At 60.7% G+C, this 115,343-nt stretch carries 92 protein-coding genes (2 of these 92 cut by a window edge); 45 read left to right on the forward strand and 47 right to left on the reverse strand.

The annotated features are described in order from the left end of the window. The 4 genes in view from HZ994_17020 to hisH are tightly spaced (at most 20 nt apart) and all read left to right on the forward strand, a layout consistent with a single transcriptional unit that may run on beyond the window. Nucleotides 1-1,375, forward strand: the 3' portion of a protein-coding gene (locus tag HZ994_17020) for a DUF255 domain-containing protein (GenBank protein QTN33944.1). 827 nt of this gene lie to the left of the window's left edge; 1,375 of the gene's 2,202 nt are visible here — the last part of the coding sequence; its start codon lies off the left edge, out of view; the stop codon is at nucleotides 1,373-1,375. A gap of 13 nt (nucleotides 1,376-1,388) precedes the next feature. Next, complete coding sequence (locus HZ994_17025) at nucleotides 1,389-2,453, forward strand: hypothetical protein (GenBank protein ID QTN33945.1); 1,065 nt, start codon at nucleotides 1,389-1,391, stop codon at nucleotides 2,451-2,453. Between the two features lie 20 nt (nucleotides 2,454-2,473). After that, nucleotides 2,474-3,064 carry an imidazoleglycerol-phosphate dehydratase HisB gene (gene hisB, locus HZ994_17030; GenBank protein QTN33946.1) on the forward strand — a complete coding sequence of 197 codons (591 nt, stop codon included), beginning with the start codon at nucleotides 2,474-2,476 and terminating at the stop codon, nucleotides 3,062-3,064. Continuing rightward, nucleotides 3,061-3,678, forward strand: a complete 618-nt coding sequence (gene hisH, locus HZ994_17035; protein QTN33947.1) for an imidazole glycerol phosphate synthase subunit HisH — start codon at nucleotides 3,061-3,063, stop codon at nucleotides 3,676-3,678. Before hisB ends, hisH begins: the two co-directional genes overlap by 4 nt. 8 nt (nucleotides 3,679-3,686) lie before the next feature. Here hisH and HZ994_17040 read toward each other — a convergent pair whose 3' ends face one another. Next, complete coding sequence (locus HZ994_17040) at nucleotides 3,687-4,421, reverse strand: hypothetical protein (protein ID QTN33948.1); 735 nt, start codon at nucleotides 4,419-4,421, stop codon at nucleotides 3,687-3,689. A gap of 225 nt (nucleotides 4,422-4,646) precedes the next feature. Here HZ994_17040 and nusA point away from each other — a divergent pair, with 225 nt between their 5' ends. The 3 genes from nusA (at nucleotide 4,647) to rbfA (ending at nucleotide 8,632) form a co-directional block, all read left to right on the forward strand. Further along, entirely contained in the window at nucleotides 4,647-5,990 is a 1,344-nt protein-coding gene (nusA, locus tag HZ994_17045; protein ID QTN33949.1) for a transcription termination/antitermination protein NusA, read from the forward strand. A gap of 59 nt (nucleotides 5,991-6,049) precedes the next feature. Then, on the forward strand, nucleotides 6,050-8,176 hold the full coding sequence (gene infB / locus HZ994_17050; GenBank protein QTN33950.1) for a translation initiation factor IF-2: 2,127 nt from the start codon (nucleotides 6,050-6,052) through the stop codon (nucleotides 8,174-8,176). A gap of 93 nt (nucleotides 8,177-8,269) precedes the next feature. Further along, complete coding sequence (gene rbfA, locus HZ994_17055; GenBank protein QTN33951.1) at nucleotides 8,270-8,632, forward strand: 30S ribosome-binding factor RbfA; 363 nt, start codon at nucleotides 8,270-8,272, stop codon at nucleotides 8,630-8,632. Nucleotides 8,633-8,784: 152 nt separating this feature from the next. Here rbfA and HZ994_17060 read toward each other — a convergent pair whose 3' ends face one another. The 3 genes from HZ994_17060 to HZ994_17070 form a co-directional block, all read right to left on the reverse strand. Next, on the reverse strand, nucleotides 8,785-9,516 hold the full coding sequence (locus HZ994_17060; protein QTN33952.1) for a type II secretion system protein: 732 nt from the start codon (nucleotides 9,514-9,516) through the stop codon (nucleotides 8,785-8,787). 369 nt (nucleotides 9,517-9,885) lie between these two features. Further along, complete coding sequence (locus HZ994_17065) at nucleotides 9,886-13,020, reverse strand: HEAT repeat domain-containing protein (GenBank protein QTN33953.1); 3,135 nt, start codon at nucleotides 13,018-13,020, stop codon at nucleotides 9,886-9,888. Between the two features lie 360 nt (nucleotides 13,021-13,380). Further along, a complete protein-coding gene (locus HZ994_17070; GenBank protein ID QTN33954.1) occupies nucleotides 13,381-16,320 on the reverse strand; it encodes a DEAD/DEAH box helicase family protein in 2,940 nt (979 codons plus the stop codon). A 192-nt stretch (nucleotides 16,321-16,512) separates the two neighbouring features. On the opposite strand from HZ994_17070, the gene HZ994_17075 reads away from it, so the two are divergent. Further along, nucleotides 16,513-17,304: a hypothetical protein gene (locus HZ994_17075; protein ID QTN33955.1), complete on the forward strand. Its 792-nt coding sequence runs from the start codon at nucleotides 16,513-16,515 to the stop codon at nucleotides 17,302-17,304. Between the two features lie 10 nt (nucleotides 17,305-17,314). On the opposite strand, the gene HZ994_17080 is transcribed toward HZ994_17075, so the two are convergent. The 17 genes from HZ994_17080 to HZ994_17160 all read right to left on the reverse strand — a co-directional run bounded on the left by HZ994_17080 (nucleotide 17,315) and on the right by HZ994_17160 (nucleotide 36,781). Continuing rightward, nucleotides 17,315-18,211 carry a serine protease gene (locus HZ994_17080; GenBank protein ID QTN33956.1) on the reverse strand — a complete coding sequence of 299 codons (897 nt, stop codon included), beginning with the start codon at nucleotides 18,209-18,211 and terminating at the stop codon, nucleotides 17,315-17,317. Nucleotides 18,212-18,229: 18 nt separating this feature from the next. After that, nucleotides 18,230-18,616 (reverse strand): hypothetical protein, encoded by a 387-nt coding sequence (locus HZ994_17085; GenBank protein QTN33957.1) that lies wholly within the window; start codon nucleotides 18,614-18,616, stop codon nucleotides 18,230-18,232. A gap of 53 nt (nucleotides 18,617-18,669) precedes the next feature. Continuing rightward, nucleotides 18,670-19,269, reverse strand: a complete 600-nt coding sequence (locus HZ994_17090; GenBank protein ID QTN33958.1) for a sigma-70 family RNA polymerase sigma factor — start codon at nucleotides 19,267-19,269, stop codon at nucleotides 18,670-18,672. 509 nt (nucleotides 19,270-19,778) lie between these two features. After that, nucleotides 19,779-22,145 carry a phenylalanine--tRNA ligase subunit beta gene (locus HZ994_17095; GenBank protein QTN33959.1) on the reverse strand — a complete coding sequence of 789 codons (2,367 nt, stop codon included), beginning with the start codon at nucleotides 22,143-22,145 and terminating at the stop codon, nucleotides 19,779-19,781. A 63-nt stretch (nucleotides 22,146-22,208) separates the two neighbouring features. Next, nucleotides 22,209-22,598 carry a GxxExxY protein gene (locus HZ994_17100; protein ID QTN33960.1) on the reverse strand — a complete coding sequence of 130 codons (390 nt, stop codon included), beginning with the start codon at nucleotides 22,596-22,598 and terminating at the stop codon, nucleotides 22,209-22,211. Between the two features lie 47 nt (nucleotides 22,599-22,645). Further along, on the reverse strand, nucleotides 22,646-23,662 hold the full coding sequence (pheS, locus tag HZ994_17105) for a phenylalanine--tRNA ligase subunit alpha (GenBank protein ID QTN33961.1): 1,017 nt from the start codon (nucleotides 23,660-23,662) through the stop codon (nucleotides 22,646-22,648). A gap of 149 nt (nucleotides 23,663-23,811) precedes the next feature. After that, a complete protein-coding gene (locus HZ994_17110) occupies nucleotides 23,812-26,202 on the reverse strand; it encodes a HEAT repeat domain-containing protein (GenBank protein ID QTN33962.1) in 2,391 nt (796 codons plus the stop codon). A 23-nt stretch (nucleotides 26,203-26,225) separates the two neighbouring features. Further along, a complete protein-coding gene (locus HZ994_17115) occupies nucleotides 26,226-28,628 on the reverse strand; it encodes a HEAT repeat domain-containing protein (protein ID QTN33963.1) in 2,403 nt (800 codons plus the stop codon). 48 nt (nucleotides 28,629-28,676) lie between these two features. After that, complete coding sequence (locus HZ994_17120; GenBank protein QTN33964.1) at nucleotides 28,677-30,164, reverse strand: hypothetical protein; 1,488 nt, start codon at nucleotides 30,162-30,164, stop codon at nucleotides 28,677-28,679. Then, on the reverse strand, nucleotides 30,148-32,502 hold the full coding sequence (locus tag HZ994_17125; protein ID QTN33965.1) for a c-type cytochrome: 2,355 nt from the start codon (nucleotides 32,500-32,502) through the stop codon (nucleotides 30,148-30,150). The genes HZ994_17120 and HZ994_17125 overlap by 17 nt, the downstream gene beginning before the upstream one ends. 151 nt (nucleotides 32,503-32,653) lie before the next feature. Further along, nucleotides 32,654-33,166: a hypothetical protein gene (locus HZ994_17130; GenBank protein ID QTN33966.1), complete on the reverse strand. Its 513-nt coding sequence runs from the start codon at nucleotides 33,164-33,166 to the stop codon at nucleotides 32,654-32,656. A gap of 25 nt (nucleotides 33,167-33,191) precedes the next feature. Beyond that, a complete protein-coding gene (locus tag HZ994_17135; protein ID QTN33967.1) occupies nucleotides 33,192-34,007 on the reverse strand; it encodes a hypothetical protein in 816 nt (271 codons plus the stop codon). Nucleotides 34,008-34,542: 535 nt separating this feature from the next. After that, nucleotides 34,543-34,782, reverse strand: coding sequence for a hypothetical protein (locus tag HZ994_17140; protein QTN33968.1), 240 nt, complete (start codon nucleotides 34,780-34,782; stop codon nucleotides 34,543-34,545). A 206-nt stretch (nucleotides 34,783-34,988) separates the two neighbouring features. After that, nucleotides 34,989-35,219, reverse strand: a complete 231-nt coding sequence (locus HZ994_17145; protein ID QTN33969.1) for a CopG family transcriptional regulator — start codon at nucleotides 35,217-35,219, stop codon at nucleotides 34,989-34,991. Nucleotides 35,220-35,287: 68 nt separating this feature from the next. Next, nucleotides 35,288-35,467 (reverse strand): hypothetical protein, encoded by a 180-nt coding sequence (locus tag HZ994_17150; GenBank protein QTN33970.1) that lies wholly within the window; start codon nucleotides 35,465-35,467, stop codon nucleotides 35,288-35,290. A gap of 104 nt (nucleotides 35,468-35,571) precedes the next feature. Beyond that, nucleotides 35,572-36,177 carry a PEP-CTERM sorting domain-containing protein gene (locus HZ994_17155; GenBank protein ID QTN33971.1) on the reverse strand — a complete coding sequence of 202 codons (606 nt, stop codon included), beginning with the start codon at nucleotides 36,175-36,177 and terminating at the stop codon, nucleotides 35,572-35,574. 424 nt (nucleotides 36,178-36,601) lie between these two features. Further along, nucleotides 36,602-36,781: a hypothetical protein gene (locus HZ994_17160; protein ID QTN33972.1), complete on the reverse strand. Its 180-nt coding sequence runs from the start codon at nucleotides 36,779-36,781 to the stop codon at nucleotides 36,602-36,604. A gap of 93 nt (nucleotides 36,782-36,874) precedes the next feature. Here HZ994_17160 and HZ994_17165 point away from each other — a divergent pair, with 93 nt between their 5' ends. Continuing rightward, a complete protein-coding gene (locus tag HZ994_17165) occupies nucleotides 36,875-37,108 on the forward strand; it encodes a hypothetical protein (protein ID QTN33973.1) in 234 nt (77 codons plus the stop codon). Further along, a complete protein-coding gene (locus tag HZ994_17170) occupies nucleotides 37,105-37,563 on the forward strand; it encodes a type II toxin-antitoxin system VapC family toxin (protein QTN33974.1) in 459 nt (152 codons plus the stop codon). Before HZ994_17165 ends, HZ994_17170 begins: the two co-directional genes overlap by 4 nt. On the opposite strand, the gene HZ994_17175 is transcribed toward HZ994_17170, so the two are convergent. The 7 genes from HZ994_17175 to trpE all read right to left on the reverse strand — a co-directional run bounded on the left by HZ994_17175 (nucleotide 37,502) and on the right by trpE (nucleotide 45,408). After that, the gene (locus HZ994_17175; GenBank protein ID QTN33975.1) at nucleotides 37,502-38,788 is read right to left on the reverse strand and encodes a dihydroorotase; all 1,287 of its coding nucleotides are present in this window, start codon (nucleotides 38,786-38,788) and stop codon (nucleotides 37,502-37,504) included. The genes HZ994_17170 and HZ994_17175 overlap by 62 nt on opposite strands. A 317-nt stretch (nucleotides 38,789-39,105) precedes the next feature. Continuing rightward, nucleotides 39,106-39,861, reverse strand: a complete 756-nt coding sequence (locus HZ994_17180; protein ID QTN33976.1) for a PEP-CTERM sorting domain-containing protein — start codon at nucleotides 39,859-39,861, stop codon at nucleotides 39,106-39,108. A gap of 84 nt (nucleotides 39,862-39,945) precedes the next feature. Further along, nucleotides 39,946-40,320, reverse strand: a complete 375-nt coding sequence (locus HZ994_17185) for an aspartate 1-decarboxylase (GenBank protein QTN33977.1) — start codon at nucleotides 40,318-40,320, stop codon at nucleotides 39,946-39,948. 42 nt (nucleotides 40,321-40,362) lie between these two features. Then, nucleotides 40,363-41,076 (reverse strand): 16S rRNA (uracil(1498)-N(3))-methyltransferase, encoded by a 714-nt coding sequence (locus HZ994_17190; GenBank protein QTN33978.1) that lies wholly within the window; start codon nucleotides 41,074-41,076, stop codon nucleotides 40,363-40,365. 63 nt (nucleotides 41,077-41,139) lie between these two features. Then, entirely contained in the window at nucleotides 41,140-41,703 is a 564-nt protein-coding gene (locus HZ994_17195) for an aminodeoxychorismate/anthranilate synthase component II (GenBank protein ID QTN33979.1), read from the reverse strand. 72 nt (nucleotides 41,704-41,775) lie between these two features. Then, nucleotides 41,776-43,704, reverse strand: coding sequence for a tetratricopeptide repeat protein (locus HZ994_17200; protein ID QTN33980.1), 1,929 nt, complete (start codon nucleotides 43,702-43,704; stop codon nucleotides 41,776-41,778). Nucleotides 43,705-43,908: 204 nt separating this feature from the next. Beyond that, nucleotides 43,909-45,408, reverse strand: coding sequence for an anthranilate synthase component I (trpE, locus tag HZ994_17205; GenBank protein ID QTN33981.1), 1,500 nt, complete (start codon nucleotides 45,406-45,408; stop codon nucleotides 43,909-43,911). Nucleotides 45,409-45,552: 144 nt separating this feature from the next. On the opposite strand from trpE, the gene HZ994_17210 reads away from it, so the two are divergent. Then, nucleotides 45,553-46,830, forward strand: coding sequence for a hypothetical protein (locus tag HZ994_17210; protein QTN34432.1), 1,278 nt, complete (start codon nucleotides 45,553-45,555; stop codon nucleotides 46,828-46,830). Between the two features lie 151 nt (nucleotides 46,831-46,981). Here the strand turns inward: HZ994_17210 and HZ994_17215 are convergent, their stop codons facing one another. The 4 genes from HZ994_17215 to HZ994_17230 form a co-directional block, all read right to left on the reverse strand. After that, a complete protein-coding gene (locus HZ994_17215) occupies nucleotides 46,982-47,515 on the reverse strand; it encodes a DUF1003 domain-containing protein (GenBank protein QTN33982.1) in 534 nt (177 codons plus the stop codon). Nucleotides 47,516-47,619: 104 nt separating this feature from the next. Continuing rightward, entirely contained in the window at nucleotides 47,620-49,302 is a 1,683-nt protein-coding gene (locus HZ994_17220) for a putative manganese-dependent inorganic diphosphatase (protein QTN33983.1), read from the reverse strand. 57 nt (nucleotides 49,303-49,359) lie between these two features. Beyond that, complete coding sequence (gene argS / locus HZ994_17225) at nucleotides 49,360-51,105, reverse strand: arginine--tRNA ligase (GenBank protein ID QTN33984.1); 1,746 nt, start codon at nucleotides 51,103-51,105, stop codon at nucleotides 49,360-49,362. 58 nt (nucleotides 51,106-51,163) lie between these two features. Next, entirely contained in the window at nucleotides 51,164-51,643 is a 480-nt protein-coding gene (locus HZ994_17230; GenBank protein ID QTN33985.1) for a PTS sugar transporter subunit IIA, read from the reverse strand. 198 nt (nucleotides 51,644-51,841) lie between these two features. Between HZ994_17230 and hemC the strand changes: the two genes are divergently transcribed. Together hemC and cobA are read left to right on the forward strand one after the other, a co-directional pair. After that, nucleotides 51,842-52,786 carry a hydroxymethylbilane synthase gene (hemC, locus tag HZ994_17235; protein ID QTN33986.1) on the forward strand — a complete coding sequence of 315 codons (945 nt, stop codon included), beginning with the start codon at nucleotides 51,842-51,844 and terminating at the stop codon, nucleotides 52,784-52,786. Beyond that, entirely contained in the window at nucleotides 52,783-54,291 is a 1,509-nt protein-coding gene (gene cobA / locus HZ994_17240; protein ID QTN33987.1) for a uroporphyrinogen-III C-methyltransferase, read from the forward strand. The genes hemC and cobA overlap by 4 nt, the downstream gene beginning before the upstream one ends. Before the next feature lie 18 nt (nucleotides 54,292-54,309). On the opposite strand, the gene HZ994_17245 is transcribed toward cobA, so the two are convergent. From HZ994_17245 to HZ994_17260, 4 genes are read right to left on the reverse strand one after another with little or no spacing between them, the layout of a single operon-like run. Beyond that, nucleotides 54,310-57,267: a type I restriction endonuclease subunit R gene (locus tag HZ994_17245; protein ID QTN33988.1), complete on the reverse strand. Its 2,958-nt coding sequence runs from the start codon at nucleotides 57,265-57,267 to the stop codon at nucleotides 54,310-54,312. 14 nt (nucleotides 57,268-57,281) lie between these two features. After that, a complete protein-coding gene (locus HZ994_17250; protein ID QTN33989.1) occupies nucleotides 57,282-59,255 on the reverse strand; it encodes a putative DNA binding domain-containing protein in 1,974 nt (657 codons plus the stop codon). A 23-nt stretch (nucleotides 59,256-59,278) separates the two neighbouring features. Continuing rightward, complete coding sequence (locus HZ994_17255; GenBank protein ID QTN33990.1) at nucleotides 59,279-60,571, reverse strand: restriction endonuclease subunit S; 1,293 nt, start codon at nucleotides 60,569-60,571, stop codon at nucleotides 59,279-59,281. Nucleotides 60,572-60,574: 3 nt separating this feature from the next. Further along, the gene (locus HZ994_17260; protein ID QTN33991.1) at nucleotides 60,575-62,143 is read right to left on the reverse strand and encodes a type I restriction-modification system subunit M; all 1,569 of its coding nucleotides are present in this window, start codon (nucleotides 62,141-62,143) and stop codon (nucleotides 60,575-60,577) included. A 125-nt stretch (nucleotides 62,144-62,268) separates the two neighbouring features. Here HZ994_17260 and HZ994_17265 point away from each other — a divergent pair, with 125 nt between their 5' ends. From HZ994_17265 to HZ994_17290, 6 genes are all read left to right on the forward strand, one after another. Continuing rightward, nucleotides 62,269-63,024, forward strand: a complete 756-nt coding sequence (locus HZ994_17265; protein QTN33992.1) for a DUF1080 domain-containing protein — start codon at nucleotides 62,269-62,271, stop codon at nucleotides 63,022-63,024. 288 nt (nucleotides 63,025-63,312) lie between these two features. Next, nucleotides 63,313-63,570, forward strand: coding sequence for a hypothetical protein (locus tag HZ994_17270; GenBank protein ID QTN33993.1), 258 nt, complete (start codon nucleotides 63,313-63,315; stop codon nucleotides 63,568-63,570). Between the two features lie 2 nt (nucleotides 63,571-63,572). Further along, nucleotides 63,573-64,331, forward strand: a complete 759-nt coding sequence (locus tag HZ994_17275; protein ID QTN33994.1) for an ABC transporter ATP-binding protein — start codon at nucleotides 63,573-63,575, stop codon at nucleotides 64,329-64,331. A 7-nt stretch (nucleotides 64,332-64,338) separates the two neighbouring features. Further along, complete coding sequence (locus tag HZ994_17280) at nucleotides 64,339-65,193, forward strand: metal ABC transporter permease (GenBank protein QTN33995.1); 855 nt, start codon at nucleotides 64,339-64,341, stop codon at nucleotides 65,191-65,193. Further along, nucleotides 65,190-67,115: a phospho-sugar mutase gene (locus HZ994_17285; protein ID QTN33996.1), complete on the forward strand. Its 1,926-nt coding sequence runs from the start codon at nucleotides 65,190-65,192 to the stop codon at nucleotides 67,113-67,115. The genes HZ994_17280 and HZ994_17285 overlap by 4 nt, the downstream gene beginning before the upstream one ends. Before the next feature lie 78 nt (nucleotides 67,116-67,193). Next, nucleotides 67,194-68,549, forward strand: a complete 1,356-nt coding sequence (locus HZ994_17290; protein QTN33997.1) for a sulfatase — start codon at nucleotides 67,194-67,196, stop codon at nucleotides 68,547-68,549. 399 nt (nucleotides 68,550-68,948) lie between these two features. Here HZ994_17290 and HZ994_17295 read toward each other — a convergent pair whose 3' ends face one another. Then, nucleotides 68,949-70,565: a CTP synthase gene (locus HZ994_17295; GenBank protein ID QTN33998.1), complete on the reverse strand. Its 1,617-nt coding sequence runs from the start codon at nucleotides 70,563-70,565 to the stop codon at nucleotides 68,949-68,951. A gap of 21 nt (nucleotides 70,566-70,586) precedes the next feature. Beyond that, nucleotides 70,587-71,426: a 3-deoxy-manno-octulosonate cytidylyltransferase gene (gene kdsB, locus HZ994_17300; protein ID QTN33999.1), complete on the reverse strand. Its 840-nt coding sequence runs from the start codon at nucleotides 71,424-71,426 to the stop codon at nucleotides 70,587-70,589. 79 nt (nucleotides 71,427-71,505) lie between these two features. Between kdsB and HZ994_17305 the strand changes: the two genes are divergently transcribed. The 8 genes from HZ994_17305 (at nucleotide 71,506) to HZ994_17340 (ending at nucleotide 82,393) form a co-directional block, all read left to right on the forward strand. Further along, complete coding sequence (locus HZ994_17305) at nucleotides 71,506-72,495, forward strand: hypothetical protein (protein ID QTN34000.1); 990 nt, start codon at nucleotides 71,506-71,508, stop codon at nucleotides 72,493-72,495. A gap of 126 nt (nucleotides 72,496-72,621) precedes the next feature. Next, nucleotides 72,622-75,246, forward strand: coding sequence for a hypothetical protein (locus HZ994_17310; protein ID QTN34001.1), 2,625 nt, complete (start codon nucleotides 72,622-72,624; stop codon nucleotides 75,244-75,246). An 11-nt stretch (nucleotides 75,247-75,257) separates the two neighbouring features. Beyond that, on the forward strand, nucleotides 75,258-75,887 hold the full coding sequence (locus tag HZ994_17315; protein QTN34002.1) for a hypothetical protein: 630 nt from the start codon (nucleotides 75,258-75,260) through the stop codon (nucleotides 75,885-75,887). After that, nucleotides 75,884-76,876: a terpene cyclase/mutase family protein gene (locus HZ994_17320; GenBank protein QTN34003.1), complete on the forward strand. Its 993-nt coding sequence runs from the start codon at nucleotides 75,884-75,886 to the stop codon at nucleotides 76,874-76,876. The genes HZ994_17315 and HZ994_17320 overlap by 4 nt, the downstream gene beginning before the upstream one ends. Continuing rightward, on the forward strand, nucleotides 76,873-78,375 hold the full coding sequence (locus HZ994_17325) for a hypothetical protein (GenBank protein ID QTN34004.1): 1,503 nt from the start codon (nucleotides 76,873-76,875) through the stop codon (nucleotides 78,373-78,375). Before HZ994_17320 ends, HZ994_17325 begins: the two co-directional genes overlap by 4 nt. Continuing rightward, nucleotides 78,365-79,705, forward strand: coding sequence for a hypothetical protein (locus tag HZ994_17330; protein QTN34005.1), 1,341 nt, complete (start codon nucleotides 78,365-78,367; stop codon nucleotides 79,703-79,705). Before HZ994_17325 ends, HZ994_17330 begins: the two co-directional genes overlap by 11 nt. Continuing rightward, nucleotides 79,702-81,117, forward strand: a complete 1,416-nt coding sequence (locus tag HZ994_17335) for a hypothetical protein (protein ID QTN34006.1) — start codon at nucleotides 79,702-79,704, stop codon at nucleotides 81,115-81,117. The genes HZ994_17330 and HZ994_17335 overlap by 4 nt, the downstream gene beginning before the upstream one ends. A gap of 70 nt (nucleotides 81,118-81,187) precedes the next feature. After that, complete coding sequence (locus HZ994_17340; protein ID QTN34007.1) at nucleotides 81,188-82,393, forward strand: nucleoside monophosphate kinase; 1,206 nt, start codon at nucleotides 81,188-81,190, stop codon at nucleotides 82,391-82,393. Nucleotides 82,394-82,400: 7 nt separating this feature from the next. Here HZ994_17340 and HZ994_17345 read toward each other — a convergent pair whose 3' ends face one another. Then, nucleotides 82,401-84,239 (reverse strand): phosphoenolpyruvate carboxykinase (GTP), encoded by a 1,839-nt coding sequence (locus HZ994_17345; protein QTN34008.1) that lies wholly within the window; start codon nucleotides 84,237-84,239, stop codon nucleotides 82,401-82,403. Between the two features lie 155 nt (nucleotides 84,240-84,394). Here HZ994_17345 and HZ994_17350 point away from each other — a divergent pair, with 155 nt between their 5' ends. Continuing rightward, nucleotides 84,395-86,362 carry a DNA gyrase/topoisomerase IV subunit A gene (locus HZ994_17350; GenBank protein QTN34009.1) on the forward strand — a complete coding sequence of 656 codons (1,968 nt, stop codon included), beginning with the start codon at nucleotides 84,395-84,397 and terminating at the stop codon, nucleotides 86,360-86,362. 130 nt (nucleotides 86,363-86,492) lie between these two features. After that, complete coding sequence (locus tag HZ994_17355; GenBank protein QTN34010.1) at nucleotides 86,493-87,323, forward strand: GntR family transcriptional regulator; 831 nt, start codon at nucleotides 86,493-86,495, stop codon at nucleotides 87,321-87,323. A 47-nt stretch (nucleotides 87,324-87,370) separates the two neighbouring features. On the opposite strand, the gene HZ994_17360 is transcribed toward HZ994_17355, so the two are convergent. Together HZ994_17360 and HZ994_17365 are read right to left on the reverse strand one after the other, a co-directional pair. Continuing rightward, the gene (locus tag HZ994_17360; GenBank protein QTN34011.1) at nucleotides 87,371-89,944 is read right to left on the reverse strand and encodes a c-type cytochrome; all 2,574 of its coding nucleotides are present in this window, start codon (nucleotides 89,942-89,944) and stop codon (nucleotides 87,371-87,373) included. A gap of 3 nt (nucleotides 89,945-89,947) precedes the next feature. Beyond that, nucleotides 89,948-90,829: a sialate O-acetylesterase gene (locus HZ994_17365; GenBank protein QTN34433.1), complete on the reverse strand. Its 882-nt coding sequence runs from the start codon at nucleotides 90,827-90,829 to the stop codon at nucleotides 89,948-89,950. Nucleotides 90,830-91,396: 567 nt separating this feature from the next. On the opposite strand from HZ994_17365, the gene HZ994_17370 reads away from it, so the two are divergent. Beyond that, nucleotides 91,397-91,627, forward strand: coding sequence for a hypothetical protein (locus HZ994_17370; GenBank protein ID QTN34012.1), 231 nt, complete (start codon nucleotides 91,397-91,399; stop codon nucleotides 91,625-91,627). A gap of 28 nt (nucleotides 91,628-91,655) precedes the next feature. Here the strand turns inward: HZ994_17370 and dnaE are convergent, their stop codons facing one another. Next, on the reverse strand, nucleotides 91,656-95,120 hold the full coding sequence (gene dnaE, locus HZ994_17375; protein ID QTN34013.1) for a DNA polymerase III subunit alpha: 3,465 nt from the start codon (nucleotides 95,118-95,120) through the stop codon (nucleotides 91,656-91,658). A gap of 126 nt (nucleotides 95,121-95,246) precedes the next feature. Between dnaE and HZ994_17380 the strand changes: the two genes are divergently transcribed. The 9 genes from HZ994_17380 to HZ994_17420 all read left to right on the forward strand — a co-directional run bounded on the left by HZ994_17380 (nucleotide 95,247) and on the right by HZ994_17420 (nucleotide 102,284). Continuing rightward, on the forward strand, nucleotides 95,247-96,062 hold the full coding sequence (locus tag HZ994_17380) for a tetratricopeptide repeat protein (GenBank protein ID QTN34014.1): 816 nt from the start codon (nucleotides 95,247-95,249) through the stop codon (nucleotides 96,060-96,062). 237 nt (nucleotides 96,063-96,299) lie between these two features. Beyond that, nucleotides 96,300-96,668, forward strand: a complete 369-nt coding sequence (locus tag HZ994_17385) for a polymer-forming cytoskeletal protein (GenBank protein ID QTN34434.1) — start codon at nucleotides 96,300-96,302, stop codon at nucleotides 96,666-96,668. A gap of 58 nt (nucleotides 96,669-96,726) precedes the next feature. Then, a complete protein-coding gene (locus tag HZ994_17390) occupies nucleotides 96,727-97,536 on the forward strand; it encodes a polymer-forming cytoskeletal protein (GenBank protein QTN34015.1) in 810 nt (269 codons plus the stop codon). 48 nt (nucleotides 97,537-97,584) lie between these two features. After that, nucleotides 97,585-98,520 (forward strand): quinolinate synthase NadA, encoded by a 936-nt coding sequence (gene nadA / locus HZ994_17395; GenBank protein QTN34016.1) that lies wholly within the window; start codon nucleotides 97,585-97,587, stop codon nucleotides 98,518-98,520. A gap of 120 nt (nucleotides 98,521-98,640) precedes the next feature. Beyond that, a complete protein-coding gene (locus tag HZ994_17400) occupies nucleotides 98,641-99,225 on the forward strand; it encodes a prepilin-type N-terminal cleavage/methylation domain-containing protein (GenBank protein ID QTN34017.1) in 585 nt (194 codons plus the stop codon). A gap of 66 nt (nucleotides 99,226-99,291) precedes the next feature. Further along, entirely contained in the window at nucleotides 99,292-99,456 is a 165-nt protein-coding gene (locus HZ994_17405; protein QTN34018.1) for a hypothetical protein, read from the forward strand. Nucleotides 99,457-99,460: 4 nt separating this feature from the next. After that, nucleotides 99,461-100,636, forward strand: coding sequence for an outer membrane protein transport protein (locus tag HZ994_17410; GenBank protein QTN34019.1), 1,176 nt, complete (start codon nucleotides 99,461-99,463; stop codon nucleotides 100,634-100,636). Then, nucleotides 100,618-101,442: an SDR family NAD(P)-dependent oxidoreductase gene (locus tag HZ994_17415; GenBank protein ID QTN34020.1), complete on the forward strand. Its 825-nt coding sequence runs from the start codon at nucleotides 100,618-100,620 to the stop codon at nucleotides 101,440-101,442. The genes HZ994_17410 and HZ994_17415 overlap by 19 nt, the downstream gene beginning before the upstream one ends. Beyond that, nucleotides 101,439-102,284, forward strand: coding sequence for an SDR family NAD(P)-dependent oxidoreductase (locus HZ994_17420; protein QTN34021.1), 846 nt, complete (start codon nucleotides 101,439-101,441; stop codon nucleotides 102,282-102,284). The genes HZ994_17415 and HZ994_17420 overlap by 4 nt, the downstream gene beginning before the upstream one ends. Before the next feature lie 30 nt (nucleotides 102,285-102,314). On the opposite strand, the gene HZ994_17425 is transcribed toward HZ994_17420, so the two are convergent. The 4 genes from HZ994_17425 to HZ994_17440 all read right to left on the reverse strand — a co-directional run bounded on the left by HZ994_17425 (nucleotide 102,315) and on the right by HZ994_17440 (nucleotide 108,048). Continuing rightward, entirely contained in the window at nucleotides 102,315-102,719 is a 405-nt protein-coding gene (locus tag HZ994_17425; GenBank protein QTN34022.1) for a helix-turn-helix transcriptional regulator, read from the reverse strand. Nucleotides 102,720-102,824: 105 nt separating this feature from the next. Next, the gene (locus HZ994_17430; GenBank protein ID QTN34023.1) at nucleotides 102,825-103,877 is read right to left on the reverse strand and encodes a response regulator; all 1,053 of its coding nucleotides are present in this window, start codon (nucleotides 103,875-103,877) and stop codon (nucleotides 102,825-102,827) included. Between the two features lie 3 nt (nucleotides 103,878-103,880). Then, nucleotides 103,881-106,622: a response regulator gene (locus tag HZ994_17435; protein QTN34024.1), complete on the reverse strand. Its 2,742-nt coding sequence runs from the start codon at nucleotides 106,620-106,622 to the stop codon at nucleotides 103,881-103,883. Then, complete coding sequence (locus HZ994_17440; GenBank protein ID QTN34025.1) at nucleotides 106,609-108,048, reverse strand: class I SAM-dependent methyltransferase; 1,440 nt, start codon at nucleotides 108,046-108,048, stop codon at nucleotides 106,609-106,611. The genes HZ994_17435 and HZ994_17440 overlap by 14 nt, the downstream gene beginning before the upstream one ends. 420 nt (nucleotides 108,049-108,468) lie before the next feature. On the opposite strand from HZ994_17440, the gene HZ994_17445 reads away from it, so the two are divergent. The 6 genes from HZ994_17445 to HZ994_17470 all read left to right on the forward strand — a co-directional run bounded on the left by HZ994_17445 (nucleotide 108,469) and on the right by HZ994_17470 (nucleotide 112,536). Further along, a complete protein-coding gene (locus HZ994_17445) occupies nucleotides 108,469-109,074 on the forward strand; it encodes a peptidylprolyl isomerase (protein QTN34026.1) in 606 nt (201 codons plus the stop codon). A gap of 21 nt (nucleotides 109,075-109,095) precedes the next feature. Further along, nucleotides 109,096-109,821, forward strand: a complete 726-nt coding sequence (gene plsY / locus HZ994_17450) for a glycerol-3-phosphate 1-O-acyltransferase PlsY (protein ID QTN34027.1) — start codon at nucleotides 109,096-109,098, stop codon at nucleotides 109,819-109,821. Next, complete coding sequence (locus HZ994_17455; GenBank protein ID QTN34028.1) at nucleotides 109,818-110,819, forward strand: NAD(P)-dependent glycerol-3-phosphate dehydrogenase; 1,002 nt, start codon at nucleotides 109,818-109,820, stop codon at nucleotides 110,817-110,819. Before plsY ends, HZ994_17455 begins: the two co-directional genes overlap by 4 nt. Before the next feature lie 10 nt (nucleotides 110,820-110,829). Beyond that, the gene (locus HZ994_17460; protein ID QTN34029.1) at nucleotides 110,830-111,447 is read left to right on the forward strand and encodes a DedA family protein; all 618 of its coding nucleotides are present in this window, start codon (nucleotides 110,830-110,832) and stop codon (nucleotides 111,445-111,447) included. A gap of 117 nt (nucleotides 111,448-111,564) precedes the next feature. Continuing rightward, nucleotides 111,565-111,771 (forward strand): hypothetical protein, encoded by a 207-nt coding sequence (locus tag HZ994_17465; GenBank protein QTN34030.1) that lies wholly within the window; start codon nucleotides 111,565-111,567, stop codon nucleotides 111,769-111,771. 75 nt (nucleotides 111,772-111,846) lie between these two features. After that, on the forward strand, nucleotides 111,847-112,536 hold the full coding sequence (locus HZ994_17470; protein ID QTN34031.1) for a spermine synthase: 690 nt from the start codon (nucleotides 111,847-111,849) through the stop codon (nucleotides 112,534-112,536). Between the two features lie 30 nt (nucleotides 112,537-112,566). Here HZ994_17470 and HZ994_17475 read toward each other — a convergent pair whose 3' ends face one another. After that, nucleotides 112,567-115,343 carry the 3' portion of a hypothetical protein gene (locus tag HZ994_17475; GenBank protein QTN34032.1) on the reverse strand. Its footprint extends 1,120 nt past the window's final position, so only the last 2,777 of its 3,897 coding nucleotides appear in the window; its start codon lies beyond the right edge, outside the window; it ends in the stop codon at nucleotides 112,567-112,569.

Raw genomic sequence — 115,343 nt, forward strand, 5'->3', positions numbered from 1 at the left:
CTTGCGGGAAAAAAGCAGGATGACGCTGTCTTGCCTCCTCGATGACCTGCTCTCCAGCGCGATGTTCGACCCTCTCGACGGCGGCGTTTTCAACGCCCGGCGCGGATCCACATGGTCGTTGCCCGGTTTCCACAGGGATTGCACAGCCCAGGCACGGGTCGTCATTTCTCTCCTCGACGGCTATGAGGTGACGGGCAATGATCTGGCGCTGGAACGTGCCCTTGGATGCCTCGCATTCATGGAAAAAACCTACCGCACGCGGGAGGGGCTTTTCCGCATCGGCGGGGGGGAAATAGGTGCGGCCGAGAATTGGCTCTGGCGCCTTGAGGATGTACAGGGCGCGCTCAGCGAATCGGAGCTTGCCGCTTGGATCATTGCCTCCGGCATGGAAGCGCCCGGGAACCTGCCCTCGGAGGTGGATCCCCTCAGGCAGTTTTTCAGGGCAAACAGCATTTCCGCCGCGAAAACAGATGCCGAGGTCGCGGCGGAACTCGGCGCCGATCCCGCAGCCACGCGCGAAGCTCTCGCCCGTGCCCGTGAAAAGCTCCTCAAGGTTCGCAACAGCCGCCTGAGCCCATCCCCGGATAGCCAGGGGGCCAGCGCGTCGGCAAGCTTCCGCGCCGTCAGCGCATACGCCTCGGCATATCGCATCACCGGCAAGGTGGAGTTCCGTGATCTCGCCGTATCCACCCTTGCGAAGTCCAGGGTGGCCTTCGCGGACGGCCCGCGCCTGAAGTCCTACGAGAGCGATGCGCCGGAGAGCATCGTGGCCGCCCGCGCCTTCATCTATGGTCTTGCCATCCAGGCAGCTCTCGATGTTGCCGCCGTCTCCTTGGATGAGTCATGGAACATCTGGGCGGGCGATCTTTCCAGCACGGCTTCCGAGCTTTTCATGAAGGATGGCGCACCGGTCGAATGCCCTGCCTATGCGGATCTCTCGCGCCTGCCCATCGCGGATCTCGCCATGCTCTTCGACGAATCCAGCATCGGCCTTTTCGCGATGGCGGAAAGCCGCCTGGAAGCTCTCGGCATCCCTTTCGTACCAGCCTTCGCGGAGCTTGTCGCAGGCCTCCCCATGGACTCGCTCGACAGCCCCATCCTGCATACGGATCTCATCCAGGCGGCCATCATGAAGCATCATGGCATCACCTGCATCCATTCAGCGGGCGCAACGGAGGAAATGAGGATTGCCATCGCAAGAAGCCCCCTCAAGGGCATGAACCGCCGCTCATCCGCCCGCGAAGGCGAGGTTCCGGATCCCAAGGGTGCTCTCATCCTCGGGCCGGGAAAGGAAGTCCGCCAAGCGGCCAACGCCGCCGATATCCGTGCGATCTTTGCCATAAGCCCCAATGTATCCGTATCTAACAACAAGTAAACAGACCCTTGCCATGAACACCCGCAAACCCATGCTGGCAGCAGCCGCCTGCCTCTTCCTTTCCACCCAGCCATCCCCGGCGGACACCATCATCCTCAAAAACGGGGAGAGCGTCCGGGGAAATGTGATCCGCGAGGATGCCGAGAGCTACACCGTGGAGATCAAGGTGGGCACGATCCGCGATGAAAAGGTTTTCCCCAAGGCCGATGTCAGCCGCATCGAGAAGGAGAAGGCCGACGACAAGGCTTTCCGGGAAATCGAGGGACTGTCACCAGCCCCGGAGCTTCTCGGCAAGGAGGGATACGAGGCTCGGATGAAAAAAATCGAGGGATTCATAAAGGATTACCCGGATAGCGCGAAGGCCGCGGCCGCAGCGGAAATGCTCGAAGCCCTGGCCGCCGAGTACGCCATTGTCGCCGCAGGTGGCATCAAGTTCGGGGAGGAAATGGTGACCGTGGAAGCTTACGAGGCGAACGCATACGAATACGACGTGAAAATCGCGGAGAGACGGATCAAGGATGATGTCGCGCGCCGCGACCTGCTCGGAGCGCTGCGCAAGTTCACCGAATTTGGCGAGAGATACGGGGAGCCGCCAAGCTACCAGGGCATAGCCACACTCATGCTCCAGGTTCTCCAGGCCTATCGCAACAGCCTGCAGGAAAACCTTGCGTCCCTGGAATCGCGCACCGAGAAGCGGCAGGCCGGCCTGGCCGTGATGGCCAACGAAGACCGTGCCAAGACAGAACGCGCACTCAAGGAGCAGATGGAGAAAGTACAGGCGAATTACCAGGAGGAGAAGTCTTCCGGTCAGAAATGGGTCACCCCCGATTCCTTCCACAAGGAATCCATGGACGAGGCCCTGCGCCAGGTGGTTGCCGAGACGGCGAGGCTGGAAGGCCGGCCAGCAGCCGTGGCTCTGGAGATGCCGCACGCCCTGGCATACCGCACCGCATGGGCGGCGCTTGCCGATGCCTCGGATGAGGAGAAGAAAAAGATCCTAGACGATGCCAAGCAGAACCGCCTCTCGGAATACTACCTCGAAAAGCTCCGGGTCCGCGCGGATCTCCCGCAAAACTGATCCCAAGAACCGACAGCGATATGGAACCAAGGAATGCGAAGCGCAGCCGCCGGACGGCGGAGACGGATATAGAGCTTGAGATCCGCCTCGACGGCAGCGGCGTCTCGGAAGTCGATACGGGCATCCCGTTCTTCGACCACATGCTCACGCTATTCTCGAAGCACGGCCTCTTCGATCTAACGGCGCGCGTCCAGGGCGATATCGAGGTGGACCACCACCACACCATCGAGGACACCGGCATCGTCATCGGCGAGGCCATGCGCGAGGCGCTCGGCACCAAAGAGGGGATACGCCGCTACGGCTCCGCCTATCTGCCCATGGACGAAACCCTTGTCCGCGTCGTCGTTGATCTCAGCAACCGCCCCCACCTCGAGTTCCGGGCTCCGGCCGGCACGCCCTCCGCGCCGAACATGCCCTTCACGCTCGTCGAGGAATTCTGCCGCGCCCTTGCCTGCAACCTCCGAGCCAACATCCACGTGGAACTGCTGTACGGGCGCGACGGCCACCACATCGCCGAGGCCGTCTTCAAGGGCTTGGCGCGGGCGCTCCGCGAGGCCTGCGAGAAGGATGCGCGAGTCAAAGGGATCCCTAGCACCAAGGAAGCGCTGTGAGGATAGGCCTGCTAGATTACGGCGGGGGGAATCTCCGCAGCGTCCACAACGCCATCCTCGCGCTGGGTCACCAACCCGCCGTCCTCTCCTCCCCGGAGGGCCTGGATCGCATCACGCACCTCATACTCCCCGGCCAGGGCGAGTTTGGCGATGTGATGGCGCAGCTCGGCAGGCGCGACCTGATCTCACCCCTGCGGGAATGGATTTCCGCAGGCAAGCCCTACTTCGGCATCTGTGTCGGCTACCAGATCCTCTTCGAGGGCAGCGACGAGGCGCCAGGAATCGACGGCTTGGGTATCGTCAAGGGCCGCTGCATCCGCTTTTCAGATGCCCCCGGAAAAAAAATCCCGCAGATGGGCTGGAACTCCGCCATCCCGCAGGCAGGAGCCTCCCGATTCTGGAAAGGCCTTGGCGGCGAGCCCTATTTTTACTTCGTCCACTCCTACTTCCCGGTGCCGGAAGATTCTTCGTGGTCGCCCTCCGTCTGCGATTACGCCGGGGAAAGATTTGCCGCCAGCGTGGAAAAGGGGGATGTCCTTGCCTGCCAGTTCCACCCGGAGAAAAGCCAGGATGCCGGCCTTGCCCTTATCCGGAATTTCCTAACCGCAGGATAGCGCAAGCCTCAGCTGGGTTTCGCCTCGTAGAGATCCGCGTGACCGGTGATCGCTTCCGGGGAGATATCGAACCAGTTGCTCCGCTCGATGCGCTCCTTGTCGTAGGGCGGGGTGAAGATATCCACGAGCTGGGTGACCTTCCGCGCTTGCAGGGTGTGGATGTTGCGGGCTTTGGCGGTGAGCGTGGAAATATCATTCTTGCGCAGGACTCCCTGACCGACACGTCTCAGGAGCTGGTGACCTTCGGAAATCTCAATGCCCCCCGGCTCGGCGGGATCATAGTTCGTGGTCTCGATCTCGCCGGCCGCGCACAGGATCATGCCTGTCATCCCGGGATGATCGTGGGGACGAATGATTTCCCCCTCGTCGAACTGAACGAGACAGAGCGAGAAATCAACCCGCTCCTCCAGGTATTTGAAATCCACTTTGCCGTGCTTCAGCCGCAGCGAGATCTGTTCCATCGCCATGGTGAGCGCCGGATCTTCCAAATGCAGCCGAGAGGCTAGGCTGGCGATGGATTTCACATAGCCGTCCTGATCCCATGAATCGAGGTGCTGCTTGTCGGCCTCCTTGCTGACAGCCTCCAGAAATGCCTCCCAATGCATCGCCCCATCCTCCGGCAAGCGCCCCCCGGCGGCATTCGCTCGGGTGGCGAGGGCGCACAGCGAGGGCAGGGCGGTGAGCACACCGAGGAAGCCTGGCAAGCTGAGGCTGAGGAACTCACGGCGGTCATATTCATCCATGGCGCAGCGACCTTGGCATATCTGCGGAGGCTCATCCAGTCCGGACTTTCGGCTTGCAAGGACATTTTTTCCGGGGTATCACCGCCCCAACGAACATACTCTATCAAACGGAGAGTGGGTCACAACCCACTCTTTTGCGTCTCAAGAACACTCATCCATCCGGAAAAACCCGCGAAACCGGTCAGAACCACCGCCAGCCCATTCCCGGAACACAGCCCGCCAACCATGACCAACGACATCGTCGCACTCATCGAATACTACGAGAAAGAAAAAGGCATTGATCGCGATAAGATCATTGCCGCGCTCGAATTTTCCTTCGTTTCCGCCTATCGGAAAATGGTTCCCGGCGCCGATGCGATCGAGACCCTGCGTGCGGATGTGGATACCAAGAAAGGCACCACCAAGATCTTCGCATCGCTCACGGTGGTGGCGGATGACGACCACCAGGACAAGTTTAACGAGGTGCCCGTGAGCCTCGCACAGAAAAAGGATCCGGCGGCGGAAATCGGCGGCACGCTTGAGTTCAACGTGACCCCGAAGGACTTCGGGCGCATCGCCGTGCAGACCGCGAAGCAGACGATGATGCAGCGCCTCCGCCAGGCGGAGAAAGAAATGATCTATGAGGAGTTCAAGGACAGGGCGGGGGATGTGGTCTCCGGCACCGTCCGCCGCTTCGAGCGCAACGATGTGATGATCGACCTCGGGAAATTCGAGGGCATCATGCCCAACAAGGAGCGCGTCCAGGGCGAGGACTACAACATCGGCGACCGCATCCGCTGCTACGTGCTGGCCGTGGAGAACGAGGGTCGTGGCCCGGAAATCATCCTTTCGCGCAGCCACCCGAACTTCGTCCGCCGCCTCTTCGAGGCGGAGGTGAACGAGATTTCGGACCACACCGTCGATATCCGCGCCATCGCCCGCGAGGCCGGCTTCCGCACCAAGGTCGCCGTCTGGAGCAACGATCCGAAGGTCGATCCCGTCGGAGCCTGCGTCGGCATGCGCGGCGCACGGGTCAAAAACATCGTCCGCGAGCTCAACAACGAGAAAGTCGATATCATCCGCTGGAGCGAGGATCCGGCCGAACTGGTGCGCGAGGCGCTCAAGCCCGCCGAGCTCATCACCATCACGGTCAACAAGGAAGAGAAGGTCGTACTCGTCACCGTCAGCGAGGATGACCTTTCCAAGGCCATCGGACGCAAGGGGCAGAACGCCCGCCTTTCCTCACGCCTCATGGGCTGGGATGTGCAGGTCCGCCGCGATGAGACCAAGGAGGAGCAGTTCCGCGACAAGATCGGCGGCGTCGCCCACTCCCTCGGCGAGCAGCTCGGCATCAGCGACGAGCTTGCGGAAAAACTCACCCTCATCGGCGGCGTCAGCGCCGAGATGATCGTCGATATGCCTGCGGAATTCCTGACCGATGCACTTGAGATCGACGAGGCCCAGGCCGAGTCCATCCTCAGCTGCGCCCGCGCCATCGCCGGCGGCGAAACGGAAGCAACGGCAAGCGCCGAGCCCGGGGAAACCGCCGGAGAAGAGGCGACCCAGGAAGCCGCCGCAACACAGGACTGAAGACCAACACCAACGATTGACACCCCAGATTGACTTTTACAAACACCTCACCTAGCCGGATGCCCAAGAAAAACGAAACATCATCGCAAGAACCTGAAGAGGTTCTCGATCTGCTTGATAAGAAGAAGCCGTCCCGGAGGCAGCGCCAGAAAATCGAGGCGGAGGCCGCAGCCGCACCCAGCAAACTGGAGAAGGCGAAGGCGAACGCGCTCGACCTCTTCGCGGAGGATGAGAAGCCGAAGGTTAGGAAAAAGGCTCCGGCGGGGAAAAATGTCATCGGCAGCATTTCCAAGGTGCTTGATAAGGAGAACATCGATCCGAACCTCGTTGTGGCAAAGGAAGTGGCTGCGGCACCAGCGGCGCCGGCAGCCAGTGAGGATACCGCTGCGGAGCAATCCGAAGATCCCAAGCTCATCATCATCAAGCCGCCCATCCTGGTGCCGGACCTCGCCGCACGCCTCGGGCTGAAGCCCTTCAACGTGATGGCTGACCTGATCAAGCTCGGGGTTTTCCCCGCGCCGAACCAACCGCTTGAGCCGGAGATCGCAGCGCAGGTCTGCGAAATCCACGGATTCACCTTCGAGCGCGAGAAGCGCGACAAGGACAAGGGATTCCACAAGGAGGAGGTGGTCATCACCGAGCCGGAGGCTCCGGAAGAGGAGCCGGAAGACCAGCTCAAGCCCCGCCCGCCCATCGTCACAATCATGGGCCACGTCGATCACGGCAAGACCTCCATCCTCGATTTCTACCGCAAGAGCAAGGTCGTCACCGGAGAGGCCGGTGGCATCACCCAGCACATCGGCGCCTATCAGGTGAACCACAACGGCACCGAGATCACCTTCCTGGACACCCCGGGTCACGCGATTTTCTCCGACATGCGGCAGCGCGGCGCGGCCATCACCGACATCGCCATCATCGTTGTCGCCGCAAACGACGGCATCATGCCGCAGACCCTTGAAGCCATCAAGCACGCCCAAAAAGCCGGCAAAACGATCATCGTCGCCATCAACAAGTGCGATCTTCAGGCGGCCAACGTGGAGCGGGTGAAAACCCAGCTTGCAGAAAACGGTCTCCAGACAACGGACTACGGCGGCGACACGGAATTCGCCTGCATCTCCGCCCTCAAGGGCCAGGGCATGGATGATCTCCTGGAACTCATCGTCCTCCAGGCCGAGGTTCTGGAACTCAAGGCCAACCCCAAGGCCACCACCCGTGCCGGTGTCATCGAGGCTCGCGTCGTCCCCGGTCGTGGCACCACCGCCACGGTGATCGTGGAATCCGGCACGCTCAAGGTCGGCACGCCCTTCATCTGCGGCCCGTTTTCGGGGAAAGTCCGCTCGCTCATCAACGACCTCGGCGAGAGCGTGAAATTCGCTCTCCCCGGGATGCCAGTGGAGGTCATCGGCTTCGAGGAGCTGCCCAACGTCGGCGACCACCTCACCGAGATGAAGACCGAGCGCGAGGCGAAGTCCCTGGCCAACGAGCGCCAGGAAGAACTCCGCCTCAAGCGCCTCGCCCCGCAGCACCGCTCCCGCATGGAAGACCTTTTCACGATGGTCAACGAAGGCGGCGGCAAGACCCAGCTCAAGATCATACTCAAGTGCGATGTGCAGGGCTCCGTCGAGGCCATCAGGAAAGCGATCCTCGCGATTGAGTCCGAGAAGGTCGATTGCCAGTTCATCACGGCAGCCGCAGGGCCGATCACCGAATCGGACATCGCCTTTGCAGGCTCCTCGGAGGCCATCATCATGGGCTTCAATGTCAAGGTGGAGGCGAAGGCTGTGAAAGCCGCCAAGGCGGCCGGGGTCGAGATCAAGCTCTACTCCATTGTCTATGAGCTCATCGACCAGGTGCGCGAGGCGATGCTCGGGCTGCTTGAGCCGCTCACCCGCGAGACGGTTATCGGCCATGCCGAATGCCGCCAGGTTTTCAAGGTCAACAAGGGCAAGGCAGCTGGATCTTTTGTCACCGATGGCAAGGTTCACCGCAAGGCCCACGCCCGCGTCATCCGCGGCGGCATCCCTGTTTTCGACGGCAAGATGTCCACGCTCCGCCGTTTCCATGAGGAGGTCGAGGAAGTCCGCACCAACTTCGAGTGCGGCATCCGCCTCGGCGATTTCAACGAATACCAGGAAGGCGACATCATCGAGTGCTACAAGCTCGAAAAAGTCGCGCAGGAACTCTAGGGGGGAAAGCTGAAATTCTGAAACGCTGGAAAGCGGAAATCAGAACACCCCTTACAGTTTCCGGATTATTGTTTTTCAGCAAATACCAAAAAAGTGAACCGACGTATCGACAGGGTCAACGAACTGCTCCGCCGGGAGATCTCCACGGTCATCCAGCATGATTACGAATGGCATGGGAAAATGGTCACCGTGAGCGCCGTGGAGGTGACGCAGGATCTCAAGGAGGGCAGGGTATGGGTCGGTGTGATCGGCGGATCGGCCGAACCGGTCATCGAAAAGCTCAACAAGGCCCACGGTGCGATCCAGAAGGCGGTGATGAAGCGGGTGGTGCTGAAATCGACACCGGTGCTGCGTTTCAAACTCGATGATTCCGCCGTGCGCGGCGTCGAGATCGTGAACCTGCTCGAGGAGGTGGACAAGCTGCCCAAGGCTCCGGAGCTTGTGGATGAGGAGTGATTCTCGCGTGAAGGGGCAAACGCAAGCCTGCCTTGAGGGGTGTTAGCGGAGGCCGGAAGGACGGATTTCGGAGAAGATTTCCGTCAGGCAATCCTCAGCCCTGCGGTCGGTATGGGGCAGGCCTGCGGTCGGCCATCGTGTGATCGTTCCCTTTATTGATCGCCCCTCCAGAAGGGATGCTTGTCCCCGCCGTTCTTATCAATGAGATCCATGTCCTGTTTGGAAATTGCCTCGACATGCCCGTCGTAGAACGCGACCAGTGCCTTGCCATCGTGGCGGTAGGCGATCTTGCCCTGCCCGTTGCTCGTTTCGGCGCCGGTGTAATTTTTCCGTCCACCGTATTTGACGCGCCAATCGAGGGCGGTGGCAAATGAGGCCGTCCTTCCGGGGTTCGTTAGCTGAGCCAGGCTGAATGATGATTCCCATGCGACATTGCTTCCCCAGGTTGAGTTGGAGGGGTCTTTTTCAAAGGCCCCGAAATTCCCTTGGATTTTATCCCAATTCACCGAGCGGAGCCTTTTTGCCCTCCGATCCAGCCTATCCTTGGGGAAACTGTCAGCTGCGACACTCTGATCGCTGGAATTGATATCGCCGGTGAGGTTGTCCAGGAAGTCTCGGTTGCGGTGCCATTGCTGGGTCAGCTTGCCTCCCTCGTCCTTTCCGGATGCGGCGACGAATTTCCCGTTGTGATCCGCCGCATAGCTAGCGCTCGCGAGCTGCAGCTGGTGTAAAGTCCCCATGGTGACTGCTTTGTCCGCAGCCGACTGGGCTTTCTTGTAGCCTATGAGCGCGAAGGCGCAGAGAACCGCGACGATGCTTATGACGATCAGAAGCTCGACAAGGGTGAAGCCTGCGTTTCTTGTTTTAGTTTTTTTGGGTTTCATATCAATATGCCAGGCGTCTTTTTCGCCATCTATTTGTATGCAAACCTTTGAATGATCGAGTCCGCTCAGTCAAGAGCATTTTCGGGGGAAATGATTTCCCATGGATGGAACCAGGCTTTTCCGGCGTGATTCCTGATGTTAGGCGTTTGCCAAGAGTCCTTGCCGGGACGGGTGGGGTTTGGGCTTGGGATTCTTACCGCTGTGCGGGAAGGCGACCGGCGGTTCCTGCCCGTGAAGGCCAATCCCTGCCCGTCCAGCCCCTTTCCGCTGCGGCCTGGGGCTCTTCGGTTACGGATAATAGGCGCTCCCCACGAACGGAGTGCACGGTCTGAGCGGCTTGCCTTCCTTTTTTGGATTGTGCATGCCCGCTCACTTCTCCAGCGGATGCTCCTTGAGAAGCTCTTCCATCTGGTAGAAACCCGTGACTCCCTTCGATGACTCGCGCACCTTGGCGACCTGTTCCGGCGTGATCGCGGAGGCCTTGTTGCCGAAGTGGTTGCGCGTGAATGTCAGGACATCGGCGATCTCCTTGTCGTTGAGCATTCCCCCGAAAGGTGTCATCGGCACCAGGCCGTCGTATTTCTTCCCGTTCAGCTCGAAGGGACCCATCACGCCATGAAGGGTGATCTTGATGAGTCGCTCCGGATCGCCGTGGACGAAAATGCTCTCGTGGAGTGGCGGGAAAGCGGGGTCGAGGCCTTTGCCGTCCTTCTGGTGGCAGGTGGCGCAGTGCGCATCGCGAAAATAGATTTCGTGGCCGGCGGCGAAGCTTTTCTTCTCGGCATCCGCAAGGTGGGCAGGGATGGGCGGCAAGGGGTTTTCCTCCACTTCCACCTCGGCCTTGCCTTTGAGCCTGGTGGCAGCGGCCTCGAGGGCAGACTTGGTCCAGCTGTCCGTGCCCTTCGCGGTGGCGGTTTCCACAACCTCCAGGGCTTCCGGTTTGTCATACCATGTGGCGGCTATGGCGGCCTCCAGCCTTACGCGGCCGTGCTCGTCTGCGGCGGCCTGCTTGAGCAGATCGAGCGCATCGGGGAAGCGGTCGAAATTATAGCGCAAGGTGCGAACGGCGGCGGAGCGGACACGGTGGTCGGGGGATTTCATGAGCTCCCTTGCCAGATCCGTATCAAGCGCGTTCATGCCCCATGTGACCCAGAGCGCTTCGAGGGTTTGGTGGACGGAGCGCGGGTCGGATTTTTCCAAGCCCGCCACCCATGCCTTGACCGCAGGGATCACCTCGGCCACGGGGTGCTCGCGCAGCTCGCGGCGGCTCCTGTAGCGGCTGCGGTATTCCGGAAGCTTGAGGTTTTCCAAAAGGGTGGCGATGGGTGCGCCATCCACTTCCGCAGGTTTCACGAGATCCCGCGAGGGATAGGTGATGCGGTAGATGCGGCCGTGCACGTGGTCGCGGAGGGGATCGCGGGCGTTGTGCTGCATGTGGCCGATGAGGACGTTGTGCCAATCGATGACATAAAGCGAGCCATCCGGAGCGAACTCGAAATCGCAGGGGCGGAAATTTCCGTCGGAGGATTGCAGCAGATCGTGGCGGAAGCCCGTCTTGTAGCCGGTGCCGTCGTCCGCGATGGAATGTTGCTTGATGCCGAGGAAACCGATGCAGTTCCCGATGAGTGCATCGCCCTGCACCTCATCGGGGAAATGGCGGGAAGAGACGAATTCAAGCCCGGAGGTCGGGCGGACTGCCTGGCCTTGCGGGACGAGGTTTGCGGTGCCGGGCGCTTTGGCTCCGTACGGAGGCTTTAGCGAAACCGGAAGCGCCCAGTTCCACGGCGGGCCGGAGGTGTGGATGAGGAAATCCTGTCCCCATTCGTCGAAGGCGAAGCCCCATGGGTTGGGGATGCTCATCTGGATGGTGCGCTCCAGCTTGGTTTTCTGCGGGCAGAAGCGGTAAAATCCTCCGTCCACCCCGCGCACCGGGCCGTAGGGGGTCTCGACGTTCGAGTGCAGGAAAACGCCCTCGCACATCATGAACGCGCCGGAGGGATCCGCCGCGTAGGCACCGATGGCATGGTGCGTGTCATGCGAATCGAAGCCGGTGAGGACGACCTCGCGGGAGTCCGCCTTGTCATCGCCGTCCGCATCCGCGAGGAAAACGAGGTGGGGCTCCTCGGAGACATAGACGCCGCCCGGTGCGAACTCGAAGCCGATGGGCAGGTGCAGGCCGTCGGCGAAAACGGTTTCCTTGTCGGCCTTGCCGTCGCCGTCGGTGTCCTCGTAGATGAGGAGCTTGTCGTTTGGCTTGGGATCGCCGGGGCGGTAGTGCGGGTAGGTCGGCATCACGGCAGCCCAGAGCCGCCCCTTGTTGTCGAAGGAGATCTGCATCGGGTTGGCGAGGTTGGGGAATTCCTTTTCTGAGGCGAAAAGCTCGACCTTGTAGCCCTCGGGGGTGGTCAGCGCTTTCTCCGCCTCGGCACCGTACTTGTATTCCGTGGTGCCGTTCTTGTTGCTTGGCTTGTAGTTCGTCTCCACCGGCGGCAGCTGATGGGTATTGGCATCGGCGGCGGCCACGTCGAGCTTGCCGCCGTTCACGACCGCCCAGATGTTCTGGTCCCGGATGACGGTCATCTGGCGGATTTTCTTGATCTCATCCGGGTAGTTGGCGGGGCCGAAGGGATTGTAGCGGCGGCCATCGACATGGACGCCGTTGAGCATGCGGTAGTCGTTGAACCAATACCAGTTCTTGTCTGCGATCGCCGCCATCACCTCGGCGGCGGCCGACTTGGATTTTGCGGGGGATGTTCCGAAAATCGAATCCACGAGCATGCCCGAGAGGATCTTGTAGCCTTCGTCGGTAGGTAGGAACCCGTTTCGCGTGAAAGGTTTTTCCGAGCTCGGGTAGAGGTCGTGGGTGGGCTTGTATACATCGACGAACTCCGTGCCTGTTGAGGCAGCCACTTCCGCCATCGCCTGGGTGTAGAGCGCGAGGTTTGCGTTTTCGGCTCGGCCGTCGGGGAGATCGCGCTTCGCGGAAAGGTTTTCGTAGGAGATGGGCGAGACGAGCACGAGGCGCGGAGCAGCCTTGCCATTGTATTTCTGAGCCGCCGTGTGCTTGATGAAGGCCTCCAGCTCTCCTTTGAAATTGGCTATTCCCGAGGGGCCGTCGAAGGACTCGTTGTATCCGAAGAAAGCGATGAGCGTGTCCGCCTTGAGCTCGGTGAGCCATTCGTCGGGGGTCGGGTGATGGCCCTGCCCTGCATGGATCTGGTGCTGGGGGTGGAACTTTTCCGCGCCGGGGAAGGCCCATTGGGATTTGCGCGAGGGGTGGGGGCGGAAGCCCGGGGTGTCGCCGGGGCGGCAGATGTTCCTGATGGTGAGGTTTTCCGCGGGATAAGCCATCTGGAGCCGCGCTTCAAGATAGGGGTGATCGACCATCCGCTCCCCGAGGCCATTGCCGAGAAGAACGATCGTTTCGCCCTTTGCCGGGGCTTTCGGTGCCGCCGATGCGGCGGAGAGGGTGAGCAGGGCGCAAAGGGGAAGTAGTCGTTTCATAAGTGATATTGCGGGAATCTAGATGGGGTTTCGGATGTGCATATCGGTTACGCATCCAGTCTGCTGCGTCGATCATAAAATCATGGCAAGCATTCCGAGGCCGGGGTGGCTGCAAGCCTGAAAATGGGGCAGTCGTCCTTCGCTGTCATCGTGGTATGGCGTCCTTTCTCTCGCCGCGCATCGCTTTCGGATCCGCCGCCTGGGTGACCGCTTTTTACAGGGCTGCGCAAGTCCATGCCACCGGATCCATGCTTCATGCCGAGGAATCGGGCGGCTGAGGGAAGAGGGGCTACCGTATTCCTGGCGGAAATCTTCAGAGAACGCGGCAAGCACTCCCGAAAATTCAAGCCCCTGGCGTATTCAATCCATGAGCAGGCGCTCCAGTTCTGCGGCAGACCATGCGGGGGCATCGCCAGCGGTGGTTCCTGATTCGTCGAGAGAATCGGCGAGGGCTTTCTTGGTGGATTGGAGTTGGATGACCTTTTCCTCCACTGTTCCGCGGGTGAGGAGCCGGAAAACCGTGACCGGCTTGGTCTGGCCGATGCGGTGGGCGCGGTCTGTGGCCTGCGCCTCGGCGGCGGGGTTCCACCACGGGTCGAAGTGGATGACGACATCGGCGGCGGTAAGGTTCAACCCGTAGCCGCCCGCCTTCAGGGAGATCAGGAAAACCGGCGGTCCTGAATCTGACTGGAAGCGATCGACGAGTTCCTGACGGCTGCGGGTTTTCCCATCGAGGCGCAGGGAGGTGATGCCGGTTGTGGTGAGGGCGGATTCGATTTCCAGGAGCTGTTTCTGGAATTGGGAGAAAACGAGGAGCTTGCTGCCGGATGCGATGGATTGCTCCGCGATTTCCAACAGCCGTTCCAATTTCGCGGAGCGGCGGGGGATGGGGAGCAAGCGTAGTTTTTCAGGGTCGAGCAGGGCGAGATCGCAGCAGGTCTGGCGGAGGCGCAGCAGGGTGGTGAGAGTCTGCATTCGGGCGGCTCCTTCCTGGCCGGAATCGCGGATTTCCTCGATGCGCTTGCGGCCTGCTGCGAGGAGATCCCGGTAGGTGGCGGTCTGATCCTTGGAAAGTGTGCAGAATTCGTCGATGGCGATCTTGGAAGGAAGCTCCGGGGCAACCTCGGACTTCGTCCGGCGTAGGACGAAGGGCGAGGTTTTCAGCCGCAGCAGGGCGGCGGCGCGCGGGGCGGTCTCCGGTGTGGTGAGCGGTGACTCGTAGCGCTCCTTGAAATGGCTGCGGGTGCCGAGCCAGCCCGGCTGGATGAAGCGGAAGATGGCCCAAAGGTCGCGTGCGGTGTTCTCGACCGGGGTGCCGGTGAGGGCGATGCGGCGGGTGGCGTTCAGTTTGGCGACGGCCTTGGAGTGGTCGGTATCCGGGTTGCGGATCAGGGAGGCCTCGTCGATGACCGCGACGGAATACTCCTGTTTCAGGTGCCAGGCGAGATCGCGGGCGAGGGTGCCGTAGGTGGTGAGGATGACATCGTCCGGGCGGATTTTTTCACGCAGTCTGTCGCGGCCTGTTCCGTGGAGTGTGACCACATTCCGGGCGGGTGCGAAGCGACGGAACTCCGCCTGCCAGTTCCCGAGCAAGGATGTTGTTACGACGACGAGGGCGGGTGAGGGCTGTGAACAAGCTGTGAACAAGTGCTCGATGCAGGCAATGGTTTGAAGCGTTTTCCCGAGGCCCATGTCATCCGCGAGCAAGGCTCCATGATAACGGTTCAAACGGTCGATCAACCAACTGAATCCATCCGCTTGGTAAGGGCGGAGGGCGGCGGTAATTGCCTTCGGGATCTGAGCATGTTGATAAGCTCCTAAGCTACTAGGAATAATATCTTTCTGCAAATTATTACGGATATTCCGTATGATTTCGGCTGAGGCGTTTCTGGCTATGTAGCGGGCGTTTTCCTGGTGGATCTCGAGGTCTTCGAAGATCGGGTCGATGAGATTTTCGATATCATCGGAAAGAATGACTTGCCTGGCTGAGGAGGTTCCCTTGGAGCGCAGCAGGCGACGGATTTCGGCTGCCGGGATAACTTTCCCATCATTCGTTTCATACGAAAGATTAAAATCCAGCCAATCGTCGCCGGACGAGATGATGACGATTTTCGGGGAGACGAAGAGATAGGATGACGCGAGGTTCCGGATGTTGGGAGCGAGTTCGGTTTTCCAGGATAGGGGGAAGTTCCTGAGGCTTGCGGTTAGGAAATCGCGGATGGAATCGGGGTCTGAGGCATCGAATATGCCGTCGGCGAGTGGGGGTGTGGATTTTGCGGATGCCTCCGCCTTTGGGTTGCGGGTGATGACGGTGTTGCCTTCGAGGCGCGGCAGTGGGGCGCTGCCGTAGGAGAAGGTGAGTGCGGCGGTGATCTTGGAGGAAGAGCCGGTGACGGTGAGTAGGAAGTCCGGGATTGCAGGGATGAAAAGGAGTGATTCGAACCAGCTGGATGCGGTGAAGTCGATGTGGGATTGGAGAACTGGTAGATCTCCGAGGAACCGGTCCAGTGGGATCTCGGCGGGTGTCCCTTCGGCGAGGGAGGCCAGCAGCGGATGGGGCTGGGGGCAATTGATTCTTGAAACGCCTGTTGGGGAGATCTTCCAGAGGGATTTCCCGATACGGACAATCTCCTGGATGGCGGGTGTGAGGCTTACGGTTTCGCCTTCCAGCGCGCAGTCATGCAGGATTATCTGCGCACCTGATTCGATGGAGATTTCGCCGGAATCGGCGCTTGCGGCAGGGTGATCCTCGATGCAGTCCAGGAAACCGGGCAGGGTTGCGGCTGAAAGGGCAAGCTGGATGGGGGGACGTGATACCACCTTTTGGGTTAGCAGCCAGGCGGTAAGACGGTCATCGGCCTCTGTCGGCGGGTTGTCCGAATGGGATAGCGATGCGGAAAGCCTGCCAGCCCGGACATGCTCCCGCCACGGCCCGTTAAGGCGGATCCGCCATGAGATGGCGGGCATAGGGTTTGCTGCGGTGGTTTTTTCCTGTTTTGGAGGGGGGCTGGCCTGCTGTGCGGGAGCATTGAGCAGGTGCAGGCCTGCGGCGATGGCATGAGGGCAGAATTTTCCCTCGCGCTGGCTTGCAGGGCAGGGGCATTTTGCATCGAGCCAGGTGGGGGTGCGGGCGGCGACGCTTGTGCGGTAGATCCGGGCGCCGACCTTGACCTCGCCGCGCCAGCCATCCCCGGTTTTCTCAGAGGAGACAACGGCACCGGCGCTGAGCAGCGATTGGGCCTCCTTGAAATCCTGCCACGCTGCGGCTTTGCGGAGAGAGGCTTCGTCGAAGGATGGCATGGGCGGAGAATGGGCGAGACCTGTGATTTTTCAATCGAAACGGCAGGAAGGGGAAACCGCATCCTCTCGAGTTTTTTCAGGATGCGGCGAAGCTGTCGTTAGTCGTTGCTTGCGTTTCGTGCTGCATGCGGGAAGGATTTGCCTGTGGAAAGGGAAAAAAAGCCGTGGTGGCTGTATCTGAATTTGCTGGGCATGGACGCACCGCTCATCGCGGTCATGTGGCTGTTCCTTTTCGCCCGGACGTGGCGGGTGAATTACCATCCATGGGAGGCGTATGTTGCGCTTGGGCTGGTGGTGTGGACGATCAGGATCGCAGCGAAACTCCTCTCTGCGGCGATGCAATCGGAAGCATCCTCTTTTTCCATGATGCACCGCGTCCCGCTGCGGAGGATGGCCGTATTGGCCGGTGTCTGTGCCCTGGTGCTGACGGTCATGAATTTCCCATTGTCCGTCTACAACTACCTGTTGGTCGGTGCGGTCTTCGTCTTGGGATACTTCGCCGTCTCTTTCTTTTCCTCCCGGGATGAAAATGAGATCTCGTATGCGCGCCATGCCCTGGGCGGGGTGGCCTTTGCCTATGGCACGGCGCTTGCGGCGCACGCCTACCTCCCCGGGCTGGGCATCCGGGAGCTGCTCTTTTCCCGCGAGTTCATCTGCTTTTCCGTGCTATGCCTGCTTGCCTCTTCGGCGATGGAGCTGTGGGAACGCTCCGCCAGGACAGGTGATGCTGAGCCGAACTCTGCGGACGAGCTGGCGCTCACCTTGCCGCTGACCTTGCTGGGTGCCGCAGCCCTTGTGTTCGCGGTGCAGGATGATTCGATGATGGCGCGTCCGTTTTTCTACGGGATACTCACCGGTGCGGCCCTGCTCCAGGTGCTCAACAGGACAAGGTCGCGCTTCGGGCGGGTTGAGCTCAAGGTGATGGCCGCGCTTTGCCTGCTTGCACCCGGAATGATTTTCCAAACCTACCCGGTGGCGAGATGAGTGTCCGGAATCAGTTCCCGGGCTTCTGGACGGTGGGTGTGAGAGTGGAGGTCAGGCGTTTTTCGCCGCGCATGACCTCTATGACGGTGGCCTCTCCGGGGACTGCGTAGAACAGGGCGTTCACCGCATCCGGGTATCGCTCCGTCGGGTAGGAGCCGGCCCTGACAAGGATGTCGTTTTCGCGGAGATTCGCCTTGGCGGCGGGGGAGTCCGGCCAGATGCGGGTGATGCGTGGGATGGCGGAACCGGTGCTAAGGGAAATCCCCATCCAGCCGCGCACGAGTTTCCGGTGTTTCACGATATCGTGCTGCACGCGGTGTACGGCTTGTGCGGGGATGGCGTAGGCTGAGCGCCCGGACGAGGGTTGAAGGATCAGGCCGATGATCTCACCCTTGCCATCCACAAGCGGCGTCCCGGAGGGCGGCATACTGCCTTGGAATGAGATATCCAGCAGACCCAGGGGGAGCACCTTGTCTCCCACCTGTGTGACCCATTTCTCAAAACGGCAGTCCAACGCACCCGAGGGAGTGATGGCACGCAGCGCTTCTGAGCCGCCTTTCCCGTAGGACTTGGCCCAGGTGTCCGCCTTGCCGGCAACGGGATTGGCAAAGAAGCAGAGCCGTGTGACCCTGTCCTGCCCGGCAATCCCTGCGGTGCCGGACTGGCCTCCCGATTTCCACTCGGCTGCTGAGATTTCACCCGTCCCGGTATGGACGGATACGATGAGGCGGCCTCCGGGAGCGGCGACTGCGATGCCCTCCAAGGCGGAGGGTAGGAATTTCATGCGGTAGCAATGAGGCTCAGCAGCGCTTTCCGAGATGCCAGATAGGAAAACCAGGGATGCGAGCCCGAGCAAGGGCAACGAGCGAGAGGTGACCGGCCGGGAGGGGCGGTTGTGGGGGGGCATGATGGGATCCGGAGAGGATTAGAACACCTGTTCGCCGGCATTTCCCGCAGAAGTGGGGCCGAAATCCAACTGTTCCAACTGCTCCAGCGAGGGAGCGGGGACAATCTGGTGTTTCACCGGAGCGCTTGGCACCGTGTTCATCTCGGCACCACGTGGGACGAGGAAGAATGCGATGGCAGCCGTGGCGTAGGCGAGGCCTGCACCGTAAGCCCATCTTGAGGGGCTTACCTCGGAGAACCATGAGCGGACGCGCTCCACAAATGCGGAAGGGGCGGACATCGCCGCTGCTTCCATGCGCTGGTTATGGTGGAATTCCCTGAGGAAATCCTGCCAGTAACCTTCCTCAGGACGCAGATCGCTGCGCTGCGAGAGGAGATTGCTGATTTGTTCGACCGAAGGCTTCATGGCGGTTGATGGTTAAGATTTACAAAATATCAGCGCCGCTTGCAAGGACTTTTTTAAAATCTTTCCTCCCAGGTTTCCTGGAGGGCGGATTGAAGTTGCAGGTGCGCATAGTGGAGTCTGGAGCGAATAGTCCCTTCCGAAGTGTCCAACACCGCAGCGATTTCCTTGTGGGACATGCCTTGGATGTCGAACAGCGTCACGACCATTCTGTGGGATTCAGACAGCGTCATCATCGCTTCGTTCAATTTTTTCTGGAGTTCGTTGATGCTGGACTGCCGCTCGGGATTGGCATCGTTGGTGGAATCTATCAGCGCGGGATCTTGGTGGATGGCGGATTCCATCTCGTTGATGCTGCTGGTGGCGCGGTTCTTGCGCTTCTTGAGGAAGTTCAGTGTGCGGTTCGTGGCGATCTGATAGATCCAGGTGTAGAAGGTGGAGTTGCCCTTGAACTTGGGGAGTGACTGGTAGGCCTTCGCGAAAATTTCCTGGAGGAGATCGTGGGTGTCTTCCTTGTGGGAAGTCATGGAATAGACCAAGCCGAACAGCTTGTCGCCATACTTTAGGATCAAGGCATCGAAAGCCCGCGTATCGCCATCCTTGGCACGGGAAACGAGGTCTTGGTCAGGGTCGGGGGGACGGGACTGACGGAACATGTGGGGTGATGCGGGTGAGCAGTTGAGCCAGTTTGCACAATGAAAGGGATGTGGAAACCCTAATATCCGCAGGTATCGCGGAAATTCCAGGAGGTGAGATGCCGATGGCGGGATATTCAGCGGAGGCCGATGCGCACTGGGTTTCCCAAAGAGTCCAGCACTTGCGAGGAAAGGCGACAGGTCGCTGTTTCCGCAGGCCCAGCAGGGCTGGTGAAGCGCACGCTGGCGGTGACGTTCAGAGTGTCCCGCGTGGTGCCCGGGCTGATGCTGTTCGGATCTGAATCAATCAGGTAATGCGGTGTGGATGCCGTGCCGGACGGTGCGCTGGTAAAGGAATCAATGGTCGCCGTGATCTGCGCGGATGTTGTTAGCGCGATGCATAAGCATATGATCAAACATCTCACCACGGGGTTGTGTGTATGGCATGATGCTGATTTTCCACAAATCAAGTTCAACATATCCCAAGCTAGAAAGCCGTGGAAATGGGTGTCAATCCGGATTTTCTTTCGCTATCGGAACTTCAATCCTTCCAGTTTTCCAATGGCATCCAGGATGGTCTTGTGTGCGGCATCGATTTCCGGGGTCTTCAGTGTGCGCTCAGGGGCACGGTAGTGGAAACGATAGGCGATGGATTTGCGGTCGGCGGCGATTTTTTCACCGGAGGGATCCGTGAAAATGGTGACGCATTCGTAGGAGGCCAGGAGGGGTTCTGCGGTTTTTTCCAAGATGGACTCGATGGATGCATTGGGGGTGGCGATGGGGAGTTCCAGGGCTGCATCGCGGGAGGAGCCGGGGAATTGCGGTAGATCGGAGACTTGGAAGCTGCGTGAGACGAGCTTGCGGAGCTTTCCGAGATCCAGCTCTGCGACGAAGACCGGGTGATCGAGGTCCAGCTCACGTTCGCGTGAGGGTAGGAGGCGGGCGAACACGCCGATGGTCTGGTCACCGGCCTTGATCTCCGCGGCGAGTGCGAAGTTTTCACGATCCTTGGGTTTGAGGGAAATGGGGTGGCCGGGAAGGAGGGCTGAGAGGATGGCCTTGGCATCGTAGGAATCCGCCGCTTGTTCTTTTTTTGCCCACGAGGGCGGAGTGGTGGGGCCGGAAATGAGGATGGCGAGCGTGTCGCTTTCCTGATCTTTGGCCTTGCCGCCGCCTGCGTTCCGGAATGCGCGGCCCATCTCGAAGAGGCGGAGGGACTTGGCCTGCTGGCGGGCGTTGCGGGCGGCAGATGCGACCAAACCGGGTACGAGGCTGGGGCGCATGATCGCGTGATCCTCGCTGAGGGGAGATTTCACGCGGATGAGATCGCCGTCCTGGAGGGGGCGGAGGGGGAGGATGTCGGTGAGCTGGTTTTCGGAAATGAGCTTGATGGTCTGGCACTCGTAGAGGCCGAGCGCGGCCATGCGGCGGCGCAGTATCATGTCTGCATCGTAGGCGGCATCCGTCTCGCTGATCGGCACGAAGGTTCCGAGGAGGCGGGAGGGAACGTTTGCGAGGCCGTGAACCCGGGTGATTTCCTCCGCGAGATCGATGTGGCGGGAGAGATCCTGGCGGAAGGATGGGATGGCCCATTTTCCTTCGGGGAGTTTTGTTAGGCCTAGGCGGGTTAGGATTTCCTCGGCGGCTTCGGTGGTGGTGGAGTTGCCGAGGAGGTGATGGAGGCGGGGAAGATCGAGAGAGACGGGAGAGGGGAGAGGGGGGAGATTTCCTGCGGTTTGGATTTCGGCTGCGTTCGCGGCGATGAGTTTGATCGCGAAAGCCGCTGCGGGCAACACGCCTGCCGGATCGATTCCGCGCTCGTAGCGGTAGGATGAGTCGGAGGAAAGGGCGGTGCGGCGTGAGGTGCGGCGTATGCCGGATGGAGTGAAGTACGCCGACTCTAGTAGGATAGTGGTTGTGCTTTCCGTGACTCCGCTGTCGAGGCCGCCCATGACGCCGGCGAGGGCGAGGGCTGCGCCTGATTGGTCGGAGATGAGAAGATCTTCCGGTGTGAGGGTGTGTACGGATTCATCGAGGGCGGTGAATTGCTCGCCATCGTTAGCCTGACGGATGACGAGTGGGAGGCAGACCTTTGCGGCATCGAAGGCGTGGAGCGGTTGGCCGGTCTCGTGGAGGATGAAGTTGGTGATATCGACGATGTTGTTGATGGGGCGCAGGCCGATGGAGGTGAGGCGTTCCTTGAGCCAGGCGGGGGATTCTCCGACGCTTATCCCATCGATGCGGGTGGCGGTGTAGAACGGGCAGGAATCCGGGGCTTCGAGTTTTATGAAATCTTCCTTCGCCGGGGCGCTGTTTGCCTCTGCTGATTTTGCTGAGATAAGAGGTGTTTTGAGGAGTGTTGCCAACTCGCGAGCCATGCCTGCATGGGAGAGCAGGTCTGGGCGGTTCGGGGTGACCTCGAGTTCTAACAGGACGTCGGAATCGAAGAGGGTTTTCACCGGGACACCGATGGGGGAGTCATCGGGGAGGATGAGGAGGCCGTCCTCGCCTTTGGGGAGGCCGATTTCCTCCGCTGCGGCGAGCATACCTTTGGACTCGACGCCGCGCATCTTGGTTTCGCCGATGACAAAACCGCCGAGGTCGGCTCCGGGGAGGCAGCAGGGAACCTTGTCGCCGACCTTGTAGTTTTTCGCGCCGCAGACGATCTGGCGGAGTTGGCCTTCGCCGGCATCGACCTGGGTGACCTTGAGTTTATCTGCATCCGGGTGCTGGACGGCCTCCATGATCTGGGCTACGACAATTTTCTCCGAGGATATGCCCTTGGTGACGATGCCCTCCACCTCGACGCCGGCGAAGGTGAAGAGGTCGGAGATTTCGGCGATGGATTTGCCGGAAAGGTCGAGGTGGGTGGAGAGCCAGTTTAGGGAGATATTCATGGTGATGGAGAGATTTGAACCGCCAAGACGCCAAGTGCGCCAAGGAAGAAAAGGGTTTTGCAACTAGGATTCCTTGAAGTTGTTGGCGATGCGCTTGATGCCGTTTTTGATTAGGACGGTGTTGAAGTTGATGAGAAAACCGAGGGTTTTTTCTGATAGCCTCAGGTAGGTCATCAGTTGGGCGTGGTGGATGGGTAGAATCTGCTCCACTGCTTTAAGTTCGATAATGATGGAGTCATTTACGAGGAGATCGAGGCGGTATCCTATGTCGATGAAAGTGTCGTCGTAGTGAACGGGTTGAGGAATCTGGCGATCCACTTTGAGTCCGCGTTTTTTCAGCTCATGAGCTAGGCAAGCTTCATAGGCACTCTCAAGTAATCCGGGTCCTAGTTTGGTGTGAACCTTGAAAGCACAGTCAACGATCACGGATGCAATCTCATCAATCGTATTCATAGGATTAGAAACTTGGCGAACTTGGCGTCTTGGCGGTTCGAAATTCTTCAGGCGAACTGCGAGAGGAAGCGGATGTCGTTTTCTATCAGGAGGCGGATGTCCTTGATGCCCCAGCGGATCATGGCGAGGCGGTCCAGACCCATGCCGAAGGCGTAGCCGGTTAGGGTTGCGGGGTTGAGGGCTTTGTCCTTGCGGGTGGCGTTGATGGCTTCGAAGACGGCGGGATCGACCATGCCGCAGCCGGCGACCTCGATCCAGCGGGCGGGCTGGCCTTTGACCTGGAGTTTCACGTCGATCTCGAAGGACGGCTCGGTGAAGGGGAAGAAGTGGGGGCGGAAGCGGACTTCGGTGGTGGTGCCGAACATTTCCCGGAAGAAATATTCGAGGGTGCCTTTGAGGTCGGGGAGAGTGACATCGGTATCGACGTAGAGGCCTTCGAGCTGGTTGAAAACGGAGAGGTGTGTCGCATCGATTTCATCGCGGCGGTAGGCGGAGCCGGGGGCGATGATGCGGATGGGCGGGGTGGCGGTCTCCATGGTGCGCACCTGGACGCTGGAGGTGTGGGTGCGGAGTAGTTTTCCGGAATCGAAATAGAAGGTGTCCTTTTCGTTGCGAGCCGGGTGGTCGGCGGGGGTGTTGAGCGCGTCGAAGCAATGGAACTCGTCCTCGATCTCCGGGCCATCGGCGAGGGCGAAGCCCATGCGCCGGAGGATCTGGATCGCCTCGTCGCGGATCTGTGTGAGGGGATGGAGGGCACCGGTGGGGAGGGCGCGGGCGGGGAGGGTGATGTCGGTGCCGGACAGGGCGGCGCTGTCTGCGATGGACTGCAGGACGGATTGCTTGTCGTCGAGGGCGGTGGTGATGGCGGTGCGCGCGGCGTTGAGGGACTGGCCGAAGGCGGCTTTTTCCTCGTTGGGGATGTCCTTGATGAGGGTGCCGGCCAGGGAGAGTGAGCCTTTTTTTCCGAGGACGGCAACGCGGGCGTCCTCAAGGCTGCGCGGATCGCTTGCGGCGGCGATGAGTTCTAGGGCTTGTGTCTGGATGGAGGCGATCTGCTCGTTCATGGGAGGCGCACTGGATAGCGGAGCAGGCGGCGCGGGGCAAGGGTTTGATTCGGGCTGGGGGATGTGGCCGTTCCATCGGTTCCCTGGCAGCGCATTTCGCTGAGGCGGGTTCTTGTGGGGAGAACCGCGCCGTGCTGGAAACGATAGTATCAATCCTTGATGCTGCGCATTTCCACAGTGGCAGTTTCCTTTTCGAGCTTGGCGATGATTTTACCGATCCGGTCGATATGGGCTTGCATGCCTTTGGCCTCGCCGTGCGAAGCGAGATCTTTCTCGAGTTGTTTCAGGCGCGGGATGAGCGGTTTTGCGGCGGCACCGTAGGCTTCGATGCTGTTCAGGCAGCCCTTGATCCTGTCCTGCTTGCCCCAGTTTTGGATATCCATGACGTCGATGCAGAGCGGGAGCCCCTCCCGGATGCGGTGCTTGGCGAGGATGGCGACGCCTGCGAGGCGGACTTGACCGGCGAACATGATGCCGCTTGGTGCGGGCTTGACGATGGCTTCATAAATGGCGGGGAGGAGGGGTTTGATTTCCTCGTAGCTGAGTTTTCCGTAGATGCCAGAAACGGTGCCACGGGCGCGACCGTCCTCGTTGCGGAGGCCTGCGGCGACGGCCTGACGGAGGAGATCCTTGTCCACGGATGCGATGTCTGCGCGCCTGAGCATTTCCCCGAAGACGGTGAAGCTGAGGTAGCGCTGTTCCATGGCGCGCGGATCTTCCTTGGTGGGACCCTTGGCGATCATGGTGAGCAGTTCCGGGAGGGCGACCATGGCTGGCTCGCCGATCTTGGCCAGCGCTTCCGCCGCCTTGATGCGTAACCATAGGTCTTCGTCCTTAAGGCACTCGCGCAGCGCGGGGACGGCGGGTGCTGATGCGCCGCCGAGCTTGGCAAGCGCATCGCAGGCGCCGTAGCGGGTTTCGGTTTGCTTGGCATTGAGCATTTTCACGAGGGCATCGACGGGCGGCGGGTTGCCCTTGCGGCGGGCGAGCGCCATGGCGGCGCGGTCGCGGACTACGGGAGACCAGCTGGAGAGGCTTTCGAAAAGCTGGTCGCCGCTGAGGGAGTCGTAGGCTTCGTTGCGGTTTTTGTTAGACCAGCCGCGTCCGTCCAGGACGATGGCCTGTGCCTCTGCGGCATTGAGCTGTGGGGCTACGCCGGTTTTTTTCCCGGTGAGCATGATTTTCTTGAGAGGCATGGCGTAGGCGAGCAGGTAGGAACCGGTGGCGTCCCAGTTCCGGGTGCTGTCTGGTTTCATCTGCGGCGGGCCCTGGTGGGTGAAGGTGCCGTCCCAGCGGCGGGCGAAATCGAAAGACCATGCGCCGAACTCCTTCATCCATGCGCCGGTGGCGTGGGGGCCGGACTGGACGACGCCGGGGACGGCCCAGGTCATGTTCCAGAAATTTCCGGTGTGGCCGGTGTCGCGCTCGTTGCCGTGGGTGGCGAGGGACATGCGGGAGAAATACTCCGCACCTTCCTTGTCGCCGAGGAGGTTGAAAAGGACGGCGGCCATGCCGTTCTTGCCGTTGTCATCGTGAGTCTGGATCCATGGGGAGTGGTCGCCGTAGGGGATGGATCCCTTGCCTATGTAGAAATGTAGCAGCCTGATGCTGCGCTCGATGGCCATCGAGATCTCCGGGTCTTTTACTCCGGCCTCGCGGGAGAGGACAAGCGATGTGGTGAGCGGGACGCCAGGTGCGTTCATCATGCCGTAACCGACGAGGCGACCGTCATCGCCTGCGAATTTGTGGCCCCATGAGCCGACGATGCTTTGGCCGTTTGCGGCGGAAAGTGCGAGCCTGCGGAGGCCGGGCATGACGGAATCGTCACCGGTGGCCATGTGGTATTCCGCGAGGAGTGCGATGACGTATCCGTAATACCATGTGGCCATGCTATCGGCGGAGTAGCCGGAAGCCCACTGTGCTTCCCTTTTCACGAGGGGGAGATATGCGGGATCGCCGCTGGCGAGGAGGGCGAGGGCGTTAAGTGAGCGGGTGATGGGGCTTTGCTTTTCGTATCCGGGTTGTGCGGCGCGCTTCGCGAGTGCGGCACAGCCTTGTTTCAGGATGAGGGCGGATTTCGGGCAATCGAAGGGTGCGGTGGCGGAGTATGCGCCGAGGACGGGGAGCTTGAGGGAGATGTTTTGCTCCTTGCCCGCCTTCCAGATGATGAGGGACAGCTCTCCGGTTTTTTCCTCGGCGGCGGTGAGTGCCTTTCCGAACTCTGTGCGTGGATCGTAGGAAAACTTTTTCCCGGCAACCCCGAGGATGACATCGCCGACGGCGAGGACGCCGTCCGCCGGGGAGCCCTTGTCCACCGTGGTGATGTAGATTTGGCGGGCATCGGAGGTTTCGAGTTTGTCGCTGTAGATCCAGCCGCGCATGCCGGTGGCTCCAAGGGTCCAGTCGTGGTTGGCTCCCTCTGGGATGGGGTCGCCCTTGGTGAAGTCCGGTTTTGACATCGTGCCCTTGGGCGCTGCGTGGCAGGGCAGGACGGACGCTAGGCTGAGTATGGCGATCGGTATCCGGAAAATGTGTTTCATGGGTTCTGGGAAAATGGTGTGGGTCAATTTGTGGCCTGGATACGTGTGAGTTTCGGGAGGTCGGTGGATGCGTTGATGGTCTTGATTGCATCACGGAGGTTCTCCGCTTTCTGCAAGCTGAGGTGTTTTGGGAAACCCCTTTCGCCCGCTGCGAATGTGGCGGCGGTCTTTTCAAGATCGGGAACCACCTTTTTCGCATGCGCCCCGTAGCTGAGGAGAATTTTCAGGATTTCCGGGGTGCGCTTTTCGCTGGCCCAAGGGTTCTGGAGGCTGATGTAATCGGCGCAGGCCCGGATGCCTTCCTCGGCGCGGTGGGCGCTGAGGATCTGGAGTCCTTCCATGCGGATCTGGTCTGCGAACATGATCCCGCTGGGGGCGGGGTGGACGACGGCATTGAGGACGGCGGGGAGCAGGGGTTCGATTTCCGAATGGCTGAGTTTCCTGTACACCGAGCCGATGCTGCCGCGCGCGCGTCCATCCTCGTTTTTCAATCCTGCGGTGACCGCCCGGAAGAGGAGATCCTTGTCGACCCCCTCGAGCGAAGCCTGCCGGAGCATTGTCCCGAAAACGGCGAAGCTGAGGTAGCGCTGCTCCATGCCGCGCGGATCCTCCTTGGTGGGGCCAACGGCGAGCATGGTGAGGAGATCCGGCAGGGTTGCCATGGCCGGTTGGCCGATGGCCGCCAAGGCTTCCGCGGCCTCGACGCGCAGCCACATGTCCTTTTCCTTGAGGAGGTTGCGCAGTGCGGGAAGGGCGGGAGCGGCATCGCCGCCAAGTTTGGTGAGAGCCTCGCAGGCACCGTAGCGTGTTTCCAGCGAGGTGGAGCCGAGCAATGCGATGAGTGCGGGGACCGTGGCTTTCCTGTCCTTGCGGCGGGCGATGGCCATGGCGGCGCGGTTGCGGACGACGGGAGACCAGCTGCCGAGGCACTCGAGGAGTTCATCGCCCGCGAGTGCATCGTAAGCAGCGAAGCGGTTCTTGTTGGACCAGCCCTTGCCATCGTTGATGATGGAGGCGGCTTCCTTGGGATCGAGCTGGGGCACTATGGACGGGCGTTTTCCGGTCAGGACGGTTTTTTTCAGGGGCATGGCGTAGGCCAGGAGGTAGGCACCGGTGGCATCCCAGCCGCGGGTGCTATCGCCGTCCTTTTCCGGCGGACCCTGGTGAGGGAATGCTCCATCCCAGCGGCGTGCGAGATCGAAGGACCAGGCGCCGAATTCCTTCATCCATGCGCCGGTGGCGTGTGGGCCGGACTGGACGATGCCGGGGACGGCCCAGGTCATGTTCCAGAAGTTCCCGGTGTGGCCGGTATCGCGCTCGTTGCCATGGCAGGCGAGGGACATCCTGGAGAAATACTCGGCTCCGGCGGTTTCATCGAGGATGTTGAAAAGGACGGCGGCCATGCCGTTCTTGCCGTTGTCATCGTGGTTTTCCATCCATGGGGCGTGGTCGCCGTAGGGGATGGAGCCCTTGCCGACGTAGAAGCGCAGGAGTTTCATGCTGCGCTCGATGGCCATGGAGATTTCCGGGTCATTTACTCCGGCCTTGCGGGCGAGGACAAGGGAGGTGGTGAGGGGGACGCCGGGTGCGTTCATCATTCCGTAGCCGACGAGGCGGCCGTCCCCACCGGCGAACTTGTGGCCCCATGAGCCGACGATGCTCTGGCCGGTTGCGGCCTCCATGGCGAGGCGGCGGAGGCCGGGTTTTACGGAATCGTCTCCGGTGGCCATGTGGTATTCCGCGAGGAGGGTTATGACATACCCGTAGTACCAGGTGGCCATGCCTTCATCGGAAAACCCGGCGGCCCATTCCGCTTCCCTTTTTACGAGGGGGAGGTGCTGCGGGTTTCCGCCGGCGAGGAGTGCGAGGGCGTTGAGGGAGCGGGTGATGGGGCTTTGGCGCTCGTAGCCCGGCTCACCCATGCGTTCTGCGAGCGCGGTGCAGCCTTGTTTCAGGATGAGGGCGGACTTGGGGCAATCGAAAGGCGCGGTGGCGGAGTATGCGCCGAGGACGGGGAGCTTGAGGCTGACGGTTTGCTCCTTGCCCGCCTTCCAGGCGATGAGGGAGAGCTCACCGCTTTTCTCCTCGGCTGCGGTGAGCGCCTTGCCGAACTCCGTGCGCGGATCGTAGGAAAACTTTTTCCCGGCGACACCGAGGATCACATCGCCGACTGCGAGGATGCCGTCCGCCGGGGAGCCCTTGTCCACGATGGTGATGGAGATTTGGCGCGCGTCCGAGGTTTCGAGTTTATCGCTGAACATCCAGCCGCGCATGCCGGTGGCGCCGAGCGTCCAATCATGGCGCGCGCCTTCCGGGATGGGATCGCCTTTCGTGAAATCCGGGTTCGGCATTGCGCCCCTTGGGCCTGCCGCGTGGCAGGGGATGATGAGGAGGGCGGAGAGAAAGGCGGGCAGAATGCGGATCATGTCGGTAACTGTTCGTGGAATTTCATGGGTATCTTACAAACTGCGAGATCACTGCGGTATTTCGTTCACCGTGTAGAATGCGAAGTTGTGGAGGAGAGGCTCGCCGTCGAGATCGCGGAGGGGATCGAGGTGGAACTCGTGGACGTGGCCTTTTGTGACGCCATCGACGCGGAGGGTGGCGCTGAGACCGTCTTCCGAGAGTTCGACCGCAGTGACCTCGGGAACGGTCTGCTCGATCTCCGGGCCGCCGTATCCGGCATGGTAGCGGTGGGTGAAGGTGGCCATGCGATATGACTGATGAAGGGAGCCTGTCTTCGGGTCGACGGGCTTGGTGAAGTTCAGGCAAAAGCCATCCGGGGTGATCTTGATTTCCTTGATCTCGAAGGGCATTTTACCGGTCCATTCGAGGCGTTCCAGGGCGTAGGGCTTGAGGCCGCGCACCGGCCAGCCGCGGTTCGTGCCGCCGCAGACGAGGTTTCCCTCCGGGGTGAAATGGACGTTGAGCAGGCCGGTGGAAAGCTCTTCGCGGAAAGGGTAGCAGGCACCCTGCCAGACGCCGTTGACCTGCTCCGTGGTGGCCCGCATGACGAGGGAGAGGGTGTAGTCACCGAGGAAAATCTGATCCTCGAACGGGCCGAATTTTCCCTTCGTCCGGTTGATCTCAAAGCCGCTGATCGAGCGGCCCATGCGGATGTAGGGGAAGATCACGGCATAGGGGACGAGTTCCTTGACCCGCTCCTTTTCAGTGACGATGCGGGAGCCGGATTCCGGCTGGACGGGGGCGGGCCCCATGTTGGGGGCGAAGTCGTACCAGTTGAAGCTGATGGGATGGCCCATGAAGCCGCCTTGCTTGAGGAACTTGAGGCTGCATGCGCTGTTCCACGGCCCCTGGCTCTCGATGTAGAAGAGCGCGCCGTGCTCGTTGAAACCGATCCCGCCCGGGCTGCGCAGGCCGCTGGCGATGGGTGTGGTCTTTCCATCGGGGGAAATTTTCAGCGCCCATCCCCGGAAAAGTTCCTGGGAGTGGTAGGAGCTGGAGAGTCCGAGGGCGACGTAGAGGTTCCCGGCGGGATCGAACTTGGAGCCGAAGGCGTATTCGTGGTAGGTGCCGTAGCCCCATGCGTCGGAGACGGTGTCGTAGCGGTCCGCCTTGCCATCGCCGTCGGTGTCGGTGACTTTCGTCAGCTCGGCGCTGTGGGTGACGAAAAGCGAGCCGTCCTTCCAGGCGAGGCCGAAGATTTCATCGAGGCCGGTGGCGAAGAGCATGTATTCGGGGCGGGGGTTGGGCGCGTCGATGCCGGAGACGAAGAACACATCGCCATGGCGGGTGCCGATGGCGGTGCGGCCATCCGGGAGGGCGGCGAATGCTCCGGCCTCGATGACGAGATTTTCCGGGATGGGGAGATTGGTAAGGCGGTAGTATTCCCGCTCGCGCTCGGCGGTGCCCCAGCGCTCGCCGACTTCCTCGGCGATTGAGAGGCATGGGAGCAGGCAAATGGCGGCGGCGAGTGCAGAGCGTTTAGCGGAGAGGTGCATAATCAAGGGTGAGTTTGGAAGTCCCGGCGGGGAGGGCGATGGTCACGATAGCTTCGCCAGCTGATGATTTGCTTTCAGCGATCGACGCACCTTCCTTGCTTTGTAAGAAAGTCAGGGAGATGTCCTCGTTTTTGAAGATGTTGCCGGCTCTCGTCTCAATGTTTCCTGTCAGGGCTCGGAAATGGATCGAAGTGGCCTTCTTTGTTGTGAATGTCAGGTTCCGGCGAAGGACGGTTTTTGAGTCAATGCTGAGCGTGTGGGAGGCATCCTCGATGGATACTTCCCCGGATTTGTAGCGGAAAGTCGGGATGCCGTTCTCGCCGATCGAATAGCCCTTGAAAGCGTAGCCGTGCTGGCGTGGGTAGAGCGGATCCGGGTTGACGGGATTTTCCTTGGATCTGATCGGGGCGAGCGGCCAGGGATCCTTCGGCTCGGTGAGGAACGCGACATCCTGCGGGAGCTGGATCGCCTTTTCCAGGGGTGTGAAATTTCCGGAACCCTGGCCGTTCCAGCCGACCCTGACAAATTTCCCCGTCCAGATTGCGGAGAGTGCGCCGGTCTGGGCGTTGAAGGCGTAGTTCAGTCCGCCGGGAAAGCCCACGGCGATGCCGCGGTATCCGGCGACCTGGCTTCGTCCGCGGTAGGTTACCGCCGTGTCGCCGACGGTGATTTCAGGCTCCTCGACGCGCAGCCCGGAGGGGTCGCGGGCGGAGCGGCCGAGCGAGAAATTGTGCCACAGTGCGGCGATCTGGGCCTCGGTGTCACCGCCGAGAATGTCCGCGCGCAGCGCTTTCCCGTCCGGCCAGAAGGAGGGCATGATGATGCCGGGGCGAAACTTCGCGGGGTTGAGCATGAACTCGTTGTACCAACCCGGCTGGAGGCGCTGGTAGGAGGTCATGATATCAAGCCCCTTCATGCCGGGGGATTCCTTGCCGTTGTAGTTGTGGCAGGCGATGCAGTTGAGCCCCTTGTCTCCTAGCAGTTCCGTGGCGGCGTCGCGAACGTTCCTGTCCTCGGCCTGCGGGATGGGAGGGAAATCGAACGGCTCCCGTTGGTCAACATCGTGGAGTTGGCCGGGCAGGCCATCGAGCGCCTCGGTGCCGTACTGGGGCATCCTTGTTTTCATGTAGGGGCGCACGCGCTCGGCCTCGTAGAGCACCTTGTTCATCCAATCCGGGCGCAGTTTCCAACCGACATCGGTGAGGGTGGGGGGGATGCGGGATTCGTTGCCGAGCGCTTCCTCGGTGGAGTGGAAATAGGAATCGAGATCCGGCGAGACCCCGCCGTAATCGTCGCGCTGGTGGCAGGAAATGCAGTTGAGCGCGGTCAGCCGCATTTTGACCGCATCGGCGGTTTTCGGGGCGCTGGGTTTTGTGGCGAGGGCTTTGCGGATGGCAGTGCGCTGTATGGCGCTGAGCTGGTAATCGGGGGCGCTGCCGGGCTTTTCCGAAAGGCATCCGGCATTCAGATCCATGGCGGCAAACGGCTTGGATGAGGCGAGGGCTGGCTTGTTGCCCTCCACCGCATGGCAGGAATCGCAGCGCAGTTCGGTGAAGGCCTTCTTACCTGCGGCGATGCGATCCTCCCCGCCTTCCGGGGCGGCGGGTTTTTGAGCTTCGTTCCCGATGAGGAACGCGGCGAGAAGCTCCGCCTCCTGGCGGCTGAGCTTCATGTCCGGCATCCGCCCGTCCGGCCTGACCTTGAGCGGATCCTGAAGGAAATCGGCCAAGCCGCCGGGACGGTATTTCGCGCCGACGTGGCCGAGTCCAACCGCGCCCTTGAGTGGCTCCGCGCCAGCCTTTTCGAGCGGGGAATGGCAGGCGACGCAGCCAGCCTCATGATAAAGCTCCGAGCCGCTGCCATCCTGCGGCGCAGGCCCGGGATCGGGGGTGGGTTCGGATTTCCCGAGTGAAAGCAGGTAGGCGGTGACCGATGCGGCGATTTCCTTCCGCTCCGGTTCCGGAAGGCCGCCGAGAAGATCCGGCATGGCCGTTGCGGGATCGTTTGAATGGGGGTTCTCGATGAATTTCCTGATGAAATCCGGGTTCAGGCGCGAGCCGACCTCGGAGAGATCCGGAGCGGAAAGGGGAGCGGACGGTGAGCTGCCCTCGTGGCAGGCGGCGCAGCGCAGTTCCGTGATGAGGACGGCTCCTTGTTGTGCCTCATCGAGAGGATGCTTCGCATGGAAGCCGGGGATGACGGGGGAGGCGCCAAGAGCCGTGATTCCCGCATACAGGGCAAGCACAATGGGATAGGTTTGCCTGAATGGACTGGGAGGGAAAAGGTCGGTCACAGGCAGGACATTATGCATTTTCCGTGTCGTTTCCAGAACGAACATGAATGACAGGAGAAACCGGGAGTCATGGGTGGCTGGCTGCAGAGCGTGGGGGGAGGGCGCGCGCCATGGCTGCCGAACGGGCGGTAACAGGGGTTGGTTCCGATGAGTGTGCCGGAATCCAAGCACTGAGGAGGATGTTGCCCCGTGATGCTCAGCGGCTTATCCGGAGGTGGGAGGCGCTGGCTTCCTCGCCGATGAGATTGTTGCCCTGATAGACCCGGACGGCCCAGCCGGAGTATTTTTCGCCGGAGGCGGGGATGGTCTTGTAGCGGACGGGAGGCCTTTTCTTGGTGCCCGGCTTTTTCTTGGTCTCGATCCTGACCTCGTATTCGCGGGTGTGGGTGAATTTCTCGGTGGCAGATGCAAGGGATGCCGTGTGGTTGGGGCCGATGGTGACGGTGCGTGTGGAATTGCGTTCGATGGTATCGTTTCCGGGGAGTTTTTTCGCGAAAAACACGGTTACGACCTTTAGTTCGCCTACGACCGATGTTGCGGCGCGGAGGTCGATGGCGAGCTTGTAGCCGACCGTCTCGGTGCGCTCGCGTTTCGCGTCGTTGCGGATTGTCTCAAGCGTGGGGCTGACGGAAACCAGGCGTGCATTGCTTTCCGCAGAAAGCGCGGGCCATGCGGGAAGAAGGAGCAGGGCGGCGAGTAGGATTTTCATTCGAAGAGGGGTGCAGGCCACTGATCTATTTGTATTCGATGGTGAATTTCTCGGCGGCGGGGTCTGCGCCCTCGTTGACAGACCAGGAGATGGAAAAGCCGTTCCAGACCGGACGATCGCCTTTGTCCTCGAAGTGGAGCTTCGACTTGGGGGAGGCGGTGAGGTTCCAGCGCAGTCCGCCGTATCCCTCGGTGCGGATCTCGGCGGAGACGAAGCCGTCCTTGGTCTTTTCGTGGAGGTTCATGGTGTCGAGGAAATCGAATTTGAGCTTTTCGCGGTTGGCGAGTTCGATGCGGATCTCGTCGCGCTTGGCTTTTTTCTCGAATGATTTCTGCTGCGAATCCTTGTCCCCTTGGTTGCTGTATTTGTAGGGGAGGAGATCGATGGAGATGGCGAGCCTGAGCGGATTGGTGAGGGTTCCTTTGTCTGTGATGCGGCCGGTCAGGGAGATGGCGCCCCGGTCTTCGCTGGCGGTGATCTCGAAGGTGGCGTCGCCGGTGGCCTTGCCGCGTATGGTCACCGGCTTGTCCGGGTCGATGGAGGCTGGGCTGTCGCTGGTGAAGGCGTCGTCAGCGATCATCTTGCGGACGGTGCTGCCATCAGGGAGGGTTTCGAAGATATCGAATTTCACCTTGACCGGATTGGTGACGGCGATGGGTGTGCCGTCGCGCTTGAGCGGTTCGATGAGGGCGTTACCCTTGGAGCTTATGCCGAAGCGGGCGGACTTGCTATCGTAGCCGAGGAAGGTTCCGAGCCACGGTTTTTCCTGGATCATGGGGAGATCAGCGTGGGAGGGAATGGCTGCGGCGAGGGAGATGATGGCGAGCAGTGGCGTTTTCATAATGTTACTCAAGGGTATCCGGGATGCTTCCGCAAGGAGGAAGCATCGATGGGCCAGCCATTGATGTCATCGCGCTACGATCTTTGATTCCGGTATGCTGCAATGAACATGAAGAGGCTGATACCAAAGAAAACGACGCCAACGCCGATGGTTTGGTTGCCAGTATAGACAGTGGTCACCGGGCTTGATCCATACCGTCCTATCCCTCCGGTGCTGGTGAGAGGTGTGGGTGAAAACACCGCGAGAATCCCTCCGAGGAAAAACATGAATCCCAGGGCCAGGAGACTTGGGATCCCGTCCTTGATCTTGCAGCGGCGAAAAAGCTTTGTTCTTCGTTTCCGCTCTGCAGGTAGCACTGGCCGCCTATGTAATTTTTTTGCCATGGGTTCTGCGGCTCATCGCTCCAATAGCACTTGATCCCCCAGCACCACCAGATCCACGCACCCGCTGAGCGTCCTTTCAAGAAACGGTGTGTTCTGGGATTTCGATTTCATGAAGTCCTTGGTGAAGGTGCTGGTGGCCATGCTTTTTTGGCTCAGGTGCTTGCGATGGAAATGAGCTCCAAGGAGTTTTTCCCCGATTTGATCGCAGCGGGATTGATGCGGCGGTCAAATGTGGCCAAGCTCGCATTGTTTGCGACAGCTACGGCGAGCAAATACAGATCGGCAACACTTGAGGGCGTGAGGTGCTTGGGCTCCAACAGGATGCTGTCATCGAGCAGGCTGGCATCATTCCCGCAGCGCCCCATCTCCATCTCAGCCACGAATTGTATCATGGCTACACGGGTTGCCCCAGTCGTTCCGAAACAGTTGGGATAATGGGGCTGGCTGGCGATGCGAATCACGCCATTCTCCACATGCGGACAAATCAGGAATCCAGCGGACGATTGTTTCTCAAGCCAACGATGTGCGTCCTGGTGATGGACGTGCCTCTGGTCGAGCAGGGCAAGAATGGTGTTGATGTCCGGAAGGAAAATCTTTTTCACGGCTCGTCGTAGAGAAGCTGTTCGATGATTTCCGGAGTCACTTCTCCAGATCCTTCCCTAACTGGAAAAAGGGTGATGCCGTTGCGACTGGGACGGGGCGGATCCGATGGTGCAAGACCTTTGCGGAAAATGGCGGAAACTACCTCACCGACAGGCTTTTTCTGCCGAACTGCAAGGGATTTGGCGATCGCCAGGACGTCGTCGTCGAGATTCAGGGTGGTTCTCATGGACGGAAGCATCACGCATCACGCATCAGATGTCAATGCGCAGGGATCTGATGTGCAGGCCCTACTTGCTACCTTTCCAGCAAGATCTCATCCCCCAGTATCACCAGATCCACGCGCCCGCTGAGCGTCTTTTCGAGGAAGGGGGTGTTCTGGGATTTCGATTTCATGAAGTCCTTGGTGAAGGTGCTGGTGGCCTCGGTGTTGAAGAGGGTGAGGTTGGCGGGTTGGCCTTCGGCGATAGTTTCCATACGATCGAGGAAGATTCCGCGTTTATTGAGAAATCTTGACGCAAAAGCGCCCCGAATCCTGAAATGATGCGAGGCGCTCGGCGATTCGTCGGTTGATTCCCATGCTAATTGCGCCGGCGGCGCAGGAGTCCCAGAACACCAAGCGCGGCAAGAAGTGCAACAGAAGGTTCGGGAACTGCGGTGACAACGATCGTGCCGCCAAAGTCCTGGTAGTTGGCTCCAAGGGCGGCTAAGCTGGTGCCCGTATATGTGCCTTCGGCTACGGCTCCGTTGACAAAATCGACCAATTTCCCTTGCGTGAAAGTCAGGGTTTGGCCGTTTTGCACCTTCAGGCTGGAAGCCGCTGTGGTCAGGTCGAGTCCACCGGTGAAAGTGTAATCGATTCCAAAAGCAATCCCCATGTCCTGGGTGACTCTGATATCGCCGGTGTAGGACAAGAGATTGGTGAATGTGACGACCCGTGTCCCGCCGTTGCCGAAAATGAGAATATCGCCAACTCCTGTCAAAGTACCCTGCAGCGTGAGATTTCGTCCGGAAAACCCGGATTGGAATGACGCTCCGTTGGAGTTGATGATGAACTGGGTGGCGATCATACTCGCGCTGGTCGCGGCGTTGGGGCCAAGGTTCAACGTGCCGCCGTCAAAGGTGATCGGTCCGTTGACTTGGGAAAAGTTAGGAGGAGGGGTGGTAGCGGTCTCCTGCGTCTTCATGAGCAAAGTTGTACCCGTAGGGATTTTGAGCGAGCCGCCAAGGAATATCGAGTTGCCCGTTCCTGACCCACCCCGAATCAACCCGGCAGTTCCTCCGGATCCGACAGCTGGGTTTAACTCATAATCATTTCCTGATGTAGGAGCGGTTCCTCCCCATGAAGCTGCGGCGTTCCAATCACCGTTAGCAGCGGATTGGACTATCGTTACCGCATTCGCGGAGGATAGGCCAACGCCGAGCAAGGCGCTTGCGAAGATACTCATTCGATTAGTTCTTTTCATTGTTAGTTGTTTGATTGATTTTTTTTATCAAAGGCGGGAACAATATTTTTCCAACGTTTGTCAAAATAACAAATCATTTTCCGTGCCATCGCAAGGAGTTTTTTGGGAATCGATATTCCTATTTTTGAGAGGTTCTGCTCGGTTGCTAGCGCTCCAAGATTAACTCATCCTCCAGCACCACCAGATCTACGCGCCCGCTGAGGGTCTTTTCGAGGAAGGGGGTGTTCTGGGATTTCGATTTCATGAAGTCCTTGGTGAAGGTGCTGGTGGCCTCGGTGTTGAAGAGGGTGAGGTTGGCGGGTTGGTCATCTTCGGCGGTCGGCATCTCCAAGCTTATGTGGTTGCTAGCAAATATCACAATACCACGCTACGTCTTTCGCATCGTTGACAATCCCGCCTTATGTGGGATTATCCCACCATGAAAGTGCTCACGGTTGATTCAAAACGCCGCCTCGTGCTCCCCGGAGCCACTCCCGGCGAATGTTACGCTGTCCGTCAATCCGGCTCCGGGCACTACGAGCTGGCCAAAGTCATCCCGGCACCGAAAAAGCGGAGAGCAAAACCTGCGGAGATCGATGCCTTGCTCGCTTCCTTCGCGCTCACCCCCAGCATGGGCTCACAACAACTCCGCACCCTCACCCGCGAGCCTTGATCCTGCTGGATACCAACGTGCTGATTGATGGGTTCGATCACTCAGCGCCACTGAACGGGTGGGCTTCCGGCCTGATCCGCAGCGGTCTGCTCGGTGATGGCGTCGCGGTGAATCCTGTGATTCTCGCCGAGCTTTGTGTCGGCGATCTGGTTCCTGAAACCGTCTCAGAACGACTCGAAGCCCTCGGGATCGTCATTTTGGATCTCCCGGCCGTCGCGAGTCTCCGCTGCTCCCACGCTTATGCGGCCTACCTGCGGAACCGCCGCAAACAGGATACGCCCGAAGCTCCGAAGATCCCGCTCCCGGATTTTTTCATCGGGGCGCACGCGTCCATATTGGATCTTCCGCTGGCCACCTCGGATGTCAGCCGATACCAGACTTACTTTCCGGAAATCAAACTTCTCTCTCCAGCAGGATCTCATCCCCCAGAACCACCAGATCCACGCGCCCGCTGAGCGTCTTTTCGAGGAAGGGGGTGTTCTGGGATTTCGATTTCATGAAGTCCTTGGTGAAGGTGCTGGTGGCCTCGGTGTTGAAGAGGGTGAGGTTCGCGGGCTGGCCTTCGGCGATGGTCGGCACTTCCAGCGACATGAGGCGGCGGGGCTCGGCGGAGTATTTTTTGACGAGGGTGTCCCAGCCAAATTTCCCGGGTTTGATGAAGTGGTGGTAGAGGGAGACGACCGCGGTATCGAGGCCGGTGATACCGTTCGGCGCGGAGACGAAATCCTGGGCTTTCTCGAAGGGGGTGTGCGGTGCGTGGTCGGTGGCGATCAGATCAAACGTGCCGTCGAGCAATCCCTCTAACAGGGCTTCGTTGTCCGCCTTCGTCCGCAGCGGCGGGTTCATCTTGTAGTGGGTGTCGAAGTCGCCGATGTGCTCGTCGGTGAAGAGGAGATGGTGGGGCGAGACCTCGGCGGTGACCTTTACATCGCCGCGTGATTTCCACCAGCGGATGGTTTCCATACCCATCTTCGAGGAAACATGCTGGATGTGGATGTGAGCGCCGGTGGCGTGGGCGAGGCGGATATCGCGGTCGATGATGATTTCCTCCGCGCAGGCAGGGGAGCCGCTGATGCCGAGCTTGTAGGAAACCGCACCATCATTGAGTGCACGCGGGCCGGCGAGCTCCGGAACCTCACAGTGTGAGGCGAAGAACATGCCGAACTCGGAGGCGTATTGCATGGCGCGGTAGAGGATGGAGGAGTTGAGCGTGGTGTCGCCATCGTCGGTGAGCATTTTCACGCCTGCCTCGCGCATCCCGTCGATGGCGGCGAGCTCTTTGCCTTCGCGGCCTTTGGTGACACAGCCGGAGGTGAAAATCGGGATGCGGGAATTGCGTTTCCCGGATTCAAGGATCGTCCTGACAGATGCGCCCGAGTCGAGGGCGGGGGAGGTGTTCGGCATCATCACGATCCCGGTGATCCCGCCATTGATCGCCGCCTCGGAGCCGGAGGCGATGTTTTCCTTCTGCTCCTGGCCCGGCTCGCGGAAATGGACGTGTGCATCGAAGAAGCCGGGGCAGAGGACGCCGCCCTTGCAGTCGATGGTGCGGCAGTCATTTGGTGCGGTGATGCCTTTTGTGATTTTCCGGATGATCCCATCCTGGATCAACACATCGGCGGAGAGGAGATCCGGGGATGATTCCGAGGCGATGCGGGCATTTTGCAGGAGCAGGCTCATGCCGGCGATGCTAAGATTCCAAGCGGAAAGCTCAAACCCCAAAAATGAAATCGGCAGACATCGAGGGGGGGATGTCTGCCGACTTGTATCCTTTGGGGGGAATTTGTTTTTGGGGGGATGTCTGCTTGAGGGAAGTGGGGGAAGTCCTCTCGCTGACAAGAAGAGATTGGCACGGAATCGTCTCATCTGGGATTACGTGATCACGCCGTTTTCGAAGATTTCCGGGAAAAATCCGTAACGACAACAGATGATCAAAGGAAAACCCCGGACAATGAACTTGTCCGGGGTTTCTGAGAAACGAAAGAGGAGCAGCCGAATCAGGCCGCGCGTTTACGGCGCAGGGCAAGACCGAGGAATCCGAGTACGGAGATGGCGAGTGAGGTAGGCTCGGGCACGGGGGTGACGGTTCCGTTGATGGAGAGGTTGTCGATGCCAGCGTGGTTGCCAGTCTCGTCAGCGCCCCCGAGTTCACCAGCGTCGATTTGGAGGCGATAGGTTCCTGTCGCGCTGAGTGCCACCGCGGAAGCGAACGTAAGCGTTACGGGGGTCGAAACCCCGGGGGATGCGCCGTTGAACACATCTACTGCCGAGACTGTCCCTCCGGCGACGGGTGTGTTGGAGGGATCAAAGAGCGTGATTGTAAAGTCAGACCTGCGGTTTACGTTTTGTACGCCACTACCGTTGATCGCCCAATGATCAAAGGTCACATCCGTCAAACTCACGACGTTCCCGGCTGTCACGGTGAGATTGACAGAGGTTCTCCAAAAGGTGTTGCCGTTGCCGACATTCAGCGCGGGGGCGAACTGGTTCTGGTTGAAGGTGTTTGTGTTGAATAAGTTCTGGGTTGTGGCAGTGGCTGCTACAAAGGCGGACATCGAGCCAGGGTCATTGACACCATTAAGAGTCCAGCCCAGATTCGATGCGGTGTTGGTAACGATCGTCTGACCATTGAAATTTGTCGAGGCGATCACGGCTGCGCCTGCAGAACCGATAGAGAGAGCCTGCGACGTGGCGGCGATGATGAAAAACAATCTCACTGTCGTTATCATGGTGTCCACATTTGTCGCTTTCATGAGATGGCTCAATGAAAAAATCAATATTTTCGTGTAAGGATTATTCCGGGTTCAGCGTCTGACGAATCTGAACCGTAGAAAAATCTAACGATCCCGAAGGATCTCGTTGTTGTCGCCCATGAGGAGGTTCTTGGGCTTGATCGGCTCATCGGTGTATCCGAAGGCCATGATGGCGACGCGCTCGCCCTTTTTGATCAGGTGGGCGGCGCCGCCGTTGATGAGGATTTTGCCGGTGTTGGGAGGTCCCTCAAGGACGTAGGTTTCCAGACGGGCACCGGTGGTGATGGAGGCGACCAGCACCTTTTCCCCGGGCCAGAGATCGGCTGCGTCCATGAGATCGCGGGGGATTTCTATGCTACCCTCATACTCCACATCCGCCTCTGTGATGACCGCGCGGTGGAGCTTTGATTTCAGAACCTCGCGGAGAGGAGGTTTTTCTGAGATGATCTTCTTGAACATTTCGCGGGGAACGAACACCCCGGAGGGCGTGGGAGTCAAGTTTTAGATGTATTGGAAACGCAGTGCGGAAAGGCAGAACAGGGTGGCGGTTTCCACGCGCAGGACGAGATCGCCGAGGGTGACGGGGACAAACCCGGCGGCGAGCGCGGCCTGCGTTTCCTCCGGTGAGAAATCGCCTTCCGGGCCGATGAGCATGGTGACGGAGCCAAGCTCCGGGTGGGCGGCGAGTGTTTCTCGGAAATTCAGGGTGTTATCGGCGAGGGAGGCGATGAGCCTCAGTGCGGAGGAATCGTGCTGCGCCAACCACTCACCGAAGGGCAGGGGGTCTTCGATGATGGGGATGGTGAACTGAGCGCATTGCTTGCAGGCTTCCAGCGCGGTGCGCCTCCATTTCTCCGCTTTCTCATCCCCTGGCGAGACGATCGTGTGCCGGGTGACGATAGGCTGGATTCTTGAAACGCCGAGTTCGACGGCTTTCTGTACGATCCAATCCATGTTTTTCCCTTTTGGGATCGCTTGGGCGAGGGTGATTTCCGGGAGAGGGGGCTCCTTGGCCTGCGCGAGATCGAGCATCAGGTCGACCCGCTGCTTGGAAACGGAAAGCACCTTCGCCTCCGCGAAATTCCCGAGTCCATCGAAGACGGTGATCCATTGGCCCGGCTGGATGCGGAGGACTTGCGTGAGGTGCTTGGCCTCATCGCCGGAGAGGTGGGGAGTTTCCGTCCATTCGGAAGGAGGGAGGTAGGAGCGAGGCATGGACTCTCAAATTTCAATTTTCAACTCTCAAGGAAGAGGGGCGACCAAAGATCGCCCCCACATTCAGAGCCTGAGGAATGTTTCCAGCATCTGCTTTCCATGCTCGGTGAGGATGGACTCCGGGTGGAACTGGACGCCGTGGACGGGGTGTTCCTTGTGGCGGAGGCCCATGATCTCGTTTTCGGCGGTCCATGCGGTGATTTCCAGGCAGTCTGGGAGGGTCTCGCGTTTCACGATGAGGGAATGGTAGCGCGTGGCTTCGAAGGGATCGGGCAGGCCGGCGAAGACGCTGGTGCCGTTGTGGTGGATGGGCGAGGTCTTGCCGTGCATCAGCCTGTCGGCGCGGACGACATCGCCGCCATAGACCTGGCCGATGGACTGGTGGCCGAGGCAGACACCGAGTATGGGCGTTGTGGCTCCCATTTCCCGGATGAGATCGAGGGAGATGCCCGCCTCGTTCGGCGTGCAGGGGCCGGGGGAAATGCAGATCCGCTGCGGGGCGAGGGCTTTCACCTCGTTGACGGTGAGTGCGTCGTTGCGGAAGATTTTCATCTCCACGCCCAGCTCGCCGAAGTACTGGACGAGGTTGTAGGTGAATGAATCGTAGTTATCGAGAATGAGTAGCATCTGGGGGAAACCCTAAATTTCAAAATTCAAAGCTCAAGGAAGATGTAAGCGCTGTTTGGGACAGGTTTGCGCCTAGTGGCGTTCGAGGATGGTGACCAGTTTCCGCGATGCGGCGGAGTGCGGGGAGTCCTGACCGAGGGATTTCGTGAATCCGGCGAGAGCGCGCCTTGCGTATGCCAGGGCTTCGCCGGTATCGCCCTGATTGGCGAGGGCCAACGCCAGGTTGTGGCATGAGAGGGAGACATCATGGTGGTCGGAGCCTAGCAACCGTTCGCGTACGGTCAGTGCGGCGCGGATCTGCCGCACGGCCTCAGCGTTGTTGCCTTGGGAACGGAGTGCCTTGGCGAGGTTGTCGCGGCAGGAGAGGGTCTCTGGGTGCTCCGCGCCGAGGAGGCGCAGGCGGATGGCGAGGATGGCGCCGTATTGCTCGGCTGCCCCGGAAAAGTTGCGCTGTGCGCTGAGTGTTATCGCAAGGTTGTTGCGGCTGAAAAGCGTATCGGGATGTTCCTCTCCGAAGATGCGCTGGTTGATCGCGAGGACGGTGCGGTGTTGCTCTTCCGCATCGCTGTGATTGCCTTGGGAATTGAGTGTTGCGGCGAGGTTGTTGCGGCTTGTCAGGGTGCTCGGGTGCTCTTCGCCAAGGGTTCTCAGCCGGATGGCGAGGACGGCCCGGTGCATTTTCTCAGCCTCGGCGTGTTTTCCCTGGGAGTTGAGTGCGTTTGCGAGGTTGTTCGAGCTGCCGAGCGTGTCGGGATGCTCCGTTCCGAGATGTTTCTCGTAAACGGGGATGACCTGCGAGAGGGTTTGCTCCACGACGGGGTATTGCCCGTTGTATGTGAGGGCGTAGGCGAGCATGTGCTGGATGCGGGCCCATTCAAGGGGATCGCGCTCTAGGGAGGTGAGGGCGGCGGCTGCACGGTACAGCTCCACGGCGCGGGCGAACATGATTTGGGCGGTGGCGAATTGCGCGGCACCCTCGAGCGCCCGGATGCGGTAGGTGCGGAAATCGGAGGCGTCCCCGGCGGCGCCCTCCGTGTCCGTGCTGAGCCTGGACTCCTCCCTGAGGAAGAGTTCCTCGGCCTCGTCGAATTTGTTGAGAGCGTATGCGGCGGAAGCTCTCATGACGGGGCTGCTGCCCGTGCTGGTGTAGGTGTCGAGGGCGTAGCTCGGGAGGCTTTCTGCGAGCGTTCCGGGCGTTAGCCCGAGTTCGGCCTCAAGGAGAGAGTAGGCGCGGGCGCGGATCTCAGCGAGTGTGAGCCTCTCACCGGGTATGCGGGAACGGCTTTCGGCATCGGCAAGACCCAGCAAGACCTTCTCCATCCGGTTTGCAGGGGAGATGACACCGGCCGCACCATTGGCCAGGCCAGCCGGAGCGATCTCAGCTGTGGCATGTCGGGGCGCCGCGGTGTGGACGGGGTTACCGGATTTTCCCCGACTCAGGACACCCCATGCGGTGCCTGATATTGTTAAAACGGACAGGGCGGCGAGTGCTGCCGTCCGTCGCCGGTTTCGGCGCCTGAGACTGGAGAACTCCTCGCAGATCTTGCGGACGACGCTCTCCGTTGTTTGCGGGGAAGAGCTGGTTTGGAACAGGCCGCTGCGTTTCCCGATCCCGGCGCGGTAGCGTGCCTGCAGTTTTTGGAACTGCTCGGACTCGTAATGCCCGCCGTCCGTCGGGTGGGAAGCGTCGAGGATGATGTATCGCACCGGTTTTCCCTTGTTCTCTGCGTAAAGCGCTTCGTAGGCGGTGTAAGATATGGAGCCGAATTCCTCGTCATCTTCATCCGGGGCGGGGCCGTAGCTGTGCCCGATGATCTGGATGACCGAGTAACACCGATCAACCCGCTTGCGGATGGCCGCCTTCGCATCCCCCTCTGCCTCAGGCGGCTGATCCCGCCACTCGGGCTGGTAGCCGGATGCGCTTACGGTGTTGGCAGCGAGATATCTGGCGCATTGGAGCTCCCTGCCAACGGCGGAGATGAGGATGATTGGGCGGGGCACTTCAGGTTTTCGCTTTCAAGATTCCAACATGAGGGAATGCAACCATGCGCCGGTGGATTCGGTCCGGCTTCAGCTCATGGGCGTGAAAATTAACAGCGGACTGCGGCCATGGCTAGCGGGAAAGGCGGGTTGTGGCATCGAGTCATGGGCAGTCATGGAAATCGCTTGAATGTCCCACCCCAGGCGACGGGTCTGACATCGTCGCTATCCCGTGATTGTCTTGGCCAAGGCGATGGCTCGGAGGAGGGCTTTGGATTTGTTGACGGTCTCGTTGTATTCGTAGGTGGGATCGGAATCGGCGACGACTCCGGCACCGGCCTGGACGTGGGCTTTGCCGTCTTTCAAAAGGCAGGTGCGGAGGGTGATGCAGGAGTCGTGGGAGCCATCGAAGCCGAAGTAGCCGACGGCGCCGGCGTAGGCGCAGCGCTTGTTCTTTTCGAGCGAGTTGATGATCTGCATGGCGCGGATCTTGGGGGCTCCGGAGACGGTGCCTGCGGGGAAGGTGGCGCGCAGGACGTCGTAGGCGGTGTGGGAAGGGTCGAGCTCGCCATGCACGTTGGAGACGATGTGCATGACGTGGCTGTAGCGCTCGATGATCATGAAATCGTCGACCGTGACCTTGCCGTGTTTGGCGATGCGGCCGACATCGTTGCGGGCCAAGTCCACGAGCATGAGGTGCTCGGCGCGTTCCTTGGGATCGGCCAGAAGATCGGCGGCGAGGGCGTCGTCCTCCTCCGGGGTTTTCCCCCTCCAGCGGGTTCCTGCGATGGGGCGGATGTCGATGCGTCCGGCGATGGAGCGGACGTGGACTTCCGGCGAGGAGCCGACGAGGGCGAAGCCGTCCATTTCAAGGACGAACATGTAGGGGGAGGGGTTGACGTGGCGGAGGGCGCGGTAGAGATCGACGGGGGATTGGTCGAAGTCCGCGGTGAAACGCTGGGAGGGGACGAACTGGAAGATGTCGCCGGCCTTGATGAACTCCTTGCCGTCGCGGACGATCTGTTCGTATTCCGCTTGGGTTGTGTTGGAAACGGCGGGTTCCTCGGTGATTTTGGCGAGGCCGTTGAGGGCGGGGATGTGGAGCGGGCGGTTGAGGATTTCCACGATGGCATGGATGCGTCCGGTGGCGGCGGCGTAGGCTTCCTCGGCGGTGGGGTGCTCCTCCAGAAACGCGTTGGCGATGATCTGGACGCGGCGCAGGCGGTGGTCGAAGACGACGAGCGTGTCGGCGAGCATGAAAAGCGCGTCGGGGATGCCGAGGGTGTCGGGCGGGGAGTCCGTCAGGGTCGGCTCGAACTGTCGGACGGCGTCATAGGAAAGGTATCCTACCATTCCGCCGGAGAAAGGCGGGAGGGCGGGGTTCGGGACGGGCTTGAAGGGCGCCATCTCGCGCTCGAGGGCGGCGAGGACGTCGTCGGGGGCGGTGAGGCTGCGGGTCTTGTTGCCTTCGGTGATGGTGATTTCTTTCCCGTTAGCGGAGAAAATGCGTTTCGGGCCGGAGCCGATGATGGACCAGCGCCCGCCCTTGTCGGTGGCTTCGGCGGATTCGAGGAGGAAGGAATGCTTCGCGTCGCGGAGCTTGAGATAGGCGGAGAGCGGCGTCTCGAAATCTGCGGCGAGCTGTGTGAACACGGGCACGACGTTTCCCTGTTGGGAAAAGGCGGTGAAAGCTTCCAGGGATGGCTCGACGGGGATCAGGGACACGGGGGGAGGATGGGGCAAAACTCCAAACTTTAAACTTCAAATTTCAAGGAAGCCCGGGATTTGGCCGACTCTTTGCGGTCGTTAGGGAGCACGGCTTTCCGCATTGCGTTTTTGCGGGGTGGGGGGAATGTAGGCGCCGTGGCGATTGGCTTGGAAGAATTGAAAAGGAAACTGCCGGAGGGCGGGTTGTTTGGAGGCGGGGCGTGGCAGTGGTCGCCGGAGCCGTTGAGGCTGAGTGCGGCGGAGGCGAAGGAGGTGGTGGCGATGGGGCACACGTTGGCGAAGTTCCAGCAAGCCTGCGATCTGCTGTATCGGCGCTCGGCGGCGGGGAAAATTTTCCCATGGTTGGCGGAATTGCTCGATGAGGGTAAGCCGGATTGGCTGGCGGTCTTGCAGCGCGAGGCGGGGATGATGGATCAGTTTCCGAGGGTGATACGGCCTGACCTGATGTTTGCGAAGGGGCGCTTCGCGGTGACGGAGCTGGACGGTGTGCCGGGCGGCATGGGGATTACGGCGTGGCTTTCCAAGGTCTATTCCGAAGCGGGATATGAGGTGCTCGGCGGTGCGGAGGGCATGGTCGAGGGGTTCCGATCCATCATGCCGGATGGTGGGGATATCCTGGTGTCCGAGGAGGCGGGGGACTATCGGGCGGAGATGGACTGGCTGGCGGGAAGGCTTGGGGAGGGGTGGAAGACGGAAAGTGCGGAAGAGTATGAGGAATGCGGGCGTGACATCTACCGCTTCTTCGAGCTGTTCGATTGGGAGTCCATGCCGAATTTCCGCAAGCTCGCGGAGCGGTCGGCGAAGGGAGGGGTTCGCGTCACCCCGCCTTTCAAGGCCCACCTTGAGGACAAGCTCTGGCTGGCCTTGTTCTGGTCGCCCGCGCTGAAGAAAACCTGGGAGCAATCGCTGCGCGGGAGTCAGTTGCGGCGGTTGCGGGAGCTGATTCCCTTCGGCTGGGTGCTCGATCCCGAGCCGCTGCCGCCGCACGCGGCCTTGCCACGGATCAACGCCCATTCGTGGGATGAGGTGGCGGAATTTTCCCAGAAGGAGAGGCAGCTGGTGCTCAAGATCAGCGGATTCCACGAAACGGCTTGGGGCTCGCGGGGTGTGTTCATCGGGCATGATCTTTCGTCGGCGGAGTGGAAGGAGCGGCTGGGCGCGGCGCTGGCGCAATCGGCGGAGCAGCCATGGCTGATGCAGGAATTCCACGAGGGCAGGCGCTTCGAGCATCCGGTCTATCAGGAGGATGGCGGCGTGAGGATGACCGAGGTCAGGGCGCGGCTGTGCCCGTATTTTTTCACGGACAGGAGCGGCGAGACGAAGTTCGGCGGCTGCCTTGCGACGCTGGTGCCCGCGGACAAGAAGAAGATCCACGGGATGAGCGATGGGGTGCTGGTGCCGTGTGTGGTGGGGGAGTGATTTCCCTCAGGCCGCCTTCGGCTCGGCACTCACAAAGGAGAGTTTCGGCCAGCAGGATGCCAGCGCGAAACGCGTGCCGACAATCGCTCCCCCGATGGAGCGGATTTTTGCGAGCTGTCTGCTAGCGGTTTGCGAGCCGGTTCATGGGAACTCATGTTCTGTTGGAGCGGATGTGATCGCGGATTTCAGTGCTGAGATCCGCGATGCGCGAGCTGAGGGTGTGGGTGAGTTCCGTCAGTTCCGTGTTCTTGCGCATGAGGTCGAGGAGGATTTCGAGATTCGCGTTTGCCTGTGCCTGGGACAATTCCCCCATCCTCGCAAGTTCCTCACGGTGGAGCGCATCGCTTTCCACGTTTGCCTTGTCGCGATCCGCCTGGCGGGTCTGGGCGAGCAGGATGAGCGGTGCCGCGTAGGCCGCCTGCAAACTGAAGGCGAGGTTCAGCAGGATGAACGGGTAGAGGTCGAAGCGGACGACACCCGCCGCGTTGAGGATGATCCAGGCGCCGACGATAACCGTCTGGCTGATGATGAAGGTGGGCGTGCCGAAAAAGCGGGCGAAGGATTCCGCTTTTTTCCCGAAGCCATCAGAGCCGAAGGCCGATGTGAGATGGTGGCTGCCGATGTGGAAGCGCAGGTGGTGTTTTGCCTTGGGGGTGGTTGGAAGGGAGGGGGCTTCGTTGTTCATGGCTAGCTGTCAGTGTGAGCAGTCCGCGATGGATATCGAGGGGAATCGCCTTTGCCAGATGACGGCAGGCTGGTCGGATGGGGGCAGGCCGGGCGCCGGAGTGGTCAGACCCTGTCCGCATGCTCGATGGCATCGCAGACGGCGGGGAAGATCTGGCGTTTGCGCGAAACCACGCCTGGGGCGAGGTAGAGGTTCTCATCGATGCGGTTGAACGGAAGCGCGGCGATGACATTTTCCGGGCCGACGGCGAGCACCATGCTCTTGAGCAGCGCCACATCGGTGACGACGAGGACGGCAATGTCATACCCCTTGTCATACTGGAGCGTGCGCAGCGCGGTTTCCAACTCCTCGCGGCGTGCCTTGAAGCCGTGCAAGTCCCGTTCCTCGACCTGCGAGATGCTGATGAACTTGCCCTGCTCGTTGAACTCCTTCCGATCCGTGTGGATGATCTCGTCGGTCGTGCCGTTGGCGATGAGTGAGCCGACGGCGAAAAATTCCTCGGCGAATTCCTTGGCATCCACGCGTGCGATTCCGCTCAGCCAAGTGAGCATTTTCTGGTCGAGCTTGGTGGTGGTCGGCGAGGTCAGGCAGAGGGTGTCGGAGACGATGCCGCCGCAGAGGCAGAGCGCGACTCCCGGCGCGGGGATCAGATCGCGGTGGAAAAATTTCCGTGCGACGAGTGTGCTGGTGGATCCGACCGGCTCGTTGAGGTAGCGGATCGGCTCGCGGGAGACGAGGTCGCCGGAGAGGCGGTGGTGATCGATGACTTCGGTGATCGTTGCTTCCTCGATCCCGGAAATCGCCTGGGCGTATTCGTTGTGATCGACCAAGGCGAAGCGCAGCCGGGGGGGATCGACGAGATCCGATTTCGCGATCACTCCGAGCATCTTGTGTGAGCCGATTTCCATGACCGGAAGAGATCCCTGGTCCGCGGAGACAAGCTGCTTGCGGAGTTTGGAGACCGGCTCGATGTCGTTCACGGAGATGAAATTGGTTTCCATCACGTGGCGGACGGTGCGGGAGCAGCGGATGAGGGTGTTGGCGCTCGCCGTGTCCTGGCGGCAGCGGAGCAGGACCGTGCCCTTGGCGATGGCGAAGTCCTTGATTTCCTGGGAGATCTTGTTCATCCCGGTGACAAGCAAGGCGCGGGCGCCTTTCTCGATGGCGAGCCTCTGGACGATGGGGCGGTCGCCGCAGATGACGAGGAACTGGCCGACGTTGCCGTCGCTTGTCGCCTCATCGAGGCGCGATTTCACCGTGTCCTGGGAGGAGGCGCCGACAAGGAGGATGAGATCCTCCTCCGCGTCCTGATCGCAGATGCCCGCGCCGTGGCTTTCCGCATCGAGGGTGGCGGCGAGGTTGTGCAGGGAGGCATGCACCGTCCTCACGCTGAGTCCCTCCGTGTTGTCGGGCAGGAGGAGTTTCAGCAGGTTGATGTATTGGAGCATGCCTGCGACCGAGCCGTCGTCGTTGATCACGGGGACGCAGCGTATCCCTGCCGCAAGCATGCGGTTGTAGGCGGTCAGGAAAGTGTCGGAAGGCCGCACTTGGATGACTTCCCTCTTGCAGATCATCCCGGAGGTGGTGCGGGCATCGGTCAGCAGCAAGGGTGCATCGAAGCCCGCCTTTTCCAGCACCCATTTCGTCCGTTGGGAAACCTCCCCGCAGCGGGCTGCGATGGCTTCCGGCTCTTCGCCGCTGGCACGCAGCAGGGCGGCATGGCCGATGGCCGAGCACACGGCATCTGTGTCCGGGTTCTTGTGGCCGATGACGTAGAATGGTTCCATGGCTGGATAAAAGCTGAAAATCTGAAAACTGGAACGCTGAAATACGCGTTGGATGAATTACATCCTGTCCGGGCAGCGGATTCCAAGCAGGCCGAGGCCTTTTTCAAGCACCTTGGAGCTCAGTTCGCACAGGGCGAGGCGGCTGGAACGGATCGGCTCCTCCGATTTCAGGACCGGGCAGGCCTCAAAGTAGGAATGGAAGGCGCGGGCCAGCTCAAGCAGGTAGTTCGCCAGCAGGTTGGGCCTATGGTCTTCGAGGACGAAGGGGACGACCTCGCCGAAGCGGGAAAGCAGGCGGGCGAGGTGGATTTCCTCGGGTTTTTCCAAAACGATGGTCGCCGATTTCCCGTCGAACCCGCCTTCGAGTTTCCGGAAAATGGAGCGGATGCGGACGTTGGAATACTGTAGGTAGGGGGCGGTGTCGCCGTTGAGCGCGAGCATCCGGTTCCATGCGAAGACGTAATCCGTGAGGCGGTTCTGGGAGAGTTCCGCGAATTTCACCGCACCGATCCCGACGATTTCCGAAATCTCCTTCGCCTCCTCGCCGACGAGATCCGGGTTCTTCTCGGCGATGGCTGCGGCGGCGCGCTCGATGGCTTCCTCCAGCACATCGGTGAGGCCGACGTTGTCCCCGGAGCGGGTTTTCATGAGCTTGCGATCCTCGCCGAGGATGGATCCGAAGGCGATGTGGCGGAAGTCGCCGGTCTTGCCCCAGCGGGCGGCGGCATCGAAGAGCTGGCGGAAATGGAGCTGCTGCGGGACGCCGACGACATACCAGACCTGGTCGGCGTTCCATTCGTCGATGCGGTATTTGATCGTGGCGAGATCGGTGGTGGCGTAGAGGAATCCCCCGTCGGCCTTGCGGATGATGGCGGGGTTGTCGGTCCAGCCGTCCTCCTTGTGGACCTTGAACGGGTCTTCGCCCGGTGGCTTTTCCCCCCCGGAAAACACGCAGACCGCCCCGTCGCTCTCGCGGGCCAGGCCTTTTTCGAGGAACTCATCGACGAGGCCGGGGAGCATCCCGTTGTAGAAACTCTCGCCCAGCCAGTGGTCGAATTTCACATCGAGGCGATCGTAGATTTTCTGGAGACCGGCCTTCGAGACATCGATGCACTGCTGCCAGATTGTGAGGTTTTCCGCGTCGCCGGCCTGGAGTTTCACCAGCTCCGCCTTGCAGGTATCGAGGACGGCGGGATCGTCCTTGGTGGCGGCGTTGACCTCGCGGTAAACGCGCACCAGTTCCGCGATGGGATCTTTCTCCAGCGCACCGTGATCGAGCCGGGTTTTCCAGCCGTGCAGGATCATGCCGAACTGCGTGCCCCAATCGCCGATGTGGTTGTCGGCGATGACCTCGTAGCCGAGGAAGCGCGCGATGCGGCAGAGCGAATCCCCGATGATCGTCGAGCGGATGTGGCCGACGTGCATTGGCTTGGCGACATTCGGGGCGGAGAAATCGATGACCACCCGCTTGCCTTCGCCCGGTTCCGGCACGCCCAGCCTGTCGTCCTTGAGCAAGGCCTCCGCATGGGCGGCGTAAGCTGCGGGAAGGATGCGGAAATTGATGAAGCCCGGCCCGGCGATGTCCGCTGTGGCGAGGTCGCCGAGATCGATGGCATCGATGACCTGTTGGGCGAGGGCGCGGGGATTTGTCTTCTGCTTTTTGGCCAGCACCATCGCGGAGTTGCTCTGGTAATCGCCGAAGCGCAGGTCGGCGGCCGCTTCGATGTTCGGCGGTGTGGCTTCGCCAAGGACGGATTCAAGCGCGCCGGACAGCCGGGATTCGAGATTCTGGAGGAGGGTCATGCAGGGAAGGAAATGCTGGAAGGCTGGAAACTGAAACGCTGGAACCCGGTGGGCGGCCTCAGGCGGATTGCTCTGTGCGGATCGGCTTCGGATCGAGGATCGCAAGGATTTCGTCGCGGCATCCGGCGGTTCCAAGTTTGCGGCGCACCTCGGAGTTGGTGAACATTTTCGCGATCGCCGCCAAGGTGCGGAGGTGCAGGTGGTAGTCCTTGCGGGGGACGATGAAGAGGATGATGAAATGGACGGGGGCGTTGTCGAGCGCTTCGAAGTCGATCCCGGCCTTGGATCTTCCGAGAACCGCCACCACTTCCTCCATCGTATCGGAAAAGGTGTGTGGGATGGCCACGCCCGAGCCGATGCCGGTGCTGACCTGAGCCTCGCGCTCTTCAAGGGCGGTGAGGATGTCTTCCCGGCATTCCTTCGGGATGTCGCCTTTTTCGGAAAGGAAATCCACCAGCTCCACGATGGCGGGCCAATGCTCGGTGGCCTTCATATCCAGCAGGATATGATCGATGTCGATCAGTTTGGCCAACTTCATGGAAACGCTTGTCCGGGTGCGGACGGGGAGGGGGATTATCGGCCTCACAACGAATTTGCAAGGACATTTCCCGACATCAGAATAACCCCGGTCTGCCCGAAAGAAAGTCCCGGAAAGGGATGCGCCCGATTTCTTAACCTTGCACGAAGCGGCAATGGGCGGCATGGAGGGGGCGGGCAGCGTCCCGCGAAAACTATCATGCGGAAAGTGATCATCATCGGCACGAGGGGCAGCGATCTGGCGCTGGTGCAGGCCACGGCGACGGAAGGCTTGCTCCGGGCTGCCTTTCCGGATGTCGTTTTCCGCCGGGAAATCATCAGCACCACCGGCGACCGTAGGACGGATGTCTCGCTCGCCGATGTCGCCAAGGCGGAGGGGACTTTTGACAAGGGCGTTTTCATCAAGGAACTCGAGGAGGCGCTGGCGGATGGCTCCATCGACATCGCCGTGCACAGCCTCAAGGACATGCCGACGGTGGTGGATGCGCGCTTTGCCATGGTCGCGACCCTGGAGCGCGCCCCCGTCCGCGATGTGTTGCTGACAAAGACCGGCGGCGGGCTCGCTGGCCTGAAACCGGGGGCGAAAGTAGGCACCAGCAGCGTGCGGCGCGCGAAGCAGATCGAATTCCTCCGCCCGGATCTGGAACTCCTCGATCTCCGGGGAAATGTCCCTACCCGTGTGATGAAACTCGCCGAGCATCAGGATTACGATGCCATCCTGCTCGCCGAGGCCGGGCTGGTGCGGCTGGGCTTTCTCCCCGAGATCGCCCCGGACGGTGACGAGACCGTGAACCATTTCCCCAACGTGCATGCCACCCGCCTGCCGGAGAGCGATTTCTATCCCGCCGCAGGCCAAGGCGCCATCGGCCTCGAGATCCGGGACGGCGATGCGGATGCCTTGGCTTTCGCAAAAGCCATCAACCATCCCGCGACATGGGCAAAAGCCACCGCCGAGCGCGAGTTCCTGCGGCTCCTGGATGGCGGCTGCCACACCCCGGTCGGGGTGTATTCATATCTCGATGGGGAAACGATCCGCCTCTTCGCCCGCGTCTTCCCGGATGAGGGCGGCACCCCGCGCACCGGCCACGCTACCGGCACAGACCCGATAAAAACCGCCCACGAACTTTTCCATACACTCACATGACCACCCAAGGAATCTGCTATCTCGTCGGCGCCGGCCCAGGCGATCTCGGTCTCGTCACCCTCCGCGCGAAGGAGTGCATCGAAACCTGCGACGTGCTCGTCTATGACGCCCTGAGCAGCCCCGAGCTCCTGCGCTGGACAAAGCCCGGCTGCGAGAAAATCTACGTCGGCAAGCGCGCGAAAGACCATGCCGTCCCGCAGGATCAGATCAACCAGATCATCGTGGATCATGCGAAGAACGGCAGGATCGTCACGCGGCTCAAGGGCGGGGATCCGATGATTTTCGCCCGCGGCGGCGAGGAAGCCGCCGAGCTTGCAGAGGCAGGCGTCGCCTTCGAGATCGTCCCCGGCATCAGCTCCGCCATCGGCGGCCCGGCCTATGCGGGCATCCCTGTCACGCACCGCGATCACAACACCCAGCTCACCATTTTCACCGGCCACGAGGATCCGACGAAGGGCTACTCGTCCATCGACTACGCCCAGCTCGCGAAGACCCCGGGGACGAAGGTTTTCCTCATGGGCGTCGCCCGCCTGCGCGAGATCACATCCTCGTTCATCTCGAACGGAGCCGAAAAGGATACCCCGATCGCCCTCGTCCGCTGGGCGACGACCGGCTCGCAGTGGACCATCGTCGGCACCCTGGAAACCATCGCCGACATCGCGGAGAAGGAGGGCTTTTCCTCTCCCGCCGTGGCTGTCATCGGAAACGTCGTCAACGAGCGTGCGAAGATCAATTGGTTCGAGAAACGCCCGCTGTTCGGGAAGAAAATCGTCGTCACCCGCACCCGCGAGCAGGCCGGCGATCTCAGCAAGCGGCTCCAGAACCTCGGCGCGGATGTGATCGAGCTTCCCACGATCCGCATCGAGCTCCCGGAGGATCGCGAGGGCTTCGCCGAAGGCGTCACCCACGCCCACGAATACGACTGGCTCGTCTTCACCAGCCCGAACGGGGTCGAGAAATTCTTCGACGCATTCTTCGCCACCTACGAGGACGCCCGCAGCCTCGGCAATCCCAAGATCGCCGCCATCGGCCCCGGCACGGCGGCGAAGATCCGCGAATACCGGATCGGCGTGGATCTGCTGCCGAAGCAGTTTGTCGCCGAAGGGCTCATCGAGGCGTTCAAGGAAATCAACGTCGAGAACCAGACCATGCTCTGGGTGAAGGCCGCCGAGTCCCGCGACGTGATCTACGACGGCCTCATGAAACTCGGCGCCATCGTGGACGAATGCATCGCCTACCGCACCGTTCCGGAAACGGACGACTACACCGGCGCACAGGCGAAGTTCATCGAGGACGGCGCGGACATGGTCACCTTCACCTCCAGCTCCACCGCCGAGCACTTCTTCGCCCTCGACCTCCCATGGCCGGAACGATGCGTTGCCGCAAGCATCGGCCCGGTGACTTCCGCGACGCTCAAGGAACTCGACCACAAACCCGCCGTCGAAGCCGCACAGCATGACATCCCGGGTTTGGTGAAAGCGATCACGGACTACTTCGGGAGATAGACGGGTCAAGATACCCCGTTACGCCGCCACCCCACGGATGAACGTCTCCACATAGTCCACCACCTTTTCCAGCACCCGCTTCCGGGTGGGGCCACGTTCTAGTATTCCCAGCGGCTTTTTGATCAGATCCACGATATCGGGGTCTGGCAACGGCTCCTGGCCGGTATAGACGTAGCGGTCGATGACTTGCTTGAGCTTGTCCGCATCGAGCTGTTCTTCCTTCACCAGTTGGTCGAATGCTGCGGCACGTTCGATCTCCCAGAAATCCTCGAAGCTGTCGGGGATCTCGGCGGAGGAGTCGAGTTTCGGCAAGTTGCTGTCGATGAACTTCTGGATCAGCTCTCGTTTGCTGCGGAGTTCGATGTCGCCCGCCACGCTGTCGAGGATGAGCTTGCGGATGCCGGCCTGCTCTGCCTCGTCCGCGTCGTAGAGCCTTGCCAGCAGGGTGAGGATGTATTGGACGTTGATCACGTCTCGGTGGATCAGCTCCAGCTCGAAGTCCACGTCCGCGAGGATGGAGGCTTTCTCCTTGGTGTTGTCCGTCTTGACCTTGTCGTAGAGATCCAGATAGGCGCTTCGGTAGTCGGCGAAGCGTTGGGCGGGCAGGGTCAAATCACCGTCGTCGAACTCTGAGAAGGATTCGAGGATGTTCCGCAGGCGCATCAGCTCACGGAAGATTTTGACGAACTTCAGCTCCTCCTCCTCGTCCTTCAGATCCTTCACGCTCTTCACCGTGGGCGTGAGCGCCAGCAGATGCATCACGGCTTCGTTGAAGGCTTTGACGTATTCGTCATAGGGCGGCACGAAGATCTCCTCCTTGGCGTGGACATTGGAGAACAGCGCGATGGCCTCATCGGTGCGCTTCTTGAGGTTGCGGAAGACCACGATGTTCCCCTGGCTCTTCACCTCGTTGAGGATGCGGTTGGTGCGGCTGTACGCCTGCACCAGTCCGTGGTAGCGCAGGTTCTTGTCCACGTAGAGCGTGTTCAGCGTCTTGCTGTCGAATCCCGTTAAAAACATGTTCACCACCAGCAGGATGTCCACCTTCCGCTCCTTCACTTTCCTGGCGATGTCCTGATAGTAGTTGTAAAAGCTCTGGGTGTCCTTGGTGGAGAAGTTCGTGCCGAACATCGCGTTGTAGTCGGAAATGAAGCCGTCCAGCTTCTCCCGCGTGTGCGGATTGCCGCCCTCGCCACCGATGATCTCGCCGCCTTCGTCGAGGATGCCGTCGGCATCCTTGTCCTCCTCGTTGCTGGTGTAGCTGAAAATGGTGGCGATCTTCAGCTTGTGCTTCCCTTCCGCCTTCCGCTTGGCGAACAGCTCGTAATACTTGATCAGCACGTCCACCGAGCTGACGCACATCATCGCGGTGAACTCCTTGTTCCGGGTCTTCACCGCGTGATTAGCTATGATGTAGTCGGTGATCTTCTCCAGCCGTGCCGGGGACTCCATGAGTTCCTTGGTATCGATCCCCTCCACCTCGATGTCCACTTCCGTGGCGGTGCCGGGCTTGCGCTTGTATCGACCCACGTATTCCACGGCGAATTTCAGTACGTTCTCGTCCTTGATCGCATCCGTGATCAGATAGCTGTGCAGCTTCTTGTGAAAGAGATCCTTGGTCGTGCGGTTGACGCCGCTCCCTGACTTTTCAACAACCCGATAGGGCACGGGGTCTTCCGCCGCCATGCTGACCCCATAGGTTTCCGTCTTGTGCGACCGCGCCGCCTTCATCGGAGCCGCGTTCTCGGCGAAGATCGGCGTACCGGTGAAACCGAACATCTGGTGATTGCGAAAAAACTCCGTGATGCGCTTGTGCGTGTCGCCGAACTGGCTGCGGTGGCACTCGTCGAAGATGAAAATGATCCGCTCGTCCCGCAGCTTCTCCATCTGCGCGAGATACTGCGGCTTGCTGATGGCGGTGTTCAGCTTTTGCAGGGTGGTGACGATCAGCTTGGTGTCGTCGGTGAACTGCTGCACCAGCTTGCTGGTGTTGTTGGTGCTGTCCACGCTGCCTTTGCTGAAGCCGTTGAACTCCTTGATCGTCTGGTAATCCAGATCCTTCCGATCCACGCAGAAGACCACTTTATAGACGCTCGGCAGGCCGGTGATGATCTGCGCCGCCTTAAAGGAAGTGAGCGTCTTGCCGCTGCCCGTGGTGTGCCAGACGTAGCCGTTCGGGTCGGTATCCGGCGGATGGATCACCCGTTCCACGATCTCCACGGCTGCGTAGAACTGATACGGGCGCAGCACCATCAGGATCTTGTCCGTCTCGTTTAGCACCGTGTATTTGCCGATCATCCCTCCCAGATGCTCCCGGTTCAGGAAAGCCGTGGTGAAGGCGGGTAGCTCGCGGATCGTCTTGTTGTCTTCGCTTGCCCAGTAAAAGGTTTGCTTGAAGGACTGTTTCCGGGCGTTGGCGTAATACTTCGTGTTCACCCCGTTGGAGATCACGAAGAGCTGCACGAAGTGGAACAGTCCCTGCGCGCTCCAGTAACTGTGCTTCTGGTAACGCTGGATCTGGTTGAAAGCCTCCTTCATCTCCAGCCCGCGCCGTTTAAGCTCGATCTGCACCAGCGGCAGGCCGTTGACGAGGATGGTCACGTCGTAGCGGTTCTTGTAGCTGCCCTCGATGGCCACCTGCTGCGTCACCTGGTAGAGGTTCCGCAGCGGATTCACCGAGTCGAAGAACTCCAGATAAACCGTCTGCCCGTCCTCCCGATCCAGCTTCATCCGGTCGCGCAAGGTCTTCGCCTTCTCGAAGACGCCTGCCTTGCGGTTCAGGTGGTTCAACACCTTGGAGAACTCGCCCGCCGTCAGCGCCAGGCCGTTGAAAGCCCCCAACTGCGCTTTAAGGTTCGCCAGCATCGACGCCTCATCCGTCACCGCCACCTGCGAGTAACCTTGGCTGATGAGCTGGGAGACCAGTTCATTTTCGAGAACCTGTTCTGCTTGGGTGATGGTCGTGACGGGTGGCATGGCGCGTTGGGAAATTAGGCTTTGGTGTAGGCCTGTTTCTCGTGATTCGGGGTGTCTGGAAACGCCCTGCGCAACCGCTGTTCCTTGCACAGCTTTGAGAGGTAATCCTGCCGCAAAGTCCTCTCCCCACGATTCAGGATTCTGGCTAGGGAACCGATCGTGATGAAATGCCCTTCGCAAACCCGGACAATCAAATCCTCGAATTCCTTCCGTTGCATCCGCCCTTTGGTTCGTGGTAGCTCTGCCACGGACTCCAAATCTGCAAGGAATTCAGGGGTGAGGGCGTCAATGGAATCGACAAAAGGCAGGTGGAACTTGTCTGAGATCAAGCGCCCCATTTCATCCCGATTTTGAGATTCTTCCCCCTCGTTAATTGTGGACCTCGGCGCGCTAATTGTAGAGCTCGGCGCACTAATTGTAGAGCTCGGCGCGCTAGTTGTGGAGCTGCCTGAGCCGAAAACATCGTCAGGATTGGTCGCCGCCACTTGGGTGAAACGATAAACTGCCCCCCTCCCGCTGCCGGTGAGGCTGAGGAAGCCCTTCTCCACCAGCAAACGGAGCACCTTGCTCACGTCCGAGGGGTGCAAATTACTCAACTCCGCCAGCCGGGTGTGGGTCAGCCGACCCTCGGAAAGGGTGATGGCGAGGGCGAGTTGGGCATTCTTTTCCAGCTCCACGAATGCCGGACCATAGGAAATCCGTAGGACGTCCAAAATCCCCGGATCGAACAAATCCAGCATGTGCAGTTCCAGAATCGTCCGGTTGTTCGGCTCCATTTCCTCACGGATGAGCGGCTTGCGCCAATGTCGGGTCGCCCAACCCGCGAGGATCTTCTGCAAGCCGGTTCCAGCCTGCTCCCCGATATTCACGTAGCGGAACATCTCATGGAGCGTCCTATTACGGCAGTCAGATTCATAGCCTTCCACCGCCGTTTCAATCGGGATGCGCATCAGACCGGGATTGAGAAATCCAAACATGTCGGGACGCTTGACGACGTAAATCTTCGCCCGGTCCCGGTAGTCCGCGTGGACAAGCACATTGGCCAGTGCCTCACGCAGCGCCACATGCACAGGAGAATCCTCCTGCCGCAGGCCGTCCACCACCTGGAAGGGCACCTTGAGATCCGCTGTGAGTTTGGGATACACTTTGAGGTAGAAACTGTAGAGGTTTCCGGCCCATGTCCCGTCGAAGGTCACGCGGTCGATCCAGCGCTTGTCCGATTTCGATTCCGGACGCTCCATGTAATCCAGAAAGAAGTTTGGGAACACCTCGCGGATGGATCGGTGGGAGCCAAACATCAGCAAGCCTGCCTTGGTGAGTCCTTCCTGCTCGCTCTCCCGATCCCGCTTCCAGCCGCCGATGGCCCGGAGGAAATCCAAATCGTCCAAGCCGCTCCAGACGTGGCCGGGATTCAGGTTGGTGTGCGTTTGTCGATAGACCTTGAGCGTGCCGTAATCGAGATCCGCCATCGTATAGGTCGGCAGCAACTCATCGTCCAGGCTGTCGTGCTGCTGCTCCGCCAGCATGAGTTTCACATCCTCGTCGCTCATCCGCTGATCGCCCTCATGCAGGCGGCGGTAACAATGGCCGCCAAGCGGATTGCCATCGAGAAAGACCGGGCGCTGTCGCCGGGATGCACGGGGTATTCCCACGGCGATGATCGTGTGCCCCTCGATCACCAGTGTTTGCGCCGACTCGTTGCTCAGCAGGTTGACACTCACCTTGCCGGGGTTGTTCACCGTATCGAACAAGTCCTTGAGGATCTTGTCCGGATTCACAATCGAGTGGAAAGTGAAGACACCGCCTTTCTCCTTCACGCCAAGCAGAACGACACCGCCGTTCGTGTTCGCCATGGCGGAATAGCTTTTCCAGAAATCCCGGGGCAGTTCACCCTTACCGTCTTGCCCCGCCGCCAGCTTGCATTCGAGTTCACAGGACTCGCGCAAGGTTTCGAGGTCAGAAGCGGATTGGAGGGAAACGGGGAGCATCGGTGAATTGAGATGGAACGAAGTTACACAAACATCTGCTGCAGCAGCCCTTTCTTGAAGGCTTGGGTGTGGGTGATCTGCTGGGAAACGCTTTCGATCTTGCGGTCGAGGGCGGTGAGGAAGTTGGCGATCTTGGTTTGTTCGGCGGTATGCGGGATCGGCAGCTTGATGTTGCAGAGCATGTTTTTGGAAAGTCCGAGCACCTTCGTCCCTTGGGCGATTGTCATGATCTTCAGGCGGACTTCCCTGGACTGCATGAGATAACCACCGAACCCCGGAGATACTGCGCCTTTCCGTGGTCTGGCGATAAAGGTGTGGAGACCGGCAAGAGTCTTCTCCCCGAGTTCTATGATCTCGATGCACTTGCCGACATCGGCGTAGTCCTCCGAAGCATCAGCAATGACCAAATCTCCGACCCGGCAGTAGCAGTCCTTTGAAATTCGCTTGAGTTCCACTTCCGGTTTAATGAACGGAACAACCTCTTTGGAAAGGTGGAAGTTGCTCCTGAACTTCGTGTGGATGTCCCCGTAGTGGATGTTTCGGACTTCGCCGCCTTCGTAGGTAAGGAGGTCGCGGGAATAAGAATTGGTGTTCTGGAACGTGTAGATCTCGGAATACTTCTTCTCCTCCCACTCGGGGAAGTCGTTGCCGTGGTCGTCTTTGAAGCGGAGGGCTTGGGTGAAGAGCTGTTGCATCACGCCCTTCTTGTAGTCCTCCAGCAGGGCTTTCTTTTGGCTCAGTTGCCCAATCCGCCCATCCACCGCCGTCAAGAAGTCCGCGATCTTCCGCTGCTCCGGGAGGGAGGGAATTGATACGGTTACCTCTTCCAAGGATTCCTGTCCGATGTTGTAGCGTGTGCTGCCGCCACTGCGGGAGGTCATGTCTTTTCTCGGCTTGGCGGTCTTCAGCATTCCATTGAAGAACACGGGATCAAACTCCCTAATCGGCCTGCCGCGAATTACAAAGCCACCAAACGTAGCTGACTTACCCCTATCCAAATAGACATTCGCCTGACCGACCTCCTCACGAGTTTCAGAGCTGCGTTGAAACAGGATGTCCCCGTATTTTACCTCGTTCTTTTTGAAGTCCCGATCCGGGATTTGCACGGAACCGATGATAAGGTCATGAACGATGAAATCGTTCTCGATGATGTCCAATACGTTGATGAACTTGATTCCTGATCCGTATTGCTCCTTTCCTGCGTTGTAGCCGTTTTTGAACGACATCAACTTACCCATTGGAGTTTCAATCCAGTCATCCCGGAACGAATTGAACCTCAGACGCGGTGCTTTCGGTATGCTTGGAGACGCGGTCATAATTCAGAAAGGCGCTTTGACTCCCAACTCCGCACAGAACCCAGCGATTACCTTGTCGGTGTCACCCATTTTCTTCTCTAGCTCCGCCAGTTTCCCGGCGACTTCTTCCAAATCCACTGAGTCTTCCACCTCGAAGGTATCGACGTAGCGCGGAATGTTCAGGTTGAAGCTGTTTTCCTCGACCTCGCTCAACTCCGCAACTTGGCTGAACTTTTCAATGCTCTCCCGTTTCCGGTAGGTGCTGACGATACGCTCAACATGCTCGGGACGCAGATAGTTTTGATTGCCCACTTTTTCAAAGCCCTGACTGGCGTCGATGAAGAGGATGTCGTCGGGGTTCTCGCGCTGCTTTTTCAGCACGAGGATGCAGGTGGGGATGCCGGTGCCGAAGAAGATGTTGGGCGGGAGGCCGATGACGGCATCGAGGTAGTTGCAATCGTCGATGAGGTATTTCCGGATGTGTCCCTCCGCCGCGCCCCGGAAGAGGACACCGTGCGGCAGGACGCAGGCCATGGTGGCACCGTTGTCGAGATGGTGGACCATGTGCTGGACGAAGGCGAAGTCGGCCTTGGTTTTCGGAGCCAGTTTGCCGTAGGCGCTGAAGCGGTCGTCATTTTCATGGATGGCGCTGGCGGACCAGTTGGCGGAGAAGGGCGGATTGGCGACGATGGCATCGAAGCGCAGGTCGGCATGCTCGGGGGCGGGATGCTCCAGGGTGTCCTCGTTCTTCAGGTCGAAGCGCTGGTAGTGGACGCCGTGCAGGATCATGTTCATGCGGGCGAGGTTGTAGGTGGTGGGGTTCATCTCCTGGCCGTAGAAGTGGCCGACGTCCTTCACCTCCTTGGCCACGCGCAGCAGCAGGGAGGCGGAGCCGCAGGTGGGGTCATAGACGCTCTTGAGCTTCTTCTTCCCGGTGGTGACGATCTTCGCCAGAATGGTGCTGACCTCCTGCGGCGTGTAGAACTCGCCCGCCTTCTTCCCCGCGCCGCTGGCGAACTGGCCGATGAGGTATTCATAGGCATCGCCCAGCACGTCGGCCTCGGTATCGGCGAGGCGGAAGTCGATCTTGTCGAGGTGGCTGAGCACCTTGGCGATGAGTTCGTTTTTCTGGTTCTCGGTTTTCCCGAGCTTGGACGAGCCAAGATCGAGATCCTCGAACAGCCCCTCGAAGTCGTCCTCGCTGGCGTGACCCATGGTGCTGGCCTCGATGTGCTTGAGGACGGCGGTGAGGTCTTCGAGGATGAAGTTGTCGGTCTTCTGCGCGCCCTTCTCCGCCACCTTGTGGAAGAGTTCAGTGGGTTTCAGGAAGTAGCCGAGGCGCTCGATGGCTTCTTCCTTGATGGCGGCGAGCATTTCCTGCCCCTGCTTCGTGGTGTCGTCGATCTGGTCGAACCGGATGCCGTCGTGCTTCAGGATCTCGTCGGCGAAGAGGTGCATCCGCTCGGAGAGGTATTTGTAGAAGATGAAGCCGAGGATGTAGTCCCGGAACTCATCCGCGCCCATCTTCCCGCGCAGGGTGTTGGCGATGTTCCAGAGCTGGGTTTGGAGGATCTTCTTGTGGTCTTCGGTCATGCGGTGTTGGGCGTGTCATTTCTAGGGATTACCGGGCGGGCGGGAAGGAAAAAGGTGGGCGAGCGAAGATCGCCGCCACGGGGGATTTCTTGAAACGATGCGCCTGTTCCTGGCGTATCGATGGCATGCCTAGGATCGCCGCCCTTCTGCTTGCTGCCTCTGTTTCCTTTGTCTCCGCCGCCGAAGTCGGTGTCGGCGCGAAGCCCATTGAGGGCGCGGAGGTGATCTTCGATGGCACCCGTGAGATGCTCGATGCGAAATGGATCTACTGGGAGGGGCCACGTTTTGCCTCCGCGATGCCGATCAAATGGAAGATCGTGGAGGATCCGGTCGATGAAGGCTCGGCGATGAAGACCGACGATCCGCTTTCGAAAGGCCAATACGGTGCGGCGGATATCGTCACGAAAAAGGAATACCGCGACTTTCGGTTGCACATTGAGTTTCTCGTCAATAACAAGGGCGGAAACAGCGGCGTCTATCTCCAGAACCGCTACGAGATCCAGATCAAGGATGGCGACAAGACCAAGCACGGCATGGGCGCGGTGATCAACGAGACGGAATCGCCCTACCATCTCTACAAAGGGCTCGGGAAATGGAATGCCTACGACATCGTCTTCCGCGCCGCCCGTTTCACCGATGGCAAGCTGACCGAGAAGGCGAAGGTCACGGTCTATTTCAACGGCGAGAAGGTTCACGAAAATGTCACGATCAACCAGGTCTGGGGTGGTCCGAACTCAGGGATAGACGGCGGAAACGACGGCGGAAAAGGAATCACCGACCGCCCCGGCGGCCTCAAGCTCCAGTGCGAAGGTCACGATGTCCGTTACCGGAATATCTGGATCAAGGAGCTTGATCTGGATGAGGCGGGGACGGATTTCTGAATAAGGAGAAGGGGTTTGCAAGCCCTTTGCAAAGGACTGGGAACCCAATGCCAAGGCTTCCGCAAAGGGGTTGCAAACCCCATCCGCTTAATGCACATTAGTTGCGTGAGGGGATCCCCGTTGGTACGCACGTTTCTGGTTCTGGCGCTGCTTGTGGCATCGGGGATCGGCTTCGCGCGCTTGACCCATCGAGGTGCGACATTGCCGTTAGGCCAGGTCGTGGATGCTCCCCAAACTCCGGAGAGTTCACGGATCCCGGCCAAGATTTTTCTGAGTCTCTCGCGACCTGTGGGTTCCATCGAGCTGGAGATCGGTGGTGGGGCGGTTGAGCTGACCCGCCAGGAACAATGGGATTTTTCCGGAACCGCACTCATCGATCCTTCGGATCCGATTGTGTCCCTGAAGGCCTTGCCGAATGATCCGAAGAGGACGGGCGTCCCGCGGATGTTTGCCAAGCTCGTCGTGGAGACGGAGGGCAAGAAAACCTTCACCCACGTCTTCGACGCAACGGGTGTCATCGACGATTTCGTGGAGCTGCCGTTTTGAACATGGAGGAGGATCACACAAGCCACGAATGCTGCGCGCACCATGGACATCACCACGAACTGGTGGTCGAGGGCCTATCCGTATACTACCGCGACATCCTCGCACTCAGCGGGGTTTCGATGGCGACCTCCTGCGGAAACCGTGTGGCGCTGATCGGCCCGAAACGGGGCGGGAAATCGACTCTGCTAAAAGCGATCGCCGGGCTGGTGCCACGAAGCTCGGGCGAGATCCGTTGGCGGGGGACTGCTGTGAAAAAGTGGTCGCGTGAGTTCGCCTACCTTCCGCAGCGGGAGGAGATCGATTGGTCGTTTCCCATCACTGTCCGCGGCCTGGTCGAGATGGGGCGCTACCCACAGACCGGGTGGTGGCGGAAATTTTCCGAAGAGGACACGCGCGCCGTGGATGCTGCGTTGGAATCCCTGAACCTCAACGAACTCCATCACAGGCAGATCCGCGAGCTTTCCGGCGGGCAGCAGCAGCGTGCGTTCCTCGCACGCGCCATCGCGCAGGAGGCGCACGTCCTGCTCCTCGACGAACCTTTCACCGGCCTCGACCGCAACGCCTCGCAGCTTCTGGGCGAGCTGCTTGAAAAACTCGCGGGCGAGGGTCGGCTCATCATCGCTTCCCACCACGACATTGCCAACGCACCGGCGCTCTTCGACGAGGTGCTTGTGCTCAACACACAACAGGTCGCGTTCGGAGCCATCGGCGATGTGCTGACCCCGCAGCTTGTCGCAGAAACTTTTTCCCTCCCCGCCTGACGATCCCATGTTTGAGGAATTACTAAGCAGCCCCTTCTACCAGCGCACCCTCGCGGCGGCGGCCTTCATCGGTTTCACCAACGGGTTCTTCAGCGGCTTCGTTGTTCTGCGGCGGAACGCCCTTTCGGTTTCCGCGCTCTCCCACACCATGCTTCCCGGGATTGCGCTCGGCATCCTGGTCACCGGCGTTCTGAGCCAGTGGAATGCCTTCTTCGGCGCGATGTTCGCGGCGCTTCTCGTTGGCATGGGATCGGTTGCCGTGGCGCGGGGGAAACGGGTGGCGGAGGGGACCTCCCTGGCAGTCCTCTACACGGCGGCCTTCGCGCTCGGCGTTGCGATCCTACCGAAACTCGACACCCGTTCGGAGCTGGAGCACTGGCTCTTCGGCGACATCCTTGCGGTCGGCAACACCGACATCTGGATCGCGTTTTCCATCGGCTCGGTGATCCTGCTCGTGACCAACCTCCTCATGCGCCCGCTGCTGCTCACCCTGTTCGAGCCGAATGTGGCGGCGGCTCAGGGTGTGCCGGTGCGGGTGATGCAATACCTCGTCTTCGGCATGCTGGTGCTGGCGCTGGTGTCATCATTGCAGGCGGTCGGCTGCGTGCTTTCCGTGGGACTCCTCGTAACCCCCGCCGCGACGGTCTCGCTGCTGACCGACAAGACCTCCGCGCTGTTCTGGGGCGGTGGGCTCATCGGCGGACTCGGATCGGTCGCCGCCGTTGTCATTTCCAGCCCGCTTGGCGTCTCACCCGGCCCGGCGATTGTGATCCTTTTGGGACTGCTGTTTATTTTAGCCTACCTCTTCAGTCCGAAGTACGGTCTGCTTTCCCCGAAATTCCTCACGAAAAACCAGACATGAACGACCTCCCCGAACAACTCTCCGGCGCCGTGGCATCCGGCGAACTCCTCGAATCCGCCAAGGGAAACATCGAATCGCTTCTCGCCGGCGCCGCCAGCGATCTGCCGATGAACACGGTCAAGGAACTCGTTGCTGCGGGAAATTTCGGGGAGCTCAACGACCGTTTCTTCAAGACCCTGGCCTTCGGCACCGGCGGCCTGCGTGGTCGCACGATAGGTCGCACCGTCACCGCCTCCGAGCAGGGCGCGGGCGGCCCGAACGGCAGGCCGGAGTTTCCCTGCGTCGGCACGGCGACGATGAATTACTACAACGTCTCACGCGCCGTGCGGGGGCTGATCGCCTACGTGAAATCCCATGTCGGCGAGGGCAAGAAACCGTCCTTCGCCTTCGCGCATGACACCCGCCATTTCTCCAAGGACTTCGCCGATTTCTGCGCGAGGGTCTGCGCCGACCTCGGTTGCGACGCCTATGTCTTCGACGGCCCGCGCTCGACTCCGGAGCTTTCCTTCGCTGTCCGCCAGCTCCGTTGTGATTCGGGCGTGGTCATCACCGCCAGCCACAACCCCGCGCACGACTGCGGCTTCAAGGCATACTTCAACGACGGTGCGCAGATCGTCGAGCCTCACGCGGCGGGGATCATCGCGGAAGTCAACGCGATCACAAGCGAGCGCTACGACGCGCTGCCGGAAGGCGAGCGGGGCAAGGTCACGGTGCTGGGCGCGGACTTCGATGGGAAGTACGTCACCCTTTTGAAAACCCTGCTGCTCCAGCCGAATCTGTTAGATAAGGCGCCGATCAAGGTGGTTTTCACCAACCTCCACGGCACCGGCGGGCACATCAATGTGCCCATGCTGCGAGGGCTCGGCTTCGAGGTGCTCACCGTGCCGGAGCAGGACATCCAGGATGGGCGCTTCCCCACCGTGGAATCGCCGAATCCCGAGAACGGCCCGGCGCTTCGGATGGCCATCGAGCTCGCCGACAGGGAGGGCGCGGAGATCGTGATCGGAACGGATCCGGATGCGGACCGGATGGGTGTCGCCGTGCGCGATGCCTCCGGGGAAATGGTGCTTCTCACAGGAAACCAGATCGGCTCGCTGATGGCCTGGTATCGCCTCAGGAGCATGTTCGACCTCGGTTGGCTGACCAACGCGAACCGCAGCCGTGGGGTGATCGTGAAAACCTTTGTCACGACGGAACTCCAGCGCGCCATCGCGGATTCCTTCGGCGTCTCCGTTGTCGATACCCTCACCGGCTTCAAATACATCGCCGCGAAGCTCAGGAAATACGAGGATGCGATCCCCGCGGATCGCAAGGGCGACTACCGCTCGCTTTCCCAGGAGTCCACCCGTGCGCTGCGTCTTGAGTTTTCACGATTCTTCGTCTTCGGCGGTGAGGAAAGCTACGGCTACCTGGGTTCCGACGCGGTGCGCGACAAGGATGCGAACGGTGCGACCCTGATGTTCGCGGAGGTGGCGGCCTACGCGAAATCCGTCGGGAAATCACTGCCGGAGTTGTTGGACGACCTCTACAAAGAGTTCGGCTATTACCAGGAGATCGGCAAGTCCCTGACCATGGAAGGCGCCGACGGAGCGGCGAAGATCCAGGCGCTGGCAAGCTCCTATGCCAACAACCCGCCGACGGAGATAGCCGGATCGGAGGTCACCCGTTTCCGCGATTTCTCCGCCCAAGACATCTACGATCAGGAAGGCGACCCACTGCCCAAGGAGAAAATGCTCTTCTTTGACCTTGCCGATGGCCGTTCCTTCGCCGTCCGCCCCTCCGGCACCGAGCCGAAGATCAAGTACTACCTCTTCGGGAAATCCGATGTCGGCGACGACCTCGCGGAAACGAAAGCCAAGGTCGCCGCCTCCCTGGATTCCCTCTGGGCATGGATCGGGGGGGACGCGAAGGGCAGGGGGTGAACCGAAGGAATCCTGCCGACCACCCCTGGTTACTTTCCGTAGGATTCGAGCCGCCCGGCGCGTAGGAAGCCCCAACCCATGATCACCAAACTCTCCGTTTTCGCTGCGCCCTGCCTCGCCGCCACCCTATCCGCAGCCGCGCCGCGCCCGAATTTCCTTTTCGTCATCGCCGACGACCAGCGCTGGGATGCGATGGGTGCCGTCCAGCGCGAGCAGGGCGCGAAGGCGCGCTTCCCGTGGTTCGAGACGCCATCCATGGATCGCCTCGCGGCGGGCGGCGTCCGTTTCCGCAACGCCTTCATCACCCACTCGATCTGCTCCCCCGGCCGCGCCGGTTTCCTGACCGGCCAGCACAGCCATGTGAACGGCATCATGGACAACAACACGCCGTTCCCGGAAAACTCGGTCACCCACGCCACGCTTCTGCGGGACGCCGGCTACCGCACCGCCTACTTCGGGAAATGGCACATGGGACACCAGAAGGGGCAGCGCCCCGGCTTCATGCACTCCGCCAGCTTCATCGGCCAGGGCGTCTATCAGGACTGCCCCTTCGAGATCAACGGCGTGATGACACCCACCACGGGCTGGGTCGATGATGTCAGCACGGATCTGGCCATCGCCTGGCTCAGGGAAAACCGCTCCAAAGCCTTTTCCATGGTCGTCGGCTACAAGAGCCCGCACAACCGGCGTGGCGGCGAAAACCTGCCCGAGCGCTTGCGCGGAGCCTACGAGGGGAAAACCACCCGCCCCACGCCCAACTGCGACATCGCGGCCGTCTATCACAAGCCCCTCACCGAAGCCGACAAGGGCCGAGAGCGCGGGCTTTCCGCGAACTCCGTGCACCTCGATTACCTGCGCCACATCAAGGGCATCGACGAGAACCTCGGCCGCCTGCTCGACAGCCTCGACGAGCTCGGCCTCGCCGAGGATACCGTGGTCGTCTACACCAGCGACAACGGCTACTTCCTGGGCGAGCGCGGCCTCGGCGACAAGCGCGCCCTCTACGAGGAAGGCCTGCGCCTGCCTTTCATAGTCCGCTACCCCCGCCTGTTCCCGAAGGGGAAAACGGTTGATGAAATGGTGCTCAACATCGACCTCGCCCCGACCTATCTCGATCTCGCCGGGCTGCCCGCCCAGCCCGCGATGCACGGGCGCAGCTTCAAGGCGCTCGCCGAGGGCGAAACGCCTCCGGACTGGCGCACATCTTTCCTTTCCTTCTACCGCAAGGAGCTCGGCGACACCCCCACCTGCCGCGCGATCCGCACTGCGGACGCCAAGCTCATCGTTTATCCGAACCGCCCCGAGTGGAACGAGGTCTATGACCTGGCAAACGATCCCTACGAGCTCAACCGACTCCCCGCAGATGGAGCGCTCGGCACCCGCCTCCAGGCCGAGTTGCAAAAGCGGATGGATGCCGTCGGTTTCAGCCAATGAGGTCGGGGAGGGAACCAAGGCCGAGGGAACAGCCATGCCCAAGAGTGACGGGATCGATCTGTTTCCAGCCATTCGGGAGGTCATCGATCTGTTTCCGAATCGTCCCTGCCATTGGCCGGGATACCTGTTGTTGAGGGCTGTCTCATTCGGCCGCATCCGCATAGCCCCTGTATCAACGATGAGAAAGCAACCCGGCACAGGGAGCGGAAATCGGAAGACTCATTGCGGCATTTGGCTCAGTAAGCCAGAGCATGGGGGAGTCCTGGGAGCGGAATGGGCCTTCTTGATTGGATTTCTCGTTCTGCTCACCCTTCTGGTGTTCACCGCGCCGCAATTCAATGCGATGGTCTAACCAGGCACCAATCCCAAACCTGCCCGGCCGCGACGGCTTGCGGTCGTTCAGGCTTTCCCGGATGCCTTGAGGGCGGCGGCAACGAAGCCTGAGAAAAGCGGGTGGGGGTGGTTCGGCTTCGAGAGGAACTCCGGGTGGAACTGCGCGCCGACGTAGAAGGGATGGTCCGCCAGTTCGATGATTTCCACAAGACCCTCGTTCGCGGAGACCGAGGAAATGATGAGGCCGCCTTCCTGGAGCCTGTCCTGGTAGTCGGAATTCACCTCGTAGCGGTGGCGGTGGCGCTCGTTGATTCGGTCCACGTTGCCGTAGAGATCCGCCGCCTTGGTGCCGGCGAAGAGGATGGACTCGCTGGAGCCCAGGCGCATGGTCGCGCCCATGTCCTCGATGCCCTTCTGCTCTTCCTGCAGGCAGATCACGGGGTGGGGGGTGGCCTTGTCGAACTCGGTGGAATTCGCCCCGGCCAGGCCGCACATGTTGCGTGCGAACTCGATGGTTGCGATCTGCATGCCGAGGCAGATCCCGAAGTAGGGGATGCCGTTCTCGCGGGCGTATCGGGCGGCGAGGATCTTGCCCTCGATGCCGCGATCCCCGAAGCCGCCGGGCACAAGGATGCCATCCACATCGCCGATGACCTCCCGGGCGCCGTGCTCCTCGATGGCCTCCGCCTCGACGCGGACGATCCGCACCTTGGTGTCGTGGTGTGCGCCGGCATGGACGAGCGATTCGTAGATGGATTTGTAGGCGTCCTGAAGCTCGATGTATTTCCCAGCCACGGCGATGGTGACATTGTGGGTGGGGTGGATGATGCGCTCGACGAAGGTCTCCCATTTCGCGAGATCCGGTGAAGGGGTGTGGCCGAGGCCGATCTTGTCCACCACCAGGCGGTCGATCTTGTCCCGGCGCAGGTCGAGGGGGCATTCGTAGATGGTGTGGGCCACATCGCGGAAGGCGACGACGTTCTTTTTCTCGACGTTGCAGAACATGGCGATTTTCTTGCGGTTGTCCTCATCAAGATCCGTTTCCGTCCGGCAGATGATGATGTCCGGCTGGATGCCCAGCTCGCGCAGCTTTGCGACGGATTGCTGGGTGGGCTTGGTCTTGGCCTCGCCCGCCGCCTTGATGTAAGGCAGCAGTGTGACGTGGATGAAGCAGACATTCTCCTTGCCCACCTCCAGCGCGAACTGGCGCAGGGCCTCGATGAAAAGCAAGCCCTCCATGTCGCCGACGGTGCCGCCGATCTCGGTGATGAGCACATCGACTTCCGGGTTGCACTTGGTGACCTTGTGCATGCGCTCCTTGATCTCGTCGGTGACGTGGGGGATGAACTGCACGGTTTTCCCGAGGTATTCGCCCTTCCGTTCCTTCTTGATGACGGAGTCGAAGACCTGGCCGGAGGTGAGGTTGTTCATCTGCGACATGACGCCTGAGGTGAAGCGCTCGTAGTGGCCGAGGTCGAGATCCGTTTCCGCGCCGTCGTCGAGGACATAGACCTCGCCGTGCTGATAGGGCGACATGGTGCCGGGATCGACGTTCAGGTAGGGATCGAATTTCTGCATCAGGGTCTTGAGGCCGCGCGCCTCAAGGAGGGTTCCGATGGATGCTGCGGCGAGGCCTTTCCCGAGAGAGGAAACAACGCCGCCGGTGACAAAGATGTATTTCATAAAAACTTCAAATTCTGAATTTCAATTCTCAAGGCGGAGGATGCGTTCGATATCCGCCGCTTGTTCCGGGGTATCGACGCCGGGGGAGGTGTCGGAGGTGATGAGGACGCGGATGCTTGCGCCGTTCTCGAGGGCGCGGAGCTGCTCGAGGGACTCCGCTTGCTCCAGCGGGGAGGGCGGCCAGGTGACGAAGGTTTCGAGGAAGTCGCGGCGGTATCCGTAGATTCCCTTGTGGCGCAGGACTTGCAGGCCGGGGACGGGGTTGCGAAAAAAGGGCAGGGGCGAGCGGGAGAAGTAGAGGGCGTGGCCGTTGGCCTTGAGCACGGTTTTCACCACGTTCGGATCGGCCGCCGCCGGATCCGCTGGATCGAGTGGGTTCGCGGCGGTGACCATGTGCAGGTCGGGATCGTCGATGAGCGCCTGCGCGAGTTCGTCGATCAGGGCGGGGTCAATGAGGGGCTCGTCGCCCTGGATGTTGATGATGTGGGTGGCTTCCGGGATCGCCTTCGCGGCTTCCGCAAGGCGGTCGGTGCCGGTCGGGTGGTCTGGCGATGTCATCACCGCCCTCCCCCCGAAGGTGGCGACGGCATCGGCGATGCGGCTGTCATCGGTGGCGACGATGACCTGGGAAAGCAGTTTCGCGCCCTGGCAGCGCTCCCATACATGCTGGATGAGTGTTTTCCCGGCGATGGGGTGGAGGGGTTTCCCGGGGAAGCGCGTGGAGCCCCATCTGGCGGGCAGTATGCCGATGACATGTTGGCTTTGGGCTTTCTCTGACACGCAATGGAATAGGTTGCGCCAAGCTATGAAGCCCGGTTCCGGACGGCAAGAACGGTTTGGGAAAATCTTCCGCGCCGCCATGTCCCTTCCCGAAAGAATCCGCTTGATGGGTGGGGTGGTGGGGGATTGGATGGTGGGAGATTAGCGCGCCCCTCCCGATATGAGTCTCAGAAAGCAGTTGAACGACATTTTGCCCGGCCTTTTACCGAACAACCCAGCGGAGGCGATCAAGGGCACGGAGCTCATACGCCTGGCCCGCAGGAGCCTGAACGGAAATTACTCGGATGCATCGCTGCGCTACCATTTCTCCATCATGTCCTGCGATCCCGCTTCGGCGATCGCAAAAGTGGAGAAGGGTCAGGGCTACTACCGCCGCAGCGAGCCGCTGCCGGCCTTGTCCGGGGCGCAGGAGCTGCTGGCATGGACGCAGGGGCGGCTTGAGGATCTCAGCGGCGATGAGACGACGGTGGACGGGGCGATGCTGCGCATCAGGAAGTTCCGCGCGGTCGTCACCCGTTACTACGAGATCAACGGGCGATTCCCCTTCGCATTCCGCGATCCCTTCGCCGCCACATCCCCTCTTGGGAATCTCTGGAAGTATCCCGAGCTTGTCCTCGTGGACTGGGAGACGGGCGGCTCGCCGGATGAGGAGATGTCATTGGATGAAACTATGCTTTCGTTCAAGCAGCGGCTCGGAATCGCGCCGTTCCGCCTGCATTCCGCTCGGCTCCGCCTCTCGCCTTCGTTGACGACTTACCGCGAGGATTTTTTCCAGACCCTCTCCGTGTCGCAGTGGGCACAGGGTGGCGAGCTGATCTATGCCGGACCCATCGAGGATGAGGCCTTGGCGGACGGGCTGCGGAAGCTGAGCGCCACCTTCGGCGTGGGTGTGACATCCTTCGGCCTGACGGCGGAGGTGCTGGATGACCTGCCGCGCCCCGCGAACATCCTCAACGCCCACCCTAAGGAAACGGAAGCGATCATGGCGAAGCTCGACATCACCCGCATCGCGGCGGTGCAGTCGCGCCCCCACCTTGATTGGACGGCGCTGGGCTCGATGAGATCCGAGTCGGTGGAGGCGGAGAAACTGGTCGCCTGGCTCAAGGCTTGCATCGACGGCAGGAAGGCGGAGCCTTTCAAGGACGAGTGACGCGGTTTTGAATTCCCGCAAAGGGAAGGTAAAATCCCGGCACGAATGAGAAATCTGCTGGATTTGCGGCGTATCCCTGCAAGAGTTGAGCAACCTTAGAGTGCATCCCGGTGCCGCCTAGAGAAGATGTCAGAGCATCCAGCCCCAATACAGACCGCGATTCCGGAAAGCCTGCGCAAACAGCTCGAGGAATTCCGCCGCGTCCTCTGGCGCCGAAAAGTGGTGGAGGCGGTGGCTGCCGGCATGATCGGGCTGTTCGTTTCCTTCCTGCTCATCTTCGGGCTGGACCGGGTTTGGCAGACCCCAGGCTGGGCGCGTCTGCTCATCCTGCTCGGCGGTGCCTCGCTCTTCGCCGTCTTCGCCCCCTACTGGCTGCACCGCTGGGTCTGGGGCAATCGCCAGGAAGGCCAGCTTGCGCGCCTGATCGCCCGGAGGTTCCCCGGGCTCGGCGATAGGTTGCTCGGCGTCATCGAACTCCAGGGGCAGCAAGAGGCGGGCGATTCGCTTTCGCCCCGGCTTCGCGCCGCAGCCATGGAAGTTGTTGCCGCAGAGGCTGGGAAGCGCGATCTCGCATCCGCACTCCCAACCCCGCGCCACAGGAAATGGGGATTGGCCGCCCTGCTCCTCATGGGTCTCGTGGCCACCGCTTTCATGGTCACCCCCAAGGCGGGCGTGAACGCACTGCAACGCTGGCTCATGCCGTTTTCCGATACCGAGCGCTACACCTTCACCCAACTCGAATCGCCGATCAGCTACCTCGCCGTGCCCTACGGCGAGTCATTTGCCATCAGCCTGAAGCTCTCGAAGAGTTCCGAGCAGAGGCCGTCCTCCGCAGAAGGCAGGTACGGCCTGCAGCCCGAGCTGCGCGCCGCCCTCAAGGACGGCGGCTACACTTTCCGTTTTCCCGGCCAGCAGGAGAAAGGCACCGTGGTTTTCCGCATCGGGGATCTGAAGCACCTCATCGCCGTGGAGCCGATGCAGCGTCCCGGCGTGAAGGGCACGAAGGCGCTCGTGAATTATCCGGACTACATGGGCATCCCCGATAAGGAGGTGCAGCTCACCACCGGCGAGATCAGCCTCGTCGAGGGCAGCGGTGTGGTCTTCCAGATGGATTTGGATCGTCCCGTGCGTTCCGGCGCCTTCGGCCCGGCACGGGCTTCGGGGGAGATGGAATCCGTTTCCACCTTCGAGCCATTTTCCGGGGCGCTGGCTGTCAGCGCGGACACCGTGAGCACGGCCGCCATCGAGGTGGGCGCCATCCCTTTTGAAATACCCTTCACATGGCAGGACGAGTTCGGGCTGATCGGAGGCTCTGAGTTCAGGTTGCGCGTGGATGCGGTCAAGGACGCCCCGCCGGTATCCTACACCCAGGGCATAGAGCGGCAGGTGGCCATCCTGCCCGAGGAGGCATTGGATTTCGAGATCCTCGGCGAGGATGACTTCGGGCTCAAGGAAACCGGCATCGAGTGGGAGAACATCGGCAACCCTTCGGGCGGCCAGACGGGCGCCAAGGGTGAGCTTGTCCTTGGCAAGGGCGGTCCGGAAGAAAACCGGATCATGAAGCCGGTCGCCTTCTCCCCGGCGGCCTTCGGCATGGGGCCGCAGAGGATCCTGATGCGCTCCTTTTCGCAGGACTACTTCCCGGATCGCGGACGTGTCTATTCCGAGCCGGTTCTCATCTACATCCTCAGCCGTGAGGAGCATGCCCAGCTGCTCAAAAGCCAGTTCGACAGGGCGATCGGGGAGCTTGAGGATCTTGCGCGCAAGGAACTGAACCTCCTCGATGAGAACCAGAAGCTCGACCGCATGGATGGGGAAGACCTCCAGAAGGACGAGAACCTCAAGAAGCTCGCAGAGCAGGAGCAAGCGGAGGATGCGAACGCTGAGAAGATGAAGGAACTCACCGAAAAGATGGAGGACGTCATGAAAGGGGCGACGCGCAACGGTGAGATCGACAAGGAAACGCTGAAGAAAATGGCGGAGGCCATGAAATCCATGCAGGAACTGGCCGAGAAGGACATCCCCAAGGTGCGCGACAAGCTCGGCGAATCCAAGGAGCAGTCCAATACGGCCGAGAAGACCGATTCCGATGTGCAGGAGGCTGTCGAGGAGCAGAAGAAGGTGGTGGAGAAAATGAAGGAAGCCATCGAGCAGGCGAACGATGCCAACAAGCGCTTCGAGGCCAGCACCTTTGTCGCCCGACTCAAGAAGGCCGCCTCCGAGGAGGAAGGCATCGCCGCAACACTCATCCAGGGGATGAAGACCCTCGGGGAGCGATACGACCTCATCGATCCGAGCGCACAGATGAAGCTCACCGAATCCTCCGGCCAGCAGGCGCAGATCGGCGCGGATGTCCGTTGGATCCAGGAGGATCTGGGGCATTACTACGCGCGGACGAACAAGGAGTCGTTCAGATCCATCATGGAGAAGATGCGCGATGCGAAGATCGACTCGGAGCTTGAGGAGGTGAAGGGCAAGCTCGAGCAGAACCATTCCTACGAGGCCACCGAGCGCGCCAAGGAAGCCGCCAGGAAGCTTGCCGAATGGGCGGCCATTCTCGGCGACGAGCTGGAAAAGGAAGGCGGCGGCGGAGGCGGAGATGGCGGCGGGCCGAGCCCGGAAGACGAGGATTTCGAGTTCATGCTGCGGGTCATGAAGATGATCCAGACCCAGCAGGATCTCCGCTCGCGCACACGGGTGCTTGAGCAGCTCAAGCGGGATGCCGGGGCGTCCCCCGGGCAAGGCCGATGAAAGACAAACCGATGAAGACGACTATTGCGATCCTCCTGATCTCCGCAGCAAATCTCCACGCCGGGGAGGTGCCCGATCGCGCCGAGATCGCCTTGCGTCATGCGGCGGGTTCCGAAAAACTCTCCGACGAGCAGGACGAGCTTTCCGCCGACGTCCAGCAGCTCGTCATCGAGCAGACGGATCCAAAGGTCATCAAGCTGCTCGGCGAGGTTGAGGAAATCATGGATGAGACCACGGACTACCTCTTGGAGGCGGATACCGGCGGCGATACGATCGCGGCTCAGACGGAGGTCATCGAGAAAATCCACGAGGCGGCCAAGGAAAAGCAGAAAAAAGGCGGGCAGGGAAAGGCGGGCGGTGCCATGATGGACATGATGGAGCGCATGATGGGAAAGAAAGAGGGTGAAGGCGAAGGCGAGGGGAAAGGCAAGGGCAAGGGCAAGGGTGCAGGCAACGAGGGCGGCGAAGGCATGACGGGCGAGTCCGATACCGCGAACTCCGGTGTGGGCGGGAATTCCGGGGACAGGGTGGAGCAGCGCACCGTTCCCAAGGCTGCCGGGAAAACCGGGAAAAACCTCCCGGATGAGTTCCAGAAAGCTCTTGATGCATACAACAGGGGATTGGAGGAGGTCGGCAAATGAGGGTTTTCCCCAAGATCCTTCTGTTCCAGTGCGCCGCGCTTGCCGTTTCCGCAAACGCCCAGGGCTTGCTGGACAGGGGCGACCAGAAAGTCCCCGCACAAGTGGATCTCATCTATGAGCGCGGCTTGCGCTATCTCGCGGAGAAACAGGCTGAAGACGGGTCATGGAGCGATACCGCCGGCAGGGAGCCGGGCGTTGTCGGGCTCTGTGTGGCGGCATTCCTAGCACACGGGGAGGATCCGAAGAACGGCCCCTACGCAAAGGTCATCGGCAAGGGTGTCGAATACATCATCTCGAAGCAGAGCGACACGAACGGCTACATCGGCACAAGCATGTACAACCACGCCTTCGCCACCAAGGCGCTGGCCGAGTCCTACGGCGTGGTGGAGAATCCGAAGCTGGCCGAGGCGCTCAAGGATGCCGTGGATCTGATCGTCAGCTCGCAGAAGCGCAACAGGCTCGGCGCATGGCGCTACACGCCGGACAGCAGCGATGCGGACACCACCGTGACAGGCTGCCAGATCGTGAGCCTTTTCGCGGCACGGAACGCTGGGATCTCGGTGCCTGACGATTCGATCAAGAAAGCCCTGGCCTACATGAACAGCTGCCGGGGCGGCGATGGTTCCTATGGCTACACATCCTCGGCCGGCGGCAAGCCCACCCTCACCGCCATCGGTTCCCTCTGCCTTTCCCTGGCGAAGGAAAAGGACTCCAAGGGCTATGCGGCCAGCCTATCCTACCTGAAGAAAAACCTGGATTACCGCGATCGCTACTACCCGTATTACTACGAATATTACATGTCGCAGGCGCTGTTCCATGCGGATGCGGATGCCTGGGCGGATTGGAACGCCCGCAACATCCGCTACCTCGGCACGATCCAGTCCGCGGACGGCTCCTTCCCGGGTAACCAGGGACAGGCATTCAGCACCGCCGGGGCGCTCCTTTCGCTCGCGCTCAACTACCGCTACCTACCCATCTACGAAAAATGACCCGCCCAACCATCATCACTTTTTCCCTGGCGCTCTGCTGCCATGCCGCGGAGACCAAGGAGGACTTCCTCAGCTTCACCAACGGCGACCAGCTCCACGGGCATTTCGCCGGCATGGCGGAGGATGCCACCCTGGTCTGGAAGCGCGACGATGTGGGGGCGGAGGTGAAATTCAAGACGGACGAGCTCAGGCGGGTGGTTCTGCATGGCGGGGAACCGCTCAATGCGCTCCGCGGATTTTCCCACATCGGCACCACCAATGGCGATCGCATCCCCGGCGAGATCCGCGAGATCGATGACAAGCGTGTCATCATCGATACGGAATTCGGCGGGATGATGGAGTTCCCGAGGGAGCATGTCGGGCTGCTTGCCCCGAGCCCGCTTGGAGGTCGGATACTCTACCACGGGCCTTTCGAAGCGGCGCAGTGGGAAATGATCAACACCGCCTACCCGGATGGACTGCCGGCTCCCCCTGCGGAGGGCGAGAAAAAGGAGGCCAAGGGGGATGGGCCACCGCGCTGGAAGCACAGGGGGGCAGCCTGGTATTGGAAAAACGATGAGACAGGCACCGCGCTCGCCCGCAAGACCGGGATGCCTGACAAGGCGGTGCTTCGCTTCGATGTCGCGTGGAAAAGCCGCCTTTCGCTCGCGGTCTCATTTCACGCTGATTTCTTCAAGCCGGAGGAAGTGGATGCCGGCAACCAGGTCGGCATGGCGATGGCGGGTGCTTCGAGATCCGTCTCCCTTCCGGAAATATTCGGCAACAGCTACGTGCTGCACATGTATTCGAATTATGTGATGCTCTACCGTACGTCCTTCGACGCAGCGGGCAGGCCCAGGCTGGACAGGCTCCAGACGAGCAACAGCAGCCTGCGCCTTGGCGATGCCGGGAAGGCTTCCGTGGAGATACGTTGCAACCGCATTTCCGGGGAGATCTCCCTCTTTGTGGACGGTGAGTTCGTCAGCCAGTGGAGCGAGCTTGGCGGCGGGATCGAGGAAGGCCAGGGCTATGCCGGCAAAGGGGATGGCTTCGGCTTCGTGGCACAGTCCGAGGGGGCGTCGATGAAACTCTCCGAGATCATCGTATCCGAGTGGAACGGAATGCCTGACTCCGCCCGCAGCATGCAGGTGGACGATGCGGACATCGTCCTTCTCGCAAACGGCACGGATCGTTTTTCCGGCAAGGTGACGGGTTTCCACGAGGGCATCCTTAAGCTTGAGGGGCGCTTCGGGAACTTCGAATTCCCCATCGCGGAGGTGGCGGAAGTCCGTTTTTCGAAATCGGGCCTTGCCGTTGCGGAAGCGAGCCCATCCGCCGAGATCCGGCTCAGGTTCCATCCCATGGGCAGGATCAGCGGCAAGGCTTTGGGTGGCGACGCATCATCGCTCCGCTTGCGCAGCGCCCACGCCGGTGACATCGATGTGAAGCTGGGTTCCGCAGTGATGCTGGAGTTCGGCGATAACGAAAGCTTCTTGGATGACTGGGACGATGAATTCTGATTTCCGCCGCTGCGCCGCTTTCCTGCTTGGCATGGTTTCCTCCGCTTTCGCGGCGGAGATCACCTTGCAGGATGATGGCAAGCTCACCGGCGAGGTGGCGTCCATGGATGCCGAAGGCAACGTCGAGCTGCTTTCCCCGATCTCCGAAAAGCCGCTCAGGATACGTGGCGACAAGGCGCTGCGCATCGATTTCGGTTCTGCCGGTAAGGCCTTCGAACCAGCCACCGAGAGGGTGGAACTATCCAACGGCGACATCCTCGCCGCCAGGGTCAACTCCCTTGCCGACGGCCTGCTCAACGTGGAATCCGCGGATCTGGGGGAAATTTCCATCCCCCGGGCCATGGTTTCCTCCATCCAGCTCGGCATTTCCACCAAAAAGGTCATCTACTCCGGGCCCAAGGACTTCGAGGGATGGACGCGTGATGAGGGAGGTGCGCAAAGCTGGAAGATGGAGGGCGGTGAATTCGTGGCGGAGGAGCAGGGCATAATTTCCATGGATGCGGGATTGCCGGAGAAGTTCATCATCAGGTTCTCCATGAAATGGAGCAACTATCCGAATTTCCAGTTCCGCTTCGCCGAGCCGCCAGGGGGGAATTCCGGTCGCGTTGACAGGTATCTGCTGCAATTCGTCGGCTCTGGGCTTGGTGTCTTCAGGGAGTCCGGGAGCAAGAGCGGCAACATCCCCATCGCTGTCGCCAACAGGTCGTCGGGGCGTGATGCAAACAACAGCATGCAGGTTGAGATCCGGGTTGACCGCAGCCGCAGCCATCTCCAGCTGTTCATAGACGGGCAGTTGCAAGGCCGCTACACCGATCCGGTGCCCGGCATTCCCAGCGGTACCGGCATATCTCTGGTCAACAGGGCTCCGCGCCAGAGCGACCAACGGATAGGCCAGATCGAGGTGCTGGAATGGGACGACAGCGCAGACAGGCACCGCAGCGAGGAGCGCGGTGAGGGCGGCGAAGATTCGCTCATCGGGCGCAACGGCGAGCGCCTCGGAGGAAAGCTCACATCGATACGCAGGGATGGGGGCAAGGCGGTTTACATGTTCAAGAGCGATTTCCAGAAAGACCTGTTGGCGGTGCCCGAGCAGGAGGTTTCCACGGTCTTTGTCGGCGATGGTGCCAAGCCGGCGAAGAAAAGCAAATCAGGGGGCATGACCCTCAGCCTGCGTGGCGGCGGGCAGATGGAGGTTTCCTCGTGCGTGTTCCGTTCCGGAAAGGTTACTGCGGAGCATCCGCTGCTCGGCAGCCTGGATATCGACCGGGACGCGATCCTTTCCCTCCAACGACGGGCTGCACCGAAGGCCAATCCGTTACCAAGCCGATGAAAATCACAATCCCACTAGCACTGATCCTCCTCGCACACCCCAGCATGGCCGGCGCGGACGATGCGGTGGTTCGTTTCTCCAACGGCGACCAGCTCACCGGCGAGGTGCTGTCCATCACCGGTGACAGGCTTTCAATCAAATCGCAGGTTCTCGATGGGGATGCCGAGTTCGATACCGGGAACATCATCGATCTTAGCATGGCGGACGGCGGGGCTTTGGCTCCAGATGCGGGCGCCACCCACAGGGCGGTGCTGGAGATGACCAACGGCGACCGCATCGAAGGCCGCCTCGCCGGCCTCGGCGATGAGGAGATCAAGATCGCGACGCCTTACGCCGGCGAACTCACCATAAGGCGCGTCAACGTGCAGAGCATCGATATCTCTCGCGTATCGGACTCCCACTACCGCGGCCCGAACAGCTTGGAGGAGTGGCAGGCCGGCAAGCAGAACGGCAGTTGGCAATTCAAGGCGGGAGCGCTGCATTCAAGCTCGCCCGGTGCGATCGCGCGGGAAATCGAGTTCCCGGAGGAGTGCGTGATCGGCTTCGATGCCTCATGGAGGGGTTCTTTCCGCCCGAAGATCATTTTCTTTTCCGATGATACAAGCACTTCGGATCCGAAGGTGGGGTACGAGATGGTTTTCCAAGGGAACTCCGTGCATGTGAAGAAGAGCGGTTCCAACAACTGGCTCGGTCATTCCACCAACGCTGCGAAACTCCGTGAGAACGAGAAAGCGCGCATCGAGATCAAGGCGAGCAAGAAAACCGGCAAGATCCTGCTCTATGTTGACGGCGAGATTGCGGATCTCTGGCAGGATGCGGATTTCGCCGGGACGAAGTTCGGAATGGGGCTGCATATCGTGGCCCAGGACAGCTCGCCGCTCCGGATTTCCAACATCACGGTCACCGGCTGGGATGGCTACCACGAGGAAGTCCCGGAACGTCAGATGGGCTTCCAGGGAAGGGTTTTCCGGGGTGGGATGGAGATGCGCTTGGGCTTGGGTGGGGAGGATCCCGGCGAGGAGGAAGAGGACAGCTCCGAGAAGCTGCCCGATGGGCGCATGTTGCTCGTCAACGGCGATAGCATCGAGGGAGAGGTGCTGAAGGTCGAGGGCGAGGACATCACCGTGAAGACGCCTTTCACCGAAGTCACTTTCCCCATCGCCAGGCTCAAGAACATCGCCCTGAAGAAAGCCGACATGGAGACGGTGAAGCTATATGCCGCGGATGTTAGGGCAACCTTCGCGGATGGATCCCGCCTGGTCTTCCGCTTCGACGGAGTGGACGGCGACAACATCATCGGATTCAGCCAGCACTTCGGGCAGGCGCGTTTTTCCCGGGACGCCTTCCGCAGGATCGAGTTCAACATCCACAACCGCGCCATGGATTCGATGCGCCAGGGGGATGGCTGGTGACAGGGACGGAACCGCCCCGGATGGGATGATTTCAAGCCGGTGCTGGACGAGGGGGGTGCGGTGATGTTGGATGCCCCACGAAGTGACCGATTCAACCCATGCAACTCCGCCGGCCGACCTTGAGATCAAGGATGCTCAGCTCATTTTCAACCGCGTCTGGAAGGAGCTGGAAGACGATCTGGGGCGCGGGAACCTGCGCTTTCCCAAGGAGTTGATCCTGCTCGGGGGAGCGCCCGGTTCCGGGAAGGGGACGAACACCGATTTCATCCGCAAGGTGCGCGGCATCACTGCCCAGCCCATCGTGGTCAGCCAACTGCTGGACTCGCCGGAGGCGAGGAAAATCAAGGCGGGCGGGGGCATGGTCGGGGATGAGGAGGTGCTGCGCTTGCTTTTGCGGGAGATGCTCAAGCCGGAGTTCCGCGACAGCGCTGTGCTCGATGGATTCCCGCGGACGAACGTGCAGGTGGAGTGCCTCAAGATGTTCTATGACCAGATGGTGCTGCTAAGGCGCGAGTTTTCCGAAACAGCGCAAGCCCATTTCTTCAGGCAGCCGGTGTTCCACATCATGGTGCTGTTCGTGGATGAGGCGGAGAGCATCGCCAGGCAGCTGAAGCGTGGGCAGGAAACCCTGGCCCACAATGCCGAGATCAGGCACGCGGGGGTCGGCGTGCTGGAAGAGGAGCGCGCTACGGATTTCGATGAGGATCTCGCCAGGAACCGCTACCGCACGTTCAAGGAGAAGACCTACGATGCGCTGGTCTCGCTGAAGCAGATCTTCCACTACCATTTCATCAACGCCCAGGCACCCATCGAGGTGGTGCAGCAGAACATCATCCGCGAGCTGGAATACCAGAGCTCGCTGGAGCTTGATCCCCGCACTTACGACACGCTGCGCCACATCCCGCTGGCGGATGAGATCGTCGTGCAGGCGCGGCAGGAACTGGTCAACCGCCTGGACAGCTACCAGATCGAGCACCGCGAGCTGTTCACCAGTGTCGTCGATTTCATCCAGGAAAAGATGATGCCTGTCATCAAGCGCTATGCCGTGACAGGGCGTGCGACCGTGAACACGGAGGACGCTCTTTTCCATGATCCCGTTGCCCTGGCCATCCTCATCGATGTCTATTCGGAGCGCGGCTTCCAGGCGATGGTGGACATCCACCGCCAGGAAATCCCGGAGCGGGTCGATCTCGCGACCGGAGAGATCAGCACTCGGCTGAAAAAGGTCTACCGCATCACGATATTCTTCAGCGGCTCGAAGATAAGGCGCGGCTGATGCCGTGCTAGACAAGTCTGGCCGCCAGCAGCTCCCTCTGGAAGATGAGTTCCTTGGGCAGATGGTCGTAGAGGTCGATGAACAGCTCGCCCTGGGAAACGAGTTCGGCGCGCCACTCGAGGCGGTCGAATTTCATCACCTTCTCGAAATCCTCCTGCGAGAAATCCTCCAGATCCTCGATGTTGAAGTTCGCGTAGTCCGGGATCCAGCCGATCTGGGTCTCATGCCCGGCGGCGGCTCCCTTGCAGCGTTTCACGATCCATTCAAGCACCCGCATGTTCTCGGAAAAGCCGGGCCACATGAATTTCCCTTCGGCGTCCTTGCGGAACCAGTTCACGTGGAAGAAGCGGGGGAGGTGGGTGAGGTAGCGCTGCATTTCGAGCCAGTGGCCGAAGTAGGCGCCCATGTTGTAGCCGCAGAATGGCAGCATGGCCATCGGATCGCGGCGGACCTTGCCGATGGTTCCGGCGGCGGCGGCGGTCATTTCCGAGCCCATGGTCGCGCCGACATAGACTCCGTGGGACCAGTTGAAGGCCTGATAGACGAGCGGCATGGTGGTGGCGCGGCGGCCGCCGAAAATAACGCCGTCGATGGGGACGCCCTCCGGGTTCTGCCAATTGGGGTCGATGGTCGGGCACTGCTTCGCCGGGGCGGTGAAGCGGGAGTTCGCATGGGCGGCGGTACGACCGCAGCCGGGCGTCCAGTCCTGGCCTGTCCAATCGATGAGGTGGGCGGGGGCCTCCTTGGTGAGCCCTTCCCACCAGACATCGCCGTCGTCTGTCAGGGCGACGTTGGTGAAGATCGCGTTCTCGGTCATCGACTCCATGGCGATGCGGTTAGACTCCCAGTTGGTGCCGGGCGCGACGCCGAAGAATCCGGTCTCGGGGTTGATGGCATGGAGTTTCCCGTCCTCATGCGGCCAGAGCCAGGCAATGTCATCGCCGACGATGGAGGTTTTCCAGCCCTTGTCCGCGTAGGGTTTGGGTGGTTCCAGCATGGCGAGGTTGGTCTTCCCGCAGGCGGATGGGAAAGCGGCGGTGACGTAGGTCGTGGAGCCGTCGGGCGCGTGGAGGCCAAGGATGAGCATGTGCTCGGCCATCCAGCGGTGCTCGCGGGCGATGTTCGATGCGATGCGCAGCGCGAGGCACTTTTTCCCTAACAGGGCGTTGCCGCCGTATCCGGAGCCGTAGGACATGATCTCGCGGGTATCGACGAAATGAGAGATGTATTTGTCGTCGTTGCAGGGCCACGGTACATCCTTTTCCCCGGCGGAAAGGGGTGCGCCCACCGAGTGGAGGCACTTGATGTATTGGGCGTGGCCGTCGCGTTTCTTCGGAACCGCCCCGCTGCACTCGTCCTCGAGCCGTTTCAGCACCTGGGATCCCATGTGCGCCATGATACGCATGTTCACCACCACGTAGGCGCTGTCGGAAACCTGCACCCCGATCTTGGCGAGGGGGGAATCCGGCGGCCCCATGCAGAAGGGGATCACATACATCGTGCGGCCTTTCATCGAGCCGGTGAACTTGTCGGTCAGGAGTTTCCGCATCTCCAGCGGATCCGCCCACTTGTTGGTCGGGCCGGCCTCGTCCGGGCGTTTCGTGCAGATGAACGTGCGTTCCTCAACGCGGGCGACATCGGATGTGGTGGAGCGTGCGAGGAAGGAATTAGGTCGTTTCTCCGGGTTCAGGCGAGTGAATGTGCCGTTGTCGCAGAGGAGTTGGGTGAGGGTGTCCCATTCTTCCTGGGATCCGTCGCACCAGACTACGTTTTCCGGGGTGCATAGGGCGGCCATCTGGTCGACCCATATCTGTAGTTCTTTGTAGGAGGTTCCTTGTGTGTTCATGGCTGAGACCATCTAAGCGGACGGGATGCCATGCGGCAAGGATACCCGCCCGAAAGAGCGGATTTGCGCAGTCTTGGCGAATTTTCGCACTGCATCCCACATTCCGGTAACGCAGTGCTTGCACGGCGCGGGCATGTCCACTAGCACACTTGCACATGAGCAACGAACCGGACCAACACGCCTCCCTTGGGTCGATGTATTCCGATTATTTCCTCGATTACGCCAGCTACGTGATCCTGGAACGCGCCGTCCCACACCTTTACGACGGGCTGAAACCCGTGCAGCGCCGCATCCTCCATTCCACGGATGAGCTGGACGACGGGCGCTACAACAAGGTCGCGAACATCGTGGGAAACACGATGAAATACCACCCGCACGGCGACCAGTCCATCGGCGCGGCCATGGTGCAGCTCGGCCAGAAAGATCTTCTCATCGACTGCCAGGGGAACTGGGGAAACACCCTCACCGGTGACAACGCCGCCGCTCCCCGTTACATCGAGGCGCGGCTGACGAAGTTCGCACTGGAAGTCGTCTTCAATCCCAAGACCACCACTTGGCTGCCCTCCTACGACGGCCGGAACAAGGAGCCGCAGACGCTCCCCGTGAAATTTCCGCTCCTTCTCGCGCAGGGCGTGGAGGGCATCGCGGTCGGACTCGCCTGCAAGATCCTGCCGCACAATTTCAACGAACTCGTCACCGCCGCCATCGCGCACCTGCGGAAGGAGCCCTTCGAACTCGTTCCCGATTTCCCAACCGCCGGAATCATGGACGCCAGCGAATACCGCGACGGCCTCCGGGGCGGGAAAGTCCGCGTGCGCGCCCGCATCGAGATCGAGAAAAAAGGCATACTCCGCATCACCGAAATCCCCTTCGGCACGACCACCGGGAACCTGATGGACTCCATCGTCGCCGCTGCGGACAAGAACAAGATCAAGATCCAGAAGATCGAGGACAACACCGCCGCCCACGCGGACATCCTCGTCTATCTGCCTGCCGGTGCGGATGCGGAAAACACCCGCGATGCCCTCTACGCATTCACCGACTGCGAGCTCAGCATCTCGCCGAACGCCGCCGTCATCGTAGATGGCAAGCCGGCCTTCCTCGGCGTTTCCGAGATCCTCCGCCGCACCACCGACCTCACCAAGGATCTGCTCAGGCAGGAGCTCGAGATCCGTCTCGGCGAACTCGGCGACAAGTGGCACTTTTCCTCGCTTGAGAAAATTTTCATCGAAAATCGCATCTACCGCGACATCGAAGAGGCGGAAACCTGGGAGGCTGTCCTGAAAGCCATCGACGACGGCCTCAAGCCTTTCAAGAAACTCCTCAAGCGCGAAGTCAGCGAAGAGGATCTCGTCCGCCTCACCGAGATCCGCATCAAGCGCATTTCCAAATTCAACTCCTTCAAGGCCGACGAGGAGATCAAGGCCATCGAGGACGAGATTGCAGAGGTCGAGAAAAACCTCAAGCAGCTCACCCGCTACACGATCCGCTGGTACGAGCAGCTCGGGAAAAAGTATGGCAAAGACCGCCAGCGACTTACCGAGATTTCCAGCTTCGACCGCGTGGACCGCATGCAGGTCGTGGCCGCCACCGAGACGCTTTATCTCGATGCGAAGAACGGTTTCGCGGGCACCTCTCTGAAAAAGGAGGAGGCCTTGGAGAAATGCTCGATGCTCGACGATATCATCGTTTTCACGGCCGAGGGGAAAATGAAGGTCGTCAAGGTTGCCGACAAGTTTTTCGTCGGCCCGAGGCCGCTGAGGGTAGCGGTTTTCCGCAAGGACGAGGATCTGATCTACTCGATGATCTACCGCGACGGGAAGGACGGGAATGTGATGGCCAAGCGCTTCACTGTCGGCGGTGTCACGCGGGACAAGGAATACGAACTAACCAAAGGCACCAAGGGCAGCAAGGTGCTCTATTTCAAAGCCCACACCACCAACGAGGAAAGCTCCGCCCAGATGCTCATGATCCACATGAAGTCCGGACTCGGCCTGCGCAACCTCATCCGCCCGCTGCACTTCGCCGAATACGGCATCAAGGGTCGCGGCAGCCAGGGGAACATCGTCACCAAGCATCCTGTGGAGAAAATCCTCATCGCCCCCAAGGACTACACGCCTTAGGGTGAAGAGGTGTTCCAACGCAAAGCCGCGAAGATCGCCAAGGACGCAAAGCCAGCATGATGAAAAACTTCCACACCCCGGGCTTTGCGACCCTATGCGGCTCCGCGTTGAAATCTTCGTATCCCTTTCCATGATCAACATCGGCCAGCGCGCATCCCTCCGCATCATCCGCGAGCAGCCTTTCGGCCTCTTCCTCGATGCGGAGAACCTCGGGGAGATCCTGCTGCCGCGCCGGGAGATGCCCAAGGAATGGGCCATCGGTGGGCAGGTGGACGTATTCATCTACCTGGATTCCGAGGACAGGCTGGTCGCCACGCTCAAGAAACCCCGGGTCATTCCCGGTGAGTTCGCGAAGCTGACATGCATTGCCGTGACACCGGTCGGTGCTTTCCTGGACTGGGGTTTGCCCAAGGATCTGCTCGTTCCGTTCCGTGAGCAGAAGACCCGCATGGAGGTCGGGAAAAGCTACCTTGTGAAAGTGCTCGTCGATGAGGAGAGCCGCCGTATCGTCGCCACCACGCGCATCGCCCGCCACATCGACAGGACGCCCGCCGTTTACGAGGCCGGAGAAGAGGTCGGTCTGACGGTTTATGGGAAGACCCCGATGGGCTACAAGGCGATCATCAACGGTGCCCACACCGGACTGATCTTCGCCAACGAGGTGTTCCAGGAGCTCGCCCTCGGTGAGAAGCTGAAGGGCTGGATCGCCGCCGTCCGTGGTGATGGTAAAATCGACATCTCGCTCCAGCCGCCCGGGCGTGGTCGCGTGGATGACCTGGAGAAACAGATCATGGGCGAGCTCATCGCCCGCGGCGGTTTCTGGGCGCTCACCGATAAAAGCCCCGCGCACGAAATCTACGAGGAACTGGGTGTTTCCAAGCGCACTTTCAAGCAGACGCTCGGAGCGTTGCTGCGAAAGCGCCTCGTCACGCAGACGGAGACGGGGATACGGCTGAACTGAGCCTTGGCGACGTGGCGTGGGGAGCCATGGGGCAGGGCCTGGGAGGCTCATTCCTTCGTGAACGCGGCGTGCTCCGGATTTCCGCCGGAAATGAGGTAGGCCATGAGATCCATGAGCTCGTCCCTGTTCATGGTGAAGATCGTGCCGACCGGCATCATGGAAGTCTGGGAGAGTGAGACGCTTTTCACGTTTTCCATGGGGGCCTTGCTGAGTTCGCGGAAGTTGAAGGGGTTGGTCGCGACGGTGATTTCCGCATCGCTTCTGGAAATGATCCTGCCGTAGAGGGAGCCGCCGTCCTTGAGTTTCACATCGCTTGCCTGGTATTGTTCGGAGATGGATTGGCTGGGCTCGCAGATGGCTACGAGGATGTCCCGGATGGAGAAGCGGTTGGCGACGGAGCCGAGGTCGGGCCCGGAATATCCGCCGGTGCCTTCGAAGCGGTGGCAGGCGATGCAGCGGCCTGCGGCGAACATCGCCTTCCCGTTTGCGTAATCCCTGCCTGTGAGGTCTTTTTCGAAAAGCTTCATCGCGGAACCGACCGTCCAGATCACAGGCGGGCCCTTGGCGGCAGGGAGCTTGCCGAGATCGACTGCGGCGATGTCCCCGAGAAGGCCGGAGAGGGCGGCGGCGGCATCGGCCGGGAGATGGGTGATGGCATCCGAGCGGATCGCGTTGATGTAACCTGCGAAGCTTCTGCCGCCGTTTTTCCCGAGGCTATCGTTGAGCCATGAGAAGTAGAAACGGCGATCTTCCGACGTCCATCCGTTCTGCACCTGGCGCAGGCAATATGCGTAGTGGATGTTGCGGGTGTTGGGTGCGTTATCCATCATCTTGAGGATGGCCTCGCCGTATTGATGGCGCTCCAGCATGTTATTGTCGTACGCCGCGGCCTTGGTCTGGGTTGACTTCATCAGGGCGATGGTTTTCGCAACGACCTGCGGCGAGTCCAGATAGCACAGCACGCGGCAGAGTTCCGCGTTTTCGGTGTCATCCTGCGCCGGGTATTGGTGCTCCAGCTTTGCAATGACCGCAGCGGCTTGGGCGACTTCCGGCCTGCCCATGCGTATGAAGCAGAGGGAGTAGGCGCGGAGCAGTGCGAGGCGGTCTTCTGCGGCGAGAGCGGGGTAGGGGATGGCATTGAGTTTCCCGATGATGCGTGGGGAGAGCGAGGCCTCGCCGTGGCGGCAGAGGGCGATGGCGGAGTAGATGATGCTACGGGGATCGGTCTCCGAAAAAACCTTTTCCTGCCAGAGCGGGAGATCCTGATTCTCGATGGCGATCCTGGCGGCGTAGCGGATGGAGCGGTCGGCGTGTGAGAGCAAAGGCCATGTTTTTTCAATCGCCTTCTCTCCTCCTGCGTTGCTGCCATGGAAACGCTCTGACATCCGCCGCAGGTTTCTCTGTTCTTGGTTGCCGGCGAGTTGCCTCGGGGCGGCATCGTCTTTTTCCCCGGTGTGGCGGATGCGGTAGAGCTTGGAGGCGGTGTTCCGCCCTCCGGTGGTGAAATACATGCTCCCGTCCGGGCCGAAGCGCATGGCGGCGATGTTGAGCGGGGCTCCGTGGAGGAATTCCTTTTTCGTGCCGGTGTAGCTGGAGCCGCTTTCCTCCATCTCGATGGTATAGACCGTGCCGAAAGTCCAGTCGCAGACGAAGAGCTTGTCCCGGTATGAGGCAGGGAAATCCGAGTGGTGGCCAAACGCGATGCCGGTGGGCGAGCCGGGGCCGACGTTGATGACGGGGGCCATGCTGTCGGCGAAGTATTCCGGCCATTTCGCGGAGCCGCTGCGCCAGCCGAACTCGGAGCCCGGGGTGACATGGCAAACCCGGGTCGGGCGATACCACGGTGAGCCGATGTCGAACTCCAGGTCGGAATCGAAGGTGAAGAGTTCACCCTCGCGGTTGATAGCAAGGTCTACGGGGTTTCGGAAACCGGAGGAGATCATTTTCCAATCCTTCCCATCCGGCGAGATGCGGCAGACCCAGCCGCCGGGAGGAAGGATGCTCACGGCGTGACCCATGGGATCGGGCATGGGGGTGAGGAGAGAGTCGGTCTGCCATACGGGGGGCTGGAGGCTGGTGGTGCCCTCCGGTGTGCGGGTGTAGTTCCCGCTGACGAGATAGAGCGCCTTGCCGTCTTCGGAGACGATGACGGAGTGGGCGGAATGCTCGTAGCCGGGGTTGAGCGCCTTGAGCAGGGTGAACTCGTCGAACGTGTCATCCCCATCCGTATCGCGGATGCGGTAGAAACCCTTCATCGAGGACATGTAGAGGCTGTCGAAGGCGTAGAGGAAGCCAAGCGCGCCGCCGACGCGCCTCTGGCCCCACTCGATCGGGAGGTATGGGAAGCCTTTGAGGCTCTCCACTTTCACCGCGGAGCCCGCCACCCCTTCCTCGGGGAGGGTGACGCGGAAGACTCCCTTGTCATCCTGGTCGGAAACGATGAGACGGCCCTTGGGATCGAAGGCCATGGCGACCCATGATCCCTGCGAGGGAGGCACCTCATAAAGGAGCTCCGCATCGAAGCCCTGCCGCAGGGTGATGCGCGTGTCCGGATCGAGGTGATAGTCTCCGGCGGCTAGGAGGGAGATGGATGCGAGGTAAGGGAGCAGGCGGTGGGGCATGAATCATTTGGCGAGGAGTTCCACCATCAGCTTGCCCATCCCTTCCCCTACCTTCATGTAGGTGTCCGCATCGCCTCCGTAGTGACCTCCGCTGCCTCCCTTGGAGACAGGTTTCGAATAAAACACCGCCGCCTGATCCTTGAACTCCGGGAGAGCGGCGAAGTCGAACATCTTCTTGGAGAGAGTGGCGTCCATGTCGTGCTCCCCCAATGTGGCGCAAACGAACTTTGCGTTTGGTGCATTGAAGTCCTTTTTCAGGTCATTGAAGAGAAATGCCAGGTTCTTGTCGTAATTTTCGACGTTGCCCTTGCCTGCCTCGGCATTTCCCTGCCACCAGAAGAATCCGGCGACTTCGTAGCCGGTGGCACTGGGATAATAGGTGGCCAGGTCTTTCAGTGCCGTCTGCGCGGCACCCACGTCCTGATCATACTGGAGGCCTGCATACCAACCTCCGTTTTTTGTCTTGGCTTCTTCACTGACTTTCCGGTTCGAGCTCTCCGAGTCGCCTTGGTATGATCCACCCTTTGTTCCTGTGCCAACCGCACTGGGGGGCAACAGGTCCCAGCCCAAGGCACGGTTGCCCACACAGGATTTCAAGATCAGCACAGGCGCGTCAATGGCGTGCCCCACATAATTCCCTATCCCGATTTCCGGGCCGAATTTTCCGCTGCCGTTCCCATTTTCTGCGGTCAGCCAATCGTTGTATTTCAGTTGTGCCATGCAGAAAAACACATTTCGAACGTCTTTCCGAACGTTCCAGTTTCCTGCGTCATCGACGAGATACGGGTATTGGTCAGCGGCGCTCCCTTTGAGTTGACCTGCATTCCCGAAGCCGAGCATGTTCGACTGCCCCATGAGGATGAACACCTGCACGGGTTTGGACATGTCCGCATCCTTGCCATCGGGATCCGGGAGGACATCAGGGAGATCTGCGGAGACTTTGCTTTCCCCGGCAGCCTTGGGTGCGGCGGCGGCAAGGGCGGCCTTGCCCTCGGTCTTGAGCCATGCGATGTCGTCTGCGGAAAGCACATCCTGCTTGAAGCTCATATCGCCCCCGCCTGCCTTGGTGACGACAACCATGCTGGTGGCTTCGTCGTAGGATTTGAGCTCTCCCTCGAAGGTTTTGGAACCGTCCGCGCTCGTCCAGGTGCGCGCATGGGCGCCGGATAGGAGCAGTGCGCAAAGGGCGACTGAGAGGAAAGGTTGCTTGAATCCTGGTGTTTTCGGTTTCATATCGGGTCTGCTTACGTGTTTTTGCCATGCAGGGTAACGTAGGGGCGTTCGTTAATCTCGCAGAAAATCCGCAAATTTTCCGGCACGTGGATGGCGGGTTCCGGATTTTTATTGCCCATGGCAGCGGATGGCGGGTAAGGCGGTGCCCCGCACGGGCAACCCTGGCACCGAGCCGGGCGAGCCGACCCACGAAGGGCACATACAGGAAAGACCGATACCATGGCATTTACCCCAAGCAAAGACCACAAGCGCCTCGCGCGCGAGCAGAAGAAGATGGACAAGCGCCTCGCCCGCGAGGATGCGAAGGCGGAAAAGCTTGAGGCGGATCGTGCAGCGGAAGCGGCAGCCGCCGAGGCCGCCGAGAAGCGGGCGGAGGAGGAGCAACTCGCAAGGCTTGAGGCGGAATTCGAGGCCGAGCTCGAAGCGGAGCGCCAGGCAAAGGTGGCTTGATGGGGTGGCGTTGCGGAGAACGCGATGGCTAATCCATGAACCTATCGAGGGCGTTGAGCAGCTCCTCGCTTCGTTTCACGTGGTAGGTTTCCGAGGGCTTGATGGAAAGGCGTTTTCCGGCGGAGTTCTGGAAATGCATGATGACGGGGGTGGAGCCGGGGTGGCCGGTGAGGTGATAGCGGATTTCCTCCAGGTCTTTGGCGGTGTGGCGGTGGGTCCAGAGGAGTAGCTCCAGGGCGCCGCTTCCGGGGTTGGACTTCCGGTTTTTCAGCTCGTCGATGTTGCTGCCGGTGAGGCGGCGGCCGCCGGTGCGGTCGTCGAGCTGGATGGCGATTTTCAGCCGGATGATGTTGCCGGGGGCGAGGATGCCGGAATCGCGCGCGGGGATGAAGCTTTCGCTCCAGAGCATGATCTCGCAGGAACCCGTGAAGTCCTCGACGGTGAGTATGCCGAAGGGTTTGCCCGCCTTGGTCATGCGGGTCTCCAGCGAGCGTATCATGCCTGCGATGGGGTGGCGGGCGCGGGGGTCGTCCAGTTCGATCTCGTCGATGAGGCCGATGCGTTTGTATTTGTCGGAATCGAGGATGCCGCGGAATTTGTCGAGCGGATGGCCTGTGACGTAGAAACCTAAAAGCTCCTTCTCGTGGGCGAGGCGGTCGTCCTTGCTCCATTCCTCCACGGCATGGGCGGAAGGCGAAGCGGCCGAGGAAGGGGGAGGCGAGAAATCCATGGCATCGAAGAGCGATGACTGGCCGGAGGCCTTGTCGCGCTGGGTGGCGGAGGCCGAGGCGACGACCTGCTCAAGGCGCGAGAACATCGTGGCGCGGTTCTCGCCGGTCCAGTCGAGGGCGCCGGCCTTGACGAGGTTTTCCAGGATCCGCTTGTTGATGACCTTGGAGTCGAGGCGGGATGAGAAATCGTCGAGGGAGAGGTAGCTGCCGTTTGCGTCCCGCTCGCGGATCGCGGCGGCCATGGCGGCCTCGCCGACGTTCTTGATGGCCGCGAGGCCGTAGCGGATGGCGAGGGTGCCGGATTCGAGCTTTTCCGGCGCGAAGCGGAGCAGGGATTTGTTGAGGTTGGGAGGCAGGATCTGGATGTCCATGCGGTGGCACTCGGCGACAAAGACGGCGATCTTGTCGGTGTTGTTGATCTCGTTGGAAAGGAGGGCCGCCATGAACTCGACGGGGTGGTTCGCCTTCATGTAGGCGGTCCAGTAGGAGATGTGGCCGTAGCAGGCGGAGTGGGATTTGTTGAAGCCGTAGCCGGCGAACATCTCGATCTTGTCGAAGATCGCGCCCGCCATTTTCTCGCCGATGTTGTTGGTCTCCTTGCAGCCCTGGATGAAGCCCGCGCGTTCCTTGGCCATCTTCTCCTTGTCCTTCTTGCCCATGGCGCGGCGCAAGAGGTCGGCCTTGCCGAGGGAGTATCCGGCGAGGAGCTTGGCGGCGTTCTGCACCTGCTCCTGGTAGATCATGACGCCGTAGGTGTTGCCGCAAACCGTCTCTAACAGAGGGTGCTCGTACATCGCTTTCTTGCCCTTTTTGACATCGAGCATCTGGTCGATGAACTGCATGGCTCCGGGGCGATAGACGGCGATCAGGTCGATGATGTCGTCGATGCTGCGGATCTCGTATTTCTTGCAGGTCTCGACCATGCCGCCGGACTCGAGCTGGAACACGCCCATGGTCTCGCCGCGGTTGAGCATGCCGAAGGTCGCCTGGTCATCGAGAGGGACCTTCTCGATGTCGAAGTCCGGGATGTGCTTGCGGATGTGCCCTGCTGCGTCGTGGATGACCGTAAGGTTTTTCAGCCCCAGGAAATCCATTTTCAGGAGGCCGACCTCGGTGATGGCGCCCATGTCGTATTGGGTGACGACCTCGCCCTCGTTGCCGCGGGTGAGGGGGACGTGCTCATCGAGCGGGCGGTCTCCGATGACGACCCCTGCGGCATGGATGCCGACACTGCGGTTGATGCCTTCTAGCCGCAGTGCGTAGGACCAGAGTTCCTTGTAGGTGGATGAGGATTCGATGAGTTCGCGCAGTTCCTCCTTGGAGTCCCACTCGGACTGCAGGGTGGTGCCCGGTTTGGGCTCGATCATTTTCGCGATGCGATCCGCCTCGCCGTAGGAGATGCCCATCACGCGGGAGACGTCGCGGAGCACGGATTTCGCGCCCATGGTGCCGTAGGTGATGATGTGGGAGACGGATTTCTCGCCGTATTTTTCCCGGACATACTGGATGACCTCCGCGCGGCGGGACTGGCAGAAGTCGATATCGACGTCGGGCGGCGAGACGCGTTCCGGGTTGAGGAAACGCTCGAAAAGAAGGCCGAACTGGAGCGGGCAGATGTTGGTGATGCCCATCGCGTAGGAGGCGAGTGAGCCGGCCGCCGAGCCACGGCCGGGGCCGACGGGGATGTCGTTGTCGCGGGCCCACTGGATGAAGTCGGCGGTGATGAGGAAGTAGGATGCGAAGCCGAGGTGGTTGATGGTGTCGACCTCGTATTTCAGGCGCTCCTGGACTTCTGCGGAGTTGGCTTTCTCAGCGCCGTAGCGAGCAAGGACTCCCTCCTGGCAGATTTTCATGAGGTATTCCTCGCGGGGCGAGCCGTCCGGGGTGGGGAACTGCGGGTATTTCTCCGAGGAGGCGGAGTCGAGCTTGATGGTGACATTGCAGCGCTCCGCGATGCGCAGGGTGTTGTCGCAGGCGTCGGGAATGTCCTTGAAGATCTCGCGCATTTCCTCCGCCGTCTTGAAATGCACCTCCGGGGTGTATCGCATGCGGCCCTCATCGATCACCATGGAGCCGGTACCGATGCAGATCATCACATCATGGGCCTCGTGGTCGGTGCGGTTTAGGAAATGGACATCGTTGGCGGCGACGACGGGGAGATTGAGCTGCTTTGCAAGGGCGATGAGCTGCGGCATCACGGTGAGCTGGGCCTCAAGGCCATGGTTGTGCAGTTCCACGAAGGTGTTTTCCCGGCCGAAGATATCGCGGAGTTCGGTGAGGGTTTCGAGGGCCTTGTCGGTTTCGCCTTTCAGGAGCCACTCGTTGACCGGGCCGGAGATGCAGCCGGAGAGGCAGATGATGCCCTTGGAATGGGCGCGGAGGATGTCCCTGTCCACCCGGGGCTTGCCGTTGTACATGCCATCGAGATGGCCGATGGAGGTGAGTTTGGAGAGGTTTTCCCAGCCCTCGTTGGTCTCGGCGAGGAGGGTGAGATGAGTCGCGGACTTGCGGTTGGGGATCTTTTTTTTGTCCTGCGCTGAAAACGGGGCGAGGTAGATCTCGCAGCCGAGGATGGGTTTGACGCCTGCCTTGATGCATTTCTGATAGAAATCGATGGTGCCGTAGAGGTTGCCGTGGTCCGTCATGGCCACGGCCGGCATGCCCAGCTCCGCGGCGCGGGCGGCGAGTTCCTTGGTGCGGATCATGCCATCGAGGAGGGAGTAGGCGGTGTGCAGGTGGAGGTGGACGAAGGAATCTGACATGCTTGCGGAACGATTGAGGATAGGGGATGGGGGATTGTCGATGGAAGAAAGAAGAAGATGATTATGCGGTTGATTTTGCGTGGCGGGGTGGCTTGCATGGTCGTCCGCCCGAGGGCGGAAGATCCTATGTCCGAAAATAACACACTTGCATCAGCACCCGGCGGCCCCTTGGGCGAAATCTCACAGGCTCCCCCGGCGCTGGAGATATTCCTCGACAGGCATCAGGCGAAGGTGATCGCGCTGGCGCTGTTGCTGGCTATCGCCGCCATCGCCTACGTGGTTTACGACGGCATCCGTAAAAGCGGGGAGGAGTCCGCCGGGGCCTTGCTTTCGAAGGCGGAAGATCTCTCCGCACTCCAGGAAGTGGTGAAGAACCACGCGGGCACCGCGGCATCCTACAGCGCGAAGATCCTGCTTGCGGAAAAGCAGTGGGAGGACGGGCAGCAGGATGATGCGATCGCCACCCTGGAGGCTTTCGTGGCGGGGGATCCGTCCCATCCGGGAAGGCCCAGTGCACAGGCGAGCCTTGCCGCAAAGCTCCGTTCCCAAGGCAAGGAGGATGAGGCAGCTGATATTTTCCGAGACATCACCGAGGATGTGGCAGCGCGCCACCTCGCCCCATACGCATGGATTTCCCTGGGCGATATTGCCCTGGCGAAAGGCGACAAGGAGGCCGCTGCCGATGCCTACGGCGCGGTGGAGCGCGAGTTCCCCGAAAATCCCTTCACGCAGCAGGCTATCCAGCGACAGCTGCTTCTCAAGGCTGCCGCGCCGGTGCCGGTGGATGCGCCCATCGTGGTGCCGGATGTGAAAATCACCGATGAGGAAAACGATGCCGCTCCCGGAGATGTAAGCCCGGGCAATCTGCTCGATACCATCCAGGGAGGAGGCCTTGGGGGCGATTCCAACCCTCTGCTTCCCGAAGGGGAGAAGCCCGAATAAATCAGGCTAAATCGCATTGACAGCCCGCCGCGCCGCGCCGTAGCCTGCGGCGTGTTCAAGAAAGTCATAGGCCAAGAAACAAGCGACCCGCAAAAGCCATCGCTTACCACCCCGGAAGAGCGTGCGCCTCAGGCGGCGGCGCCTTCCCAAGCCCCTGCCAGGGAGTCGGGATATTCTGCCCCTGCGCCTGTTGCCAAGGCTCCTGCCGGGAACACGCGCAACGTCCTTTCCTCCGATGTGGAGATCAAGGGTGCCGTCAAGTTCCAGGATGATCTGATCGTTGATGGCAAGATCGAGGGCACCATCGAATCCACAGGCAATCTCACCGTCGGCGAGAATGCCAAGCTCAAGGCTGAGATCAAGACGGGAACCATCGTGATCTACGGGAAAGTCCATGGCAACATGACGGCCACGGACAGGGTTGAGCTGAAGTCCAGCGCGGAAGTCATCGGCGATATCAAGGCGAAAACGCTCACCATCGAGGCTGGCGCCATCTTCGTCGGGAAATCGACCGTTGGTACCCCTAGCCAACAGCCATCCTCCGCCCCGGACAACAAGTCCCAGGGTTCGCCGTCCTCAGAAAAGCCCGCAATTGCGGGTGGTTGATCCGTAGTGAAGTAGGAGGCCATCTCATTTCATCCACAACCGGGGAATCCGTGTTTCATTGAACCCGAGACACATCGAACTTGTCTGCCCGGGCTGCGACCATCACCAGATGGAGCCGTCCATGGTCATCTCCACCCAGTGCCGCTCCTGCGGACAGCACATGGACATACGTGACGGGAAACCCGTCGTCCGTCCGAAGCATGCAACCCGCCTGGCGAGTCCGGGCAATCCTCCGCTGCAGCACGGCTCCACAGGCTCCGCCAAGCAGCCCGAGCCAAAGACTGCCAAGCCACGCCAGCAAGGTTTCCTCAGGAAGATTTTCCGGCGTGAGCGCCCGCCGAGGATGGTGGATTGCTATCATTGCCAGCGCAATTTCGAGGTGGTGCGCGACGCACAGTCCAGCCAGTGCCCCAAGTGCGGCGGTTACATCAGCCTGAGGGATTATGAGATCGACCATGCATGGCGCCGCCGCATCCAGACGCGCGGCGATGTGAAGATCCTCAAGGAAGGCTCCATCATCGGGGTGAAAGTGCAGTGCCATGATCTCACTGTGCTGGGGATCCTAGCGGCTCCCGTCGATTGTTCCGGCGTGATCTGCATACGCAGCCACGGCAAGATCGTTGGCAACGTGACCTGCGGTGAGCTACGTGTTGAGCGCGGCGCAAAGGTAGAGTTCCAGGGGGATGTCCGTGCCGGAAAAGCCTACATCGATGGCGATGTGAAAGCGCAGCTCACCTGCACCGGGACGATCATCCTTGAGAAAAAGGCCCATCTCCAGGGGCTCGCCCGTGCCGGCGGCCTGGTGGTCAAGGCCGGGGCGAAGCACTCCGGACTCATGGAGGTCGTGAGGCCGCAGGTTGCCGGGTGATGGCCGATTGGCTCTTGCATCCTGTGCCCGGGCTGGCGAGATTCCGCCATGCAAACCGCCTTGGACCTCAAAGGGGAAATCCTGGAACTGAAACGCGCCCGCAACGCCGTCATCCTCGCCCACAACTACCAGACCGGTGACATCCAGGATGTCGCGGACTATGTCGGCGATTCCCTCGGCCTCGCGTATCAGGCGAAGTCCACCGATGCGGACGTGATCGTTTTCTGTGGCGTCCATTTCATGGCTGAGACCGCGAAGATCGTGAACCCTTCCAAGACCGTGATCCTCCCGGATGCGGATGCCGGCTGCTCGCTGGAGCAATCCTGCCCCGCGCACCAGCTGGAGGCCTTCCTTGCGGAGAACGCGGAGAAGAACTACTACGTCATCGCCTACATCAACTGCTCCGGCGGCGTGAAGGCGCTCTGCGATGTCATCTGCACCTCGGGCAACGCCGTGAAAATCGTCAACCAGGCGCCCGCCGACAGGCCTATCCTCTTCGTGCCGGATGAAAACCTCGGCGCTTGGGTGATGGAGCAAACGGGGCGGAAAATGGATCTTTGGAAAGGCAACTGCTACGTCCACGTCGAGTTCACCCGGGATTCCATCAACCGGATCAAGGCGGAGTATCCAGACGCCCTTGTCGTCGCCCACCCGGAGTGCACCCAGGCGGTGCGGCTGCTGGCGGACGAGGTTTGCTCCACGGAAAAGATGGTGCATTTCTGCAAAAACGCTCCGGTGAAAGATATCATCGTCGTGACCGAAAGCGGCATGCTCCATCGGCTCAGGCGGGAGTGCCCGGACAAGAACCTCATCCCGGGGCCGACCGACCGTTGTGCCTGTGCCGACTGCCGCTACATGAAAATGAACACCATGGAAAAGCTGCGCAACTGCCTGCGCGACCTCGCGCCGAGGGTGGAAATGGACGAAGCGACAAGGAAGCGCGCCGAACTGCCGCTGCTGCGCATGCTTGAGCAATCCAGGTGAACCCATCAATTTCATTGCAAATCATTCCGGCTAAGCTAAGGTAAATACCTTGTGAATGCCTAATTTCCGGAAAATCCGGTTGACGGATTCACCCTCTGCCATCTCAATCCATACACATTCATGAAAATCCCATCCAATCAATCCCCCAAAACGGGATTCACCCTCGTCGAGCTGCTGGTCGTCATCGCCATCATCGCAACCCTCGCCGCCGCCGCGTTTTCCATTGGCCCAGCCGCCATGAACAAGGCGAGGAAACTCTCCGCGCAGAATGCCGCCACTTCGGTGGCCACGGCGGTGAACCAATTCTACACGGAATACTCCGCGCTGCCGGATCCAGGCACGAACACTGCAGAGACCGAGTTCAGCACCACGGCTGGGAACGGGATCAAGCTGCTTGAGATTCTCGCAGGTCTCGACGACAGCGATCAGAACGCCCGCAAGATCCGATTTTTCAGCGGCAAGGAGGCCAAGAACCGCAAGGATGGCGTCGAATATTCAAGCGATGGCAAAGCCATAAGGGGCATGTATGACCCGTGGGGCAGGCCTTTCTACATCCGCATGGATTACGATTACGATGAGAGGCTCACCGTCAAGCCGGGAAGCACTCCCGCCGTGACGCTTAACGGAAGGAGGGTGGCCGTCTACAGCCTCGGGGTGCCCGAGGATAGCGATGCCAAGCCCAACACGATCGTAAAGACCTGGTGACCGGAATTTTCTCACCTAGCCTGAAATTCAGGTTTACTTAAGGATTTTTCCGGCTAGACTGTTGCCGTGAAAATTCTATTTGCCATCACCGCAGCCTTCACCCTGGTTTCCTGCAACACTTCCATTGGCATCTGGAGGGACACAAAGGCCGGATTCAACTGGACAAAAGAAAGGATCCAGGGCTCCGGGGGAGGGGGGCAGGATTATGAATACGGTGCGCCGGTGTATTGAATTCATGCTCCATCCCCTCAAAACCCATTGCCTTTCCTTGGCTTGCCTAGCCCCGGGCCTTGCCGCCGCAGCCGGCTACTATCTGCCCAACCAAGATGCTTTCGCCACGGCGCGCGGCAACGCTTTCGTTGCGACTGCGGATAGCCCGGCAGCCGTTTTCTACAATCCGGCGGGATTGACCCAACTGGAGTCGCCGCAAGCCCATGTGGGATTGTATTCCATCGTTCTGGGGAACCAGGCCGAAGTGGGGGGCATGAAGTCCGATGCGAAAACCGAGTTGCAGGCGGCTCCGCATGTTTTTTATTCCCGTCCGCTCAGTGACAGGCTGACATTCGGGTTCGGCCTGAACAGCCCCTTCGGCCTGGGCACCGACTGGGGTCGCAACACGAACTTCAGCCCGGTGGTCACGGAAGCGCGCCTGACATATCTCTCGACCACAGCCGCCGTCGCATACGAGGTGTCCGAGACATTTTCGGTCGGTGGCTCGATATCGGTGAACTATGCGGACCTGTTGCTGGAGCAGGGACTCGGCCCGCCCGGAAGTTTCCTCCGCTTCGAAGGCAGCGACATCGGACTTTCCGCTGCATTGGGCGTACGCTGGGAGCCACATGATCGTCACGCATTCGGGGCGATGTTATCCAGCGGCTCCACATTCGATCTCGATGGCAAGACGGTTTCGAGCATCCTTCCCGGGGACAATTCCTCGGAGTTCGAGTTCCTCACCCCGGCGAGGGCGGCCATCGGTTATTCATACCGCCCCGCGCCGGGCTGGAACATCGAGGCGAATGTCGAATGGCTGGACTGGGATTCCCTGGACAGCCTGAACCTGAGCTCCGCGTCCGTGGGCGGCAACCTCCCCGTAGCGTTCAACTGGAAATCGTCCTTCATTTACGAGATCGGGGCATCCTATACCACGGAGAGCGGGCACGTTTTTGCCGCCGGATATGATTTCAACATGAATGCACAGCCCGACCGGGATTTCACCCCGGGGGTATCCGATGCAGACCGCCATTGGTTCAATCTCGGTTACGGGCGCCGCCAGGAAGATTCGTTTTGGATGCTGGCCTACCAGTTCGGTTACTCGAACAGGACGGTTGATGGTGCCGCCAATCCGCTAGTGAACGGGAAGTACGAATCACGCCACAACGCGCTGGTGTTCACATGGCGGAAGGATTTCTGATGGAGAGGATCGTTGTCACAGGAGCGAGTTCCGGCATCGGGCGTGAGCTTTCCGTCCAGTTGGCTCAGCCGGGGCGGGAGTTTTGGCTCATCGGCCGCGATACTGTCCGTCTTGCTGAGGTTGCGGCGATTGTCCGTGGCAAGGGTGCGACGGCGGAGACCGTGGAACTCGACCTCGGTGACCTTGGCGCTGCAGGGGATTTCCTGAGCCGGAACTTCCCGGAATCGAAAGGCGTGGATTGGGTCTATCTTTGCGCAGCCATCACCGCATTCGGGGAGGTCAAGGACACCTTGATCGGCGACTGGGAGCGGCTCTACCGCCTTAACCTGCTCAGCCCAGTGCAACTGGCGAGGCATTTCTATGCGAACATGGCAGGGAAACGGCGGGGGCACATCGTGCTCATTTCTTCGCTCGCGGCATACGCCGGGTACCCGACAGCCACTGCGTATGCGACGATGAAAGCAGGTTTGCTGGGACTGTATCGCTCGCTGTACCACGAGGGGGCTAGCCACGGGATCAGGATCCACCATGTTTCACTGGGTTATGTGGGAACGGGCATCTACAAGTCGGCGATTTATCGGAACACCACGTATGAAAAGACCATGGAGGGCATCCGCAGGCTTGGGTTCGGCTTCCTGTCCGCCGAGGAAGCGGCAAGGAAAATCATTTCTGAGGCAGCGAAGGGCAAGTCCGAGTTTGCCGTGCCGGCGTATGCCACGGCGATGAAATGGGTTGCGCCGCGAATGCCTTTCCTGATCGGGATCATTCACCGCCGCATCATGAGGATATTCAGGCAACTGGCATGAAACCCACCGCATCCATGGAAAAAGCGTTCGGCGGAGCGACGGTTGTCCTCACGGGAGCTGCATCGGGGATAGGGCGCGGGCTCGCAAAGCTGCTATGCAGGAGCGGAGCGGTGATCCATGCATTGGATGTGGATGGCAAGGGCTTGGAAAGCCTCGTTGCGGAAGCGGAAGGAAGCGGAGAGATCCATGTCCGTCGCCTGGATGTGACGGATTATGTTTCCTACTCCAAGGCGGTGGAGGGAATCATTGCGCAATCCGGAGCGATCGACTTCCTGTTCAACAACGCCGGGGTGACACTGCTGGGCGAGGCGCAGAACATTCCCTTCGAGCGATGGAAATGGCTGCTGGACATCAATCTGATGGGTGCTGTCCATGGGACGCAGCTGGTCTATCCCGCCATGCTGGAGCGCGGATCCGGCTGCATTGTGAACACGGCATCGATCGCGGGATCGACCGGCTATGCCACGGCCGCCGCATATACCGCATCGAAGGCTGCGATCCTTGAGTTTTCGCGTTCCCTGAGGGCGGAGGTCGGGGCGAATGGGGTCAAGGTCTGTGTGGTTTGCCCGGGCTATGTCAACAGCGGGATCTTTGCCGAGGATCGGATCGTAGGGGTCAGCCGGGACGCCATGATCAAGGATCTGCCGGTGGCGATGATGAGTCCGGAGCGGGCTGCATGGCATTATCTCAAGGGGGTTTCCCTGCGCAAGGAGACGATCATATTCCCGTTTTCCGCACGGTTCCTGTGGTTCCTTTCCTGTTGGTTTCCCGGGATGCTGCTCCCTTTCCAACGGCGCTTCATGCGTGTGTTCCAGGGTGGCGGAGGGAAAGGCGTGTCATGAGGCGTGCCGGACGCCATCTGATGGAAAAGCTCAGGCTTGGGGATCCAGCATACCCTTCACCCGCCCGGTCTCCTGGTTGCGGAATTCGGAGGGCGATAACATGTAGCAGCTCCGGAATTCCCGGTTGAAGCTTTTCTGTTCCTTGAATCCGAGATGTTCCGCGACTTCCTTGATGGCCATACCGCTCCTTAGCAGGGTTCTTGCATATACCATGCGCTCGGATTTGAGCCATTGCTTGGGGCAGATGCCGATTTCTTCCGCAAACAGGCGGCGGAAGTGGCGGGTTGAGAGGTCAATCCTCTGCGACACGGCATCGAGCCTGAACTGGCAGGCAACCGCGAGCTTGAAGAGAGATATGGTCTCCCCCGTAGGCAGGGCGACATGCACAATGCCGCCCATGCGGACAATCCGGTTTTCCCGTGAAATGATGTACATGTAAGATCCTAAGATAATCAAGAGATTCCAATCGTCAAGCTCTTATGGCAGATCTCGGGCATGAGCCGGATCTGCTCCCTCCGATTTCCCGTCGATGTTGCGAATTCAGAGGATGCCGAGGGCGGCGGAGACGAGGAGTTCGTCCTCGAAGAGCCATTTCGCCGCTTCAGAGCCGGGCGATGGGGATCCGCTTGCCTTGGATTCCGGTCTGGCCGCGATCTCGAGGACTAGGGTCGAGCTGCGTTTCCGAGTTGCGAAGTATCCGGCGTCATGGATTGCCATGTGGCTGGCGAGTGCGCGGATTGCAGCCTGGGAAGCGTCCGTGCCGGTATCGCCGCCTAACAGGGACTCGAGCATGGCGGGGGTGGGATCACTGCCGCCGCGGATTTTGATCGATCCCGTGTCATCTTTCGATACCGTGGCGCCGAGCGAATCCGCGAGCTCCGCTGCGCGTGCATCGATGCCGCTTGCGGAGAGTGCTTCGGGCAGCGCGGACTCCAGCATGGTGGCAAGCTCGATCTGGCGTGAATGGAGTTTCGTGAGATCAGGTGTGGTGGTCATCAGTTTCGGATCCATTACGAAGTCCGGCGACGAGATGCAGAGGCGGACGAATGAAGCGATGGCTTCCGATGCGTGTGCACATGGGATGGCGCTGCATACGGGGACGAATGCGAACGCGGCAAGCCGGTTGGCGACAAGGACGTTGCCTATGGCCAGCATTTTTGCGGAAAGCAGCGAGTCCCGTTCCCTCTTGAGGATATAGAACTCCATGGCGCGCCGGAGTGTGACCTCGAGCTGTGGGATGTCCCAGGGCTTGGTGATGTAGCGGAAGATGCCGCCCTTGTTGACGGAGCCGATGGCCGCATCGATGTCGGCGTATGCGGTGGAGAGGATCTTGATGACATCCGGATAGTCGGTGGCGATCTTGGAGAGGAAGCCGACGCCGGTTTCGTTGGGCATGCGCTGGTCCGTGACGATGATGCCGATGTCATTGGAATTTTCGCGGAACACCTTCAACGCCTCAACACCGTCCTCCGCCTCGAGGATGCGGAACTCGCGCCCGAAGAGTCGCTTGAAATACTTGCGGGAGTTGGCCTCGTCATCGACGAAAAGGATGGCGTGGCGTTGGTAGTCGTAGCTTTCGTTTGCTTGGCTCATGATTCAGTGGTGTTGTGGGATAGGGGTGTCAATACGGTCTGTCTCCGGGAAAAGGCGCTGCGTTGCGGGAGCTTTTCCGGCGGCTGCGCCGGGAAATAGCAGGCGGATTTCCGTGAATTGCCCGGGTCGGCTCTCGACGCCGATGGTGGCGTTGTGGTCGCGCAGGATCTGGTGGGAAATGGACAGCCCGAGACCCATGCCTGCACCGACCTCCTTGGAGGTGAAGAAGGGATCGAAGATCCTGCCGATATCCTCCGGGGGGATGCCGATGCCGTTGTCCCTGAAGGTCACGAGCGAGCTGCCATTCTCGTCGGATGAGGAAACCGAGATGCTGCCGACAAGGTCCGGTTCCCTGACCTTTCTCTCGCGGATGGCATCGATGCTGTTCTGGAGGAAATTGATGAACACCTGGACGAGCTGGTTGGAGTTACCCTTGATTTCCGGCGCATCCAGCGATCCCGGGGCGATGCTGATCCCATCGCCCAGCTGGTGGCTCATCATGCGGATGGCCCTGTCTATGGTTTCCCTGAGATCGAGGAGGGCTTTGGGCGATTCGCTGTTCTCGTCGCGTGTGAACTGGCGCAGGTCGATTACGATCTGGGAGACGCGCGCAACCCCTTCGCGGATGTCCTTAAGGGTGTCCTCGAAGTCGGTGCGCTCCTCTTCTGGGAGGATATGAGAGAAGGTCGCGAGCGCATGCAGTCCTGCGTTTGCGTAGTTGAGCGGATTGTTGATCTCGTGGATGATGCCTGCGCTCATCCTGCCAAGGGCGGAGAGCTTCTCGTTGCGGAGCATGAACACCTCGTTTTCCTTGATCTTGTCGAGGGCGGCATGGAGATCCCTGTTCATGTCGGCCATTTCCCTGCGGAAGCGCCCCATGAGGATCTGGTTGCGCAACCGCAGGCCAAGCTCGGCTGTGGAAAAGGGCTTTGTCAGGAAATCGCTGGCTCCGGCCCTGAGCGCATCGAGCTTGGTCTGCTCGTCCGCGCGGGCGGTGAGGATGATGACGGAGGTATCCCGGGTGCCATGGTTTTCGCGAATTCGGCGGCAGGCCTCCACCCCGTCGAGTTCCGGCATCATGTGGTCGAGGAGGGCGATCTGCGGCCTGTGCAGCTTTGCGAGTTCCAGGGCTTCCGCACCATCGGCGGCCTCGATGATCTCCACGTCATCGAGCTGCATGATGAGGAAGCGGCGGATGTCCGGCTCGTCATCCGCGATGAGGACTAGGGGCTTCGCGGTGCTGTCCCGCGCGCCGATCATGGGAGCGGAGGGGTATCCCGCATTTGCCTTGGGCGCCACCTTCGTCCCTGACCTGGTGGGGATCGCCATCGCCGCTTTCCGGTGGATCGCGACAATCCCGCGCCCGGTCATGATACCCTCGTCCTCTGTGGATGCGCCGCTGGATTCCTCCACCGGAAAGCTGATCCGGAACTCGGTGCCAACACCGACGCGGCTCGTCACCGCCACCTCCCCGCCCAGGGATTCTGTCACGGAGCGTACGAGGGCGAGGCCGATGCCGCTGCCCTGGAATTTCCGCGTGGAGGAGGTGTCAACCTGCCAGAAGCGGTCGAAGATCCTCTCCAGGTTTTCCTGCGGGATGCCGACGCCGGTGTCCTTCACGGAGATGCCGAGGCGTTTCCCGGTGATGCCGAGGTTCACGTCGATGTTGCCGCCAGACGGGGTGAACTTGATCGAGTTTATGACGAGATTGAGGATGATCTTGTCGAACTTGTCGCGGTCCAGCATGACCACCCCGTGTCCGGTTTGGCAGGTCCACTGGAGGGCTACCCCGTCCTGTTCCGCAAGGTGCCTGAGGGATTTCATCAAGCCCTCGAAATGCCCCTTCACCTCGGTGGGCTGAAAGTTCAGGTCCGCGTGGCCGGTGTCGAAGCGGACGAGATCGAGGAGATCGTCGATGAGCTTCATGAGCCGCAGGCCGTTGTGCTCCAGCAGGCCGACCATTTCCGTGGCCCTCGCATCTCCTTTGGTTGCGGAGAATGTTTCACCGAGCTTTTCCGTGATGCCGAGCATGATGGTGAGCGGTGTGCGCAGCTCGTGGCTGATGTTCGCGAAGAATCGGGTCTTCGCCTCGTCAAGCTCCCCGAGGCGCTGGTATTGCGAGCGCAGCGTTTCCCGGGAGCGCTCCACCTCGTCGCGCAGCGCGAACTCGCTGAGGCGCAGCCGTTCGTAGAAATAGCTCCCGACGATCACGAACACGGAGGTGACGAAGAGGAAATAGGTGTTGTTGAAAAGGATTCTCGGATTCGCTTCATCGAAGGGCAGCGCCACACTGAGGAAATAGCATGCCCCTGTGACAAGCGTCATGAACAGGGACTGCCTGAAATTCCACCTCAGCAGCAGTGACAGCCCGACGAGAACGAGATTGAGACCCGCGTAGTAAACCGATTCGCCGCCGCCGGTGAAATGGATCATGGCACAGATCGAGAGGATGGGGAGGAACGCGATCCATCCGGCGATGAATTCGCTGCGTCCGGAGCCTTGCCTGCCGCGCAGGTCGAGGTAGATGATGAAAAGCAGCGCGCTGCAGACGATGCGGATGCCGAGGAAGAGCGTGAGGTGCTCCGGAAAGACGATGAAATCGAGCACTAGGCCCGCCAGCATGAAGATTGAGGCCAGCAACGCCGCCATGCGGGCGTTCGCCACGGACACCTCGCGCTCATAGTTCCTGAACGACTCCCGGACGGACTCCGGGATTTCCTGCGGGTATGACTCAGCGGCTGCCAATTTCGATTTCGAGGAAAAGGTTCACCCCCGTTGAATCCGCCTTCACGGATGCCGATGTCACGGGCACGTTGTCCGGAATGAGATCCTGCATGTCGGCGTCGTCGCGGTAGATCAGGTTCCACTCCATCACATATTCCATCCATGCCTTGCGCGGGTTGCTGGCGGCGACGTTGGTGACGATGACCCTGCCGCCCGGGCGCACCATCGTGCAGAACAGTTCCACGAGGCGCTTGCAGACGCGCTGGGAAAGGTAGTCGAAGAGTCCGGCGCAATAGACCACATCGTAGTTCCTGAAATCCTCCTCGCCGCCCTGCGTGGCCGCACGCAAGAGCTGGTGCACGGATCTCTGGAAATAGCGCACCTGCGTTTCCCTGCCTCCGGCCATCCTCGCCTCGTTGATCCGGGCGCGGGTGTATTCGAGGGTTTCCGCATTGAAATCAAGCAGGTCGATCTCCGCGAGCTCGCTCTCCTCGCACTCGCGCAGGAACCTCTGCACCTCCACCGCAGGGCCGCAGGCGAGGTTGAACACGCGCGTCTTGCCCTTGGCCACTCGCTTGGTGCATTCGCCGCGCAGGAGATCGACCAGGAAATCGATGCGGTTGCGGTGCGCCACGACAGGCTCGGTGTTGAGCAGGGCGTAGTTGAGGATCTTGGCGAAGGCCGAGGAGCCCTCGTAGGGATTGCGCAGCATCATGTTCACCATCTCGTAGTCGCCCGCATAGCCGAGAGGCTTGGTGAACGTGCGGTAGAGGAAGGGCGAGCAGAGCACGATGGGATGGAGCTGCCGGCGCACATAGGACTTGTGCACCGCAATCCCTTCCTCCCCCACATCCTTGGCAACCTGCTCGAAGGCCTCCATCGAGGGGATCACCTCCTCGACGACCCGCTGCTCCACCTTCGAGAAGATCTCCTTCTCCATGTCCTCACGCCGGCGCGTCACCGTCGTCCTGATACCGACATCGATGCCGGTGAGCCAGTGCTGCACGCCGGAAAGCATGCTGGAGAGGTCCGCCACGACGATCTTGAAGGGGTCGTTCACCTCGTTGCCTGTCTTCCACTCGCGCATGAAATCAGAGAACTGCGACCTGAGATCCGAGTTCGGCTCGCCTTGGCCGATCTCCGCCGAGATCCCCGCGAGGAAATCCACCTCCATCCAGCCCTCGTCGAGCATCGCTTCGCAGACCAGGACGATGCCGGTGTTGAGGAGATTGCTCACCACCGCCTTGCCGTTGTACAGGAGCCTGCGCGATGCCATGATTCGGAAATCCGATAGAACTTCCGAAAGCTGGAGAATGCTGTATGGGTTGTAGATTTCGAAAACTACGGAATACCGTTTGATACGCAGGAGGTTTGCCGTCAGTTCGGTTCCTTGGCTGTTGCGGCAGGTGATGACGCTTTGGGATGTTTTGCTCTGGTTGAGATCCATTCTTGGTGTTTGAACGGAAGGGGTTTGGCAAATAACGGGCGATTTCACAAGCCACATGACCCTAACATCCTAAAATAGCCCACCAATGGCCGTTTTTGGGTAACGATGGCCGTTTTTGGGTAATGAATTTTCTTTTTCGCCCCAAATTACTGATTAGTTTATTACCAACAGAGGCGAGCAAACGGCGCAAGCCTGAACAAACCTCTGGGACATATCCTTGGTCTCCGATGATAGATTCGGGTACGTTGGCGCAATCCGGGGGGAAAACCGCCGTATGCCCGACTTCGGTCCGGAGTCCATTTTGGGGGGAATGTGCAATAAAGGGCGCGGGCTGGAAACAGTCCGCGCCTCTTTTTTGTCCTGCACTCGGCCGCCAAGTCCGCTTGCCAAGCCCCGCCGGAGCGCATAGGACTCGTGCCGATGAAAAGACGATACGCAATCATTTCCATGGCCAGCCTTGCCCTGCTCGGCGCCTGCAACGCGGATAAGGCAACCGGGCCTGCTGCCTCGGAAGCCGCCGCAACCGCTCCTGCGGAAGGCTCGCCCAAGGTCAGCATAAAGACCAGCAAGGGTGAGATCGTCGTGCAGCTGGATGCGGCGAAGGCACCCATCACCGTGAAGAACTTCCTCGGATACGTGAACTCGAAGCACTACGATGGCACGGTCTTTCACCGCATCATCGACGGATTCATGATCCAGGGAGGAGGGATGGCGCTCGATGCGGGGAGGCTCGTGGAAAAGCAGACCGGAGCCGGCATCAAGAACGAGAGCAGCAACGGACTCAAGAACGACACCGGGACCATCGCCATGGCGCGCACGCCGGATCCGGACAGCGCCACCGCTCAGTTTTTCATCAACGTCGCGGACAACGACGCCCTCAACTTCCCGAGCAACGGCGGCTATGCCGTGTTCGGAAAGGTCATCGAGGGCATGGAGGTGGTCAATGCCATCAAGGCGGTGAAAACCGCAGCGGGGGATGTTCCCGTGGAGCCGGTGGTCATCGAGAGCGCCAGGGTGCTTGAGTGAAGCCAACCCCACGCCGCCACCATGCAAGTCTGGCTCTGCCCGCTCCTCGCCTTCCTCTGCGGCTCCATCCCTTTCGGGCTGATCATCGCGAGGGCCAGCGGCATCGATATCCGCAAGCACGGCTCCGGAAACATCGGCGCCACCAACGTGTTCCGCATCGTCGGGAAAAAACACGGGCTGACATGCCTCCTGCTTGATGCGCTCAAAGGCTTCGCGCCCGTGGTGATCGCCATCAACCTCGTCCGCTTTTCCGGCCACGTCCCGCAGATCCACATCGGGCTGCTTGACGCATTCAGCCTTGAGCTGCCCGCCGGGGAGCAGCTCAAGGCCCAGCTCATCCATGTCGTCACAGCGCTGGCCGCCGTGCTGGGGCACAACTATTCGCCCTGGATTGGCTTCAGGGGAGGGAAGGGGATCGCCACCTCCGCCGGGGTGCTCATCGCCCTGATGCCCATGGCCGTGCTCATCCTGCTGGTGCTTTTCCTCATCACCCTCATTGCCACCCGCTATGTGGCCGTCGCCAGCATGGTTGCCGCGGCGTCGCTGCCGGTGCTCACGCACATCGGGGCGCGTTTCCACGGGAAATGGGAGGACGGCACCTGGAACAAGCCCCTTTTCGCCTTTTCACTGGCCATCGCCATCCTCGCCATCTGGAAGCACCGCACAAACATCCGGCGCCTGCGAGACGGAACGGAATCGCGCTTTTCATGGGGCGGGAAATCCAAGCGGACGGAGGTGGCGGAATGAGGTTCGATGGCGCCGCCATCCTCGGCTCCGGGTCGTTCGGCACGGCAATCGCCATGCTGCTGGCTCCGAAGCTCGCCCGCATCACGCTCATCGGGCGCGATGCCGCCGTCGCGGAGGGCATCAACGCCCGGCACCGCAATCCCCAGTATCTCAGCGATATCCTCCTGCCCGCGAACATCACCGCCGGCACGGATGTCGCTGCGGCCGCAGGCTACCCGCTGCTCATCTTCGCCGTGCCAACCGCCGCCACCCGAGCTTGCGCCGAAGAGATCGCGCGCGCCGGCCTTCCGGGCTCTGCGGTGCTGCTTTCCTGTGCCAAGGGCATCGAGAAAAGCACAGGGGAAAGGATGAGCGGGATACTCCATTCCGTCCTTCCCGGCAATCCCCTGGCGGTTCTCTCCGGCCCCAACCATGCGGAGGAAATCGCGCGCGGCCAGCCGGCATGCGCGGTCATCGGCTCCGAGGATGCCGACCTTGCCGACGAACTGCAGCAACTCTTCACACTACCGCATTTCCGCCCATACACCAGCACCGATCTGGCGGGCATCGAGCTGGGCGGCGCAATCAAGAACGTCTATGCCATCGCCGCCGGAATCGCCCACGGCCTCGGTCTCGGTGACAATGCCGTGGCAGCCCTCGTCACCCGCGCCCTGGCGGAGATGAGCCGTCTCGGGATCGCCCTTGGAGGCCGTATGGAGACCTTCGCCGGGCTTTCCGGAGTGGGCGACCTGCTCGTCACCTGCTTTTCCGAACACTCGCGCAACCACCGCGTCGGATATGCCCTCGGCCAGGGCAAAACCCTTGAGGAAACCGTCGGCAGCCTCGGGATGGTGGCGGAGGGCGTCCCGAACACCCTCTCAATCCATGAGGCCGCCCGCCGCGCCGGTGTCAGGACTCCCATCATCGACGCCATGTATTCCATCCTCTATGAGGGGAAGCCCGCCGCCAAGGCGCTCATGGAACTGCTTTCCCGCGACACCCGCACCGAGTGCGAATGAAAATTTCCAAATGAACGAAGCCATCCCCGCCAAGAAACCAAACATCATCCGCCGCCTCTACGCATGGACGGTATCCTGGGCGGATCACCCCGGCGGCTCATGGGCGCTCTTCCTCATCGCCTTCGCCGAGTCCTCCTTTTTCCCCATTCCGCCCGATGTCCTGCTGCTCGCGCTATGTTTCGGTGCACGTGAAAAATGGCTCAGGTATGCGCTCATCTGTACCGCGGGCTCCGTCCTCGGCGGCATCGCCGGATGGTGGATCGGCTACGGCCTGCGGGATTCCCTCGCGATCCCGCTGCTCAATCTCTTCGATCCCAGCGGCGACACCCAACTCAAGATCCAGGGTTGGTATTCCGTGTATGGCTTCTGGGGGATACTCATTGCCGCCATCACGCCGATCCCGTACAAGGTCTTCACCGTCTTTTCCGGCATGATGAACTACAGCCTGCCGCTGCTCATCGGAGCATCCATCCTGGGCAGGGGCTTCCGCTTTTTCTTGGTCGCCTGGGTCATACGCCTCTTCGGGAACAGGGCCAGGCCCTTCATCGAGAAGCACCTGGAATGGTGCTTCGTCATCGGCTGCATCCTGCTGATCGGCGGCTTCGTCGCCATTAAGTATCTGCGGTGACCCGCCTCGCCTCTTTTGATTCCCTGCGGACCGCGGCTTGTTGGGTTATGTCCTGAGGAAACCTATGCCGGTTCATTGCCAGCCTCCGAAACAGAAGCGCGAAGAAGCAATGATTCCATGCTGGGAGCCGCCGGATGGGTGGTGCAGGACATCAGGGGGCTGTACCTCTCCGCCTCTCGTGAAGTCGCCGTCCGCGAGATGCAATCCTTAGGCGGCCCCGCCGGCTGCGTTCTCTTTGTCGATGCCGTCGGCGTCACCTCGTCCGACAAGGCCGCCCTCGCGGGATTCGGCGCCGTGGAGCAAGCACCCGCATTGGAGGGGTAGGATGGAGAGCCGGGCGGGTGATGGGGATGGAATCCGGGCTTGTCGATTACGGTGGAGCGGCAAGGCTCTTCCGGCATGAAGCCCTATGTGAAGCTTGCCGAATCCACGATGCCGGACGGCACCCATTACTCGCTGCACAAGCATGATGGGAAGATCTACCTGAAGTACAACGGCTACGAGCTGATGAGCACATCGCTGACCTTTTCAGAGCAGCAGCTGGCGGATCTGGGTTGCCAGGGATTGCTGGAGGGCAGCCCTTCGAGGCCGCAGCACCCGCGGGTGCTCATCGGCGGGCTGGGGTTGGGCTTCACGCTGAAGCGGACACTGGAGCTGGTGGGCAGCCCGGCGACGGTGGATGTGGCGGAGCTGATGCCGCCACTCATCGAGTGGAACCGGACACATCTGGTGGAGTTCAACGGCCCGCTTCTGGAGGATGTGCGCACCGTGATTTTGCAGGGGGATCTATTCGACATCGTCTCCGGGAAAAAGCCGGGATCCTACGATGCGCTTCTGCTGGACATCGACAACACGCCGGACGACCTGATCACGAAGGGCAACGCGCGGCTTTACTCCCCCGGATTCCTGGAAAAGCTGCGGCAGGTGGTGACCCCGAAGGGCTGCATCGCGTATTGGCTTTCGGAGCCTGCGCCGAAATTCAAGAAGCTTCTGCTCAAGGCCGGTTTCACGGTGGAGGAGCATGCCTCCAAGACGCATGAGCGGGCGAAGCGATCCCGGCACTGCCTGCTGCTGGCGCGGTGGCGCTGAGGGCACGGGTTTCCGGGCCGGGGCGTCCCGTCACCGCAGGTCTTCCGGTGCCCTTCGCCTGCGCAGTCGCCCTGTGTAGGGTTCGTCTTCTCCCTCATCCGCCATTGGGGAAACGAAGTCCTCAGTGGGCGTGAGGGTTTTCCCGTGGATGTCAGTGAGCGCGCCATCCTCGCCGGCCTTCACATCCGCCACCTTGTACACCGGGCCGTTGCGCTCCAGCGAGTCGGTGCCGTACTCGCCGGTGCTGGCTTTTTGGTAGAAGGGTTTCATCTCGTCCAGGGAGAACGGCCGTGAGCCGCGCCGCCCGAAGACCACCGTCTGGTGGCCGCTTTCATCGACCACGCGGTCGCGGTCCAGGCCGCGGGAAATCGTCAGCGCCGCCGCCTTGGTCGGGTAGGTGGCTATGAGTTTCGGGTTCGGCACCGGCGAGAATCCCATGTGCCCGGGGACGTTTTCCGGTGAGATCATCTGGATCACGCGCATGCCGTTTTTCCCGTCGGCAACAAGAGCGTACATCGAGGCGCTGATGGATCCGATCTGCACGTCGCGGGCATCGTTGATCGCGCCGTCGGCATCGAAGTTCTTGATCAAACGGGGTTTCTCCGGGTTCTTGATATCGATCATAGCCAGGCCCTGTGTGCCGTTGGCCGCGTAGAGGTATGTCCGGGCGGCGTAGAGGCCGTTCGCATTCCCGAGGGAAACGCTTGCGCCGGCGATGGGGCGCGGGCTGGCGGGATCGGAAACATCGAAGACCTTCACGCCCTCCGCATCGGTGACGAAAAGGTAGCGCCATTGGACCGCCGACTGCCGCGCACCGTGCAGCGCGGGTCCGGTGTAGGTGCAGGCGAGCTGCGGACTGAGCGGATCCGCCGCATCGACGACGGCCAGCCCCTTGTCGGTCGTGATGTAGATCCACTGCCCGGCCATGTTGGCGTGCCGGGCGCCATCCAGTGCGCCGCCGGGATTGAAGACCACGTCTTTTTTGATGAAATTGTTGTCGGGGTTGCCGTCGAGCATCGTTGCGACATCGGTGACGATGAGGCCTTCCTCAAGATCGGTGATGAAAGCGTAGCCGTGGTAGGAGGCGATGGGCTGCTCCTCGTTTTCCGGCAGGCGCTTGCGTTTCGGATCGTTGATCAGGGTGCTGGGCAGGGCTACGGAGGTGGCGTAGGGCGTGCTGAAAAAGGTGTCGTGACCGAGCGGTGAGAAAGGTGTGGCGATGATGCGCTCGGAGAAATTCTTGTTGTCGATGTTGGCGATGTCGAAAATGCCAAAACCTTTTTTCCCGAGGGCGGCGTAGAGGTATTCGCCGCGGTGCTGGAGATCGGTGACGGTGCCGCCCTTGGCTGGGTGGTGGTAGGAGGTATCCAGGATGGAATTCCCGTCCAGGTGTTTCTGATGGAAATCAGGGTAGGCGTAGCGGTGGAGGTGGCTGCCGATCGCCGCCTGCGGCTCGCTGCGTTCCGTCCAGGCAACCCCGCTCAGGCCGTGGTGATCGGTGCCGACGAATGCGAAGCGCCCGAAGAAATTCACCGTGCCCGTGCCAAAGCCGAGCAGCTGGGTCATGATCGCGTTGTTGTCGTTGGTATCGGAAATGTGGCAGTCGGTGCAGTTCTTGGTGGTGCCGACCCCGCTGGTGGTATGGGCGAAGTGGGGGTTGAAAGCCTGGCCGGAATAGCCTTCCGAGGAAACCGTCTGCTGCTGGGTGTAGAACCACTCGCGGTTCGACCCCTGGGAGCCGACGAGCATGGCGCTCGATGAGCGCAACACTGCTAGACGGTTGCCTTTGACCGTGGAGTCCTTGCCGAGCATGAAGACATCGTCGCGCACCACCTGCGGGTTGTAGGAGGAGTAGTTGCGCGTCGTCGTGCCCTCGAACTTGTTTGCCGCCATCTTGTAGTTCGCCTCCATCGGGATGTGGCAGCCGAAACAGCTCGTGGCCCATGCGGTGTGGCAGGTCTGGCAGTCCATCGCCTCGTTGCTATGGGCGAGCTGCTGGCGGCATTTCTTCGGGTCGTCCGGGACGCCGCCCCAGCTCTTGCCATCGCGGTTGAGTGTCTTCGCGTAGGCGCTCATGGCATTGTAGTGCTGGGAGCCGGGATCCACGGTATCGAGCGTCTGGGGAATTTCCCAGACCAAGCCCTTTTCCATGGAGGACTGCTGGTAAAGCCTGTCCCCATCCCAGCGGAAACGCGGCCCGAAGGGGGTGTTGCTTTCCTTGAGGTCGATGGGGACGACCTTCCCATCCTTGGTCAGCTCGCCGCCGGTGCCGGAGGTGACGAGGGATGGCCGTGCATTGGCGGTGCCGTGGCAGTCCACGCAGGTGATCGCCGTGGCCGCGCGCGGCTCGACGTAGAGCAGGCCGTTGCCGTGGACGTCGTTGAGGAAATGGCAATCCACGCACTGCATCCCGAGGGCGAGGTGGATGTCCTTCATGTGGACGGCCTTTTTGAACTTGTCCTTGTCGCCGTGGGCGATCTTCTCGCCGGACTTGGTCAGGAGGTTTCCCTCGCGATCCTTCTTGAAGATCGCCCGGAAGACCCAGCCGTGGCCGTGGTAATCGGCAAACTGGGTGTCCTTGAGCCTGGGGTTGAGCTCGGCGACCTTTTCGAGGAAATTCACATCGCCCCATAACCCGCGTGCGGCGGCGGCCTCGGGGTTTTTCCGCAGGGACTCAACCATTTCCCCGTCGGTCGGGTATTTCTGTTTTTTCGGATACATGTGCTCTGCGTCGGATTCCTGATCCCACCAGGTGTAGCCGAGATAAGGGTTCACGAAGAGGTTCCCCTGGTGCATGTGGCATGTCA

The organism is Akkermansiaceae bacterium (assembly GCA_017798145.1).
Taxonomy (GTDB): Bacteria; Verrucomicrobiota; Verrucomicrobiia; order Verrucomicrobiales; family Akkermansiaceae; genus Luteolibacter.

Excerpts from the sequence above, each read along its gene's own strand:
- HZ994_17025 (QTN33945.1), top strand. The coding sequence starts at position 1,389 with ATGAACACCCGCAAACCCATGCTGGCAGCAGCCGCCTGCCTCTTCCTT.
- hisB (QTN33946.1), top strand. The coding sequence starts at position 2,474 with ATGGAACCAAGGAATGCGAAGCGCAGCCGCCGGACGGCGGAGACGGAT.
- HZ994_17040 (QTN33948.1), bottom strand. The coding sequence starts at position 4,421 with ATGGATGAATATGACCGCCGTGAGTTCCTCAGCCTCAGCTTGCCAGGC.
- nusA (QTN33949.1), top strand. The coding sequence starts at position 4,647 with ATGACCAACGACATCGTCGCACTCATCGAATACTACGAGAAAGAAAAA.
- infB (QTN33950.1), top strand. The coding sequence starts at position 6,050 with ATGCCCAAGAAAAACGAAACATCATCGCAAGAACCTGAAGAGGTTCTC.
- HZ994_17060 (QTN33952.1), bottom strand. The coding sequence starts at position 9,516 with ATGAAACCCAAAAAAACTAAAACAAGAAACGCAGGCTTCACCCTTGTC.
- HZ994_17065 (QTN33953.1), bottom strand. The coding sequence starts at position 13,020 with ATGAAACGACTACTTCCCCTTTGCGCCCTGCTCACCCTCTCCGCCGCA.
- HZ994_17070 (QTN33954.1), bottom strand. The coding sequence starts at position 16,320 with ATGCCATCCTTCGACGAAGCCTCTCTCCGCAAAGCCGCAGCGTGGCAG.
- HZ994_17075 (QTN33955.1), top strand. The coding sequence starts at position 16,513 with ATGGACGCACCGCTCATCGCGGTCATGTGGCTGTTCCTTTTCGCCCGG.
- HZ994_17080 (QTN33956.1), bottom strand. The coding sequence starts at position 18,211 with ATGCCCCCCCACAACCGCCCCTCCCGGCCGGTCACCTCTCGCTCGTTG.
- HZ994_17085 (QTN33957.1), bottom strand. The coding sequence starts at position 18,616 with ATGAAGCCTTCGGTCGAACAAATCAGCAATCTCCTCTCGCAGCGCAGC.
- HZ994_17090 (QTN33958.1), bottom strand. The coding sequence starts at position 19,269 with ATGTTCCGTCAGTCCCGTCCCCCCGACCCTGACCAAGACCTCGTTTCC.
- HZ994_17095 (QTN33959.1), bottom strand. The coding sequence starts at position 22,145 with ATGAATATCTCCCTAAACTGGCTCTCCACCCACCTCGACCTTTCCGGC.
- HZ994_17100 (QTN33960.1), bottom strand. The coding sequence starts at position 22,598 with ATGAATACGATTGATGAGATTGCATCCGTGATCGTTGACTGTGCTTTC.
- pheS (QTN33961.1), bottom strand. The coding sequence starts at position 23,662 with ATGAACGAGCAGATCGCCTCCATCCAGACACAAGCCCTAGAACTCATC.
- HZ994_17110 (QTN33962.1), bottom strand. The coding sequence starts at position 26,202 with ATGAAACACATTTTCCGGATACCGATCGCCATACTCAGCCTAGCGTCC.
- HZ994_17115 (QTN33963.1), bottom strand. The coding sequence starts at position 28,628 with ATGATCCGCATTCTGCCCGCCTTTCTCTCCGCCCTCCTCATCATCCCC.
- HZ994_17120 (QTN33964.1), bottom strand. The coding sequence starts at position 30,164 with ATGCACCTCTCCGCTAAACGCTCTGCACTCGCCGCCGCCATTTGCCTG.
- HZ994_17125 (QTN33965.1), bottom strand. The coding sequence starts at position 32,502 with ATGTTCGTTCTGGAAACGACACGGAAAATGCATAATGTCCTGCCTGTG.
- HZ994_17130 (QTN33966.1), bottom strand. The coding sequence starts at position 33,166 with ATGAAAATCCTACTCGCCGCCCTGCTCCTTCTTCCCGCATGGCCCGCG.
- HZ994_17135 (QTN33967.1), bottom strand. The coding sequence starts at position 34,007 with ATGAAAACGCCACTGCTCGCCATCATCTCCCTCGCCGCAGCCATTCCC.
- HZ994_17140 (QTN33968.1), bottom strand. The coding sequence starts at position 34,782 with ATGATACAATTCGTGGCTGAGATGGAGATGGGGCGCTGCGGGAATGAT.
- HZ994_17145 (QTN33969.1), bottom strand. The coding sequence starts at position 35,219 with ATGAGAACCACCCTGAATCTCGACGACGACGTCCTGGCGATCGCCAAA.
- HZ994_17150 (QTN33970.1), bottom strand. The coding sequence starts at position 35,467 with ATGGAAACTATCGCCGAAGGCCAACCCGCCAACCTCACCCTCTTCAAC.
- HZ994_17155 (QTN33971.1), bottom strand. The coding sequence starts at position 36,177 with ATGAAGACGCAGGAGACCGCTACCACCCCTCCTCCTAACTTTTCCCAA.
- HZ994_17160 (QTN33972.1), bottom strand. The coding sequence starts at position 36,781 with ATGCCGACCGCCGAAGATGACCAACCCGCCAACCTCACCCTCTTCAAC.
- HZ994_17165 (QTN33973.1), top strand. The coding sequence starts at position 36,875 with ATGAAAGTGCTCACGGTTGATTCAAAACGCCGCCTCGTGCTCCCCGGA.
- HZ994_17175 (QTN33975.1), bottom strand. The coding sequence starts at position 38,788 with ATGAGCCTGCTCCTGCAAAATGCCCGCATCGCCTCGGAATCATCCCCG.
- HZ994_17180 (QTN33976.1), bottom strand. The coding sequence starts at position 39,861 with ATGAAAGCGACAAATGTGGACACCATGATAACGACAGTGAGATTGTTT.
- HZ994_17185 (QTN33977.1), bottom strand. The coding sequence starts at position 40,320 with ATGTTCAAGAAGATCATCTCAGAAAAACCTCCTCTCCGCGAGGTTCTG.
- HZ994_17190 (QTN33978.1), bottom strand. The coding sequence starts at position 41,076 with ATGCCTCGCTCCTACCTCCCTCCTTCCGAATGGACGGAAACTCCCCAC.
- HZ994_17195 (QTN33979.1), bottom strand. The coding sequence starts at position 41,703 with ATGCTACTCATTCTCGATAACTACGATTCATTCACCTACAACCTCGTC.
- HZ994_17215 (QTN33982.1), bottom strand. The coding sequence starts at position 47,515 with ATGAACAACGAAGCCCCCTCCCTTCCAACCACCCCCAAGGCAAAACAC.
- HZ994_17220 (QTN33983.1), bottom strand. The coding sequence starts at position 49,302 with ATGGAACCATTCTACGTCATCGGCCACAAGAACCCGGACACAGATGCC.
- argS (QTN33984.1), bottom strand. The coding sequence starts at position 51,105 with ATGACCCTCCTCCAGAATCTCGAATCCCGGCTGTCCGGCGCGCTTGAA.
- HZ994_17230 (QTN33985.1), bottom strand. The coding sequence starts at position 51,643 with ATGAAGTTGGCCAAACTGATCGACATCGATCATATCCTGCTGGATATG.
- hemC (QTN33986.1), top strand. The coding sequence starts at position 51,842 with ATGCGGAAAGTGATCATCATCGGCACGAGGGGCAGCGATCTGGCGCTG.
- cobA (QTN33987.1), top strand. The coding sequence starts at position 52,783 with ATGACCACCCAAGGAATCTGCTATCTCGTCGGCGCCGGCCCAGGCGAT.
- HZ994_17245 (QTN33988.1), bottom strand. The coding sequence starts at position 57,267 with ATGCCACCCGTCACGACCATCACCCAAGCAGAACAGGTTCTCGAAAAT.
- HZ994_17250 (QTN33989.1), bottom strand. The coding sequence starts at position 59,255 with ATGCTCCCCGTTTCCCTCCAATCCGCTTCTGACCTCGAAACCTTGCGC.
- HZ994_17255 (QTN33990.1), bottom strand. The coding sequence starts at position 60,571 with ATGACCGCGTCTCCAAGCATACCGAAAGCACCGCGTCTGAGGTTCAAT.
- HZ994_17260 (QTN33991.1), bottom strand. The coding sequence starts at position 62,143 with ATGACCGAAGACCACAAGAAGATCCTCCAAACCCAGCTCTGGAACATC.
- HZ994_17265 (QTN33992.1), top strand. The coding sequence starts at position 62,269 with ATGCCTAGGATCGCCGCCCTTCTGCTTGCTGCCTCTGTTTCCTTTGTC.
- HZ994_17275 (QTN33994.1), top strand. The coding sequence starts at position 63,573 with ATGGAGGAGGATCACACAAGCCACGAATGCTGCGCGCACCATGGACAT.
- HZ994_17280 (QTN33995.1), top strand. The coding sequence starts at position 64,339 with ATGTTTGAGGAATTACTAAGCAGCCCCTTCTACCAGCGCACCCTCGCG.
- HZ994_17285 (QTN33996.1), top strand. The coding sequence starts at position 65,190 with ATGAACGACCTCCCCGAACAACTCTCCGGCGCCGTGGCATCCGGCGAA.
- HZ994_17290 (QTN33997.1), top strand. The coding sequence starts at position 67,194 with ATGATCACCAAACTCTCCGTTTTCGCTGCGCCCTGCCTCGCCGCCACC.
- HZ994_17295 (QTN33998.1), bottom strand. The coding sequence starts at position 70,565 with ATGAAATACATCTTTGTCACCGGCGGCGTTGTTTCCTCTCTCGGGAAA.
- kdsB (QTN33999.1), bottom strand. The coding sequence starts at position 71,426 with ATGGCGGCGCGGAAGATTTTCCCAAACCGTTCTTGCCGTCCGGAACCG.
- HZ994_17305 (QTN34000.1), top strand. The coding sequence starts at position 71,506 with ATGAGTCTCAGAAAGCAGTTGAACGACATTTTGCCCGGCCTTTTACCG.
- HZ994_17310 (QTN34001.1), top strand. The coding sequence starts at position 72,622 with ATGTCAGAGCATCCAGCCCCAATACAGACCGCGATTCCGGAAAGCCTG.
- HZ994_17315 (QTN34002.1), top strand. The coding sequence starts at position 75,258 with ATGAAGACGACTATTGCGATCCTCCTGATCTCCGCAGCAAATCTCCAC.
- HZ994_17320 (QTN34003.1), top strand. The coding sequence starts at position 75,884 with ATGAGGGTTTTCCCCAAGATCCTTCTGTTCCAGTGCGCCGCGCTTGCC.
- HZ994_17325 (QTN34004.1), top strand. The coding sequence starts at position 76,873 with ATGACCCGCCCAACCATCATCACTTTTTCCCTGGCGCTCTGCTGCCAT.
- HZ994_17330 (QTN34005.1), top strand. The coding sequence starts at position 78,365 with ATGAATTCTGATTTCCGCCGCTGCGCCGCTTTCCTGCTTGGCATGGTT.
- HZ994_17335 (QTN34006.1), top strand. The coding sequence starts at position 79,702 with ATGAAAATCACAATCCCACTAGCACTGATCCTCCTCGCACACCCCAGC.
- HZ994_17340 (QTN34007.1), top strand. The coding sequence starts at position 81,188 with ATGCCCCACGAAGTGACCGATTCAACCCATGCAACTCCGCCGGCCGAC.
- HZ994_17345 (QTN34008.1), bottom strand. The coding sequence starts at position 84,239 with ATGAACACACAAGGAACCTCCTACAAAGAACTACAGATATGGGTCGAC.
- HZ994_17350 (QTN34009.1), top strand. The coding sequence starts at position 84,395 with ATGAGCAACGAACCGGACCAACACGCCTCCCTTGGGTCGATGTATTCC.
- HZ994_17355 (QTN34010.1), top strand. The coding sequence starts at position 86,493 with ATGATCAACATCGGCCAGCGCGCATCCCTCCGCATCATCCGCGAGCAG.
- HZ994_17360 (QTN34011.1), bottom strand. The coding sequence starts at position 89,944 with ATGCCCCACCGCCTGCTCCCTTACCTCGCATCCATCTCCCTCCTAGCC.
- HZ994_17365 (QTN34433.1), bottom strand. The coding sequence starts at position 90,829 with ATGTCCAAACCCGTGCAGGTGTTCATCCTCATGGGGCAGTCGAACATG.
- HZ994_17370 (QTN34012.1), top strand. The coding sequence starts at position 91,397 with ATGGCATTTACCCCAAGCAAAGACCACAAGCGCCTCGCGCGCGAGCAG.
- dnaE (QTN34013.1), bottom strand. The coding sequence starts at position 95,120 with ATGTCAGATTCCTTCGTCCACCTCCACCTGCACACCGCCTACTCCCTC.
- HZ994_17380 (QTN34014.1), top strand. The coding sequence starts at position 95,247 with ATGTCCGAAAATAACACACTTGCATCAGCACCCGGCGGCCCCTTGGGC.
- nadA (QTN34016.1), top strand. The coding sequence starts at position 97,585 with ATGCAAACCGCCTTGGACCTCAAAGGGGAAATCCTGGAACTGAAACGC.
- HZ994_17400 (QTN34017.1), top strand. The coding sequence starts at position 98,641 with ATGAAAATCCCATCCAATCAATCCCCCAAAACGGGATTCACCCTCGTC.
- HZ994_17410 (QTN34019.1), top strand. The coding sequence starts at position 99,461 with ATGCTCCATCCCCTCAAAACCCATTGCCTTTCCTTGGCTTGCCTAGCC.
- HZ994_17415 (QTN34020.1), top strand. The coding sequence starts at position 100,618 with ATGGCGGAAGGATTTCTGATGGAGAGGATCGTTGTCACAGGAGCGAGT.
- HZ994_17420 (QTN34021.1), top strand. The coding sequence starts at position 101,439 with ATGAAACCCACCGCATCCATGGAAAAAGCGTTCGGCGGAGCGACGGTT.
- HZ994_17425 (QTN34022.1), bottom strand. The coding sequence starts at position 102,719 with ATGTACATCATTTCACGGGAAAACCGGATTGTCCGCATGGGCGGCATT.
- HZ994_17430 (QTN34023.1), bottom strand. The coding sequence starts at position 103,877 with ATGAGCCAAGCAAACGAAAGCTACGACTACCAACGCCACGCCATCCTT.
- HZ994_17440 (QTN34025.1), bottom strand. The coding sequence starts at position 108,048 with ATGGATCTCAACCAGAGCAAAACATCCCAAAGCGTCATCACCTGCCGC.
- HZ994_17445 (QTN34026.1), top strand. The coding sequence starts at position 108,469 with ATGAAAAGACGATACGCAATCATTTCCATGGCCAGCCTTGCCCTGCTC.
- plsY (QTN34027.1), top strand. The coding sequence starts at position 109,096 with ATGCAAGTCTGGCTCTGCCCGCTCCTCGCCTTCCTCTGCGGCTCCATC.
- HZ994_17455 (QTN34028.1), top strand. The coding sequence starts at position 109,818 with ATGAGGTTCGATGGCGCCGCCATCCTCGGCTCCGGGTCGTTCGGCACG.
- HZ994_17460 (QTN34029.1), top strand. The coding sequence starts at position 110,830 with ATGAACGAAGCCATCCCCGCCAAGAAACCAAACATCATCCGCCGCCTC.
- HZ994_17465 (QTN34030.1), top strand. The coding sequence starts at position 111,565 with ATGCTGGGAGCCGCCGGATGGGTGGTGCAGGACATCAGGGGGCTGTAC.
- HZ994_17470 (QTN34031.1), top strand. The coding sequence starts at position 111,847 with ATGAAGCCCTATGTGAAGCTTGCCGAATCCACGATGCCGGACGGCACC.